Genomic DNA, 115,343 nt, shown 5'->3' with positions numbered 1-115,343 from the left:
GTCACCCCAGCCGCTGTGGGATCTTTTCGCTAAAATCTGCTCCATCCCGCACCCCTCATACCATGAAGAACAGCTGGCACAGTACATTTTGTCTTGGGCTGCACAGCAGGGCTTTGCCACCGACCGCGATGCGGTGGGCAATATTCTGATCCGCAAACCGGCGACGCCCGGGCTGGAAAATCTTAAGCCGGTCGTCCTCCAGGCGCACCTCGACATGGTGCCGCAAAATAACAGCGACACCGTGCATGACTTTACCAAAGATCCCATCCGCCCGTGGATTGACGGTGAATGGGTGAAAGCGCGGGGGACCACACTGGGCGCAGACAACGGTATTGGCCTGGCTTCTGCGCTTGCCGTACTCAGTGACAAATCAGTAGAGCACGGTCCGCTGGAAGTGCTGCTGACCATGACGGAAGAAACCGGTATGGTGGGCGCTTTTGGTCTGCAACCCAACTGGTTGCAGGCAGAGATCCTGATTAATACCGATTCTGAAGAAGAGGGGGAAATTTACATGGGCTGCGCAGGCGGCATCGATTTCACCAGCAGGTTGCCGCTCCATCGGGAAGCCCTACCGTCAGACTTTGTCCCTCTTAAGCTTGTCCTGAAAGGTCTGAAAGGTGGACATTCCGGTGCGGATATTCATGTCGGCCTGGGCAATGCCAACAAATTGCTATCCCGTTTCCTGTATGCTCATGCCAGAGAGCTTGACCTGCGCCTGATCGACTTCACCGGCGGCACATTGCGCAACGCGATTCCTCGCGAGGCCTTTGCCACTCTGGCCGTGGCGGCAACCCGGGTTGATGACCTGAAAAGCCTCGCGCTCAGCTACCTCACCACCCTGCAAAACGAGCTGGGGTTAAAAGAGAAGAACATCAGCGTGGTGGTGGAGAACGTCGCCGCAGCACAACAGGCGCTGACCAGCAGCCGCCGCGATACCTTTATCGCACTCCTGAACAGCACGCCTGACGGTGTTATCCGTAACTCTGACGTTATGAAAGGCGTGGTGGAGACCTCACTGAACGTCGGCGTGGTGGCGATGAGTGAAAACGAGGCAAAAATCAACTGTCTGGTTCGCTCACTGATCGACAGCGGTAAGGATTACGTGGTGGAGATGCTCACCGCGCTGGGCGACCTGGCTGGCGCACAAACCGTGGCGAAAGGCAGCTACCCTGGCTGGCAGCCCGATGCGAACTCTCCGGTGATGGCCGTGGTGGCAGAAACCTACAAAAAGCTGTTCAACAAAGCGCCCAATATTCAGGTCATTCATGCAGGCTTGGAGTGTGGGTTGTTTAAAAAACCCTATCCGGAGATGGATATGGTGTCGATTGGCCCGACCATCACCGGTCCGCACTCGCCGGATGAGCAGGTTCATATCGGTAGCGTGGGGCTGTACTGGCAATTGCTGACCGCCCTGCTGAAAGCCATTCCCGCGAAATAACCTCACCCTGCGTTTAAGCATTCGGGGCCGTCAGTATGGCGGCCCTTCTACAATCCCAGTAACAGCTGACGTTCCAGCTGTGGGTCCACCAGCATCACATGCAGCCCGACCAGCCTGACTCCCCGGCCCGCCCGACGTTCATCCCAGCTTTGCTTCGCCACCGCGATAAAATCCTCTTTGTTCAGCACCGGCCACAGATGCTCCTGAGTGGTTTGCTGAAAATCATCAAACTTCAGCTTTACCCCCTGGCGTGCTATCAGCCGGTCAGGCCTGATTTTCGTCAGACGACGCTCCAGCTCCTCATAGAGGAAATCAATGATTGTCAGGCACTGCTCCCACTGATGAATATCTTCTGAGAGCGTACGCTCCACGCCCAGCGACTTACGCAACCGGTCAGTCACCACTTCACGTTGATCAATGCCGTGACATCGCTCCCACAATATGCGGCCAAACTTGCCAAATCGCTTTAACAACAGCGCGAGATCGCCGTTCTGCACATCGCCACAGGTCAGCAGCCCCAGCTCTTCCAGCTTTTTTGCCGTCACTTTGCCCACGCCGGGAATTTTTGCCAGCGGCAGCGTGAGTAGCATCCCTGGCATCTCTGCGGGAGTGATCACAAACTGCCCGTTGGGCTTGTTAAGATCTGAGGCGATTTTGGCGAGAAATTTTACCGGCGCGATACCGGCCGAGGCCGTCAGATTGAGTTCACGAGAAATCGTCTGCCGAATTTCCTGCGCAATAAGGGTGGCCGAACCGTGGCAGTGAGGGCTGTCAGTGACATCCAGATAGGCTTCATCCATCGAGAGCGGCTCGATCAGCGCGGTGTAGCGGGAAAAAATTTCACGGATATGGCTGCTGGCTTCTTTATAGGCATCGAAGCGCCCGGCTATCACTTTCAGATGCGGACAGAGTTTCAACGCCATCGCAGTGGACATCGCGCTGTGTACGCCAAACTTGCGTGCCGGATAATTAGCGGTGCTGATCACCCCGCGTTTCAGATGACTGCCGCCGATAGCAATGGGAATATCGCGCAGACTGGGGTCGTCACGCATTTCCACTGCGGCAAAAAAGCAGTCCATATCAACGTGAATAATCTTACGCATATACCCTCCGCAATAACTGTATAAGTATACAGTTAAAATGCGTTATAGCAACCATCGCTTTGCCCGGCAAAGCGCAGCGGCTGAGGGCTGAGCCGAGTTTTCTTTCTTTTTTTCCGCTCTGCTCTCTTGCTAAAAAAACAGACAGTGCTAATGTGGCGCTGCGCTAACGGAATATTCCGAAACTGTACGCTGTAACGTCTGCGGACGTCGTATCCACCCCCTACGATCAAGGGAACCAGAATGGGCAAAATCGCACTGCTGTTTGCGATGTTTTTTCTGCCAACCGTTGTATTTGCCAGTGCCCCCGTCGCACAGGTCACTCCGCTGGCACCGGTAAGCAAAGAGTTAAAGAAGCAACTTCTCGGCACTCCTGTTTACATTCAGATATTTAAGGAAGAGCGCCTGCTTGAGCTCTACGGCAAAATTGGCAGCGAATATCGCCTGCTCGACAGTTACCGTATCTGTAATTTTTCAGGTGGACTGGGGCCAAAACGCCGTCAGGGTGATTTTAAAAGCCCGGAAGGGTTTTACAGCGTGGGCCTTTCGCAACTGAAACCCGACAGTCGCTTCTATCGCGCCATCAACGTCGGCTTCCCCAACGAATATGACCGTCAGCAGGGATATGAAGGGAAATACCTGATGATCCACGGCAGCTGCGTGTCGATTGGCTGTTACGCCATGACCGACAGCAATATTGACGATATTTATCATTATGTGGAAGCGGCGCTGCGTAACGGCCAGCCTCGGGTGGAGGTAAGCATCTATCCGTTCCGTATGACTGACAGTAATCTGCAACGCCATCGTTATTCGGTGTACTACAGCTTCTGGCAACAGCTGCAACCGGGCTATGCCGAATTCGTGCAGAATCACCAGCCACCTGCCGTCAGCGTTAACGCGGGCCGCTATGTGCTGAACAGCGCGCTGCTTAACAGCAAAATGAACAGCGGTAACGGCTCAGCGCTGGCGCTCTCCGAGACAAAATAACGCCCAGTCACCTGGCTCAATTTTGTGCCAGGTTTCATTGCCGGTCAGCGGCTGGGTGGCTATCACTGTGACCACATCGTCTGGTGTGGTCTGTTTCTGAAAATCAATCTCCACATCCTGATCCAGCAGCGTTGCTTTACCAAACGGTGCCCGTCGGGTTATCCAGAACAGGTTGGTGGAACAGAACGCCATCAGATAACGACCATCTGACAGCAGCATATTGAACACGCCCTTTTTTCGCAGTTCCGTCGCCAGTTGCGCAATATAGCGAAAGACAGCAGGCCAGTTGCCCGGCGTGCGTGGGTAGCGAGACGTCAGCTGATGCAACAGCCAGCAAAAGGCCTTTTCGCTGTCCGTTTCGCCAACCGGACGAAACGGACCGGTATCCAGCGAACGGTAGCCGGTCAGCTGGCCGTTATGGGCATAGGTCCAGTGACGTCCCCACAGCTCGCGGGTAAAAGGATGGGTGTTTTCCAGCGACACTTCGCCCCGGTTTGCCTGGCGTATATGCGCCACGACCGAGCAGGATTTAATCGGATACTCCTGCACCAGTCGGGCAATGGGCGAATTAAAACTGGGCTGAGGATCTTTGAATGTGCGACAGCCTTTTCCTTCGTAAAAAGTAATCCCCCAACCGTCTTTATGCGGACCGGTTCCCCCACCCCGCTGAACCAGCCCGGTAAAGCTGAAACAGATGTCGGTTGGGACATTCGCGCTCATCCCGAGCAGTTCACACATACAATGACCTCGTCAAAGGGTAAGACAAATCAGGCCGCCATCTCTTTTTCAATCAGCAGGATCAGGATATGAATAACCTTGATGTGAATTTCCTGAATACGGTCAGCATAACCGAAATGCGGCACTCGAATTTCCACATCGGCCATGCCGTCCATTTTGCCGCCGTCTTTACCGGTGAGTGTGATCACCTTCATTCCCTGAGCGCGGGCTGCTTCAATGGCTTTGATCACGTTCGCGGAGTTGCCGGAGGTGGAAATACCTAACAAAACATCGCCCGACTTTCCCACCGCTTCCAGATAACGTGAGAAGACATAGTCATAGCCAAAGTCGTTGCTGACGCAGGAGAGGTGACTGACATCAGAAATAGCAATGCCGGGATAGCCCGGACGGTTATCGCGATAGCGCCCGGTCAGTTCCTCAGCAAAATGCATGGCATCACAATGTGATCCCCCATTGCCACAGGAGAGCACTTTTCCTCCGGCTTTGAATGAATCAGCCAGCAATACGGCAGCACGCTGAATCGCGTGGATATTCGCGTCATTACTGAGGAATTTATTCAGTGTGTCAGCCGCCTCGTTAAGTTCGGCGCGAATGATGTCCTGATACATAGGGGAATCCTTTTAGGTGAGCCAGGCGTCAGTTTACCCGGTTGCAGACCAGGCGCAAAGCGCCTTTCCCGGCGCTGGCAGGCGTCAGCTCGCATGGTCAGCAGATTGTGATCGATGTTGTAAATATCATGTGAACATATTGCTAACAGAATACATCTCATCTAAACCTGTAGCTAACAGGTCAGACCTCTTACCCCTTAACGGAGATGTTTATGATGGTTCTCAGTTGCGTGGCGACAATCCTGCTGATTGGCGCACTCTTTTATCACCGCGTTAATCTGCTGCTGAGCAGCCTGACAGTGCTGGTGTGGTGCGCGGCAATGGCCGTCGCTCAGCTGTGGACGCCGTGGTTGATTATCCCACTGGCTATCATTCTGTTGCCTTTTAATCTGCTGCCCATGCGAAGAGCGATGTTCTCAAAGCCGGTATTGCACACCTTCAAAAAAGTCATGCCGCCGATGTCCCGCACCGAGAAAGAAGCTATCGAGGCCGGAACCACCTGGTGGGAGGGCGATCTGTTTCGCGGCCGACCAGACTGGCAAAAACTGCACAACTATCCGCAGCCCCGCCTCAGCGCAGAGGAACAGGCTTTTCTGGATGGCCCGGTGAACGAAGCCTGCCGTATGGCGAGTGATTTTCAGATAACCCACGAGCTGGCCGATCTGCCACCAGAGCTATGGGCACATCTGAAAGCACATCGCTTCTTTGCCATGATTATTAAGAAAGAATACGGCGGACTGGCGTTTTCCGCTTACGCGCAGGCCCTTGTGCTGCAAAAGCTGGCGGGCGTGTCGGGTATTCTGGCGATCACCGTCGGGGTGCCCAACTCTCTTGGTCCCGGTGAGCTGCTGCAACATTACGGCACGGAGCAACAGAAAGACCACTATCTGCCGCGCCTGGCCCATGGTCAGGAGATCCCCTGTTTTGCGCTGACCAGCCCGGAAGCCGGTTCCGATGCAGGCGCTATCCCGGATACCGGCATCGTCTGCATGGGCGACTGGCAGGGTCAGCAGGTGCTGGGGATGCGTCTGACCTGGAACAAACGCTACATTACCCTGGCCCCCATCGCCACCGTGCTGGGCCTGGCATTTAAACTCTACGATCCTGAGCATCTGCTGGGCGAAACTGAAGACCTCGGCATTACCTGTGCCCTGATCCCTGCCCGTACGCCAGGAGTGGAGATTGGCAAACGTCACTTTCCGCTTAATGTCCCGTTCCAGAACGGCCCAACCCGTGGCAAAGACATTTTTGTGCCGGTTGACTACATTATCGGCGGGCCAAATATGGCCGGCCAGGGCTGGAGAATGCTGGTGGAATGCCTTTCTGTCGGGCGCGGTATCACCCTGCCCTCCAACTCTACCGGTAGCCTGAAAAGCATCGCGCTGGCAACGGGAGCTTATGCACACATTCGCCGCCAGTTCCGTCTGCCGGTCGGCAAGATGGAAGGCATTGAAGAGCCACTGGCGCGCATCGCTGGCAATGCTTACGTGATGGATGCTGCCGCCTCGCTCATCACCTACGGCATTGTGCAGGGCGAAAAGCCTGCGGTGCTGTCAGCGATTGTAAAATACCACTGCACACATCGTGGCCAGCGGGCCATCGTCGATGCGATGGATATTGCCGGCGGCAAAGGCATCATGCTCGGCAACAGTAACTTTCTGGCAAGGGCGTATCAGGGTGCCCCGATTGCCATCACCGTGGAAGGGGCCAACATTCTGACCCGCAGCATGATTATCTTCGGCCAGGGGGCGATTCGCTGTCATCCTTATGTACTGGCGGAGATGGAAAGCGCACAGAACAATGACGTCATTGCCTTTGACCGGGCGCTGTTCAGTCACGTCGGTCATGTCGGCAGCAACGGGATGCGCAGCCTGTGGCTGGGACTGACCGGTGGCCGAACCAGCACCTCGCCAACCCGCGACGCCACCCGCCGTTACTACCAGCATCTTAATCGCCTGAGCGCCAGTCTGGCGCTGCTGTCGGATGTCGCTATGTCGGTTCTCGGCGGCAGTCTGAAACGTCGGGAACGGATTTCTGCCAGGCTGGGGGATGTGCTGAGCCAGCTCTACCTGGCGTCTGCAACCTTAAAGCGCTACGAAGATGAAGGCCGTAATCAGGCCGACCTCCCCCTGCTGCACTGGGGCGTACAGGATGCGCTTAACCAGGCAGAAATCGCCGTGGACGATCTGCTGCGCAACTTTCCCAATCGAATCATAGCTGGCCTGCTACGCGGGATGATTTTCCCCCTGGGCCGCCACTGCCGGGCACCGTCTGACCAGCTGGATCATCAACTGGCACAGCTGCTGCAAACCCCCTCAGCTACCCGCACTCGTCTGGGACGCGGCCAGTATCTCACGCCCGGTGAACATAATCCGGTAGGTCAGCTGGAAGAAGCGTTACAGGACGTCATGGCCGCCGAAACCATCCACGAGCGCCTCTGTAAGCAGTTGAAGAAAAATCTGTCGTTTACCCGCCTGGACGAGCTGGCAACACGCGGATTGCAGGAGAAATGGTTAAATGAAGAAGAAGCAGCCATTCTGACCCGGGCAGAAGCCAGCCGCCTGCGCTCAATTAACGTTGATGAGTTTGCTGCTGACGCGCTGGCCGCAGCAGCAGAAAAACCCGGGGTATCATCGCCCAGCGTTGCCGCCGCCTGAACAGGCGGCGTCCCACCTCACTGTGCCGCCGGTTTGCCCGCACCGGCGAAAAACATACTGACCGCACAGCGCGTCATTTCATGAATACGGGTTGTTCCTACAGGCTGCAAATGCCGCTGATAAATTCTTGAGTCACATTCCGCCGTCAGCAGCGCCATAAATTGCATCGCCCGCAGGCTGGCATCCCCGGGACGCAGCTCGCCGGCATCCATCGCTGAAAGCATCACCCCGGAAAGCTTTTCCATACTCTCCCGAGGGCCGGAGTCATGAAATACTGTACCAATATCAGTATGCCCCGACTCTCCCACCACTACGCGGTATACAGCCAGCGCGCTGGTGTCGTTAACCAGCATCTGCAACATCCTTTCGCCGAAACGCTGCAATTTCTCCTTCAACGGCAGATCGCGCTGAGAAACATCGTTCAGTTCACTTGCTGCATCGGTAAGATGCTGGGTCGCATAGGTTCTGACCACAGCAGAAAAAAGGTCTTCTTTAGAGGCAAAATAGTTGTAAAGCGTAGCTTTAGAACCACCCAGCCGTTTTGCCAGCTCATTCATTGAAGCTCGCTCGTAGCCCAATTCCTTAAAAAGCTCGGCGGCCACTTCAATAATGGCCTCGCGTCGTGCCAGCGTTTTTACTTTCATCGGCTCACATCTTTTTTCAAAAATAAACCCGAGTGTACATTTTCTTGACAGAGAAATCATCTGTATGCATAAATAAACCGTACGGTACAGTTTTGAGCTGGCCATTCCGCTCTCACCAGATTAAATCTGGCTGACAGCAACACGCTATTACACTTACTTGCGAAGATTATCCCTATGTCTCAGATGCCTGCCGTTTATCGTTCTCTTGTATTGCTTGCCGCTGTCACGCTGGCTGGCTGTGCCGGTACACAGCCTGTTGCCTACAGCAATCTTCAGTCATCTTCCCGCCTGCAACCTAATACCGGTGATGATGCTTATCGCATTCCGTATAACTACAGCAGCAATCCGGACTGGCATAAATACAGCCAGGTGATTGTCGAGCCGGTGACCATTTATCGCGGTGCAGATAATCAGTTTGGCGATATGGATGCGGAAGATCAGCAGTCGTTGGCGACCTACATGCAGGAGCAGTTCAGCGATCGTCTGAAACAACGCTTCAGCCTGGTTAACGCTCCAACGCCGGGCACATTACGCATTCGCCTGACCCTGACCGGGGCTGATACCACCACGCCGGTAGCCGGCACCTTTACCAAGTTCGACCTGGCCGGCGGCCCTTACAATATCGTGCAGTCGATCCGTGGCAGAGAGGGGATGATGAACGGTTGGGTAAGCTATGCCACCGAAATCTACGATGCCCAGACCAACCAGCTGCTCGCCGCCTGGGTAGAAAAGCAGTATCCCAACGCGATGAATGTCAGCGCGAGTATTGGTTCACTGAGCGCAGCGAAGGTGGGCGTTGAAAAAGGTGCGGATGAGTTGATCACCCGTTTGAAATAACGTCGGAGCACACAGGGGCGGCCTCAGTGCCGCCACTTTTCTGCTCTTCTGCGGGACAACGCCCGATGAACAGCTTTCCTGAGTTAGCCATTTGTCCCTGTTGCAGCCATCTTCACCGCCGCGAAAGCCTGACCTGCGGTGAACATGCATCCTGCCTGCGTTGTGCCAAAACGCTCTTTGCGCCAGCGCTGCGCTATTCGCGTCGACTGGCACTGATGCTGTCGGCGGTTTTTGCGCTGCCGGTCGCAACGTTTCTGCCGCTTATTACCGTCGGTTTGCAGGGAAACACGCGCCCGGTGACGCTGGTGAATATGGTGGTCTCGCTGGTACAGAGTCATCAGTGGCTGCTGGCGACCATCGTGATGCTGATATTTGTGTTATTTCCGGCGGTACAACTTGTTCTGTACAGCTGGCTGTGCCACTTTGCCAGCCGCACGCATCACGCGCCGGGACACCGAACCGCTTTGCAGATCCTTCACTGGCTGAACCCCTGGTGCATGAGCGATGTTTGCCTGCTTGGGTTACTGATTGCGGGTTACAAAATGGTCGAATTCATTCAGCTCAGCATTGGGCCGGGATTCTGGGCGCTGGTGTGGGTTGCCCTGCTCTGCCGGAGTATCAGTCGTCACGATCTCGCCGGGCTGTGGAGTATTAACGGTACCCCCACCCCATCCGGCAGAAAGCCGATGGAGGCAGTTGCGACCAGACTGACGGGATGCCGCCATTGCGGGCTGGTCTGCGAGGCAGATCGCCGCGCAAAATTTACCACCCGCTGTCCACGCTGCCACACAAGGCTCTCTTTGAATACTGTCGATAACCTCTCACGCACCACCGCGCTGTTAGTGGCGGCGATAATCTGCTATTTCCCGGCGAACCTGCTGCCGGTGATGCAAACCACTTTGCTGGGTAACAGCAGCGAAAAAACCATCCTCAGCGGCATTGTGGCATTCCGCGACAGCGGCGCGATTGCCATCGCAGCAATAATATTTATCGCCAGCGTGGTGATCCCGGTGATGAAATTTCTGGCGATGGGACTGCTGATTATCACCTGTCATCTGAAGAGCCAGTGGGCGGCCAGCAAACGAACCCAGCTTTACCGGCTGACGGAAGCCATCGGTTATCTCTCACTGCTGGACGTGATCGTGGTGGTCATCATGTCATGTGCCATGCAGTTCGCCCCATCGGTGACCGTGGAACCGCGAAGCGGCATTCTCTTTTTTGCCCTGTCAGTGATCCTGACCATGCTTTCCGCCCTCAGTTTTGATCCACGCCTGATCTGGAGCCGCAACCATCATGAGTAATTCCGTTCCTCCGGCCCCGCATCGCCACACCGGCTGGAAAACCGCGTGGCTTGTCTGGCTGATCCCGCTGGCGGCGCTGCTGGCAGCCCTGACCTTACTTGCCGGTAGTCTGCACGCCACAGGCATCGATATTGAAATAACCTTTCAGAACGCTGCCGGGCTGGAGGCAGGCAAAACGCCGTTGAAATACCGGGATATTACCGTGGGGGTGCTGAAATCACTCTCGCTGAACAGCGAAGGTGATCAGGTGGTGGCCGTCATCACCCTAGACAAAAATGCCGCCTGGTTGGCCCGTGCCGGTAGTCGTTTTTGGGTGGTGCGTCCCAGAGTCGGGCTGGGTGGCGTCAGCGGGATAGAAACGGTGCTATCCGGCGCATGGATTGCCGCCGACCGGGGAACATCAGCAGCAGAAATGCGCCATTTTACCGGGCTGGAGATGCCGCCGGCACAAATCAACGGCACCCCTGGCCGTCGTTTCACGGTCAGAACCGACGATCTCGGCTCGCTGGATATTGGTTCACCGGTCTATTTTCGTCGTGTCCAGGTTGGGCGGATCGTGTCATGGCGATTGCAGGATGATGGCAAAGCGGTAGAGATCAATCTGTTTATTGATGCGCCCTGGGACCGCTTTGTCACCCGCCACTCCCGTTTCTGGAATGCCAGCGGGATGGATTTGTCGGTAGGCGCAAACGGCCTGCATTTAAAAACTCAGACCGTTGCCTCAGTGCTGGCCGGGGGGATTGCGTTCCGCACGCCGGATGAAGCTAACGCACCGGATAACAACGCCGATGGCAGCTATGAGCTGGCAAAAGATGAAGAGCAGGCCCTCTCGCCACCTGACGGACCATCGGTTCCTTTCCAGCTCCGTTTTGAACGTTCCCTCAGGGGACTGGCACCCGGCGCGCCGGTGGAGTTTTCCAGCATTACCATTGGCAAGGTGGTGTCGGTCAGCCTCGATTACAGCCCGGTCGGCTATCGCTTTCCTTCGGTGGTCAATATCGAGGTTTATCCGAACAGGCTGGGTAACGTGCTGGATAAACTGCCCAAACCGGGAAAAGATCTATCTCAGGCCACGGCTGAATTCACCCGCGATATGGTGGAACACGGTCTGCGGGCCCAGGCAACCACCGGTAACCTGCTGACCGGCCAGCTCTACATCGCGCTGGATTTCCAGGCCGATGCCCACAAAGTGCCTTTTGATATGACGGCCAGGCCACTGATTATCCCCACCGTTAACGGCGGATTTGAGCGCATCCAGCAACAGGTTGCCAGCATCGTCGGTAAGGTTGACCGCATGCCTCTGGAGGACATTGGCAACCAGCTGAATGCCACGCTGGCCGGAAGCAATAAGCTGTTACAGCGGTTGAACACCCATACCCTGCCGCAGGCAGACAGGCTGGTCGCCCGACTGGACAGCACCACCGGTACGGTGCAGACGCTGCTGTCTGAAGACTCACCGCTGATGATTACCGCCACACAAAGTTTGCAGGAACTCGGTCGGATGCTACGGGCAATGCGCACGCTGAGCGAGATGCTTAACCGCAATCCGGAAGCCCTGATTCAGGGACGCCCCGCACAGGCGGCCTCTTCACTTCCTCCACCAGAAAGGTCTGGCCGATGAAATACGCATTTGTCTGTTTTACTCTGCTGATTGTCGGCGCGCTGACGGCCTGCTCCTCGCCGCCGGTGCGTTATCACACGCTGAATGTTGCACCGCCGCCCCGTCCGGACGGGCCCCCGTCGGCACCCTTCGTCATTTATCTGTTGCCAACGGGCGTTCCTCCGCAGATTGATATTCCACAGCTGGTGGTGATGACCGGCAACGACAGGATTGATCTCCTGGACAATGACCGCTGGCTGAGTCCGGTGGGGGACGAAATTCAGACCGCGCTCTCTTCGGCGCTGACGACGCTGTTGCATACCCAGGACGTCAGCGGTATTACCTCGCGCCCGTTGCGCCCGGTAATCTTTATCAGAGTGCAGATCAGACGCTTTGACAGCTGGCCCGGTCAGTATGTGAAATTGCAGGCCGACTGGGGCCTGCGCAAAGGAGAAGAGCAGCTACTGTGCCGCACAACGCTGGTTGAAGATGCATCGGGCGGCATGGATGAGATGTTTGCCGCCCAGCAAAGAATTGTACACCGCCTGGCGGAGACGATTGCTCAGCGAGCCAGCGATCCGCAGCTGTCTGCCAGCAATAAAAACCTGTTATGCCAGTAGCAGGCTGGCATAAACCCTGGCCGTCCCCTCTCGGGCGGCCAGTGCTCAGTCAGCCATTCTGCCGGATACGGGCAATCAACGCATCGCAGTCTGCAATCTGGTCAGCCGCGATGATCAAAGTACGTCCCAGCGTCACCGCCTGACGCACACATTCAGTGCGCATGGCATCGTCAGAAATGGTTTTGATATCCGCTACCTGAGACATCCCCACCGTACGACGAATCACTTCAGTGCCTGCATAACCCAGCGTATCCCGCCAGATTTTATGCAAAAACTCTGCTGCATAGCCCGGATACGCCAGCGCGCGATCCCGACTTTTTTCCGCCGCCAGTGCGAGAAAACCTTCGGCAAAGCTCTGCCATAGCGCTGAGAGATCGCGCAGACGTTGCTCACGGGCGGCGGCGGCCTCACGCGGGGCCAGCAGGCCCGGCAGCGCACAGTAGTTGATCATCAGGTTGCCGAGCGCGCTGCCCACATCAAAACCTATCGGGCCATAGAACCCAAACTCCGCATCGATAACCTTCAGGCGGTCTTCCGCCACAAAAATCGATCCACTGTGCACATCGCCGTGCAGCAAGGCTTCGGCATTTGACAGAAAGCGGTGTTTCAACGCGGCGACATTCCGTCGCAGGGCGTCGTCAGTACGCAGCGTGGCAATCAGCGGCTCCAGCGCGCGTGGGTAGCCATTACGCTGATGCTCCTCATAGGGTTCGTTAAAGAACAACTCTTCGGTGATGTCACAAAGCTCAGGGTTGGTGAAGCGGATAACATCTGCTTTTTTCTGATGCGGGTGCTGGTAAAAATCGGAAGTATGAAACAGCGTTTGCGCCAGATAGATTCCCAGCTGCCCTGCGGCCTGCGGATAATCGACGCCTTTAACCTGTTCACCACGCCAGATTGCATGGCTGGAGAGATCCTCCATAACCATGACCGCCAGCTGCGGATCGTAATGCAGAATTTTCACCGTGTGCTCAGGGCAGAATTCACCATGAATATGCAACACTTCCGCTTCGATACGCGCGCGCTCAAGGGTCAGCGGCCAGGATTCACCCACGCAGCGCACATAAGGCAGCGCCTGCTTAACAATCACCCGGCTGTGACCTTCACAGTCAACAATCCTGAACACCAGGTTCAGGTTACCATCACCGATTTCCTGTGAAGCGACCAGACTGTCCGGATTGTCAATGCCGCCGAACTGGCGTGCATATTCCACAGCATCCTCTGCCGTGAATGTACGGTATTGCGACATCACTTTTCCCCATCAACTGTTCTGGCCTGCGTGCCGGGTAGTATTCGCTGTTATCTTGCCGGCATTTTGTCGTGAATAAGCCATTCAGACGTCTATACATCCACAGCGCATGTTGGCACAATATGCCCGGAAAACGCAACCAGGATTTAACCTTCATGCAGACACTAAAAACAACCAGCTTACAAATTCGTGACAACCAGTTGTGGATCCTCGATCAGCAGGCACTTCCGCAGCAAAAAATCTGGTGCCCGACGCCTGAGGTGGCAGATCTGGTCGCGCATATAAGAGCGCTGCGGGTTCGTGGCGCTCCGCTGATTGGCCTGTCCGCCAGCCTGTTACTGGCTTTGTTAGCAGAAAAAGGGATGCCGAAACCGTCGCTGGCAGAAGCGCTGGAGGTATTGCGTGCCGCCCGCCCCACCGCCGTTAACCTGATGAACAACCTTGACCGGATGAAACAGGCGCTGGCACAAACCGATTTTGTCAGCGCGATGACCACTGAAGCCCTGCATCTGGTGGAGGAGGATAAGACGCTGTGCGACAACATTGCTGCGGCTGGCGCAACGCTGATTACACCGGGAAGCCGTTTGCTGACGCACTGCAATACCGGAGGTCTGGCGACGGCAGGAGTGGGAACGGCGCTGGGGGTGATATCCCGTGGCTGGCAGGAAGGAAAGGTCACCAGCGTCTGGGTGGATGAAACCCGTCCGCTGCTTCAGGGGGGCCGTCTGACCGCCTGGGAACTGGGTGAACTGGGCATCCCTTACAGACTGATTTGCGACAGCATGGCCGCCAGCCTGATGGCGCAAAAACAGGTTGATGCGGTGTGGGTCGGCGCAGACAGGATTGCCGCCAACGGTGATATTGCCAACAAAATCGGCACTTACAGCCTGGCCGTGCTGGCAGATTATCACCGCATCCCTTTCTACGTTGCCGCCCCGCATACCACCCTTGACCGGCACTGTGCGGATGGCAACGCGATCCCTATCGAACAACGCTCAGCCAGCGAAGTGACCGGCGTGGCAGGCAGTTTTGGTGAAGTTCAGTGGGCGCCAGAAACAGCTCAAGTGTTTAATCCGGCGTTCGACGTTACGCCCGCCTCACTGATCAGTAGCTGGATCCTGGATACCGGCGTGGTCACGCCAGCACAGGTTAACGAGGGAATTTTCAGGCCATCCTGACAGAAGCAGAATTATTTAACAAAGAGGCTAAGACGTCAGGGTGCGTCATTAATCCTCCAGATCCGTTTGCCATTTCCCTGTGGCAAACGGGATTTTGCAACGCCCCCGCTAAGCGCAATGCTGCACTTATCTTGGAACGCTTCCAGCTGGCATGACGTTGAAAAGTTATGCCTTCTGTCTTTTAAGGCAAACGCGGATAAGCATCAGCAATCTTGTCACCGGTAAAATTCGCGATCCAACCTTCCTGATTATCAAAAATACGAATCGCGGTAAAATGTGGCGAGGAACCCATATCAAACCAGTGTGGTGTCCCTGCCGGTACTGAGATCAGATCGTTTTTCTCACAGAGGATCTGATAAATATGCCCATCCAGATGCAGGCAAAACAGCCCTGCCCCCTCAACAAAAAAACGTACCTCATCTTCGCCGTGAGTATGCTCAGAGAGGAATTTGCCGCGCAATGCCTCTTTTTGCGGATTATCTGCCCGCATGCTGATTACGTCCCAGCTCTGATAGCCTTTCTCCGCCACCAGCTTATCAATGGCGTGTTGATAAGCTTTGATCACGGCTTCCGGCTGGGGATCAACGCCCAGATCGCGGTCAGCCTGCCAGCGTTCAAAACGCACCGCTTTGGCATTCAGCTGCTGGCGGATTTCGTCAGCATCGGTACTATGCCACACCGGGGAGGTGGCCTCGCTGTCGGTAAAAATGGTCAGTGCACTCATAAGGAAAACAGCTCCAGGTTAATCTGATCAAAACGGTTCACCTGACGATGGCGGCTGGTGTTGTCCGCCTCGCCACGCAGTAACTGTATGGTGTTCCAGCCTGCATCCTGTGCAGCATCCAGCTCCTGGTGTATGTCCGACAAAAACAGCAATTCACCCGGCGGCAGCGCAATTTCAGTGGCAATATTGCGGTAGGAGAGGACCTCTCTTTTCGCGCCAACGTGGGTGTCAAAATAACCACTGAACAGAGATGTAATATCACCCGCGTCGCTGTAGCCAAATAACAATTTCTGCGCGGCAACCGAGCCTGAGGAATATACATACAGATCAATCCCCTGCGACTTCCATTGATGCAGCATGGGCACAACATCGGCATACAGATGCCCGGTAAAGCACCCGTTCAGATAACCATCGCGCCAGATCATTCCCTGTAAAGCTTTCAGCGCGGTAGATTTGCGATCGGCATCCATAAACCCGAACAGCACTGTGGTCAGCTCTTCGATTGTCGCCTGCGGCCGGTCAATCTCCACACGCAGATCGTTCAGTGCCTGTGCCACCTCTTCGCGCTGCTGATGCGTTGCAAGAAAGGGGGCCAGATTTTCCCGCGCCCAGGGGAACAGCACGTTGTGAACAAAGCGAATATCGCTGGTTGTTCCTTCGATATCAGTAACAATCGCCCGGATCATCTTGCCTCCAGTACACGGCGTTGTAATTCACACTGGAACAAAAATTCCAGCCCTTCGAGATGACGCTTTGCCTCACTGACATCGTTGCCCCAGCAGGTCAGCCCGTGGCCACGCAGCAAAAAGCCATAACGCAACGGTGTTTGCTGAGCAAACTGCTCAATCCGTGCCGCCAGAGCAGTAATATCCTGATCGTTATCGAACAGCGCAATGGCAACGGTATCAAGATGCGAGGACTGTCCGGCCAGCGTTTTCTGCATTTCATAGCCCTGCAGCGCTAATGCGGTCCCTTTCTCAATTCGGGAGAGAACCGTGGCGTTCACCGTGTGGGTATGCAGCACGGCACCCGCCTGCGGAAACAGGCGGTAAATCAGGGTGTGCAGCCCGGTTTCTGCCGAAGGCGTGCGCCCCGAAGGCACCCGGTTGCTGGCAATTTCCACCTGAATAAAATCATCGCGGGTCAGCGCCCCTTTATCCTTACCAGATTCGCTCAGCAGACAAAAATCGCGGTCCTGTCTCAGCGACATATTGCCGCCTGTAGCCGGTGCCCAGCCCCTGGCACCAATCCAGTGGCAGGTGGTCACCAGTTGATCCAACTGTGAAATTGCGCTCATCATGTTCCCATTTTCAGCCAGTTGCGGCATAGTTTTACATTTAGACGTCTAAGCGTCTTGATTGCCAAATAGTAGCATCGCCGCTATAGTGGCGGCAACGGGTTAACACATGATAAAAGCCACGTTACTCAAAGGTTAATATTTATGAGCCAGACGTCGATTACACCACAGAGCAAACTCCCCGCTCTTGGTACTACCATCTTCACGCAAATGAGCGCTCTGGCGCAGCAGCACAACGCCATCAATCTTTCTCAGGGTTTTCCTGATTTTGATGGCCCGGACTATCTTAAAGACCGTCTGGCACACCATGTTAACAACGGCGCAAACCAGTACGCGCCAATGATCGGTGTGCAGCCGTTGCGCGAGGCGATTGCAGCCAAAACCGCTGAACTGTATGGCTATCAGCCAGACTGCAACAGCGAAGTTACGGTAACCACCGGCGCTTCAGAAGCGCTATATGCTGCGATCACCGCACTGGTGCGCCAGGGCGATGAAGTGATCTGCTTTGATCCGAGCTACGACAGCTACGCGCCAGCGGTGGCGCTGGCTGGTGGCGTAATGAAGCGTATCGCGTTGCAACCGCCGACTTTTCGGCCAGACTGGCAGGCATTCGCGGCTCTGCTCACATCGCGTACCCGGCTGGTTATTCTTAACACGCCGCATAATCCCTCAGCCACCGTCTGGCAGCAGCATGACTTTGCCGCACTGTGGCAGGCGATAAAGGCACAGGAAATTTATGTGCTGAGTGATGAAGTTTACGAACATATCTGTTTTACACCAGAGGGGCATGCCAGCGTGCTTGGCCATCCGCAGCTGCGTGAACGCGCCATCGCCGTCTCATCATTTGGCAAAACCTTTCATATGACCGGCTGGAAAGTGGGCTATTGTGTGGCTCCTGCGGCGCTGACGGCAGAAGTAAGAAAAATACATCAGTATCTGACCTTTTCCGTCACTACCCCGGCCCAGCTGGCGCTGGCCGATATGCTCAATGCTTTTCCACAGCACTATCGTGAGTTGCCCGATTTTTACCGCGCCCGCCGCGATCGTCTGGTCCAGGGGCTGGCAAACAGCCGTTTTGAGATACTGCCATGCGAAGGCACCTATTTCCTGCTGGCCGATTACCGCGCCATTTCCGATCTGGATGACGTGGCGTTCTGCCAGTGGCTGACCCGAGAAGCAGGTGTGGCGGCCATCCCCCTCTCGGTATTCTGCGCCGATCCCTTTCCACATAAACTGATCCGCCTGTGCTTTGCCAAGCAGGAAACCACGCTGGATACTGCTGCGGAGCGCCTGTGTCAACTTTAAAACTCAGCGTATTACAACAGCCGCTGGTGTGGATGGACGGCGAGGCCAATCTGCGCTTTTTCGATGGCGTCATTGATCATTTGCCTGACAGCGATCTGATCGTTCTGCCGGAAATGTTCACCACCGGCTTTGCGATGGGTGCGGCGAAAGCGTCGTTGCCGGAAGCGCAGGTGATCAGCTGGCTGCATGAAAAAGCCCGTTTAACTCAGGCGCTGACAGGCGGTAGCGTAGCCATTCAGACGGCAAAAGGAGCGGTGAATCGTTTCCTGCTGGTAGAGCCAGATGGCAAGGTCCATCGCTACGATAAGCGCCATCTGTTTCGTATGGCTGATGAACATCAGCATTATCTGGCCGGTGACAGCCGGGTGGTGGTGGAATGGCGCGGCTGGCGCATCCTGCCGCAAATTTGCTACGACCTGCGCTTTCCGGTGTTCTCGCGTAATCAAAACGATTACGATCTGGCGCTGTATGTGGCTAACTGGCCTGAACCTCGTGCCGGCCACTGGCAGGCACTGCTGCTGGCCCGTGCTATTGAAAATCAGGCATATATTGTCGGTTGTAATCGGGTTGGCAGTGATGACAATCACCATCTGTACAGCGGCGACAGTCGGATAATCAGTCCGCAGGGTGAGATTCTGGCGGCAGCTGAACCCCATCAATCTGCGGTGCTGAATGCCGAACTGTCGCTGGAGACGTTACAGGACTACCGTCATCGCTTCCCCGCATGGCGCGATGCCGACAGTTTCAGTTGGTAAGCAGTCCTGCAATACGCAGTGCGATATTTACTGTGACAGGTAGCGCGTGTCACCCACCTTTACCAGGCTGAATTTACCCTCTTCAAAATGAAGAAGGGTCAGACTGGCGTTACCGATACTTTCACCATGATAACTTTCCGGGGTGAGGATAGTCAGGATGGTGGGGACAGCGCTGCCATGAGAAACCACCAGGCTGTTGCCGCCGCCTTTTGCCTCCGTCTCACGGATCACCTCAGCGATGCCCGCCTTAAGTCGTGTCACAATAGCCGCATAATTTTCCGCCATTCCGGTTTTATCATTGCGGGCTATTGCGTCGGCCATTTCTTTATCGCTCATTTTGCTGGTGAAGGTTTCCCAGGTTGACCAGTCTTTTTTAAACTCAACCTTTTTCTCAGCAAACAGCGGCTGCCACAATTCCGCATCGTCGCGACCTTCATAACCGCCATAACCCCATTCGCGCAGCATCGGGGATTCTGTCAGCTCCGGTTTATTCGCTGCGTTATTCTGCTGCAAAATCAGTTTTGCTGTTGCTCTCGCCCTGCCGCTATCGCTACTGAACGCGGTAGTGAAAACAATATTCTCCAGCCCCTTCCCGGCCCATTTCGCCTGTTCAATACCCTGTTCTGTTAACGGCGAGTCACTCCATCCCTGGACCTGGCCAGTGGTATTAAACATTGTCCTGCCGTGACGGATTAAATAGATATCAACCCCTTTTGCCGTTCCCTGTAAGGTAAGTAATCCCGTGCAGAGTGCTCCTGTTATTAGCAGCCACTTTTTCATTTGTTCCCTCAATCAAAAACGTCCAGAGCGATTAACGGCTGTCAGTCATGATTGCCAGCCGCTGATAAAGATCAATGAACTCACCAGACAACAGTTTGAAATTCTCGGCGCTCATCATTTGATCTTCTGCATGGATCAGGATCAGCGAAAGATGGTCGCGCATCCCTTCCATTTCTGCCTGAATTAATTTTGCGTGGACCTGATGTCCCATATTAAAACTCTCCTGCCCGCTGTTCATCCGCGTTGCCGCCTGCTCAAAATCACCTTTCTTTGCCTGCTGTATTGCATCAATAAAGGATGAACGCGCTTCGCCAACATGACAAATAAGTTCAAAACAGACCTGTTCAATATCCATTTAATTATTCTCAGCTATAGCATTTAATGCCTGTTGTAATATCTTCTCACCATTCATGGTGCCGTAATCCAGCGTATCAATAACCCTTACCGGAATGCTTTTTGCCACGTCCTGTACTTTATTCAGCAGGAATCTGACCTGTGGACCCAGCAATATTATATCGGTGGTATTCAGGTTTTCACTCAGCGCCTGCTCCGGTATGGCTTTTATTTCCACTTCTGCATTAATTTTGCTGGCCGCCTCGGTCATTTTTTTCACCATAATGCTGGTCGACATTCCCGCAGAGCACATTAGTAAAATTTTCTTCATCTTGTTACCTCCTGAATAATATAAATGACAGATCGTATTTTTCCGACGTTAAATTAAATTCTTTCCCTGGCTGGAAATAATTTTTTGATACCAGTAAAAACTGGCTTTTTTATAACGCTTCAGCGATCGAAGGTCCGTATCATCACGATCGACATAGACAAAACCGTAGCGTTTGCGATAGCCATTGCTGGTGCTGAGCAGGTCCATAAACGACCAGGGATAATATCCCAGCACCGGCACACCCTCTGCCATCGCCAGTTGCAGTTGAATAAGATGCTTTTGCAGATAATCGATGCGGTAAGAGTCATCAACACGTCCATCAAGCAGACGATCTTCGGCACCCAGGCCATTTTCGGTGACCATCAGCGGCAGCTGGTAGCGGTCGTACAATTTGCGACAGGCGATGCGCAGTCCGATGGGGTCGATCTCCCAGTCCCAGTCGTTACGTTCAAGATAAGGGTTGCTGTCACCCGCGTACAAACCGGGGAAACGGGGGTAGATAAATCCCCCTTTTGTACCGTCGGGATTGAAACCAGGTTGTGAAGTCTGCACAGTAACCGGGCAAAACTTCGCCACATCACTTTGGTAGTAGTTAAAGGCAATAAAATCCGGCTGCACGTTGCGCAGCTCATCCATTTCTGCGGATGCCAGCCGAATGTCCGTGCCACGTTGGGCAAAAAAGCGGATTACCGCCGGGTTTTGCCTGCCCAGACAGAGCAGATCCAGAGGATAGAAGGTTCTGAATTCATCTTCATTCAGGGCGGCCAGCACATCTTCAGGGGCACAGGTTGCCGGATAGGCGACCGCATAACCGATGCAGGGACCAATTTTCGCCTGGGGCAATAACCGGTGACACAGATTAATCACTCTGGCATTAGCCAGCGCCATCACCCTGCTGACCTGAAAACGCCAGTTTTCCATCCCGACGCCCTCAGGCACTCCGCCAATCAGGTCCGGATAGAGCACCACATTGTTCGATTCGCAGATGGTCATAAAATACTTCACGCGGTCACCAAATTCGCGGAAACAGATTTCAGCAAAATGGAGAAAATCCCCGATCATTTCGTCGCCATACCAACCGCCATACGCATCCTGAAGCGCCTGGGGGTGATCAAAGTGGTAGAGTGTCACCAGCGGCTGGATGTCCTGTTCCAGCAGGGCGTCAATCAATCGGTTGTAAAATTTAATCCCCAAGGGATTGGGGGTGCGTCCGTCAGGACAGACGCGGGTCCAGGCAATAGAAAACCGCCAGGATTTCAGCCCGGCTTCTTTCATCAGGGCAATGTCTTCGTCGACACGATGATAATGATCGGAGGTGACGCTGGTGTCATGAAACCGGTTGGTAAAGTTTTTATGATCCTGGATGGATTCGCTTTTACCGTCTTCATTTATCGCGCCTTCAACCTGCCAGGCTGCGCTGGCGGCTCCCCACAGAAAGTCATCGGGAAAAGGGTTTACACTGAGGTGTTCCATTATGCTGACTCTCCATCTTGTATCTGAGCTGCAGCCTGCTGCTCCTGTTGATATAGCTGCCTGTCTGCGATGCGGAAAAAAGGGTAGTAAAACAGCATGGAAATCAAAACGATCGCCAGTGACCATAAGGTGGTGGAAAGGCTACCGCCAGTCATCAGAAAACCGACAATAAAGGTTGGCGTGGTCCACGGCAGATTAGCGACATGGGGCATGGTGATTACACCATGCTGCATCAGTAAGAAAGTCGCCGCAGCGGTAATACCCGGCGTCAGAATAAACGGCACCATAAACAGCGGATTAAAACAGACTGGCGCACCGAAAATAATCGGTTCATTAATATTAAATATGCCCGGACCGGACGACATCCTGCCCAGCTTTTTGAAATACTGACTTTTTGCCGTCAAAGCCATCAGCAGCACTAATCCCAGGGTTGCGCCGGTCCCGCCCGCCCAAATCATGGCATCCGTGGCGTTGGTTGCCGCAAAAATAACCTGCTCTCCCGCCTGAAAAGCCTTTTCATTGGCGGCGCCATTCTGCATCAGGAAGGGCATCGCCACCCCAATAACAACCTGAGAATTAATGCCGCAGAAAAAGACCAGCGCGCACAACATATGATAAAAAGCATAACCCGGTGCCGAATTGAGTACGAATGTGACCGGGGTCATCACTCTGGCAATAAGGACATTAATATTGAAATGAAAAACCACGATCAGCGTACTGAACAACGCCAGTAAAAAAAGTGCCGGAAGCAACGAGGTGAATGACTCACTCACTGCGTCAGGAACACCATCTGGCATACGAATGGCAATATTTTTTTCCTTAAAAAAGGCCAGCGTCTTAAGTGTAATAAAACCGATCAATATGGCACTGATTAACCCCGATGTTCCCAGCCCTTCGGTATTGAGAATATATTCATTACCCTCACCTGGCTGATACTGGCTGACAATAAAAAGACTGACCGTGGTGGCAATAGTGACAAATATATCCTGCTTATATTCCAGCGCACCATAATAAGCGATACTGGCGGCAGTCAGCAGCCCCATTACGCCGGTAGTTGCATTAAATATTGTGTTGAAAAAAGGGGCAGCCGGTGCCATAAAATTAGCCAGTGGTGCATAGGGAAGATTTGAAAACAGCACCGAAGTACTGCCAATAATAAGCAGAGCCATACAGGCGCACATTGCGTTACGAATAACCGTCAGTGCCCGCTTGCTTCCCACCCTGACCACAACCTGCATTAAATGTTTTTCCAGAAAGGTGGTGGATGTCTGATTCATCGTTGTATTCCCTTTTCCTTGCAGTTGATTTTTTATTTTTTCCAGAATAGCTGCGGTATTAATGCTGCCATACTCCTCTCTTTCGAGAGTCATCATCACTTTCCCTTGCGCATGAATAATTTCTTTTAAATGTGGTGTATCAGAAATATTTTGCGGCGCGATCAGGACAACATCAGCCTGCTGGATATAAAGCGCAATCTGTCCGATGCTCACCGCCAGAAAATAATAATCCAGTCCTTGCAGTCTGGCGGTCTGTCGTAATTTTCTCACCACAATGCTGGATGACATGCCGGTGCTGCAACACACCAGGATATTCATAGCCTGTCCTCCTTTTTTGAATAGTAACCCGCGTCGGCATAATGCGGCATACAAATAACTGCCGCTTCTGATGCGGCATTATCTGAAGGGGGAACGATCGCTTTGTTGTTCAGCCTGGAATATCGTCTCTTCCAGTAAGCGCACAAATGTTGTGAAGGTGGTGTTGTCGCCAAGCTCTTTCAGCTTTTTACCGTCACACATAAAAGCCATCAGCGTTTCGTACAGACGTTGCAAAGAGGCAGTTTCTCCCTCACGAATATTCAGCATAAAAACATAACGCACATTTTGCTTATCCCAGCGAAGCGGCTTATTCAGCACCGCAACGGTGACGAAGGTACGCCTGCCAACGGGATAGAGTGGGTGGGGAAAGGCAATGGCGTGCCCAAATTCCGTAGCGGAGAGTTGTTCTCTTTCAATCACCAGGCGGGAAAATCCTCTCCCGTTGCAATGTGGCTGCTGACCCGCTGGCAAAGTTCGTTGATTAACGCGTAACGCTCGTTGCTGTGCAGGTCAGTGAAGAATAAATCCGGGTGGAAATACTGGCTGATTAACTGTACATCCTGCCGCGTACCGTTCAGCCATTTTTCCATTTGGTTAAGCCCGGCAGGATCAAGAAAATAGTTAATGCGTAACAGCGGGAGAGAAACCGGAAACGGTATATCAACGGTGGAAAGAATCAGATCATACCCCTCTGAATCAAAGTGGTTCAGCTGATACAGCTGCACCACTTTGATCAGGTTAATTTGCCCGGAGAAATGTTGTTTCAGTTTATACAACAACAGTTGAGAGCTCCCCATACCACTGGCACAAACGAGGATCAGGTTAACTTTTTTTCGACTGGCTTTGCGACGCTCCAGCGCCAGAGCAAAATGGACTGCCAGATAGCCTGTTTCGGCCTCATTCATTATCAGGCCGGTTTCCAGACAGACGGTTTTTGCTGCAAGCACGGCCATTTCAAACGCCGTAACGTTTTCTTCTTTAATCTGCTCAAGTAAAGGATTATGGATTTTCAGATCCCATTGCAGGCGATCGATCATCGGCGTTAAGTGCAGGGTAAGAAGATGGTACAACTCGGTATCATTGCCAAGATCGACGGCAAAGGCTGCCGATATCCGCTCGGTAATCTGTTCAAACAGGGCAATAATTGGCGGCGGGACGACAAAAACTCCCTCCTCGCCTGGGCTTTTCTTTCCGGCAAGATGAATGGAAATGAAGTAACATTCCGCCTCAGGAAACGAGAGGTTAAATACCCGTTCAAAACGTTGTACCAACTGCCGGGCGATATGGAATTCATCGCGCGCTTTGAGGCGCTGATGTTGGGGAGGCAAAGCGATATCATCGCCGCATTTATTGATGCGCATTAACGCGATTTCCAGATGAATCACCAGATTCTGAAAACCGGTATCGGTCAGCTGCCACTCATTTTCCTAAAGTGTGGCAGCTAAAAGTTCCCGGATGACCCGCCGGGTATCACCAGCACTCTCCAGCTGATAATCACTGTGACTGTCGTCATAGAAAAAAAATCGGGCGATCGCCTGTCTGATACTCAGTTCACTGCCCGATAATTTTATGCCACAGGCCGTTTTATCAATCAGAGTGAGATTAAAATCGGCCAGCGCCTTGCGTACCTCTTTCATATAATTGTTCAGTAAAGAACGGCTGATAAACATCTTTTCAGCCACCTTATCCAGCTTAAGATAATCATCTGCCAGAAGAAGCGTTCGCAGTAAATAGTTGACACGTTCATCATGGCGTAGCGGCGCAACAAAATGATGGCGCTGTTCAGAACCTGACAAAGATTTTAACAAGGCACGATATTTATCTTCATCCTTCACATTTAGCTGATACCCCACGCCCTGTCGCGCCTGTAATTCCACACCATTAGCGAACAAGTCCGCTTTATAACGGAAAATATCATCACGTAGCGTTCTTGGTTTTATCTTAAGCTGCTTACATATTTCCCGGCTGGTTAATGGCCCATTTTCATTATGCAATAACGTAAGTAACTTCAGTATTCGATGAAGATAATATTTCATAATCCTTTACACTCATAATTAAAAAAAAGTCCCTTAAGCACATCAGAATTTATGTACAAAAAAAACAGGTGTAATTTAACAAAATAAAAACGAAAATATCAGACAGGTGAGGATTGAAAAAACACATGTATTACACATTTCCGTTACCAATATAGCTACACCTTTAAATATCAGCATCCATAAGTTGTGACTCTGCGCGCAATAAACACCCTGCCGGGAAATATTGCTGCGCAAATTGATAGCGATCAAAAATAAACATTTTCAATTCCCGGTATCATTCAACAAAATAAAACAGAGAAAACATCAATAAATTTCGGATTTTAATTACTTTAATCATTAATAAAGCCTGCTTTTTAATCACTGATAATCGTGCTCCGGACACGAGGAAAATCTGAGACAAAGATAGCCAGGCAAGCACTTCACTCTCAACAGCAGACAGGTTGAAAAGTAAACACAATCATCAGCTCCACACCTGGCTGGTAAATCCTGAAAGAGCGATGAGTTACGCATAAAACAATCTACTGAGGCCGAGATGCGCTACAACATTAACGCCCGTCTTATTTTTGACGCTGAGGACGGCACGCTGACACTTCCCGGAGAGGATCAGGCAGACAGTCAGCTGACGCTCACTGCCAGCGCCCTGCTGGTTTTTTTTCTGCTTCATACCGGGTTGGTCAGCCGCGAGGAAGTACTGAAAAGGGTATGGGATGAAAATAATCTCACCTCATCAAACAGCAACCTCAACCAGTATCTGAGTATGCTGCGCAAAACTTTTCGCCATTACGATATTGAAAATGTGATCGTTACCGTGCCACGTGGCTACCTGCAACTTAATCCGGATATTAGCGTCGAATTACTTCAGGCGTGCACGGAAACAAACACAACCCTGCCACCGCTGCCTCTTCCGTCAGACAATGTCGCCTTGCTCACTGCTGCCAGCACCACCATCCCCCCGTCGCACACAGAGGAAATCTGTTGGCATATTGCCAGTGTCAGCCTGCTGATCATTGCTCTGTTGCTGGTCTTTGGTCTTCTTATCGGTGACAAACCTGCTCATATCCCCTTGACCCCGTTAAGCCTGAATCAGTGTGAACTACTGGCCAGCAAAGGAATGCTGCAATCTGTTGCAGCGAGCGTTTACATAAGCAATTTTGACCACGTTCGCCAGCGCCTGGATCTGGCGTGTAAACCGGACAAGCGCTTTATGTTTTTCTATGGAGACAGGCTGGAAACTCTCGGTCTGGGTCGCGTGTTTCTGGCTCACTGTGCGATGCATAAGGATAACCCCTTTGGCTACTGCGATAACTATTTTTATTATTCCTGGAAAGTGTCGTGAGGTTCAGTGCTCGCCAGTGTTTCGCATTGTCTGCCTTCGTCTTTTTCACCGCCGTCGGCTTCGCCAGCCTGAAAGAACTTGCCGCAGACGGCGGCGAGATGATGCGTTGTTCAGGCAAAGGAATCATGTTCTTTGAGGATATGAAGAAAGAAAATATTAACGGCAATATCCATTTCAACTTTGCTGCGAAAGGAGAGGGAACCATGGTCGTTGAGGGCTATACCGACTCTGAAAGCGGCTGGCTCTACCTTCAGCGTTACGTAAAATTTCACTACACCAGTCACCGTATTAACGCATCGCAACTTGACTATCGTATTAGCGACTGGAAAGCCAGTGCGTCATCCATCGATGCCTCCCCGGACATCATCTTTGACTATTTTATGCGGGAAATGTCGGACAGCCACGATGGCCTGTTCCTCAATGCACAAAAGCTCAGTGACAAAGCAGTTTTACTCAGCTCCATCAACTCTCCTCTGTTTATCTGCATTCTGAACCCTGACACGGAAACCGACTAAACCTCACCCTCTCACTCACCGCCTGCTTTCTCCCCCGATTATTCTGCTTCGCTCCAGATCTTTGCTCAATGCATCACGTGCGTTCCTGTAAAACCGCACGTTTTGCTTTCAGTCTGCCCGATTGAAATATGACGCCGACCACATTCCGCCGGGGAAATATCACCACCTTTTCGCAAGAAAAATGCATTTTTTTAACATTCCCATCAGCGAATAAAAACCGCCAAAAACTTCATCTTCTTTATTAGGAAAAACGAATAAAAAAACAGGACAAACAAATAAAAAAGACAATAAAAAAACCCTAATTAAAGAACAAAAAACCAAAATTATATTTATAGCAATTTTAAATTTCAAAAAAATGCTGATTACTTATAGTGAGTGCCGAACACGGATTGGCTGTGCGAATGAACCCAAAATCACAAACCTGTTCCGGAGAAAATCAAAATGGGTGATGCATTAGGGCTTATTGAAACCAAAGGTCTGGTGGCCTGTATCGAAGCGGCGGATGCCATGTGCAAAGCCGCGAATGTTGAACTGACTGGCTATGAAAACGTCGGTTCAGGTCTGGTCACCGCCATGGTGAAAGGCGATGTCGGCGCGGTGAAAGCCGCAGTGGATTCGGGTGTGGAAGCAGCACAACACATTGGCGAAGTGGTGACCTCACTGGTTATCGCCAGGCCACACAATGATATTTACAAAATCATCATTAAACATAAGGCCTGAAGGCCGGGAGAACGTATATGGGTGATGCATTAGGTCTGATTGAAACCAAAGGGCTGGTGGCCTGCATTGAGGCTGCAGATGCCATGTGTAAAGCCGCCAATGTTGAACTGATTGGCTATGAAAACGTCGGCTCTGGCCTGGTCACCGCCATGGTGAAAGGCGATGTCGGCGCGGTGAAAGCCGCAGTGGACTCTGGCGTGGAGGCGGCACAGCGTATCGGTGAAGTGGTGACTTCGCTGGTTATCGCCCGACCACACAACGATATCCAAAAGATCGTTTCACATTACAAAATCGCAGAATGATGGAGAAAACCTCATGAAAGAAGCACTCGGTCTGATTGAAACCAAAGGGCTGGTGGCCTGCATTGAGGCCGCAGACGCCATGTGTAAAGCCGCCAATGTTGAACTGATTGGCTACGAAAACGTCGGCTCCGGTCTGGTCACCGCGATGGTGAAAGGCGATGTCGGTGCGGTAAATGCGGCGGTGGATTCTGGCGTGGAGGCAGCAAAACGTATCGGTGAGGTGGTGACCTCTCGTGTGATTGCGCGACCACATAACGATATCGAAAAAATCGCGGCAAAGCATAAAGCATGACCTGACAGGGTACGCCCCGTCGCCACTCTTTTCGTTTGATGAAGGATAATCTCATGATTGAACTGGACAATGATTTGCGCGCCAGGCAGAACGCCAGAGATCGGGTACGCGCAGCCAAAAAGGCCCAGGCAATGCTTGCCACATTTTCACAGCAACAAATTGACGCCATTGTAAAAAACGTGGCTCAGGAGGCCGCGCATCATGCGGAGACGCTGGCGAAAATGGCGGCTGAAGAGACAGGTTTTGGCAACTGGCAGGACAAGGTGCTGAAAAACCGCTTCGCCTCGCTGCGCGTTTATGATGCGATTAAAGAGATGAAAACTGTGTCGATAGCTGAGCATTTTTAAATATCCTGTTGAATTTAAATGGTTTTAATTTGTATTGAATCAAATAATTACAAATATTACCCCACGGATTACCCCACAGAACGGCGCACAGCAACGGATGCAGGAAAAAGCATGAGAACATTTTGAAGCAGGGGATTATATCAGGGATGGTTGCTGAATGGGCTGAAAGCATGGGAACAAATCGCTGCTGTGTATACCGTAGCCGGGTAACTTCGAACATAAAAAAGGCCGCAAAAGCGACCTGTTTAATATGATCTAAAACTTACTTCATGGCTCGTAACTCTGAGGTGATTTTATCACCAAGCCGCCCAGGGTATTTAATTACCACACGTCCACCAGCCCCTGTTCTTTCGGCAAGGTCAGCAAGTTCTTTCGAGTTTCGCTCTGCCCATCCTTTCGAACGCGCCCATTCTAAAATATCACTATGGTTAAAGGGAACACCTTCGCTTTTCAGGAATTTCAGCATTTCTTTTGTTCTGCTCTCATCCAGTGGATGAGCAAGCATTCCTGCCGATGAATTATTGATAACGTTTAAATGTTCTAATGCCTTTTCCAGTATCGGATTCATACTGGTAACCTCCTGTAATTAATCTAAACGTCTAATAAATTAGCACAAAGAACATACAGAAATCCCTACTTTCTTCGTGGTGAAGGTTTACGCCAGATATAAGTTTTGCTGGCTGAACGCTCACGGTCTGCCCTGCGGCGCTGTGCGGTCAGTGCACGGTAGAGGGTTTGCCGGATAATCAGGCGGTCTGTGCAGTCCAGCTCGCAGCCATCCTCCCGCATGGCTCCGGCCAGTGCTTCAGCAATGTTTTTGTGCGGCATGGATAATCCTCAAATCCCGGTAAAAGTTGCCAGGCGCTGCTTATGGGCCTCGGACATATCAAAGCTGAAATCTTCATGCTCGGCCTGCCATGTGCCGAACGCCATTAATCCCGCTATCGCCGGGTCTATCTTGTTGGCCGATTTCTTTTTGTTCGGCTTAATGTTCGCGTTGGCGTCAGACTCCATCACCACGTTACCAATCGCCCAGGCCAGAACCGGATCGCCGTTGTGCCGTATAACCCTGCGGTTTACGAACACCTCCAGCGACTTCGCTACCGGGCTGAACTTCAGATAGGTCTGCGGGAACGGCTCCACGTCGAGGCCCGCGCCCTGTAGCTGGGTGCGTAAGTGCGTGGCGTTCCAGGTATCGAAGCCTACCAGCTTTATTCCAAACACCTCAGCATCACGCAGAATATCGTCACGGATGCGGTCATAGTCGATGCAGTCACCCGGCGTGGTGCGTATCCAGCCCGATTTAGCCCACTGGCGGTAAATGGCGCGATTTTTATTGGCTACGTTGTTCAGCTGCGCTTCTGGCAGGTAGTGGCGGGTCAGCAGCCGGATTTTCCGGTCAGACGGGAACGCATAGCAGACGCTGGTAATGTCTCCGGTAGATGACAGGTCAAGCCCGGCGTAACACTCCATTCCGGCCAGGTCAGACTCGCTGTAATCGTCCTTGCAGGCGTCCCATGCGCCGGACCCCATCCACGGCGTGGCACCCTGGCACCAGATATTAAAACGCTTTGTAAGCATTTCAACCCACTGCGAGGGAATGCCTCTGGCCTTCTGGATGGTGTCAGCCAGCGCCGCACCGTCAACGGAAATATCCAGATTGGGATTGGCCTTTATCCACAACGCCGGGGAGTCTATCTCGCTTTCGTCATCCAGCTCGTAAATCAGGGCAAACAGTGATTCGTTAGTTTCCTCTCCGGCCAGTATCTGGCAACAGTAATCGTAATGCTGCTTACAGGCTGATACCACGTTGCTGCCTGCGGTGGTAATGGCGAACAGAATACCCTCGGGCCGTGCGCCCATGCCCAGCTCAAGCGCGGAGTAAACGCCGTTATCCGGGTGCAGGTGGTACTCGTCCACAATCGCCAGGCTGGGGTTAGTCCCTTCGATGGTCGCTGCTTTGGCCGCCAGTGGCCTGAGCAGGCTGTTGGACTTCGCGTAAATCATTTTATGCTGCTGAATGGTCAGGCGTTTTTTCAGCGGCTTTGATAACAGGCACATCTGGCGGGCATCGTCGAACACGATACGGGCCTGATCCCGGCTCACGGCGGCGGTGTAAATATCCTGCTGCCCGTGCTCCATCACCAGAAACCAGTTAGCCAGCATTGCGGCCACGGTGGATTTAGCGTTCTTGCGCGGCACCTGAATATAGGCGCTCTTGTATTTCCGGCGTCCGGTTGCTTTCACCCGGAAGCCCAGCAGGCAGGCAAAAGCGAACTGCTGCCACGGTTCCAGCATAATCGGCTGGCCGCGCAGCGGGCCTTTGACGTGCGGACAGAAGGCTGAAAACGCTATAAACCGCTCAACATTCTCAACGTCAAATGTATAACGGGGGTCTTTCAGGTCTGAAAAATACCGTTCCACTGCCTGTTTAACCCGTTTACAGGCCGGAATTACACCACTTTTAATGTCGCTGGCGTACTTATTCCAGGGCTGACAGTCCATCTTTCTTTTCCACGTTAACAGGTGTCCGGTTACGGCTTACCGGGTCAAAGCCCAGCAGTGCCGACATTTTTATCATGATTTTTTCAGCATCTGATTTCGCCTTCAGGGCCGGATTACTGGTGGTGGCACCCCGGGAACCCTCAACAGAAAACCCGCGCTGGGCAATATCTTCAACAGCCTTCCGGTACATTGAGTAGTTGACGCAATACAATTCCAGGCTGTTCCAGTCGGCAGGCGTCAGATCACCACGATCCGCCAGCTGCTTAGACTTTGCCTTCCACTGCTGTACCGCAATATCATCCAGATAGATGGGCGGTTTTGGGGGTCTTGCCATAATTTGTTGTTTCCCTGTGACTTTCTGCTGTTAAAAAAAATGCCGCGCGTAAAAATTTGAGGGAGCGGGTGGTGCCACCGGGTCAGGGTGTTGTCATGCCGGACACCCCCACCCTCCCGATGATAATCGTTCTCATTGATATAGTTGCATCTGCAATCATTTCACTCCTGAACGGTCAGCGGTTGCGTATCGCCTCCCGAATATCACGATCACGCTCTGACGTTCGCCTGCGCGGGCTGGCGTGCTGTCTGCGGGTGAACTGCTCACGGCTGCGGGTCAGTGCGGCCACAAGCTGCCTCATCTCCTGCTCAGTCATGGGTATACATCCAGTCGTTACGGTGACGTGCGGCTTCTTCCTGCTCACGGTACTTACCTGCCTTACGCTGCTGCTTGGTCACCGGGTCTGTGGTTGTGGTCTTGCGGGAGTGACAGGAATGACATAGCGGCTGATGATTGCTGGCAGGCCAGAACAGCACATCATCGCCACCTTCAATAGGGATGATGTGATCAACAATGGTTGCAGCCGTATAGATGTTCAGACGGAGGCAGTGAACACATAACGGGTTAGCCTTCAGAAAGACCAGTCGATACTTATCCCATTCAGGCGTATATCCCCGTTCACGGCGTCCGTCTCGTCTGGCGTTCTGCTGTCTGGATGCCGCCCGCTTATGGGTATCGCATTTGCCTGACTTCACCCGGACATTACAGCCAGCCTCACTACAGCGGCGTAAGGGTTGCCACGGCATCAGTACACTCCCACATCGCGATAGACTGACCACAGCGCGGATATAGCCATCGATACTTCGCTGGTTTCCACTTCACTGATAGTGGTGCGGTATTCATACAGCTGTGAGACGTACATCATGCAGCCCACCTTCAGGGCAGGATTGAAAGCAATCTGCGGCGGCTCGGTGTCAAAGCGTTTGCCGATATGCTTCTGACAGACCTCAAGCGCGGCGGTGATATAGGCCTCAATCAGCGTGTCTTCATAGTCATCATCAATGCGGCAGTGCAGCTTTGCCTCTGCCAGCGTGATCAGTTCACTCATGGCTTAACGCCTCCTTTGCATAACAGTTCAAGCCGCGTGTTCTTTTCATCCGGCAGGGCTGACACCACGGCATAACCCTGTCTGGTCTGGCCTTTCTGCTGCCAGAGTATCCTGCTGGCGCTGGTCACATCGGCCCGGTAGCGTATCCACATGCGAAAGGTGACCTCTGATTTTTCCGCACCGCTGGCGATAACCTCATGCCCGCTCACGCCTTTCACCTCGGCCCATACGGTGGCAGTGTCTGTCCATACCTGCTGAATCTGCCCGGACGGCAGGCGCTTTGACTTGAAATTCTGAATGGTCACGCGGTGACGCATGGTTCCGGCTCTCACTGTTCAGCCTCCCCGGACTTCTTCACGCTGAACTCCTGTTTCCATGCCTGGCTGAACTCGTCACCACCTTCACGTGGGGGCATCCCTTCGCGTTCGCGGGCTTCGTTAGGACACATCACGCCGGACTTAATGCCTTTCTCATAGGTGGCATAACGATCGGTAGGTGTGGCGCGGAGAAGATCGGCAGAGTCGAATTCCATCTGATACCGGATGCCGGGAACGGGCGAGGCCACCAGCAGGGAGGATTTAATCTGCTGCTCAAAGTTGGCAAGCCACGGACGCATGGTTATTGTAAGAAAGGCACGGCTGGCCTCACTGAAATTGCTGTAGGTGCTGTTGCCGTATTCCTGAAGGAAGATTGGCGACACGTTGAACATGCGGGCAATGTCTTCAATCGTGAAGCGTCGGGAGGCCAGCCATTCGGCATCCTGATTGCTCATGCCAAGCTGTTCGTACTCCATGCCACCTTCGAGGATGGTGTTTTTCCGGCGTTCTTCGCACCTTTGTAACGCTCCAGTGCGTCCAGCGCCTGCTTGCCCTTCACACTATCCAGCCAGTCCTTTGATTTGACGATACCCGCTGCCATCATGCCATCTTTCATGATGCTGGCCCCGTGCCGCTGCTGGGCAAGACCAAGACCCAGCGTTTCCCGGCAGATGGTGATCGGCGAACGGCCCAGAAATCCATCGTCCGTGGCATAACGCAGATGCAGGATTTCTTCCTGTAGATAGGTGCGCACCGTGCCGCTGTAGGGTTCGGTAATGGTGTATTTATAGCGATGTTCGGCAATGCGCTCCGGCACCACTGCGCCGGGTACATACGGATATAATGATTGCGGTTGTCCATCACGGCCCCATTGGATCACCGCGTAGGCGTTACCGTTCAGCAGGCAGTGGCGCATCATGGTACGTTTGAACTGGTAGGCGGTCTGGCAGTCGTTGGGCGCTTCGTTCAACAGGTGATCCACCGGGTGACCGTCCAGCCATTCACGCGCTTCACGGCCTTTATCATTACGGACTTTATACAGATAGCAGGGCATTGTTGCCACGGCCTCACTGATTACCGCCACGGCATTCATCACCGCAGGCAGAGACTCCGCTGTACCCGCAGACACGTATTCGCCTGAACCGGTATTGGGAATCCCTGCCATCGCCAGAAACTCATCAATGGTCATGCTCCGCTGCTCGTCTTTTCTGCGAAAAGGCCACATATCACAACCCCGCCAGTTCGGCCTGACGGCGGCGCATGTCCAGACTCAGGCCAGCCAGCGAAGGATGCTGTGACAAGAGAGAACGGCGGGCGATCTCCACACTGCTCTCTGTGTAGGCGGGCATACTGGTGACGGTGATCTCCCGCAGCTCGGCGGCGGTCACGGTGCGGACATAGGGCGAGGCGGCAACGTTCCATTCCTCATTGAGCGCTCTGAAGCCGAAGGACATTCCGGAGATATCGCCACGCTCCACCAGCGTAAGCACATCGCGGCCCAGCTGAGTATCGGGTGGCGTCAGCTCAAAGCGCAGTCCGGTATTGTCTTCGGTGAGGATCAGAGTGCCGGACGTGGTGCGCCCCAGCAGCTGGGTATAATCATGTTCGTACAGTGCGCGGCAGTCAGTACCGCTGGCGAGACTGGCCGCAAAGGCACCGGGTGCGAACTGTTCTACAAACTCGTCCCAGATAACCTCTGACAGGCTGTTGTAACGGACGGCATAGCCCACCAGCTTTTTATCGGCGGCGCTCAGTTCAGAGGTGCGGATTTCAAAATCATTATTTTTCATGGGTCAGACTCCAGAAGGCAGGAAAGGGGCCGCAGCCCCTGAATCATCGGATCAGGAACCTGAACCCGGAATTTCCAGTACCTTGATGGCGTTGGAGTCCACCAGCCCGCCGCCCAGGTATTTATCGGTGTGCACCTTGTAGAACCCCGGTTCGGTAATGTTGTCCGGGCGGGTACGCACTCCGGTAGTGTGATCCACGATGTAGTAACCGCGCCTGAAGTCGCCCACGGCCAGCACCGGTTCGCCTGCTGCTGCATCGCTCATGTTTTCAAGGTAGTAAACCGGACGGCCCAGCAGCAGATCAGGGGAACCCTCAGTCAGACGATCACGCCAGATGTAGTCACCGTTACCGTTCTTCAGCTTTTGAAGGGCAGCGGCTGAACTGGAGTTCATCACCCATACGGCATTTTTGCGGTATTTGGCCTTCAGCTTAAACAACAGGTCGATCAGCTCGTCAGCAACGGGCGAGGCTCCGGCAGTCTCCATTTTCTCCAGCGTACCGAACGGGCGGGTTTTGTCGCCAGTGGCCGCGCGGGGATAGGACAGGAAGCCTTTGGACTTTTTAGCCCCGTCTCCGGTCAGCAGGTCGGTTTCTTCGGTTTCGGTGAAGGTGTCGCTGATTTCAGATGACAGCCAGCCCAGAATATCCACATCGCTGAAGTCCAGAATTTCCTGGGTGGTCTTCGGATAGGCATAGATCGGGAACAGCTTAATGCTTACTTCTTCCAGCTTTGGCGTACTGGTTTCGGTACGGGCCACACCTTCTTCGCCGTGATTCACTACTGCACCGCCCACGGATACCATCTTTTTATATTCATTGCTGCTGGTGGTCTTCACGGTGGCGATCTGACGCATCACGGAATCATCGGTCAGCTGGCGCATAATCTCTTTGTCGAGATCGGGAATAACGGTATAGCCGCCATCGGAGCCAACCGCAGTGGAAAGGGCGCGGGTTTCGCCTGTCAGGATGTAGTGACGCAGCTCGTCGTTAGAGACTTTTTTACCGTCCACTGGCTTACCCGGCTGATTGCGTTCTTCATCGGCCAACGCTTCAAGGCGGGAAATATCAGTATCAAGGGATTCTGCTCTGGCGCGGAGTTCATCAAACTGTTTACCCTCGTCAGCGTTCAGGTTGCGTTTTTCCTCAGTGGCTTTATCCATGATGGAGCGCATCCGGGTTTTGAGGGCGGTTTTCTCCTGGCGGAGTTCAAGCAATTTTTTCATGTCGTGGTTTCTCGTAACGTTAAATGTTGAGACGTGAAACCAGTCCGGGAATAGGGAGGCCGCTAAATCTTTTTCTGCATCCCACAGGCTGCACTCGCTACAGCTTGATTTAACGGCCAGTGGCGGCTCACGTCTGAGTGCCACTTTTCAAGATATACATGAAAAATATAAAGAAAACCCCCGTCAGAGACAGGGGTAATCACGGGTAAACATGGGTACGAATAATTTACAAAATTATTTATCTAACTGCTCAGTCATAAAGCCAGCGCCCCGCTTCGGCTGATTCAGCAAACATCCTGACCGTGAGCGGTTTCTTTTCTTGTTTAAGAGGTTTACTGGTAAACCACTTGCGGAAGAACCAGGGCGTAACCCACGGATAATATTTGTTCATATCCATTGCAGATAAATCAATACCGAAATGATGCCCGAACTTATCAAGAGTAGGAAATAGATCTTCTTGTTCCGTGTATTCCTGAAGAATATCATCCATTCCCACAGCATTACTTTTAGTTGGAAGCAAGCCTAATATGGGCAACTCATCCTGAAAAAAAGTGAGGACCTCATTTTCAGTTACCATACTTTATCACCATCTCGAACTATACGATTATAAGTGGTCATCGTTTTAAATGTGATTTGGGCGAAATCATTCGCGAGTAGTAGCCAGCCGACTACCGGCACCGTTCTTCCAACAAATGCCCCCAGGTTATTCACATACATGGGTTTTAAAAGTTTAATGCTTTTATTCGTGATAGTGGGAAGCCTGAATGGCAAATGTATATCAAGATACTGACGGGACATTTTAGAGGCTATCGAAGTCCCTTTGGTTGCCGCACCCGGCTTAGCACGAGTTTTCAGTAAGGGTAACCCAAGGATAATGCTGCTGACAGCGACTAAATCATGTATGCCGTATTGCTCATCAATTTTATCCAGAAATACCCAGAAGAATAATTCTCCCGCAGAAAGGTTGGGAATACCGTTATAGAAGTACGTCCCGTTAAGTTCTTCAACCGTATCCATACATGCTCCTTGCTAATGATTTAGCCTATCTTAGATCACTTTGTTACAGTTGGGACAGGTCAAATGCTTTTTTTGGCAAAGGCTTCAACCCTGCCCCTGCATCTTTTCCCTGTACTTCTGAAGGTGGGCTATCAGCGCATCAAGCTGTTCACGGTTTGTGGCGAAGATTTCCTCAGAAAAAGTGCTTCTCACAAAATCATGGTGATCTATCCAGAAGAAAGCGCCATCAGCCAGCACCTGCTGATAGTGAGGTAAGTCCATTGTCGGAATGTCGGTGATACCGTAGTGATCATAATGGTCACGAATTTCTTTAAGCGTTTTTGGCATTTTAAAACTCCGGTTAAAGGGCCAGTTGTTGCTGGTACAGGTTTTTCACAAACGTTATTCCCTCTCATTCAGGAAGCGTTTGACGGTGCTTAAACAAAAAATAAAACACAGAAAAATAAAATTTATGCGTTTAAGTGTCTACCTGTCTACCGCAGCGATATTTTACATTTAATTCAGTAGGTTAAGTGGTAGGGAGTTGACCTTTTAAGTGTCTACTACTGTCTACCGACTCTCTACCTTTTGTATATAAAACAATCAAAAAGTAGACACGGTAGACACTTTAACCCTTAGTGTCTACCAACTGTCTACCGTACTAATTAACTGATTTATAGATGATTATTTTCATCAGTAGACACGGTAGACACTTAAACCAGTTATTTTAATTTTTTACATCTGTATCGGGGAGTCCTGAGGCAGCAGGGAGCCAGCCGTCAGCATCGTCACCCAGCAGAATATTGGAAATGGTTCTGCCCTTATCGGCCCCTCTGGTGCACTGCTTACGCTTGTACTCTTTGCCGTACTCAGACATTGCCCCCGGCATATCCGTACCGAAGCGCGTCAGGGAAACAGGCTTGCCCAGGCCATGCGCGGACATATACGCCAGATAGGAGTGGTAGAGGTAACGCCTCGGACTGAACGGCACCATTTCAGCATTGCCCACAATCATTCCCTCGCACTCAACCATAGCCATCAGATAGCCGCAGAAGTCCACCAGGGAATCTCCCTCACGCTTGATAGCCAGCGCTTCTTCGGACTTCTGCTGCTCAAACAGTAAACGCTTTGCCTCTGACTGATCAGCAAACCGGGTGAGCATATGGCGAATGATAACCGGAAGCTCTGACTCTATTTTCTCCGTCAGCAGCGGATCACGCTCGTTCTCAGGCACCACCTGTGAGAAGTTGAATATCACCCTGCGCCGGGATATGCCGCCGCTACGGTCACTGAACGTCATAGCGTTATTGTTTACGGCCAGAATCACCGCAGGGATACGGGTGGAATAGGGAGCTTTATGTTTCGGATCGATAGCCACCTTATCACCGCCAGTGATCGCCTTGATGCCTGCGCCGTCACCTGCATAGCGCGTCATGTCCGGCATAATGATTAATGAGTAGCCCACGACAAGCGCTCTTTCCCTCGGTTCCTCCAGTGCTTTCATGCTGGCCGATACGGTATTGGCCTTGCCTGCAAGCATGGTGCAAATCTCAGCCATGACGCTCTTACCACTGCCACCAGCCCCGGTAACCTCAAGAAACAACTGCCAGTCAAAGCGGTTGGCCATAACCATATAAAGTGCGGCCAGAACACGATCCGCTTTACGGCTGTTGCCTCCGGTTGCCCAGGTCAGCCACTTCCAGAACGCCGGGGCATGGCTCTCCAGTGTCTCGCCATCCTGCTGCGGCACAAAATCCACATCACTGGCGATCAGCAGCCAGTCTTCCCGGTTGTGTTCCCTGAAAACCCCAGACCGGGTATCAAAAACCCCGTTGCGAAAACCAATCAGATTACGGGCAGTGATCCCCATAAGTGGCAGACTCAGCTTCATCGTATCAACGGCGTTCCTCGCGGTTGGCATCGAATAGGGTACATCTGCCTCAATGAAAATAGCGGCCATCTCCCGCGTCAGTTCCTTATCGTTCAGCGGTTGCCACAGAATTCCGGTGTAGTGATGAACGGTATTTGAATCATCATGAAGCGACAGAAGGCCATCATAGTGACTAAGTAACACCTCCCCTCGCTGGCTTGGTCCCATATGCGCCAGAGAAGATGTGGCCGCATCAGCCACACGTTTCTTTTTCTTCTCCGGTTTTTCAGGTGGGAATACCCGGTTGATCCGACTGGAATCGGTCAGAACAGCTTTAACACCGTCATTGCCAATCAGATCGGCCACCAGCTCTATACGGTTTTTCTTCTGCGCGGCTTTGTCGGTCATCAACAGGCCGTTTTCGCTCAGTTCCTCATAGGTAACCCCGGCACCAACCACAAAGCCCTTCAGGCGTTGCGCCAGTGCGCCGTATGGCGTGGATTTATCCTTGTGCCGCGCTGCTGCGGCCACCGTTTCTTTTTTGTCCAGTACGTGACCATTTATCCAGCTGTAAACGCAGGTGAACAGCGCATCAGACATTTCTTCATGCGTGATTGCGGTATCTGTCATTTCGGTATCCCCCCGCTCATCTGGAATTTGCCAATCAGTGGGTGATACCAGTACGCCGAACCATATTTACGTTTGGCCGCTTTAAGTACAAGCCGTGCCGCCTCCCTGAACTTCTCATCGTGGACCAGATAGCCACCAGCTTTGTGTTTAACTATCATCACGCCGGTGTTCTGTGCCAGCTCCTCAGCTTTCTTCGTCGAAATACCATATTCAGCCGCAAGTGTTGATACAGGGGACATGCCAGGCGGAATTTCACCACCCTGTGTAGCCACCAGCGATTTAATTTTTGAGTCAAGTTCATCCACACGCTGAAGCAAAGAATCAACACGACCAGACAGCTCATTAAATTTTACATTGCTGATCATTGGCGCTTCTCCCTTTTGGCCTGGCTGATAGAGTGCTTACAGTTCTCAATGGTAGTGCCAATAGCAGCCTGAAAATTACCCAGGCACCGCAGTAACAAGCCAATATTGAACATGTCAGAACGCATTGAATTTTCGCCATAATCACTATTTTCAGAGGCGTGATGCATCAGATCACCGATGGCAACAATGCCAGAACAAAGCGTATCTTCAGCCTCTTCCGCCAACCTCAGCACATCTTTAGCATCATTACTGGTGATGTTGTAATAAGTGTTGATGAGCTTTTGCATACCATGCATATCAGCCATGCTTCACCTCCATATCTCCAAGCTTCTCCAGTGATCTACTCACGTTTATGGCAATAGCCTGAATACCGCCAATTGCTGCAAGAACATCCCCGCTATCCATTTCAATGCCGTGCTGCTCTACAGCTATCAGCAGGGCGTTTATATGATGCATGGCGGTGCAGGCCAGCTTGTAGTGATGGTTTTGGGCTACTGTGCGATTAGACATGGTGCACCTCCTGAAGCGGCAAACGTGCAGCCAGCGAGAGGATGAAGTGTGGTGCCAGAATGCGGCGGGCTTCGCGTTCTGTGGGAGCCTCAACGGACAGGCGGCACAGTGTGGCGTTCTTATCGTGACGGTTAAGTGCCAGAAAGCGCCAGGTGTAGAAATGCCGCCCTTGCGGGTGTGTGGTATGATCTTTCATAGCTGCCTCGTTACTTGTTCTAACGGTGGTGGTTAGAGGCCCGTTAGTGCTGGTAACACTTCCGGGCTTCGCTGTATTTAATGGTTGCACAAAAACATCGTGGTACGTACCATTGGGTTTCATCCTATAATACCGGTACGTACCAGTGCAAGATAAAATTACCAAATCTGCTTTCGAACGTTCAGGCAGCACAAAGAAAAATATCCGCTTCGAAGACTCACTTTTACAGCAAATTGATTCAGAAGCTGGCCCCGGACAATTTAGCGCCTGGGTTAAAGAGGCTTGCCGGGACAAGCTCCGCAATTTAGGCATCGAACCAAAGGGATAAGTAATGAAAAAAATAGTCTTGGTGTTAGCCGCAGTAATAATCGCGCTTATTATCTTTAAATCCTGTTCTTCCTCACATTTAGTGTGTGGGAGTAAAGAACATGATTTGTTGCGCCCAACCTGTGAGAAGCTTGTTGGCACAGAGCCAAACGGCTGACCGTTGCTCACATCTGAGCATCCCTCCCGGCAGGCTAACGCCATTTTTGGCGCTTGGACTTCGCTCGAATTAGCAGCTATATCAGGATTGACCAGAATGATCAGTGTGCTATCCTGGCCCTGAGTTAATTCTGTTCTGCTCCACTGGCGACCCTGCAAGGTCGCCTTTGTTTTATTAGGCTCCCGCATTTCGACCTCCCAGCATCCCAGCCTCAAAAAGTTTTTTAGCCATCCACTGAATACCTTTTGGCGTAAATTTCGCTTGGATGAATGCATGCCCATTAGTCATGTTCTCGCCAGTTTTGACAGTAAAGCGCCCGGACTCGATGTGATGGGCGTAAGGTGTCAATTTTCCTGCCAGCGCATACATGATCCCTTTATCAATCAGGAAGCGGCGCAACAAAGTCTCTTTGATGTTCAGAAGTTTTGCCGCTTCCCTGAATCCCATGCTTCCAGAGGCATTTACGAACCGGTCAACGAAATCAGCTTTTGGTGCTGTCTCCTGCAACTGGATTTCAAGGCGCGTGGCTTTCTCTGCCATATCAGCGGCGAGGCGCAATGCTTCGGGAAGTGACTGAGGAATAGCAGCGGCCTTCGCTTGTCGTTCGCAGTTGATGAAATACCGGCGAACCTCTCTGCCCTTATCGTTGCGCTCAACCATTGCCAGTTCTTTACCCATATCTGTGGTGATCAGGTAATCATGTTCAAGCTGTTGGCGATATTTTGCGCTCCCCGAAACGGGGGAGCTCAAATTTTCCACAACTATGAAATCCACACCCGCTGTAAATCCGTATTGGTTGACGCGTCCCTTAATCCATGTAGTGAAGTCGCGGCCAACCTCCAGAAAGGCATGCAGCTTTTTGGCGCTGGCGAGGGATGCAATCTCGCCGCCAATGTTTCCACGATGGATGGGTACCAATTGATTTAAATTCTGCATAGTGCCCCCTTAAGCCGATTTGCGGCTGTATGGGTTGTTGACGTTATTTACTGCCGGTGGATTACGTACCCACCAGAGAACATCAGAAAGGAGCCAAGCACAGCTATTTCGACCAAAGTGACAGCGTGCGGGAAAGCGGCCTTCCTGCTCCATCTTCCAGCGGGTAGATCGGGAAAGGCTGGTGATTTCCACGCACTCATCCTCACGAATGCGCTTGTCGTATTTGAAAGCGTACTCATTGAGAATAGTGCGGCGTTGCTCAGGAGTCGGGGGGGTAAATTGTTGAGCTTGCGCAGGTGCATTATTTGACATGTTTACTTCTCCGTTTTGGTGTTATGGAGATTGTGCAGTGTCAAAAATGATTATGTAATTTGCGCTAAACCTCTATAAATCGCTATTTATACATCATTGGCACAAAAAGCGATTCTTATGTCGATTAAGCAACATTGGCATAAAACAGGGGTTTTCATATGGTTTTACGCCAATGGCTTACCTGACTTTGTAATGCTGACCACTGTCTCGATATCAATTTCAATGTTGAGAAAAATGCTGCTTATAACGGCTGTGATGTTATATAGAGACTCACCAAAAAAGTCTTTGAAAAAATCACTTAAAGACCTGACAAAATAAGTCTTTTCGGGATTGTCACCTTTTCTTTTTATTACCGATGCTGGGCTATATTCTGCGGCCTTTCTGCTCAACGAATCAAGAACAGAGCTTACATGCGGCCCATTTACTCCAACAGAACTCCATACATTTGAAATTCCTAAATCGTTTTCAGTTTTATCAAAGTAAAAGCCATTTCCTTCTGAGCAATATTTTTCAAGGGTAAAATTCATCATTTTTAATCTATCATTGCCTTCCCACTTATCTTGGAAACTTCGAACGAAAACCCTATGATTCATGAAAGATGTGACTGAAATGTCAACTGGCGTACCCTCAATCTCCAACGAGAGCAGCCTGGAAAGTTCAGAAATCCTTTTTAGCTTAGCCATCTTGTTTCTATGGGTTATTAAATCCCATTCACAAGGGCCTTTATTTAACAATTCTATCTTCTCTGTCAGACTCGCAAAGAAAAAGTATGGCATTTCCTTAGAATTGGCTCTTTTTGAAAGTGCGCTCCAGACGAAAGACATTCGCTCATCAAAAATTAACTTACCCGCTATGTCCTTACATTCACCAATATTAATAAGTTCAGACTCATAATATCTTATCATTTCATCGTGAACATAATCAGGATAGTTATTCATCTCCACCAGCCTTAAGTAATACTACGTTTCTGTGATTACCGGCCAGAACATCGAGACGTTCAACCCATTTATTCAGTGCATCCAGTTTTTCGGGCAGGTATTGACTACGGTTGTACACGGCCATTACCCCGCCCAGCGAGTGCCCCAGAAGCAATTCAACGATGTGTGGCGGTATGCCTAAATCATTCATTCCGGTTGAAAAGGTGCGGCGCAAGTCATGAAGTCGCCAGTGCTCAGCGTGATCAAGCCTGTGCGCTATGTATGCTCCCACCTGGCTAACGGCGGTGTTTTTCTTCAGCTCGCCCAGCAGGTAACCACTTCGTTTATTTTCTTCCAGAAGTTGGGTAATCAACGGCATCAGTTTGTCAGGTATCGGCCTGATAATTTTCTCTCCGGTTTTACTGTGGTTCTCTGGCACTGTCCAGAGCCGGTCTTTTAAATCCCATTCGCCGGGTGTTGAAAGTCTCAGCTCTACCGTTCTGGCACCAAACACCAGCAGCAAATAAACGATATTTTGATAATAAGGCGCAAAGAAATCTGTATTCAGGGCGGCAAGTAGATCGCGCAATTCACGACTGGATAGAACGCGCTTGCGGCGATTAACTTTGACGCCTATATCCTGCATTGTTAACCCGTCCAGAACGTGACTAACCGCATAGCGGCGAACACGGCAAAATTTAAATGCCTGCTGTGACATCTGTAGAAGCATTCCGGCAATGCTTGGGGCTGTTTTCTTTGTTCGGGCAAGGCAGGTAAGCCAGTGATGCGTTTCGCAGTCTGAGAGTGCCATATCGCCAATGTGGGGGAAGATGTGATTATCAAATCGCTCGCGGTATCGAACATCATTAACCAGATTCCCATCGACATACTGAGTGAGCCAGTAATCTATGGCATCTTTCACCGTGACGGGCTTTAACGTGGTTTGCCTGTCAAGCTTTAGCATACGTTGCGGATCACGCCCTTCTGCCAGCCACTGGCGGCACTGGTCACGCATTTCACGCGCCTTTGCCAGACTCAGATCGGGATAACGGCCAAGTGTTGCCAGTTTTGCCTCTGTCTCACGGCCACCCAGGCGATATTTATACAGCCAGGTGATTGATCCCGCTTTCGTGACGCGCACCATCAATCCGGCACCGTCAGAAATCTTTGTAAGCCTCTCCGCTGGTACGCCAAGTAAAGCACGTAACTTTTTGTCACTGAGCCGATTGATTGACGTTGCCATCTTCAGTTCTTAACCGTTTTCGTTACCCCACCGATTACCCCACAGTTTGCCGCATAACTGCGCAAACGTCAAAAAACACTGGAACAATATACAGTGTGGTTTTGAGGTTAACTTATTGATAAACATACAAACTAGGTAAGCATGAGAAAGCATTAAAACCAGAAATGAAAATCGTAACCCAGTTCCCAGCCGCCCAGTTTACCATAGCCAATCACTGCAAAACCGCGCGCCTGCTCATCCTCAAGATGCGAGGGACGTCCATAACGCTGAACCATCATTTGCCATGCCTGTTGCACAACCTGCTCGATTATCGCTTCAGCCAGCCAGGTGAGGTGATCGCTTACTTTCATGACCGGTAGTGTTTTAGCAATATCAGCGGCAGCAATACGCAGATGTTGTGCCTGCTTGAACTGACGTAACGCCTCCAGTTGCTGTTCTTCGTCCTCTTCCGGTATGCGTAAAAAATACTGCCGCAATTCATCACGATAGGCATCAGTGGCCGTAGGCTGGTAAAGCGTGGCAGGATCGAGAAGTTCATCCAGCAGCAGAGGATATCGCGCAAGCTGGCTAGCGATCATTGGTGAAGCGGCGCACAGACGGATCAGATGTTTCAACGCACCATGATATTCAGTTAACAGCTCCAGATAGGTGGAGCGGGTGACAATCCCCAACAGCAAAGGCGTCAGGCGGCTCAGGGTGATATCAGCATCACTGCGTGGACAGACTTCAGACAGCAGGCGCGGCATCAGTTGATCCAGAGCCTGCCGACCTCGCGGACCAATTGTGCGTTTATCCACATCCTGATGAAAATCGGTCATTATCTGTAGCAGGCGCTGTCGTGACGTATCGCCCAGATGAGGAACCAGCGGAATAAGCTCGGCTTCCTCCAGCCTGTCCTGCCACAGGACACCGTATTCACCGTTTGTCTGACTTTCGCCGGTTTCAGGTGTGTCATCGCCGATAAGCTCATCAAACACAGCACGAACGGCCGCCATGTGCTGTTCCAGGTGCTGGTAAAGCTCATCCCATGAACCATGTGCCATCGCCCAGGCCAGCCGCTCACGGTTCAGCGCATCACCGGGCAGCGTCTGCGTCTGGTCGTCATTGATGCTTTGCAGCAGATTTTCCAGACGCCGCAAGAAAAGCCAGGCCCCGGTCAGCTGCTCTACCTGCTCTGATGACAACAGATTAAGTTCACCAATTGCCTGCAAAGCCTTCAACAGTGAGCGTTGTTGCAGGCTGCGCTCCCGCCCTCCCCGAATCAACTGGAACACCTGAACAATAAACTCAATTTCGCGGATACCGCCCGCGCCCAGTTTAATATTGTCGACCAGACCACGTCGTCGGACTTCCCGGGCTATCATGCTTTTCATGTTGCGTAACGACTGGACTACGCTGAAATCAATGTAGCGGCGGTAAACAAACGGTCGCAGCATCTGCTGTAATTCCTGACTCCAGCGGTCGTCCGCACTTCCCATCAGCCTGGCCTTCACCATCGCATAACGTTCCCAGTCACGTCCCTGCTCCTGGTAGTAATCTTCCAGCGCGGCAAAACTCAACACCAGTGGGCCGCTGTCACCAAAGGGACGCAGCCGCATATCCACGCGATAAACAAAGCCATCAACGGTGGGCTGATCCAGAACTTTAATCAGCCGCTGTCCCAGACGGGTAAAAAACTGCGCATTATCCAGCTCACGGCGACCACCTGTGGTGGTGCCATTTTCCGGCCAGGTGAAAATCAGATCGATATCAGAGGAGAAATTCAGCTCTCCGCCGCCTAACTTGCCCATACCCAGAATCAGCAACGGCTGTGCCTCCCCACGAGCATTTACCGGCGTGCCAAACTCGCGGCAGCAGGCCAGCCATAACCACTCTTTTGCAGCGATAATCAGCGTTTCAGCCAGCACACTAAGCTGCTGCAACGACTCCTGTGTGCTGCTGACAGCCAGCGTCTGCATCCATGCAATACGCGTGAGCATGTGGCGGCGGAACAGCCGTAATTGTTGCATCAGAGTATTGTCATCAGTCACCGAATCCAAATGGGTATGCAGCCATTGCGCGTAATGCTGCCATTCATCCGCAACGGGTGGGCTCTCTCTCAATAACCACAGCCACTGCGGATGGCGATTCAGGTTCTCACTGATAAAATCGCTGAAAGCGAACACTGCGGATTCAGTCGCATTGAGTGGTCCCGCTTCCGGGTTGAGACGTGACACCTGTTCTTTCAACAGCGCAGGCAGCGACGACGAAGGTAATGGCAACATAAAAGAACTCCCTGGATGCATTATTTCCGCCAGCCGCTTACTGCGGCCGGTTTCAGATATTCCCGTTTTTCCAGAAGACGGGTTGTTTTATGGTCTGGCGACACTGGCTTTCCAGCCAGGCTACCTGCCCGGACGTAATCGCCTGAGCCACCAGCTGCCAGTTCTCCAGCCAGTTGGCAACGGCGATGGGGTCATAAGCGCCCGCCAGCAGACGCGTTGCCAGCAGCTGACGATGCAGGCGGGTGAGTTTATCCTGATACTCATTCAGCTGATGTACGCGGGCAAAGGTTTCTTTCAGATCGGCTGAGATGCGTCCCAGCATGATGTCACTGAATCGCTTGAATGATCCCTGAAGCCTGGCATCAGCTTTGGCATCAATAAAATGTCGCCAGCGTTCAGTCACAATCCAGTTAGTAAGTGCCAACTGGGTTTCCAGACTGAGAGAGCTGAAACAGAATTTTTCTGCCGGTAAATTTTCCAGCAACAGCTCTTCCAGCCGGGTCAGAGACTGACGCAGTTCGCTACTCGCTTTGCGTGGCACCAACGCGCCAAAGAGCGAAAAGGCCTGACGCAACGTTTCCAGAGCCTGGTGGATTTGCTCCAGCGCAGCCTGATTGCCGCGCAACCACAGCTCTTCATGATACTGCCACTGACTCAGTGCCAACATAAAAGCAGCGCGCATCCCCTGCTCAACGGTGGCTTTTGCGGCAATATTCATCATCGGAACGGGGCGAAGATCGCGTGGCGGATTGCCTTTTGCCAGCGCATAGCCCCTGGCTGCTTTACTGAGGCTCCCGAGCCGTATTCCCCCCATCGCCGCCAGCTCCGTCGCAAAAGCTAACAGGTCATCGCGATGACCACTTTTCAACTCCAGCTCAATCTCGCTCAATGCTTCAGTCAGTTCACCGGCCGCCACTTCACCGCGATCACAGGCGACTTCGATCTCGCTGTTGAGGTAAGTAATTACCCACTTTTCACGGAAAAAGTGCGTACTGAAAAGCGGTTTCAGTTGGTGTTGTAAATCAATAACATCGCAACCCTCTGGCCAGATTTCGGCAGGCAATCTGTTGAGATCTAACTCTGGCGTATCCAGGGGTACGTTGTATTCTGGCCGCTGGTGCAGCCCGCCTACCGTCTGCCCCGCTGTTTTCAGCGTCATTTCATAACTGTCGCCAAAACCACGAATACGCAATCCCATATCCCAGCCTCGCAGCTGGCTGTCTGCCGTCTCAAAATAGATGTTGGTCAGTTTCTGCCCTTCGCTGTGCTGATGGGAAAAGCCTGCTAACAACGCCGGGAGTTTTTGGGCGCCTTCAGGGGTAACAATGAACTTTAATTCGATTTCGATGGTCATATTTTTTTATCAGTTGATTACCGGCATGGTAAATACGTTATCACGTGAAGAATAAAGCAGAAACGCCCAGGCTGTCCCGGCTTTCCTGCCACTTTGCGTGATGCCTCGCACCAGCCAGAGACCAGGACTGTTCTCATTCAGGTTTGTGCATACCAACTCCAGACTGTGCCATTACTTTTTTCCAGGACTTACGTAAAAAAGACATCGAATGAAAAAAACTCACCTTATCAGCCTTGCGCTACTGACCTTCAGCGTTGCCGCATCTGTTCATGCCGAAGAAAAACGCTACATCTCTGACGAACTTTCAACCTGGGTACGCAGCGGCCCCAGCGACAGTTACCGCCTGGTTGGCACCCTGAACGCCGGTGAAGAGGTGTCATTACTGCAAACCGATGAAAGCACGCATTATGCGCAGATTCGTGATGCGAACGGCCGGACCACCTGGATCCCTCAGGCACAGTTAAGCCAACAGCCCAGCCTGCGCACCCGTGTGCCTCAGCTCGAACAACAGGTCAAAGATTTAACCGATAAACTGGCGAATATCGATAACAGCTGGAACCAGCGCACCGCTGAAATGCAGAAAAAAGTAGCGGGCAGCGATGGTGCCATCAACAGCCTGAAGGATGAAAATCAGAAGCTGAAAAATGAGCTGATTGTGGCGCAGAAAAAAGTCAGCGCCGCAAATGTTCAACTGGACGACAAGCAGCGGACGATTATTATGCAGTGGTTTATGTATGGTGGCGGCGTGGCCGGCGTTGGCCTTCTGTTGGGACTGTTTTTGCCACACATGATCCCAAGCAGAAAAAAGAAAGATCGCTGGATGAACTGATTTTCCTCTCAGTCCGTTACCAGGCTCCCCTGCTGGCCCTGACCTGACACAATATGGACATCATGACGATGTCCGTGTTGTTTTTCATGACGGCTGGCTCTCTTCACTTTCCCGCAACAATGTGACAGCTTCTCCACTTCGCGTATGATGCCACTAACCAATCAGTCAGGAGCAAAGTAGTGAAGATTTATCTTGTTGGTGGCGCGGTACGCGATGCACTGTTAAATCTGCCAGTAAAAGATAAAGACTGGGTGGTGGTGGGAGCTTCCCCCGAGGAGATGCTGAATCAGGGCTATCAACAGGTTGGTCGTGATTTCCCGGTATTTCTGCACCCACGTACCCAGCAGGAATATGCCCTGGCTCGCACCGAACGTAAGAATGGCAGTGGCTATACCGGTTTTATCTGTTATTCCGCGCCTGATGTTACTCTTGAGCAGGATTTACTACGTCGTGATCTGACCATTAACGCTATCGCTCAGGATCAGGACGGCAATTACCACGATCCCTACGGTGGTCGCAACGATCTGACAAAACGCCTGCTGCGTCATGTTTCTCCGGCGTTCAATGAAGATCCGCTCCGCGTGCTCCGCGTGGCACGTTTTGCCGCGCGTTTTGCCCATCTTAATTTTACCGTGGCTGATGAAACACTTGCGTTAATGCGCAATATGGCCAGCAGCGGTGAACTGAATACGTTGACACCGGAACGGGTGTGGAAGGAGACGGAAAAAGCGTTGGCAACCCGCCATCCTGAGGTCTATTTCCAACTGCTGCGCGACTGCGGCGCATTGGCGGTGCTGTTTCCTGAACTGGACAATCTTTATGGTGTTCCGGCCCCGGCGAAATGGCATCCGGAGATTGATACCGGCGTGCATACCCTGATGACGCTGGCAATGGCGGCCCGGCTCAGCGACGACGTTGCCGTTCGTTTCGCTACCCTGTTTCACGACGTGGGCAAAGCGCTGACGCCCCCTGAAAAATGGCCCAGTCATCATGGCCATGGACTGGCAGGTATCCCAATAGTTGAAAAGGTTTGTCAGCGGTTAAGGGTGCCCAATGCCTTTCGCGATCTGGCGCTGCTGGTCACTGAATTTCACGATATGATCCATGTCGTGCAGCGTCAGAGCCCGCAAACCCTGGTGACTCTTTTTGATCGTATTGATGCCTGGCGAAAGCCGCACAGGGTGGAGCAGATTGCGCTGACCAGCGAAGCTGATGCGCGTGGCCGCACCGGGTTTGAAAATAATGCCTATCCCCAGGGCACCTATCTGCGTAAAGCCTGGGCGGTGGCGTTGAGCGTCCCTACAAAAGCAGTGATTGAGGCCGGTTTTAAAGGTGCGGAGGTTCGCGAAGAGTTAACCCGAAGGCGCGTTGCCATCCTGGACGAATGGCAAACTCAGCAAAATTTATTGCCTTGAAGGGAAGGCCGGGCTGAACGTCCGGCCTGCTTTTTCAAATCTGCACAAAGAGGAACCAGACCGCAATCGCCACGATGAAGCGATAGATAGCGAACGGCACAAAGGAGATGTTCTGAATCAATTTCAGGAACACCTTAATGGCAATCAGCGCCACGATAAATGCGGTGATAAAGCCAACGGCAAACATCGGAAAGTCTGCCATGGTCAGAAAACCTCTGCTTTTATACAGGTCGAGAATAGTGGCACCCAACATCATCGGCACTGCGAGAATGAAGGAGAACTCAGAGGCAGCATAGCGGCTAACCCCCATCAGCATCCCGCCGGAAATAGTTGCACCAGAACGTGAGAAGCCCGGCCACAGCGCAAGACATTGAAAGCAACCAATCACAAACGCCTGACGGTATGTCATATCATCGATGCCGACGGCTTTCGGTTTCTTCGGTTTGAGGAATTCAGCAGCCAGCAACAACACGCCGCCCACTACCAGCGCATACATGACGTTAACCGGGTTAAATAACAATTTAATCTTGTCGTGAAAGATCAAACCGATGACCACTGCGGGGATCATACCCAACAGAATATGAATTAACGTCAGATGCCCCCGGCCAGTTCCTTCGTGTGGCACTTTACCAAAGTGGATCCCGATCAGACCAAACAAACGACGCCAGAACATCACCACCACGGCCAGAATAGAGCCCAGTTGAATAACGACTTCAAAGGTGTCTGCCTTGTCTCCTTCAAACCCCAACAGATGACCGACAATAATCATATGTCCGGTGGAAGAGACAGGCAGAAACTCTGTTAATCCCTCAACAATGCCCAGTATTGCTGCCACCCATAGCTGATGTAGATCTGCCATCAAATTCCCCTATCCGTTCAAAAAACATTAAAAAGGCGGTCGCTGTTCGCTACCGCCGAAATTGTGTCAGCCCTGGGTTAGGCCAACCTTAAGACAATCCATAATGTCGTTTGCTTTAACTGTGATGGCAATCACTCTGGCTCTATTTCGGATTAGTCCCGCGTTCAATAATCACACCAACCTGCGTTGCCTGGGCCACGGCACCGGGTTTGCTGAGTTTAATGCGCACCCACGGCGAGTTGAATCGCGCCAGTAATAAGCTGGCAACTTCTTCCGCTACCCGCTCCACCAGGGCGAATGTTCCCCCCGCAACATGGTTGATGATGGCTTCAGATACATCGGCGTAGCTCAGACAGTCCTTCACATCATCGCTGGCAGCGGCCTTGCGGTTATCCCAGGCCATTTCGACATCGAACACCAGTTTTTGTTGAATAGTTTGTTCCCAGTCGTAAACGCCGATAGTCGTGATAACGGAAAGTTGCTCTATAAATACGATATCCATGATGTCACTCTCTGTTTTTGTGATTGCCGGATACCACTTCCGACAGTTTATGCGTATTATCCACAGATGATGAGATCAAAACGACCCCAGCAACACGGAACGGTGTTATGAGTGTATTCGCGCTTGGTATGATTGTTTTCGCGTATCTTTGCGGCTCGGTTTCCAGCGCAATTCTGGTATGCCAGCTTTTCCGTTTACCCGATCCGCGTCAACATGGCTCCGGCAACCCCGGTGCGACCAACGTACTGCGGATTGGTGGCAAGTTGCCTGCGCTGACGGTACTGATTTTTGATATTCTCAAAGGTATGTTACCGGTATGGCTGGCATACCATTATGGCGTCAGCCCGTTTTATCTCGGTCTGACGGCTATCGCGGCCTGTCTTGGTCATATATACCCGGTCTTCTTTCATTTTAAAGGCGGCAAAGGCGTGGCGACTGCGTTTGGTGCCATCGCGCCAATAGGCTGGGATCTGACCGGGCTGATGACCGGAACCTGGCTACTGACCGTGTTGTTGAGCGGTTACTCTTCTCTGGGAGCGATCATCAGTGCGTTGATTGCACCCTTCTATGTCTGGTGGTTTAAACCGCAGTTCACCTTCCCGGTCGCGATGCTCTCCTGTCTGGTATTACTCCGTCACCACGATAATATTCAGCGTTTGTGGCGCGGTCAGGAATCGAAAATCTGGAAAAGAAAATCCAAATAAAACTTAACTTCACTTAATTGTAATTAATAATTGATAATTGCAAAAAACCCTGGAAATAAATTAAAACAATTGGGCCATTTAATGGCGTGGATTTAATTTAATAATATTAATTACAAGGAATTGTTAATGAAAGAATTATCACAGCAAGAATTATCACTGGTGAGTGGTGCAGGGTTTATTGAGGACGCCCTCAGTAATATTGGAGGCGTGATCGGCAACAGCTTATACGGGCTGGTTTCAGATAGTACAAGCGTTAGCATTCCACTGCCTGGAAACGTCAGCATCAGTTCGTTGCTGCCAAATTTAGGCACCAGTACAGGCTCCAGCCTTGGGAGTAAGGTCGGCAGCGCTATTGAAAACACCATTGCCAGTATTCCTTTAATTGGCTCCTGGTTAAACAGCCTTTTAGGTAACTGATTTATATAACGACTCTACGCCACCCTACAGCGGTGGCGTATTATATTAATTGTTTCCCAGAGGTAAAAGCTCTGACAGCGGCCACCGTGGTTGTACAGTAACGCTCAGCTTATCCCGTGTCCCCTCTTGCAACCTGACCATGCCAGCATAGGCTATCATCGCACCGTTATCAGTACAGAGTTCCGGACGCGCATAAAATACTTCGCCGCCACGCGCTTTCATCACCTCAGCCATTTTTTCCCGTAGCGTGCGATTGGCGCTGACGCCACCGGCAATGACCAGTCGCTGGAAACCCGTTTGTTCCAACGCGCGTTTGCACTTAATCACCAGCGTATCCACCACGGCATCTTCAAACGCTCTGGCGATGTCCGCGCGCGTTTGAGCATCATCACAATTTTCACGTATTGTATTAGCAGCAAAAGTCTTCAGCCCTGAAAAGCTGAAGTCAAGTCCTGGACGATCGGTCATTGGGCGCGGAAAAACAAAGCGTTTTTCGATGCCCAACTGCGCTATTTTAGACAGCACAGGGCCGCCCGGATAATCCAGACCAAGTAGTTTAGCCGTCTTGTCAAAGGCCTCTCCAGCTGCATCATCGACGGACTCGCCTAACAGAGAATATTCGCCGATCCCGGTCACACTGATCAATTGAGTGTGTCCACCGGAAACCAGCAGCGCAACAAACGGAAATGCTGGCGGGTTGTCTTCCAGCATCGGTGCCAACAGATGCCCTTCCATATGATGGATGGGAATGGCCGGAACGTCCCAGGCAAATGCCAGCGAACGGCCAATCGTGGCACCCACCAGCAAAGCCCCCACCAGTCCGGGACCCGCAGTGTAGGCTACTGCATCAATGTCCTGCGCCTGTAAGCCCGCTTCTTTCAATGCCGCCTGAATCAAAGGCACGGTTTTGCGCACATGATCGCGCGAAGCAAGCTCAGGCACGACTCCGCCATAGTCGGCATGCAGTTTAACCTGGCTGTAAAGTTGGTTGGCGACTAACCCGGATGCATCATCGTAAATCGCCACACCGGTTTCATCGCAGGAAGTTTCTATGCCGAGCACACGCATTTCTTTCACCTCTTTTCTTGCGGCGCGCAGTGTAACATGAAGGGCACGCCACCGGCGGCAATTTTCAGTCTGCGCTTCTGATGGCCTCCCGGATAACAGAGAAATAGTTTCGCCGCAGCGGATTGATTGATGTATAATCCTTCGCCTGAAAAAACCGGCAGCGGCACAGGCGCATCTGTTGGTGACATTACGCTATGGTGCTTTACAACGCAGCCTGTGTTGGAGTAGAATTTCGCACCATTTTGAAACAAGCTGGCACTGACGTCAGCAACAAAACCGAATTTATCGAGGTGAGAGTTACATGCCGGTAATTAAAGTACGTGAAAACGAGCCATTTGACGTTGCACTGCGTCGCTTCAAACGTTCATGCGAAAAAGCAGGCGTTCTGGCTGAGGTTCGTCGTCGTGAGTTTTATGAAAAACCGACTACCGAACGTAAGCGCGCTAAAGCGTCTGCTGTAAAACGCCACGCGAAGAAACTGGCTCGCGAAAACGCACGCCGCACTCGTCTGTACTGATCTTTTAAGCTTCACAGACAAGTTTGTAGTATAAGAAGGCCGTGCTTTCCGAAAGGAATGCGCGGCTTGTTCTCGTTTATGAGCTGATAAACCGGGGCTTATGGCTGGACGAATCCCACGCATATTTATCAATGACTTGCTGGCGCGCACGGACATCGTGGATCTGATCGATGCTCGTGTGAAGCTGAAAAAGCAGGGAAAAAATTATCATGCGTGCTGTCCCTTTCATAATGAAAAAACCCCCTCTTTCACCGTCAATGGTGAAAAACAGTTTTACCACTGCTTCGGCTGTGGTGCTCATGGTAATGCTATTGATTTCCTGATGAATTATGATCGTCTGGAATTCGTGGAAAGTATTGAAGAGCTGGCCACACTCTACGGTCTGGAAGTACCGTATGAGAATGGCACGGGCCCCAGCCAGCTCGAGCGCCACCAGCGACAGAGTTTGTATCAGTTGATGGACGGGCTGAGCCATTTTTATCAGCATGCGTTGACTCAACAACACGCCTCTGACGCACGAGACTATCTGCGCAAACGTGGTCTCAGTGACGAAGTGATTACACATTTTTCCATTGGTTTTGCCCCCGCAGGATGGGACAACGCCCTGAAGAAATTTGGTCATAATCAGGATGACCGCCAGTCGTTGATTGATGCAGGCATGTTGGTCACTAACGATCAGGGACGCAGTTACGATCGCTTCCGTGAACGAATAATGTTTCCTATCCACGACAAACGTGGGCGGGTTATCGGTTTTGGGGGACGAGTCCTGGGTGATGCGCTTCCCAAATACCTTAACTCACCGGAAACCGATATTTTTCATAAAGGCCGCCAGTTGTATGGCTTGTATGAAGCACAAAAAAAACATCCTGAACCGGCAAAGCTGTTGGTGGTCGAAGGCTACATGGACGTGGTGGCGCTGGCACAATTTGGCATTGATTATGCAGTGGCCTCACTGGGGACCTCGACGACGCCCGAACATATTCAACTTCTTTTCCGCACGACAGACAACGTAATTTGCTGCTATGACGGCGATCGTGCAGGACGTGAAGCCGCCTGGCGGGCACTGGAAACCGCATTACCTTACATGAATGACGGTCGTCAGCTACGCTTTATGTTTCTGCCTGATGGTGAAGATCCGGATACGCTGGTACGTAAAGAAGGAAAGGCAGCTTTTGAAGCCAGGATGGAGCAGGCCATGCCGCTGTCCACTTTTCTGTATGACACGCTGCTGCCGCAGGTTGATCTGAGTACCCCCGATGGTCGTGCGCAACTCACCACGCTGGCGCTGCCACTGGTCAGTCAGGTGCCAGGAGAAACGCTGCGCATTTATTTGCGGCAGGTTCTGGGGGATAAGCTGGGCATCCCGGACCATGTCCAATTAGAAAAATTGCTGCCAAAGCAGGGTGAAAATGCGAAGCCCTCGCCGCAACCTCAGCTAAAACGCACAACCATGCGTATACTGATTGGGCTGCTGATTCAGAACCCAGGGCTGGCAGCAATAGTCCCCTCAATGCAGGGACTGGAGAATTCTGCGCTGCCCGGATTTTCGCTGTTTGTTGAGCTGGTCGAGACATGCAATGCGCACCCTGGCCTGACGACCGGACAGCTACTGGAGTTATATCGCGGAACAAATTTTAGTCAGAGCATTGAAACTCTGGCGACATGGAACCACATGATCGTAGACGATGAGGTGGAGACCATGTTCAAGGATTCACTGGCCAGCATGTACGACGCCGCGCTGGAACGTCGTCTTGAAGAACTGATTGCCCGTGACCGCACTCATGGGCTCAACGCGGAAGAACGCCGCGAACTCTGGACGTTGAGTCAGGCACTGAAGAAGCAGTGACCTTCAGATGAAGAACGGCAGGCAGCCAGTTTTAACAAGGTATTAAAGCGGTCCGTTTATTGCAGGCCGCTAACAGAGACTGGGGAGATGACTGTTTTAGCCGGTTTCAGTGGTCTGAGTGGAAATGCGCATCCTCACCGGGTAGACAATCAGGTGGGAATTGAGCGTACTGCACGGACTGGAAAGGCAACAACAGTGCCCCAGACAGAATATCCAGCGGCTCAAGTGCCGATTATCCGCCAGGTTGAGCCTGGCAGCCGCCATGACGGGCAGCGGCAATAATCAAACGCCCTCACTGTTATTGTTGGCTGCTTAGCCGACCGACACCAATCTAATTTAACAGAAGTGTGGATACCGTCTTATGGAGCAAAACCCGCAGTCACAGCTGAAGCTGCTTGTCACCCGTGGTAAGGAGCAAGGCTATCTGACCTATGCCGAGGTCAATGACCATCTGCCGGAAGATATCGTCGACTCCGATCAGATCGAAGACATCATCCAGATGATCAACGACATGGGCATACAGGTTGTGGAAGAAGCACCTGATGCCGATGATCTGATGCTGAACGAAAACACCAGTGATACGGACGAAGATGCTGCCGAAGCGGCTGCTCAAGTGTTATCCAGCGTTGAATCGGAAATTGGACGTACCACAGACCCTGTGCGCATGTACATGCGCGAGATGGGCACCGTTGAGCTGCTGACGCGAGAAGGCGAAATTGACATCGCCAAACGCATCGAAGACGGGATTAACCAGGTACAGTGTTCCGTTGCTGAATACCCTGAGGCCATTACTTATTTACTGGACCAGTACGATCGTGTTGAAGCAGGTGAAGCACGCCTGTCCGATATGATTACCGGATTTGTCGATCCGAATGCAGAAGAAGAGATGGCGCCCACGGCCACTCACGTAGGCTCTGAGCTTTCTGAAGAAGAGCGCGACGACGACGATGATGAAGACGAAGATTCTGATGATGACAACTCTGATGATGACAACAGCATCGATCCAGAGCTGGCTCGTGAAAAATTTAACGACCTGCGCGTGCAGTATGAAAAAACTCGTACCGTAATCAAAGCCAAAGGTCGCAGCCATGCTGATGCCGTTAGTGAGATCCAGAATCTGTCTGACGTGTTTAAACAGTTCCGCCTGGTGCCAAAGCAGTTTGACTACCTGGTGAACAACATGCGCACTATGATGGATCGCGTTCGTACTCAGGAACGCATCATCATGAAGCTGTGTGTTGAAATCTGTAAAATGCCGAAAAAGAACTTCATCACCCTGTTCACCGGCAATGAAACCAGCGAAACCTGGTTCAAAGCGGCGCTGGCTATGAACAAGCCCTGGTCTGAAAAGCTGAAAGAAGTAACAGAAGACGTGCAGCGCAGCCTGATGAAACTGTCGCAGATTGAGGAAGAGACGGGGCTGACCATTGAACAGGTCAAAGACATCAACCGTCGTATGTCCATCGGTGAAGCGAAAGCTCGCCGGGCGAAAAAAGAGATGGTTGAAGCAAACCTGCGTCTGGTTATTTCAATCGCCAAGAAATACACCAACCGTGGTTTGCAGTTCCTCGATCTGATTCAGGAAGGCAACATTGGTCTGATGAAAGCCGTGGATAAGTTTGAATATCGCCGTGGTTATAAGTTTTCAACCTATGCCACCTGGTGGATCCGTCAGGCCATTACCCGCTCGATTGCTGACCAGGCGCGCACCATCCGTATTCCGGTTCACATGATTGAGACTATCAATAAACTCAACCGTATTTCCCGCCAGATGTTGCAGGAGATGGGCCGTGAGCCGACGCCGGAAGAGCTGGCCGAACGGATGTTGATGCCAGAAGATAAAATTCGCAAGGTGCTGAAAATTGCCAAAGAGCCTATCTCTATGGAGACGCCAATTGGTGATGATGAAGATTCACACCTGGGTGATTTTATCGAAGACACCACGCTTGAGCTGCCGCTTGATTCTGCCACCTCAGAGAGCCTGCGCTCCGCGACCCATGACGTTCTGGCAGGTCTGACCGCTCGCGAAGCAAAAGTCCTGCGTATGCGTTTTGGTATCGATATGAATACTGACCATACGCTGGAAGAGGTGGGTAAACAGTTCGATGTAACCCGTGAGCGTATTCGTCAGATTGAAGCAAAAGCGCTGCGTAAACTGCGTCATCCAAGCCGCTCTGAAGTATTGCGTAGCTTCCTGGACGATTAATCCCGTCGGGTTACCGTGCTAAGGCCCCTGCTTGCAGGGGCTTTTTTTTGGTAGCAAAAAACACAACAGACCACCCCACTCATTGCAGATCAAAGTCCCCGCAGAGCAAGCGCCGTATCCAGCTCACGGTACGCTTCCACCAGTTTTTCCTGTGAAGCCCGGTTCAGACCGCTGGGATTTGGCAGTACCCAGATCTCTGTTTTACCGACCGTTTGCCGTTGTCTGCCCCATTCAACCCGGCTCACCCGGAACGCCTGTTTGAAAGCCTGCTTGCCCAGTACTGCCAGCGCATCTGGCTGATAGTGAAGAATTTTATGCACCAGACTTTTGCCACCGTCGCGCAACTCCTGACCTGACAACTCCGTAGCTTCTCTGGTTGGCCGTTCTACCAGCATGGTGATGCCGCAACGCGTATCCAGCAACCGCATCTCCTCTTCCGGTTTCAGCTGCCTGCTGGTAAAACCAGCCTGCCAGATAGTTTTCCAGAAACGGTTACCAGGATGAGCAAAATGATAGCCGGTGTGGGCAGACGATTTTCCGGGATTAATACCGCAAAACACCACCCGCAGACCAGGGGCAAGAATGTCGGTAATGTTATGTTCTTCTGACTCATGCATGTGCTGTTCTCTCAACAAAAAAGATCTGATAACCGCTGGCAGCTGGCAAATTTCGGTTATTGCGAGCTGAAAGCCTCGCGCAGCCAGTGGATAAAGCCCCTCACGGCTCGCGGGACCTGGGCAGACCAGGGACGTACGACACAGATCGTACCGGCAAAGGTGCCAACCGTCTGCCAGTCTGCCAGAAGTTCAACCAGGCTACCCTCGCGCAGGGCGCTCCGGGCGCTGAAATCCGGTAGCATGGCAATTCCCATTCCCTGCAATGCCGCATCCCGCAGCGACTCACTGTTGTTGGTGGCAAAGGGCCCGCTTACGTTAACCGTTACCTTTTCCGCCCCTTTGGTAAATCTCCAGCCTGGCGTTTCCGTGCCGCGTGGATAGTACAGACAGTGGTGTTCTGACAGCGACTGCGGCGATTGTGGCCAGCCACGCGCCGCCAGATACTCAGGCGAAGCCACCAGCAAGGCACGAGTAGCACACAACGGCTGCACCACATGGGTTTCAGACAGCGTGTCACTGTGGCGGATGGCGACATCAAATCCTTCACTGACCAGCGACACCAGCCGGTCTGTCACTTCCAGTTGAACGCGCACCTGTGGATGCTCATGCAAAAAGGCAGTGATATGCGGCACCAGTTGCTGACGGGAAAATGCCACCGGAGCCGTGACGCGCACCAACCCACGCAGCGGTCCGGCAGAGTCCCTGACGCTGGAAAAACTCTGTTCGATAAGGGCAAAGGGGACACGTAGCTCCTCCACCAGCTTCTCACCGGCACTGGTCAATCTGACAATGCGGGTGGTGCGAGTCACCAGCGGAACGCCAGCCTGGTGTTCAAGCTCTTTTATCTTCTGACTCATCGCTGCCTTGCTCACTCCCAGCCGTTCAGCAGCGCGAGTGAAACTGCCCTGCTCCGCCAGTACAGTCAGCCAGTGCAGATGCATCCACAATGCACCTGTTTTAATCTCTTTCATATTGATTGTTCATTTATAAAAACAATAAGTTCAAGTATAGCGACTTTTTTCCTGACCATCATGCAGGTAGAGTGTCTGTTCAGGGCAAAATATTCCCCCTTCCTGTGCAACTGACGCCATCGGGGAGCAACAGCCAAACGGCATTATTTCGCGATTTCAGCCCGCCCCCCTCTTTTCGCGAAAATTTAAATGCTTGATAAAATAAATGATTTAAAATCAGGAGAAAAATAATGCCCTTACTTCAGTTTGATGTTATTGAAGGACGTTCGCCTTCAGAGCTAAAAATCCTGCTGGATGCTGCACACCGGGCAGTGCTGACTGCTTTCAATGTTCCCGAAAGAGATCGCTATCAGATTGTTCACGAAAACAAAGCTCATCAGATGGTTTTTGAGGATACCGGTCTGGGGCTGGAGCGTACACGCAATCTGGTGATGGTCAGGGTCTTTACCAGTCCACGTAGCGACCAACAGAAACAGCTGTTTATGGCGGAACTGTGTCGCGAACTGGAGGAGAGCTGTGGCATTGCAGGGAGTGATGTGATGATCAGCTTTATCACCAACGCGAAGGGAGACTGGAGCTTTGGTAACGGTGTCGCACAATATATTACCGGCGAACTGTAAGCGCGGTAATGGCAGGTGGTGTCAGTGAAGGAAAAATGCCCGGTGGGCAACCACCAGGCATTTACCCGCTACTGGATACGTCACGACATCCGCCAGATGAAAAACCGAAACAGTTAAGCTGCCATCGGCGTTATCGATTGCTGGCTGAGGATCCGTGAGATGGCTCTGACTTCTGATGATTAATTTCCGGATGAAGAAAAACCAGATAACATTATTTTTTCTTAACATTAATTCCATAATACTTGCAGTATTTCTGCAATTTCACCTCGTTTTGTGCAGCATCCCGGCATTTATCATCTCAACGGGTAATAACCAGTTAGCCCCTTCAATCATGAAATAACATTTAATTAAATAAATCGTAAACAGAATACAGTAAATACCCCGCAGCCTGTCCCCGTTCTGATTGCCAGAGATAATTCGCTACGTTAAATTGATCTGCCGATGACAGATCGGTTCATCGCCATTTATGGCCAGGGATTGTGCCGCATAAGGATTAAAAATAAATAATGGGTTCTGAATTGCTTTCACTGATACTCTTTATCGCCTCAGTTACAATTTACAGCTGGAAGGCGGGCAGAAACCGGCTGTGGTTTTCTGCTATTTTGCTGTTTCTGGGCACTTATATTCTGCTTAATGCCTCAATGCTGGCGAGCGATTATTTTACTGGCGAAGGCATTAATGATGCTGTCATTTACACCATTACCAGTAGTCTTAACGGTGCAGGTGTCGGAAAATATATTTTGCCCGCTATCGGGCTGATAGCAGGGATGAGTTTGATGTTCGGCCTGCTTTCCTGGATTTTACGTTTACGCAAAAGGCATGATTACAGCAGAATATACAGTCTGCTGGCGGTGATGCTGGCTATCGCTTCAATTAAAACTACCCCAGCTTATCAACAGGTTGCAAGCCTGATTAAATCACAGGTTGGTAAGGGCCATTCAGATTTCTACAGCCACTACAAAGTACCGGCTAAGCAGATCGGCGGTAACAAACTTAATCTGGTGTACATCTATGCTGAAAGTCTGGAACGCACCTATTTTGATGAAAATGCCTTTCCCGGTCTTGCGCCTGAGCTGAGCAAAATCAAAAACAGTTCGCTGGATTTCAGCAATACCGCACAGCTACCCGGCACCGAATATACCATTGCTGGCATGGTGGCCTCGCAGTGCGGCATTCCCTTATTCGCACCCTTTGATGGCAATGCCTCCAGTTCACTGTCGACCTTTTATCCCCAAAACGTCTGTCTGGGCGACATCCTGAAATCCTCTGGCTACCAGAACTATTTCTACCAGGGGGCCAGTCTTAATTTTGCCGGTAAAGACTTATTTCTCTCATCACATGGTTTTGAACCAGCGCACCTTTATGGCTTCAACGAACTGAAAAACGTGGTAAAAGATCAAAGCTACCGTAATGACTGGGGTTGGTATGACGACACACTGCTGGACGTGGTTTTTGACAAGTATCTGGAACTGTCGCGTCTGAACCAACCCTTTTCGTTGTTTGCCCTGACCGTAGACACCCATCATCCGGATGGTTTTATTTCCCGCAGTTGCCAGCGGCAGACCTGGCAATATGACGGCAAACCCAATAAATCCCTGGCCGCCGTAGCATGCAGCCAGCAGCATATCGCCCGGCTAATCGAACGTATTCGCGCCACACCTTACTTTAAAAATACCCTGATTGTGGTCAGCTCCGATCATCTGGCGATGAATAACACCGCGTGGAAATACCTCAACCAGCACGATCGCCACGACCTGTTCTTTATGGTGCGCGGCGATGACAGCAGCAGCAAAGTGATTCCGGTCAAACGCAGTACGCTGGATAACGGCGCAACCGTGTTGGATGCCCTGGGTGGCGATAACTTTATTGGCCTGGGGCGCAGCAGCCTTTCGGCAACATCCCTGGCCAGCACTTATCTGAATCTGAAAGAGAAAATGCTTGAGTGGAAACCAGACGTTATCAAGTTATGGAACTTCCCGAAAACCATCTCTGACTATCGCATAGATACGCTAAATAACACCTTCAGCTTTTCAGGTGTGGATTTTAAGTTGCCGTTGCTGCTTTCTGTTACGCCGAACAAGATTGAGCCAAAACTGGATGTCTGGCTCGCCACGCCCCTTAAGCAACAGCTGGCGCAATTTGCAGCAGATGAAAAATTTGTCTGGATTGACCGCTGCTTCAAACCCGGTTTCATCTGGGATAAAACACTGGAGCTGAGTCGTGATTACTGCGTGGTCGAGGGAACGCTGGATTCACCGCCGGTAATAAGGCAGATAAGGCCCGGCACCAGCACGGGGCGCGTAACTTTTCAGCAGGTCGGCGAGCGCGATGATAAACAATATCAACAGACCGTTGCACGCTTAAAAATTTCTGACAGCGATCTGAAATACAGTGCAGACACCATTCTGTTTGCCCTACCCGGACTGCCAGAGCAGGTTTCGAAGGTGTCAGGCCTGTCATATATCGAACCCTGGGGAGGACGATGGTCTGATGCCAGTTTGCAACCGCAGGTCAGTATCCATTTTCGCGATCCGCTGCCAAAAGAATTTGAGCTCGAGCTGACTGCACGCGCGTTTGCAGCCAACAGCCAGCAACCTTTTACGGTTAAAGTCGGTAAGGTGACAAAGGAGTTTAGCCTGGGTAAGGATGACAACACGGTCAGGCTGCACTTCACCCTTACTCAACAGGCAGACAGCATTGAGATTCAACCACCCAGCCCACAGGAAACGACTGAAGGTGCTATCGATGGCTTTAAAGCACGCAAGCTGGGCATTGGCCTCACCAGCCTGAAAGTCACCCCCATCCACTGACATCCCCACCCCGGTGTGCCACACCGGGGCATTTTCTTAGTCGCCCATCCGTCATCCGTCAATATTTTCGCGTCATTTTCTGAAAAAAATAGCTAAACGACAGTCCGAAGCAGGAGTTTGACATCAAGTTTCTGTGAACGCTGCCGATGATAGTAACTTCAGTAAACCAAAAAAAATGCCCTCCGCTTCCGTTGGTGATGCCCTCTCTAAGGCAAGGAAAAAATAAAATGAAATCTGTCAAGAATATGAAAGTCGGCGTGCGCCTTGGGGCCGCTTTTGGTCTGGTGATCCTGTTACTGATTATCGTCAGTATTACAGCGATAACCAAAACCGGGCACATCAATGAAGCCGTTGACAGCATTGTTAACGATCGCTATCAAAAAGTTAGGCTGGCCTTTGCCGTGAGGGATGGCGTCAACGATCAGATCAAATATTTACGCGGCATGGTTATTGATACCACCCGGCCACAAAACAATATCCAGCGCCTGGGGTTTCTCAATGAATCCACTCAAAAAACCAATAAAGCCATCGAAGCTATTGTGCAGCTACAGGTAACTGAACTCGGCAAACAGAAAATTCAGGGGTTGAAGGATGCGGCACAGGCTTTCGAAGCGTCAAAGATTGAGCTGGTGAAGCTCATCCAGGCTGGCGACGAAAATATCGCGGCTGAATATGCACTGAAAAAAATCACCCTGACGCAAGGTGCCTACCTCGACGCAGCGGTGAAATTTGCTGAATCTCAGTCACAACAATTGCAGGCCGAAGGCGCTAAAGCCCTTGCTGACGGGGCAACCGCTATTCATATCACGCTGCTTTTCTCTTTTCTTGCCGTGCTGGCCGCCATTATTCTCGGTTTCTTCCTGACACGTTCTATCGTATGTCCCCTGCGTGAAGCAGTATCGATTGCTGAAAATGTCGCAGCTGGCGACCTGCGAACCGCCATCAAGGTGACCTCCTCTGATGAAACCGGTCAGCTGATGCTGGCACTGAAAAATATGAATGAAAACCTGCTGCGGATAGTCACGGAGGTGCGCTCTGGCTCACATCTGATCACCACCGCATCCGGTGAAATTTCCGCAGGGAATATGGATCTCTCATCACGAACCGAACAGCAGGCCAGCTCACTGGAGGAGACAGCATCGGCTATGGAGCAGATGACATCCACCGTGAAGCAAAACGCTGACAATGCCCGTCAGGCCAATGAGCTGGCAGCTCAGGCCTCGCGTGTGGCACTTCAGAGCGGTGCCGCCGTAAAACAGGTAGTCAGCACAATGGAGATGATCAATGGCTCGTCGAAGAAAATTGTCGATATCATCAGCGTGATCGATGGGATTGCTTTTCAGACCAATATTCTGACGCTTAACGCCGCCGTAGAGGCTGCGCGTGCGGGTGAACAGGGCCGTGGCTTTGCCGTGGTGGCCTCAGAAGTACGCAACCTTGCTCAACGCTCGGCTTCAGCTGCCAAAGAGATTGCTCATCTGATTGAAGACTCCGTCGCCAAGGTGGACGAGGGCGGTCGGCAGGTGGCGCTCGCCGGAAGTACCATGGAAGAAGTCCTTAACAGTGTAAAAAGCGTGACCGAAATTATGGGTGAAATCTCTTTTGCCAGCAACGAACAGAGCACCGGTATCGAAGAGATCAACATGGCTATCACTCAGATGGATCAGGTTACTCAGCAAAACGCCTCACTGGTTAATCAGTCAGCCGCAGCAGCACAGTCACTTCAGGAACAGGCAGTGCAGCTTTCTCAGTCCATCAGCGTGTTTAAAGTCAACGAACAATCACAACCTGTGAACCCGCTTCTGGCATACTGAAGAGCCGCATCGGCTGCTTTTTTGCTCAGTCTGAGTAAACCTGCGGGATGAGATTAACAAAATGACACCCTCCGGCCAGTGACAGGATCTTGTTAGCTGGCCGGTTTGACTTTGCAGGTTTTGCATCAGAAAACATTTATCTCTCTTTGCATAAACAAATAAATCATCGGCTCCTTACCAAAAACCTGGTTGCACTTAATGTCATTTTTTAAAAAACCAATCCCTCCGGTTGAAGGCCGTGTAAAACCGATTACTATACGGTTACTTTTCTGCTCAGTCTGATGGATACAGCCACATTGAAATCTTTCCTTCACCGATTACTGGTAGTGCTGACAGCGATCAGCCCACTTAGCAGTCTGGCTGCAAGGGTTGCGCCTGACCCGCTGCTTGCCTCCCAGATAGTGGATCGTTACGCACAGAATATTTTCTATAACACCAAAGCCACTGGCATGGCGATGGTGGCAATCGATACCAATCAGCGTGTTTTCGCCAGTATGGGTTCCGTGAGGCCCGGCAGCAGTGTCCGTCCTCAGAAGGACTCGGTTATTCGCATCGCCTCCCTGACCAAATTGATGACCAGCGAACTGTTGGTGAAGCTGTCTGAAAAGGGTGTCGTGCGGTTGGATGATTCACTGAGTAAATACGCCCCGCGTAGCAGCAGTGTGCCCAACTATGCCGGGCAAACTATTCGCCTGATTAATCTGGCGACCCACACCAGTGGGCTGCCCCGTGAGCAGCCCGGCGGCAAGGCAAACCGCCCGGTTTTTGTCTGGCCAACCTATAACCAGCGCTGGAACTGGCTGGATAACGCTAAATTAAAAGCTGCGCCCGGAACCCAGGCGGCCTACTCTAATCTGGCGTTCGACCTGTTGGCCGATGCGCTTTCCCGTGCCAGTGGCGTATCTTATCCCGCCCTGCTTCAGCGTGAAATCACCCGCCCACTGGGGATGAAAGATACCACCTTTACCCCTTCACCCGATCAGTGCTCACGCCTGATGGTGGCGGAAAAAGGCGCCAGTCCATGCATGAACACCCTGGCAGCGATTGGCAGTGGTGGCATTTATTCCACGCCGGACGATATGGGCCGCTGGATGCAGCAGTTTCTCTCTTCTGATATCCACACCCGCTCATCCCAGGTCGATCGCATGCAGACCATGATCTATCAGCGCAGCCAGTTAACCAAAGTGGATGGTATGGACGTGCCGGGTAAGGCTTCGGCACTGGGTATGGGATGGGTTTATATGGCGCCACAAAATAACCGGCCGGGTATTATTCAGAAGACCGGCGGTGGCGGCGGTTTCATTACTTATATGGCCATGGTGCCTCAGTACAGCGTCGGAGTATTTATTGTCGTTACGCGCTCAACGCAAACCCATTTCACTGCGATGAGTGACGGCGTTAACAATCTGCTGACTGAGCTGATTGGTAATACGCCAGACAGCGCGCAATTAGCCGCCAGTATTATGGCGAATTAACAATTTTTCTGTCCGGATGGTGGAAAAGAATGCATGTCGGGCAGAATGAAAATAATTGCGCTGTATGCATAACAGATAAGAAGTCTGAGCACTGAATAAGTCCGTAAGTGATGATTAAAAAGCCGCCTTAAAACAAGGCGGCTTTCCCGCAATAAAATTCCTGCCGGAAAAGACGCCGTAATATCCTTTCAATTTGAAGATTTTTTAAAATTACTTTTCATGTTTTTTGTACGTCATGTGCCAACGTGCTGTCATTTGTAGCCGGTATGCAGCTGAAGGTGACAACAACAGGGCCTCTGCTGCTACCTGCCTGTCGGGGGACCGCTATCCGTATTTTCCCGATAAGGATCACCGATAAAAAATGTCAGATATTAACTTAAAACCGACAGACAACCCGACTGATATGACAGTCCGGACAGGCCACTCATCGTCTTCACTTTCCTGCTTAATCACTGCAAGCTGATCTTAATCAAGATCGATAACTGATTTCCTCCGCATATTTTCCGACAGTAAAAATTGAACAAAACAAGCTTCACGTTACAGGAGAATATAATGCAACACCGTATGATACTGAATGAAACATCCTGGTTCGGACCGGGTTCGATTTCCAGGATAGTTGATGAAGTTTCTCAAAGGGGTTTAAAAAAGGCGCTACTGGTTACCGACAAGATTTTAATTCAGGCAGACGTGATTAAGAAAGTCACGGCGCTGCTTGATAAGCATCAGCTGCCTTATGTTATTTACGATGAGGTTGTGCCAAACCCCACTATTGCGGTAGTGACAAAGGGTGTTGATATATTTAAAGCGTCAAAGGCAGATTATCTTATTGCTATTGGTGGTGGTTCACCACAGGACACCGCTAAAGCCATTGGTATTATTATCAATAACCCTGAGTTTTCTGATGTCCGCAGCCTGGAAGGCGTGGCAGCGACCCGTCACGCCAGTGTGCCCATTATTGCTGTTCCAACCACAGCGGGCACCGCCGCCGAAGTGACCATCAATTACGTGATCACCGACGAGGAGAAACGCCGTAAATTTGTCTGCGTCGATCCCCATGACATTCCGATTGTCGCGATTATCGATGCCGAAATGATGGCCAGTATGCCCCCGTCACTGAAGGCTGCCACCGGCATTGATGCCCTGACACATGCGATTGAAGGCTATACCACCAAAGGAGCATGGGAGCTGACTGACGCACTGCATCTGAAAGCTATTCAGATTATCAGTCGTTCGCTACGCGCTTCGGTTGCCGGAGACAGTCAGGGCGTTGAAGATATGGCGCTGGGGCAATATATCGCCGGGATGGGGTTTTCCAACGTTGGTCTGGGACTGGTGCATGGGATGGCACATCCGCTCGGCGCGTTCTACAACGTGCCGCACGGCGTGGCCAACGCCATTATTTTACCGCAGGTGATGGCCTGGAACGCAGATTACACCGGCGAGAAATATCGTGATATTGCCCGTGCAATGGGTGTTGCCAGCGTATGTGGTAAATCATTAAGTGAAGTCAGAATCGCTGCCGTTGAGGCCGTGCAAAAGCTCTCTGCCGATGTTGGCATTCCCACCAGACTGCGCGATGTAGGCATGAAAGAGGAAGATATTCCGGCACTGGCGCAGGCCGCTCTTGATGATGTCTGTACTGGCGGTAACCCACGAGAGGCCTCACTGCCCGATATTACTGAGCTTTATCGTCAACTTTATTAAGCATCCCTGAATGCAGGTGGCCGGTGCCCCTGCATTGCTTTGTAGCAACGGAATAAATTGCCACCCGATTGCCTGCCGGAAGCAGCGCTATCACCTGATAAATTTCTCTGGCAAACCATCAACTTATCCATAAAAGCCGTACCAAGGACAACAGACAATGAAATATGCCAGCATCCCCTTTAATCAGAATCGAAATGGCTGGCTGGATGGTCATCCCCTCTCCGTTCCCCATCAGCCACTCAATGGTGATATCACAGCTGACTGGGTGGTCATCGGCTCAGGTTTTGCCGGGCTTGCCTTCGCACGCAGGCTGGCACAGCACGATCCTCAATTACGGATTGTCATACTCGACTCGGCCTGCGCAGCAGAAAGCAGCTCAGCCCGCAATTCTGGATTTATTATTGGCTTGCCGCACAATATTGGCAGTTCGACCGCCGAGCTTAAAAAGGCGCAGGATTACCGGACGCTGCTTCAGGAAGGCATCCGCCTGATCGATGAAATGGTTAAACAGCATCGAATTGACTGTGACTGGGAAACCGTCGGCAAATACCACTGCCAGGTCGACGCCAGAAACAACCATATTTTACAGGAATACCGCGACAGTCTTGATGCTCTGGGCGAATCTTACACGCTGTTCGACCAGCAAATGCTGGCACAAAAGCTGGGAACCCACTTCTATGCGAAAGGCATTTATACGCCCGGCGCGATTCTGGTTAACCCTGCCAGCCTGGCCGTTGGGCTGGCAAACAGTCTGCCTGGCAATGTGATGATTTATGACCATACGCCAGCGCTGGAGATCCATTACGGCAGCACTAACCGGGTTTTCACACCAGGCGGTAGTATCACTGCCCGCAAGGTGATGCTGGCGACCAACGCTCTTTCATCAGCTCTTGCACCGCGTCACTCACGTCAGGCCTCGATGGCAACCTTTGCCAGTATTACCGCGCCATTGACTGCTTAACAGCAGCAGAGACTTCCTGACACAGGCAGTTGGGGCCTGACACCGGTTAACGCCATCGCAGGCGCAACGCTGCGTTACACGCGTGATGGTCGCTTTATGATCCGCCAACATGTCGTTCCGGCGCTGAAAGGGGCCGTTACTGCCGCGCAGACTTATCAGGCCGCCCAGCTGCACCGGCAAATTTTCCACAAAATCTATCCCCAGCTGAGCGATGTTTCGTTGACTGAATGCTGGTCAGGAACAATCAGCGTCACACGAAATGGCGCACCGGTTTGGGGGACGTTGGGCAACAACGTTTACACAGCCAGCGGGTGTAACGGTGCAGGCATATCGAAGCAAACCGTTGCCGGAGCACTGCTGGCAGACTATGTACTGGGCTATGATAATCCATTGATTGCCAGCATGCTGGCACTGGGCCAGGCAAATTATCTGCCTCCCTCCCCGATCCTGGATGTTGCTATTGCCATTTCACTGGCAAAAGAGCGTTATACGGGAAGAAATGAAATGTGACGCCCGTTTCAGCATGGTGATATTTTCGCTCAGACACGACGCCAGGCCAGGCCAGCATTATTGCGGACAATATTATCCGCAATAAATATCCGGCAGCAAATGCTGTCTTCTCTGCGTCAGAGGCATTAAAAATATTGATGAAGATGACACACTGACATACAGACGTCATGGTAGTTAACCGACTGAAATCATGAATTATAAGATATTTTAACCAACCCCTGTAAAACCTTTCACAATCGGAGTAACTTCATAGCTACTAATATATCCGCATAATCAATGAGCTAAGATGGCAACCGTTCCGCTTCCGCAGGAAATACTTAAAGCATGGCAACGCATTGAGTTTTTCCAACCCTATAATCTTGAAAAAAATGAAAAAAGCTTATTAATTTCGTTTGATAAGCTCACTCACGGCGGCGACAGCGTTCTGCCCTGGCACTCACCAGCATTACGCCAGCAGCTGGATATCCCAGAAAAAGTTCGCTATACGCTGCATATCGGGTTGTTTGCCAAAGGCGAGGTTTCTGAGCTCAGTCTTGCAGTATTGGGCTCTGATGGAAACAATGACCCGGAGGATTATGAACAGCGCTTTGAGGAGGGAACAACCTGCTTTGCCAAACTTCAGCTGAACAATTTCGGTTCACCGCAAACCAACAGGCTATCGGTCAGTTCACTTCCCTGGGCATTGGGACATCTAGAGCAACAACGATTCAGTCAGCTGAATTCGAAAGTCTTCTCTCAAGATTGTAAAAATCTGGCAAATACGCTGGCTCTTTTCCACGCGACACTGAAGGCAATTCCTCCCTCTGAAGCTGGTTTACTTTGCGCAAAAGATATTCTTACTCTACTCAATACCCATCTGGTTGCGTGGGCTGACTACTCTCCACAATGGCAATATGCCGTGCAGATTGACTGGTTTTCCTGTAACCACACCACTCAGGATACTGTTGAGGAAGAGAATCAGCCGGACGATGAGGAGGAAGTACCGAGCGACGCTGAAGACGCTGAAAAGGCGGACGCGTTGCCGATTCTTAACAGTTTCTTTTGTGAAGATATAGAAAATGCCATCAATTCACTGCAAGGTGATGGGTGTGCCACGCTGAGCAGTTGGCTGTCTCCGCCTGCCAAAAGAAATCCGGATTTGTATACGCAAAAAGGGCTGGCATCGATTATCGGGAAATTGCATCCGCTGAAAATGCCGCTGGGCCGCTGGCCTTCCGCGCCAAAACATCCGATGTCCCTGATGCAACAATTTGCCATCAATACCGCCGTTGAAGAGCTGGCTGAAGGTGGTGTTCTGTCGGTGAACGGACCTCCTGGCACCGGTAAAACAACCTTACTGCGTGATTTAATTGCCCATAACATCGTTAAACGGGCCGAAATACTCGCAAATTTTAGCCAGGTGGAAGAGACTGTCGACGGCTCGGGCTTTATCGTGCCGTCACTGTCTGGTTTCGAGATGATTATTGCGTCGTCCAACAATGCAGCAGTTGAAAACATCTCACACGAACTGCCGCAAAGAAGCTCTCTCGCAGAAGAGTTTTATTCGGCTGACTATTTGTCACCGGTCGCTAATCAGCAGGCCGCCACCTTACTACCTGAAAAAAACATAAAAGAGGTAAGGATGGAGAGGGAAAAGAGCGTAATTACCATTTTTTTCGACCACTTGAAGACAAGCAGCAGTGCTGGGGATTAATCTCTGTAGCGCTGGGGAAAAAAAGCAATCGTGAAAAATTCTGCCAGCGTTTATTCTTTTATGAACATTTTCTGCGTGAAACAGAAATTGAAAAATCGCGGCCCGGAGATGAAAACTTTTTGAGCCTGTGGCGCTGGAGAAATTATCACCGTAATTTATCTTTTGTTACAGCAAAAGAACACTTCTTACATTGCCTGAATGAGGTGAAAGTCCAGCAACAGCAGCTGGCAGAATTTGCCGAACTTTGCGGCAAAACCGCTGATAATTTAGCGGAGAAACTTGCCGAAGAACTGGAAAAAAATAAAAGTGAGTTTGACAGGCAAATCCAGGCACTTCAACAGGCCAAAGCGGAAAGTGATATTATTGAGAAACAACTCAGTTATGCCAGGCAACAGCAAAAAGTACTCGAAAACAGTGCACCAGGGTGGCTGAGCCAGTTACTAAAACCTGGCCGGGTACGAGCATACCGGCAGGAATTACGTAATACACAACTCAATCTGTTAAAGCTAAGCGCACTAAATGTGCAAATTGCACAGCATATAGCCGTGCTTCAAAAACAGTGTAATCAGACTGAAGAAAATAAGCGCACAATTCAGCAGGAAATAGCCTCAATCAACCGTAAAAGGGATATGCAGACAGCAAGGCTGGCTGAGCTGAAAAAAAAATTTTCAGGGATAAATTTACCTGATGTCAGCAGGCCGATTGATGATGCAGAGTTACAGCGTACTGCCTTATGGCAAAATGAGTCGATAAATCGCAAGCGTTCATTACTGTTTATTGCCGCAATGGAGTTGCATCAGGCGTGGCTTAGTGAGGCAATGAAACTTGATGGGTTCAGAAACACGCTATACAACATGGGCCATTTTCTGAATTCCCCCCATCTTTGTTCGAACCCATTAGCACACTGGCAAACGCTGTTTATGTTTGTTCCTGTTTTATCCACCACCTTTGCCTCTGTTGGCCGTATGTTACGGGGAGTAAAAAGTGGAGAACTTGGCTGGCTGATGATCGATGAAGCAGGCCAGGCTCCGCCACAGCAGGCTGTTGGCGCTATCTGGCGCGCTAAGCGCGTGTTGGTTGTCGGTGATCCATTACAAGTTGAACCGGTCTTTACCACCTCTCCAGTGCTGGTAAAACATCTTTGTCGAAATGTCTTAAAAGAGCATGCTGAGGAGTGGAACCCTGCAACATTTTCTGTTCAACAAATTAGCGACCGCGTTAACTGCTGGGGCTGCGAATTAGACTTTATGGGCAGCAATATCTGGATTGGCATTCCTTTGTGGGTACACCGCCGCTGTATTGAACCGATGTTTAGTATCGCCAACATGCTGGCCTACAATAATCGCATGATTCACGGATTTGACGCAGAGGAAATTGTCAGCCAACGACTTAATAATAAGCTTGATAATCACTGGTTAATTTCCAGAGGTGGAAAAGAAGAAAGACAGTACCGCGACAGTCATGGTCAGAGTTTGCTTATTTTACTGGACCGCATTCTGTATGAGAAAAAAGATTTAAAATCAATATATGTTATTACCCCATTTAAAGCAGTTAAATACGCACTGACAGAATTGATTGAAAAAAGAAATATCCAATGCTGGAATAAGTATTCACCCACGCTCACTAAGAAAGATATTATGCAATGGAAAAAAATTGCATTGGCACCGTACATACTTTCCAGGGTAAAGAGAACGACATCGTAATTTTTGTACTTGGATGTGATGAGGAAAAAAATGGAGGAGCAGTCTGGGCCTCATCCAAACCTAATCTTTTAAATGTCGCGTTGACCAGGGCCAAAAAGAATATTTTTGTCATTGGTGACCCTTTAGTGTGGCAGGGAATGAAAGGCTTTGAAGAACTATTGCGTATTTTGCCCTCCCTGCCGGAAAGCAGCATAATAAAAGCAACTAGCGACACTATTATCACCCAATGACAGGATTGATTATTGTGATGCAATAAAATCTGAAAATTATTGGTAATGTGTGTTTACCACACGGTGTTTAATCAGGAGAAAAAGATAATTTTGCTCCTGATTAATGGTAATATGTGTATTCCATAACTATCGTTTCAGTATTATTTCTTCGTATTAACAAATTAATTCAACAGCGGCTGAAAAACTCAATAAAACGTCTGATGATGCGAGGTTCGTATGCCGCCGTAATGGCTTTTTCCTCACCACATCGCATAAATGGTAGTACAAACATCTGGTTCAGGGGATTGTTGATTCGGAAAACATAGTCTTCGCCTTAAATTGTAAGTAGACCGGTTTTAGTTCCAGGTACTTTTTGAGATTTCCGTGCTTTCCGCCATCAGCCAGCACTCGACCGGCGTCAGGTTATTAAGGGATTCATGCGAGCGTTCGCCGTTATATTCGGTCAGCCAGCGCTCTGTAATCTCCCTTGCTTCGTTCAGCGTTCTGAACAGGTAAAAATCCAGTATTTCCGTCCGGTACGTCCGGTTAAAACGTTCGATAAACGCATTCTGCATAGGTTTTCCCGGGCTGATAAACTCCAGGGCTACGCCATGATCTTCTACCGATTGCGCAAGAGCCAGTGAGATAAATTCCGGGCCATTGCCCATGTGCAGTTGCAGCAGATACCCACGGTTAGCGACGATCCTGTCCGGCACATGTATAACCCCGTTGGGCCGGGATATTCAGATCGATTTCAATCGCTATGGCTTCACGAGTGAAATCATCCACCACGTTAAATGTACGAAAACGTCGGCCACATATCAGCGCATCATGAATCAAATCCACTGACCAGCTCTGATTTAACCGCGACGGAGTAGCCAGCGGTCGCCGGATTAAGTGCCTGACCTGCGTGGATGACTTCACTAAGGAGTGTCTGACGATCACCGCCGCTTTCGGTATTTCAGGCGTTCAGGTCGCGCGTATTCTGGACAACATCGCGCTTTTTCGTGGCTATCCGGCAACTATAAGAACCGATCAGACCCCGGAATTTACCTGCCGCGCGCTCGATCAGTGGGCTTTTGAGCATGGCGTAAAACTGCGACTTATCCAACCGGATAAGCCAACACAGAACGGATTTATTGAGAGTTTTAACGGTCGCTTTCGGGGTGGGGTCAGTCCAACTATAGGGCAGGATCGTCTACCGGGCTGGGGTCAGTCCATAAATGACTCTGAGGTGTCTGTTAAACCCGTGGCGATTCAAGTAGCTTTGTCGCAATCAGCTTATCTTTTTATTTTCCCGGTATTTCCGAAGATGTGATATCAGTACGTCAAGCTGTACATGGTTGGTAAAATAAATCTCCTCAGCAAAAATGCCTCTGACAAAATCATGATGATCAGACCATAACAAAGTTCCCCTAATCCAGCACCTGACGATACCTTATAATATTCCTCGTTTCGATAAGACCTGTTTTTTGGTAGTCACTATGGCCATATACTTTTTCAGTCATTAAGGGTATATCAATTCCATCAGAAGAAATTAAAATTATGCGTTTAAGTTTCAACCTCTATACTCGCGATATCTTACATTAAAATTCAGAGGACTAACGGAGCCTTTCAAAAAAACACCTACAGGTCATGGAGAAGCCATTATTCCAGAGCATCTCAATACCCCACTCTGGGAAATCAGGCCTTCACGATACAAAATCATTAAAAATAATTAATTACTGCATTATGAATCCGTTAATTCTGAATGGCACCTTATCATATTTAAAATCACATCTGAGAAAGTGCCATTGTATCTTATATAAATAATTGAGAAGTCATCCTTAATCCCGTCTGGATTATCTGATTGCTATAAAACACCTGCCTTACATGACAGTATCAAAGATAACAACAGAGTGTTAATATAGCGCCATCAGCTTTGATGTCCGGAAACAACTGAGATGGATGATCTTCTGCAAATAGTAGCCGAATTTTTTAACATCTGGCCCTGGGTGGGGAAAGGAAGTCAGAACGTATCGTTGTCAAAAAATGATCGAAAAAAAATTGCAAATCTTCAGTTCAGACCCGTTTGTAACATAATGAAAGACGAAAAAGATGCCGATACTGTCAGCAGTAAATTAAAACATTCAGGGACACGTTAAAACTCTCTTAAATACGCAAATTAGCCCTGACGTTTTACCTGCCCTGCCAGTTGCAGGATTGCTGACCTGATTCATATACCCCTTTTTTTAAATTTCCCTGCTCAGGTTCAGCCTGATAACGTCTGGCAGGTCTGTTTTTATCAAACAGAAACCCAGGTTTACCTGAAAACAATATATGCCCACAGCAACACCAGACGGTGGCGGGATCAACCTGTCATCACTGCTGAATTCAATCTCACAGGCCACTAAATCAGCCCTGAAAGTCAGAGTAAAAACCGCTTCCCGGACACAACCGTATGATTTAGCTATACTAAGGGTGGACTGATTCAATAAATGAGGAATTTATGAAGAATACCATTATTGCTTTGTCGGCTCTTTTACTGGCTTCTCCGGTTTTCGCGGATACGGTCACTCAGGCAACTGACGCCACGGTGCAGGAAGCACATAAAGGTGCGGATACAGCGAAAGAGAAACTGCACCAGACGGAAGATCAGGGTGCCGAGCTAAAACTGAAAGCCAAACATGCGGCGGAAGGGAAAAGTAATTCAACCAGCAGTAAGGTTTCAGAAGGAAGCCAGAAAGCCTGGCATAAAACGAAAGAAGGGACAGAAAAGACCTGGGATAAAACCAAACAGGGTGCAGAAAGTCTTAAAAACAAAGTGACTGAGTAATAGCCGCCCGTTGTTAAAAAGGCCGGATTATCCGGCCTTTTTTTCACCTTACAGCGCCATGTCGTGCTGGCCTTTCGCCGCCGCTTTCTGTTGTTCAGGTTGAACGTTCGCTGGAGCGCTGCCGTTCATCTGAATAACCGGTGGTTTGGTCAACTGCAACGTTGCTGCGGTGTTATCCCAAACCTGCTGCGTCAACGCCACGTTACCGTTTAACTCCTGACCAAAGCTTGGAATAACAGCCTTAATCTTGCTCTGCCACTCTGGCGAGTTAAACTGCTCCGGGAACAGCTTTTTAATAACATTGAGCGTAATCGGAGCCGCAGTTGAAGCACCAGGAGAAACACCCAGCAGTGCCGCAACGGTTCTCTGCTGGTCAGTCACCACTTCAGTACCCAGCTTCAGCAGGCCGCCTTTCTCAGCATCTTTTTTGATGATCTGTACACGCTGACCCGCCTGGATCAGCTTCCAGTCTTCTTTACGCGCAGCCGGATAGTACTCTTTCAGCGCGGCAAAACGATCGTCATCGTTCAGCATAACCTGACCGATCAGGTATTTAACCAGGTCAAAGTTATCCAGACCCACATGCGTCATCGGCATAAAGTTACTGGTGGTGGTGGTTTTCAGCAGGTCCATGTAAGAACCATTTTTCAGGAACTTAGTCGAGAACGTTGCAAATGGTCCAAACAGCACCACACGTTTACCGTCAAGAAAACGCGCATCCAGATGCGGAACGGACATCGGTGGCGCACCTACAGAAGCCTGACCGTAAACTTTCTCTAAATGCTGGCTGGTAATTTCCGGGTTTTCAGTCACCAGGAACGAACCACCCACCGGGAAGCCGGCATAGTTATCGGCTTCAGGAATACCGGTTTTTTGCAGCAGTTTCAGCGCGCCGCCGCCAGCACCGATAAAGACATATTTTGCATCCACCGCATGTTCTTTACCGTCTTTCACGTCGGTCACGGTAACATGCCATGAATTGTCCGCATTACGCTTGAAGCTGGTGACTTCTGAAGAGGTTTCCAGCTTAAAGTTGTCATGTTTCTACAGGCTGCCAATCAGCTGACGAGTGATTTCACCATAGTTCACATCGGTGCCCACCGGCGTCCAGGTCGCTGCCACTTTTTGCTGCGGATCGCGGCCATCCATGATCAGCGGTGCCCATTGTGCAATCTGCTTATGGTCAGTGGAGAACTGCATTCCCTGGAACAGGGTAGTCTGCTGCAATGCCTTGTAACGCTTACCCAGATAGTCGACGTTTTTGTCGCCCCAGACAAAGCTCATGTGCGGTGTGGAGTTGATAAACGAATGCGGGTTCTGCAACACACCGCGCTGAACCTGAGCGGTCCAGAACTGGCGCGAGATCATAAATGATTCGTTGATTTCCAGCGCTTTGCTGACATCAATAGAGCCGTCCGCACGCTCTGGCGTGTAGTTCAGCTCCATATTGGCAGAGTGACCAGTACCGGCATTGTTCCAGCCGTTTGAGGATTCCAGCGCCACGCCGTCCAGTTTCTCTACCATCAACTGTTTCCAGCCTGGTTGTAGCTCCTGAAGCCAGGTGCCCAGAGAGGCGCTCATAATGCCGCCGCCGATCAGCAGGACATCGGTTTTTTCCGCTGTATCTTCAGCATAAGTGGAGGTGCAAACCAGCAGTGCTGCGAGGGAAAGAACTGGGGAAATTTTACTTAATTTATTCATGTTAAGTGATCTGTATAAACAGTTTTTTAAAATTTAAGGAAATATCTTAACAATCATGTCCAGCTATTTCAAACTTACTATAGTTACAAAACCACCGTAAATAAGGTGAATCGAATGAAATATCCATGTGTTTAATATGTCTATAAAGCTGACAAATTGTCATTGCAGAGAGAATATCAGGCTGTAACCTGAGTGTTGCTGTGACAGGCAAAACTGCCCGTATCCAACCACACTGATTACTCTTTAGCAGGGGTTGTTATTTGCTGATAATGCGCCGGAGTTAAAATGAAAATATTCAATCATGAAGTGACCGCAGGTTTACTCAGAGGTTGGTGGAATGAAGATGTGCAGGGCTTACACTACTGGAATTTAAGAGAAAATGGCGTGGATGCCTGTTATGAGAAAGGTAAGAAGGCAAAATTTGCGGGTCACGATTATCTCTATGTCGGCAACCAGAATAATTTACCTGTCGATCTGGCTTTTGAAGATGGGATAGCAAAACATGAGCAACGCCTGGTTACGCTGGCAAATGCATTGTGGCAAGGAAAAGGAGACCAACAGCTTTTAGCGAAATATGCACAAACCGCATTACCTGCTATTACCGCTTCAGCGGTTCGCAGTAAATGGGGTCTGGATGGGGTGGGGAAAGTTCTTCAACTCGATGAAAGAAAAAGAGTGGCCTGGCTTAAGAATAATTTTGAAACCACTTATAAAAGTTATCTGAACTGGGACTTTACCTTCTGGCAGTCAACCGATGCGCCGCTACTGATTTGTGATTCACCCCTGTTTGATTTTCGCTGGCGTATGGATTCAGCTGATGACAATATGCGTTTTTGTTTTATGCCGCTCGGGCCACATGCCGCTGTCACCGGTGCACCTTCATTCAGAAGAAATATGTACAGCCCTGCCACTGTGCTGGGAAAGGTAAAAAATCCCCCTCCTGCTAATAATAGTTTTAGTCTCGCAAAGATTTCACTGCCGCTGAATATAGTCAGTCACTTTAATACCCTGACACTTCATCGGGCCAGAGGATGGGTTGTAGCAAAAAGCAGGGAAGAACTTTTAAAACATGCCGATTTTTTACAGCCCCATAATCTGGCTGAAAGAATAAAGTCAGACACGGTTATTGAACTTCGTAACGGCATCGTCAGCAAAAGATCCCCCCTCTGATGGCGATTTAATTACCGTGCGCATCTTAGTCACGCTTTATCTACCGATGATTGACCTGCATACAATCAAATGATAACTATTATCATCTTTTAGTTACTCTGGTGAGATGAAATGAAAGAAAGTCATGTGGCTTCGTCGGCGTCCTGCTGCATTGTTGGCGGCGGCCCGGCCGGATTAATGCTGGGATACCTGCTGGCACGTAATGGGGTTCCGGTAACGGTGCTGGAAAAACACGGTGATTTTCTGCGCGACTTTCGCGGTAATACCATTCATCCTTCCACGCTCGAAATTGCCTGGCAGCTGGGTTTCCTCGACGAGCTGCTGGCAATCCCTCATCAGAAAGCAGAAAAATTATACAGTGAAATCAATGGTAAACAAGCCACGCTGGCTGACTTCAGCCACCTGCCAACCCACTGTAAATACATTGCCTTTGTGCCCCAGTGGGACTTCCTGAATCTGCTCAGCAGTAAGGCCTCACAGCTCCCCGGCTTTACTCTGATTCAGAATGCGGAAGTTCGTGAATTAATTACAGAGAATGGCATCGTCAGCGGCGTGCGCGCCTCGGTTAAGGGAGATATGCAGGCGTTTCACAGTCAGCTGGTGATTGGCTGTGACGGACGCGATTCGATTGTTCGTCGGCTTGCCGATCTGAAGGTGCGCAGCTTTGGCGCACCACGCGATGTGTTATGGCTAAAAATTAGCCGACAACCCGGCGATCCTGAGTGGACGATGGGGCATCGCGGGGCGCAAAAGAACTTTATTATGGTTGATCGCGGCAGCTACTGGCAGTGTGGTTACTCCATTGTTAAAGGCAGTCTGCCAGCGCTTCAGGCTGCCGGGCTTCCTGCTTTTTTGCAGCAGGTCGCTGACGCATCCCCCTTCGCGCTGTCACGTTTGCAGCAGGAGATTGCAGACTGGCAGCAGGTCAGTTTGTTAAAAATCCGCATTGACCGGCTGGAGCAGTGGGCCTGCCCCGGCCTGCTGTGCATTGGTGACGCAGCCCACGCCATGTCACCGATTGGTGGCGTCGGGGTAAATCTGGCTATCCAGGACGCGGTGGCGACAGCAAACCTTTTGTCAGCGCCATTAAAAAACGGCACGCTGACACTGAAAGATTTGCAGAAAGTTCAGCGCCGCCGCATTTTCCCCACCTGGGCAACCCAGTGACTACAAATCATGATCGGTAAAGCCGGGCAAAAGACGCGCCGCAAACCCCCCGGCAAAATGGAACAGTGGTTACGCCAGCGAAAATTCCTTGCCCGTCTCTCCGGCAGGCTGATTGGCATTGGTTTTTTTCCCGAACGACCGGACTGCCTCTAACCGCGATTACTGACTCTGGTTGTGAAAACGTGATGCCGATCGAGGCGGGATGCCCTGACATATAGTGAGGAAGATAGGTGAGCAAGGCGGCACAGGTATTGCCCCGTCCGATCGGGCAGACCAGCCGGACGGGGCAGATTGTTTTAACAATTTTCGACCAGATCCTCAGGCGTCAGGGTGCGTTTTCCCTTCTTCGATGAAATCTTCATCAATCTCATCGCTGTTGGCTTCATTATCGCGGCCGGATAGCAAATTCCAGCAGGCAATAAACAGCGCGGCAATCAGCGGCCCAATCACAAAGCCGTTGATACCATATATTTCCATGCCGCCCAGCGTGGAGATCAGAATCAGGTAGTCCGGCATTTTGGTATCTTTTCCCACCAGTAACGGACGCAGAATGTTATCGACCAGACCAATAACCACCACGAAGAACACCACCAGAAAAATTCCCTGCCAGATCATGCCAGAAAAGAAGAAGTAGACCGCAGCGGGAACCCAGACTATCGCCGAACCGATTGCAGGGATCAGAGAAAGGAAGGCAATCAACGCGCCCCATAACAGGCTTCCCTCAATCCCGGTGAAGTAAAATGCCAGACCGCCAAGCACCCCCTGCACCACTGCCACCACCACCGTCCCTTTCACCGATGCACGGGAAACCGCAGCAAATTTTACCAACAGGTGATGTTTGACATACTCCGTCAGTGGTATTGAACGCAGGATCACATTGATCAAATACGAGCCATCTTTCAGCAGGAAAAACAGCAGGTAAAGCATGATACCGAAACCGACTGCAAAGCCCAGGCTGCTTTTACCAATCAGAAAAACACTGCCCGCCAGGTACTGTCCGCCCTGAAGTGCAACCTGCGATAATTTCTGTTGGATGTGGGGTGCCGTATCCAGTTGATGCTGGGCCAGTGAATGCCTTGCCCATTGCGGAAGATGCTGCATCACCTCAGCGAGAACCCCCGGCAGCTGGGTGTTATTATTCTGCAACCTTTCATAGACAGCGTTGAACTCCATCGCCATCGAGGAAACGACAATAGCCAGTGGTGTAATAACAATCAGGCAAATCACCATAACGGTGGCAAACGCAGCCAGACCATTTCTGTCAGCAAAAAGTTGTTTCAGGCGGCGCTTCATTGGATGAAAAATAATCGCCAGGATGGCAGCCCATAACACGGAAGAATAATACGGCCCTAAAATATCTAAAAATGCCACGGTGACGATAAACAGGATCAGGATAAAAAATCCCTTCGACAGGCCTTTAAATCTCATGGTAATTCCCCGAAAACCTAATAAGTTCGCTAACGTAGCATAGAACGCTGCGGCACATTTGCAATGCACGACGGAATGCTTCAGCGCGTGCCGGAATTATCGTCCCTGCCTCGTCTGCGCAGGCTAAATCCGGGATCGTCTGCCACTGGCTGTGGCGCATCGCCGCGTCTGATTTTGACACCGCCTGTGATCAGGCCGGCCAGTGTGGTGTTAACTCAGCAGAACAGAGCGAAATGGAAATGCTGGCGGGCCAGTAACAAGTTCAGCTGTACTCAATAACCTCAAACCCCTCATCCGCAGCCGGCTCCGAAAAATAAGCGGTGATATGTGCAAACTGTTTGTCCGTCACTGAAAAATCGTGTGTGCCTTCAGCATTCCTGGCATGTAAACGGGCTTTGCAAATGTCGTCGGATACATTGAGATAGTGCAGACGATGACTGGCACCAGACTCGACAATGATTTCCATCATTCACTGACGATGGGTTCGGGTATTTGCCGGAAAGTCCAGTACCACGGAGATACCAGCCTTAAGCAGTGAAATCAGATGGGGTTTCATCGCATCTCTGAGCTGTGCAGAGTAGTGCACATAATCCGCTACGGATTGCATTTGACTTGCGTAAAGCGCAGTAAGCCAGCGATCCTCACTGATTACTATTGTGCCGGGCGATGCACTGAGTGTTTCTGATAATGTCGATTTACCCGAGGCGATTTTCCCGCATAGCAAATGGAGCGTGGCTTTTTCCGCTCTGGCAGACGGATTAACTGGCATATTTTACCTCACGGATTTGTTAACGATAATCTGTAAAATCATACGGTTATTTTAACACATTGCCGGACTGGCGGCTCAAAAGGCGTGTCAGTCTGAGATTTAACAATACAGGTTAAACCTTCACTTCTGGCTGATGTTACCAGGAAACAAATGGACTCAGGCAGGATTTCACCTGACATTCATCTAAAAAAAACCCCACCTTAATCCGGCGGGGTTTTCTCTAATGGGGGCTTGCTGCATTTGCTTTTCAGCAACAGCCATCAGCCCCTCTTCTCCTGGCGGAGCCATCGCCAGAAGACGCCCTGTAAAAGGGCAGCCAGCCAGCGACGGGGCTTTACTGCTAAGCCAGTTTAACCGGCCACTGATTCAGCACAATTCCTCTCTTCTGCGCTCCTTCACCGAAATCCTGGAGCACCGCCTTAACATCAGGATCGATATATTCCGCGTTATCGTAATCCACAATGACCACACTGTTTTCCGGGATCTCCGCCAGCAGGGTTTTCAGCCGCGGATTGTGCAGGAAAGTGAGATTTTGCTGGAAACGCAACACATAGTGATCGTCGTAACGAGTCAGCAGCAGCGCATTGCGGTGGCTTTTATAAACACTGAACAGAATCTGGGTTGCCAGTCCGATACCAATACCGGCCAGCATACCAAAGATCAGAATACCGCCGATGGTGGCGAGGAAAGGCACATACTGCTGGGCACCTTTGCGGACATGTTCCACAAACAGGCCGGGTGTGGCCAGTTTATAGCCGGTATGTAACAGCACAGCGGCCAGACTTGCCAGAGGAATAGCATTCAACATTTCACTGAACCACAGCCCACAAACCAGCAGCAACACGCCGTGCACCAGAATCGAAATCTTGCTTTGCGCCCCGACGCTGACGTTGACCGAACTACGCACAATGACGGCGGTGATAGGCAAACCACCGAGGAAGCCACTGAGCAAATTACCAATCCCCTGCGCACGCATCTCTTTATCAGGCGACGGCGGCGGGTTCTGCGCACGCAATTTTTTCAGTGCTTCCTGACTCAGCAGTGTTTCCAGGCTGGCAACCACCGCCAGCGTCACAGCAATGACGTATACCGCCGGATTTTGCCACGCCATCCAGTCTGGACGTTGCAGTTCACCCGTGAGCGCCTGGAGACTGTCAAAAGATGGCAGGGAAATACGTGGCAAATCGGCCATAATTTCCGGATACATTCTGCCGCCGAATACGGTCACCATGCAGCCGAACAGTACCGCCATCAGCGGGCCAGGGATCCAGCTTAACACCTTGATTTTCTTTACCGCAGGTGTGGACCAAAACCACAAAATAAACAGGCCGGTTACCGACACCACAATGGCCGGAATCGATACGCTGAAAGCTCCACCAGTGACCATTTCGCTGAGCTCACTTTCTCCCGCCGCGCCAAGTGCCACCGGGATCTGCTGAATAATCAGTAAAATACCAATGGCAGCCAGCATCCCTTTAATCACCGTTCCGGGAACCAGACTGATAAAGCGGCCTGCGCGCACTACGCCGAGTAAAAATTGCAACACGCCAGCAATGATCAGCGCCAGTAACAAAGCGGAGAAGGAGCCCAGCGTTTCAATTGCGCCGGTCACGATGGTGACCAGTCCGGCAGCCGGGCCGCTGACGGCAAACTTTGACGGACTGAAGGTTGTCACCACCAGCCCACCAATCACCCCGGTCAGCAACCCGACAAAGGGCGGCAGACCACTGGCTTGTGCGATCCCCAGGCAAAGTGGCAGTGCGACCAGAAACACCACCAGACCTGCGGGAATATCCTGACGAAGTGTGGATAAATTCATGGCAGAGGCTCCTGTGAATTCTGCTGAATCAGCTCTTTCAGATGACCGGTTTGCAGGTCGTAAACACAGCCGAAAACATCCAGCTGTACACCATTACGCCACGCTGTGATAACGGGTTCAGTACGAATCAGATGCGCAAACTGCGCCAGCACGTTGGCCTCAACCAGCTGATTCAGACGCTGCGTTTCATCTTCGATACCGCTGGCTTCTGCCAGACCAGGAGCCAGCGCCTCGCGCAACTGAGTAATACGCCGCGCCAGCGGGGAGTTCTCATCAGACAAAGGAATATCCGGCAATGAAATCGCGGCCTGCACGCCACCACAGCCATAATGCCCACAAAGTACGATACGGGAGACTTTCAGATACTCCAGCGCGTACTGCAACACGCTCATAAAGTTGTCGTCACCGCTGACCACCATATTGGCAATATTTCGATGGACAAACAGCTCGCCAGGATGCGCCCCGGTCAGGACTTCAGCGGGCACACGGCTGTCAGAACAGCCTATCCACAATGAATGCGGCTGTTGGGAGTGTACATTCTGCCTGAAATACTGAGGATTACGTTGGCGGCGCTGTAAGGCCCAACTACGGTTCTTAGCTAACAAGGGTTTAAGTGTCGTCAAAATACAGTCTCTCTCTCAGGACAACAGGAATAAGAGCCGGTCCCACCAGGCATGTATCGTTGTGGCCAATCCGGACATCCACTTCAGGTAACAACCGAGTAAAGGTGGTACGTATCGGTTGTGAGCAGTACACGGGGCCGAAATGGCAAATAAAATAGCCTGATGGGCAGGCTTTAAGCCGGGCATCAGATTAATTCAATAAGTAATCACATTAACGCCCTGAACATTAAGTATGTACATAAGTGCTGAAATAAGTTCTGACATTTTAGAAGCATCAGGAAACATTAAGAATATTCCTAGAAAACACCTGACCTTGAATTGTAATTTTTATTAAATTAACTTTATCACCAGAGGATTTTTTGGCATGTATTTTTAAGATTTTCATCTCAAAAATAAATAAAAGAAAAAAGAACGAAAAAATATAATTTTTAAATTTATATATAAAACAATAACTTAAATAGACACCACTATAAAAAATGTTTTTATAAAAGTGCATTAATTTTTTTTTATACTTTTCCGTTCAGTTTACTGAAGGAAGGATCAAATTCAGAATGGAAAAGCTGTTTATTCATTCTTAAAATTTAATTTTACCCATCACAAATAAGTTGGTTATTAATAACCTTATTTATCAATTAATGTCAGAAATATAGTGAAATATTTAAACATCTTTACATTAATAGTTTCAGCAGCGGAAACAACCGGCTGGATTATTAGTCCGGTTTATGTAAAGAAAATTGCCCTGCAAAGCTGACTGTTGTACGTGTCAGACATTCTCCAGCATATTATTCGGCTGATGAATTTTTAGGGGTCATTAATTTTTCATCTGCGATCCAGGTAACACCTGACCTCCCTGACGTTTACCAGCCCCAGAAACAGGTCACAGACCGATCTGAGCTTTGCTCGCTTTCACCGACGTCACTTCGGAAACGCTGCCAGACAGCAGCTGAATGACGGAAGTGCAGAACGCTTCATAAGGCTGTCAAAAGTCATAGTTTCGGAAAATCTTAAGTAACCCGCAGCAAAACCAGGATAATTCTTATGTATTCCAGGTGATTTTTATCTGTTTCCCTTCTTTATCATTTCCACAGGTAAGTAAAGTTTAGCCTATCAATTCGATAGGGTGTGGTTACTCACCCATAAGCGCAATTCCATGTAAGATGTGCGTGATTTCAGGCAGATAGCCTGTGTCATTCAACGCAGAAAAAGCCAGAGCGGCGCCCACTCGCAGATTAAGGTGGGGAACGACAAGCCCCGATAAGCAGACGGTCGTTAAGACCCTTCACAGCAAAAATAATAAGTATCCTGAAAGTGTTCGGTGACTCCACCTCGTGCGCTACGCAACGATGCCTTTTATGTTTTACAAATGGCATCGGTCGTTGGGGAGTGATCGGCTGACAGGCGGCTTTTCTTGATTTCTGCCTTTGCGCCGTAAAACAGGCTGCTGACAAAAGCGACTCTGCGAAATGATTTACCCCAATAACCGATGAGGAAGGCATTATGAGCAATGATCACATCACCGGCAGCGGCGTCAGCCGGAAAAAACTTCTGATTGTTTTAATGTCGCTGGCCATCAGCCCGATTACCCAGGCTGATACCTTAACCCGTGATAATGGCGCACCGGTAGGCGATAACCAGAATTCACAAACTGCCGGTGCAAACGGCCCGGTGCTGTTGCAGGATGTGCAATTACTGCAAAAGCTACAACGTTTCGATCGCGAGCGTATTCCGGAGCGTGTTGTTCATGCTCGCGGTACCGGAGCGCATGGAGAGTTCACCGCGACCGCAGACATTTCCGACCTGACCATCGCGAAGGTGTTTACTACAGGTAGTAAAACCCCGGTGTTTGTCCGTTTCTCCAGCGTGGTACACGGTAACCACTCGCCGGAAACATTGCGTGACCCACGCGGGTTCGCCACCAAGTTTTATACCACTGACGGCAACTGGGATCTGGTCGGCAATAACTTCCCTACTTTCTTTATTCGCGATGCCATCAAGTTCCCGGATATGGTGCACGCGTTTAAGCCCGATCCCCGCACCAACCTCGATAACGATTCACGCCGCTTCGATTTCTTTTCTCACGTACCAGAATCAACGCGTACTCTGACTTTGCTTTACTCCAACGAAGGGACACCCGCCTCCTACCGCAACATGGACGGCAATGGCGTTCATGCTTACAAACTGGTGAACAGCAAGGGCGAAGTGCATTACGTCAAATTCCACTGGAAGACGCTACAGGGAATAAAAAATCTCGACCCGCAGCAGGTTGAGCAGGTGCAGGGTAATGACTACAGCCACATGACGCACGATCTGGTGGCGGCGATCAACCGTGGCGACTACCCGAAATGGGATCTCTATATCCAGGTGCTGAAACCGGAAGATCTGAAGAAGTTTGATTTTGATCCGCTGGATGCCACCAAAATCTGGCCCGGCGTGCCGGAGCGCAAAATCGGCCAGATGGTGCTGAATAAAAACCCGGATAACGTATTCCAGGAAACCGAACAGGTGGCTATGGCACCTTCCAATCTGGTGCCGGGAATTGAACCTTCCGAAGATAAACTGCTTCAGGGACGTCTGTTTGCCTATGCCGACACCCAGCTTTATCGTATCGGGGCCAACGGCCTGAGCCTGCCGATCAACAGGCCGCGCAACGAGGTCAATAATGGCAATCAGGACGGCAGTCTTAACAGTGGCCACACCCAGGACAAGGGCGTGAATTACCAGCCAAGCCGCCTGTATCCGCGTGAAGAGCTGGCGTCGGCCCGCTACAGCCATACGCCGCTGGAAGGCACCACGCAGCAAAGCAAAATCCAGCGCGAACAGAACTTTAAGCAGACCGGCGAGCTGTACCGCTCTTACAGCAAGAAAGAGCAGGACGATCTGATCAACAGCCTGGGCACATCGCTGGCCGACACCGATACGGAAAGCAAGAACATCATGCTCTCTTACTTCTACAAGGCGGATAAAGATTACGGTACGCGCCTGACCGGCGTGGCAAAAGGAGATTTAGCCACGGTGCAAAAACTGGCGGATAAGCTTTCCGACTGATATGAGGGTACGCGCCCGCACTTCGGTGCGGGCTGCCTGGCACAGTGATGAGGAAAACATGATGAAAGCACTTTATCTGATGCTTTGCCTGTTGGCCGCGCCGGTACTTGCCGCTCAGGCGCCAAATAATGCTAATGAGCAGCAGATCAAACAACAGCTGAACAATTACCTGTGGGATGCGGCGCGAACGGGCGAAAACAGCGTGATCAAAAACTTTATCGCCGCAAAATACAATCTTAACGAGCAGGATGAACACGGCTATACCGCAGTGATCCTTGCCGCCTACCACGGCCATTTGACGACGGTGGAAACCCTGCTGAATGCCGGGGCCGATCCCTGCCTGCGTGATAATCACGGTAACAGCGCGCTGATGGGCGCAATTTTTAAAGGCGAGATTAAAATTGCCCGTCGGTTGATTACCGCCAAATGCAGTCCGGATATGCGCAACAATGCCGGACAAACGGCCGCGATGTATGCCGCGTTGTTCCAGCGACATGCGCTGTTAGAACAACTCAAGGCTAAAGGAGCCGATATGCACGCCACCGACGTTAACGGCAACAACGTCGCTGCGCTGGAGCGCGGGGAAATTAACGGCAAGTGACCCGGCAGGTATTACCGGAAACGTTTCGGGCAGTGATATCAGTAAGTTTGCCCGACTGAACGTATCGCCACAGCCGGTTAACCGTGCTTTATATCGATAGCTCACTGAATTTGCAGCCGTCAGGCTGCTCTTTTCATCACAGGACACGGGCAGAAAGGCTGTTGTCGCATGGGCCGACTGCGGATATATTTCGGGTCAGGCAAAAGCCTGTTTCCTGGTACTGAAACAGGCTTCCGTTTTATCACTTAAGAACGCGCTTTACCTAAAACGGCGCTGTTACGTTTGGCACCGATTTTGCCAGTGCCGGGCTGCTCATTGTCGAGCCAGCCGCGGAGGTAGTGTTCTATCTGTTCCAGACTGCGGTTACGCGTCTCCGGCACACACTTAATGACAAACACTGCACCCAGGATACCGACCGCGGCAAAAATAAAGAAGGTGCCAGAAAGACCAATCCAGGCAAGCAGCACAGGGAAGAAGAGGGAAATCAGGAAATTAGCGATCCACATGGCGAACACGGCTCCCCCCATAAAGATACCGCGCAGTCGCGTTGGAAATATCTCTGACAACAGTAACCAGGTGACCGGCGATAACGCTCCCTGTTGAAAACTGAGAAACATTAACATCCCCGCCAGCACCATGTAAGCCCGCAGCAGGTCGGGTTGACCATTGACCGTTTCAGGAAGAAGAAAGCTGACTGCACCGATAAATACCAGGCAGGCGGTACAGCCAAACTGACCAATCATCACCATAGTACGTCGGCCGATTTTACCCAGCATCCAGATGCCGACAAAGGTCATCAGTACCGATACCACCCCATTGGCAATGGTGGCGAACAACGCGGCGTTATCAGACATGCCTGTCGATGTCAGCACCGTCGGTGCGTAATACATGATGGTGTTTACGCCGGTTAACTGCTGAATAACGGCTATCCCAATCCCAATCAGAAAAAGTTTGAACAGCCAGGGCTTCATGACTTCACGCAGCCGGGGTTTGCCTAACGCGCTTTGTTCATCCAGCGTTTCAGTAATTTCCATCAGTTCCCATTCAACGTCCTCTTTACGGCGGGTGCGTTCGAGCACGCTTCGGGCTTCAGCGAGGCGACCTTTCATTGCGTACCAGCGCGGCGTGTCGGGCATAAACATCATCCCCACCCACAGCAGCACGGCCGGTATGGTTGCCACCACCAGCATCCAGCGCCAGGTGCTTTCGCCTCCCCAGATTTCATGGAATGCTGCGTTGGAAATATAAGCCAGCAACTGGCCTGATACGATCATCAGCTCCTGTAGCGTTACCAGCTGACCACGTTTGTGTGCGGGAGCCAGCTCAGCAATATAAACAGGCACGGTCGCCGCTGCCCCCCCTACTGCCACACCGAGAACCAGGCGGAAGAAAACCATCCAGTGTACGTCGGGTGCCAGTGAGGTCCCAACCGCCCCGACAGCAAAGATCACCGCCAGCCAGAGAATGATTTTCTTTCTGCCCGCCGCGGCAGCCAGATGACCGGACAACAGCGCACCCATTGCTGCGCCAAACAGCAGTGAACTGGTAATCAGCCCGGTGGTAAAAGGGGTGAGATGAAGCTCCTTGCCCATAAAAAGCAATGCGCCAGAAATAACCCCGGTATCATAACCAAAAAGCAAACCGCCTAATGTTGCGATCAGCGCAACAACCTTAACGTAGGGCGATGTCGGGGCGTTACTGTTAGGACCCGATGCCCTGTTAAGCGTGAGATATTGTTCTTTCGTCATACAAGACTCCAGTCACCTGCTGTAATAGGAATAAATTCAGATGTTGTCTGAGTGCAAAGGTATTTGCCTCACTACCTGTAAACTCACAAAGTTAATTTAAACCAAATATTTCATATTTGTTAACTATGAAATTTTAGTTTTGAGTTATGGATCATGTTTTGTTGTGATTTTGTTTAACAGAGCGATATGACGCTATTGCTGGATTTCAGAATGGGGAATCAAACAGACAAGGTAATAAACATAATTAAATGATAAATATGAATTTATTTTAAATCAGCTGCATTTAACACGAACATCCATGTTCCGGACGGATAAACAAATTAACCAAAAATTAAAAATTATTTTTCCATATAAATAAAAAATGAAAAATAATTTTAAAAAGGCCACGCAACGCGCGGCCCTGTATTGAACATCTTTCAGATACCCGCAGTTTCGCGAATATATTTCCGTGCTTTGACCGCATATTCAAACGGGTTGGCTATTGCCGGGTCCTGCTCCGCCTCCACCACAATCCAGCCTTTATAGCCCTGCTCATCCAGCAGACTGAAAACCGGTCTGAAATCAATAATGCCGTCGCCTGGCACGGTGAAGGTGCCTCTTCTTACCCCATCCAGAAATGAAAGACCTTCACGGCGTACCTGCTCAATGACCGCCGGACGCACATCTTTCAAATGAACATGATTAATGCGGGAAAAATGTTTTTTCAGGATATCCAGCATGGCTTTTTCGTTACCTTCCGAATACCAGGCATGACCGGTGTCATAGAGCAGCCAGACATTTTCATCCACCAGCGAGAGAAATTTGTCGATTTCAGCGCTGGTCTGGATCCCCGTTCCCATATGGTGGTGCAGGCAAACCTGCATCCCCTTTTCAGCAGCCAGACGTCCCAGCGTGTTGTAGCCCTCCGCGACTCTCTGCCACTCATCTTCGCTAAAGTACGGTTTCTCACTGCCCAGCACCGGCAGGCCGGTGCCCTGGATGCTGCCGCTTTGCTCTGAGCAACCAATCACTTTCGCGCCCATCTCATGCAGGAAATTCATATGATTAACGAATTCATCGATGGTTTTTTCCCGCTGCCCGTCAGCAAAAAAGGTGCTGAACCAGGCGTTACAGATGCGGATACCGCGTATCTCCAGCATCGGCTTGAGAACCTGCGGATCGCGGGGATATTTGCTGCCGACCTCGCTGCCGGTGAACCCTGCCAGAGCCATTTCACTGACAATTTGTTGGAAGGTATTTTCACCGCCCAGCTCCGGCATATCATCATTCGTCCAGCCGATGGGCGCGATAGCCAGTTTGACATGTTGATGGTTCATTATCGTGTCTCCGTCTGTGCATTCTGTTGTTGCAGTTCCCATTCTATCAGCTCACGGGTTTCCACTGCCTGATGCGCCATTTTTTCCGGATAGCCAAACAGCGAAGCGGCCACAATCGGTTCACCGCCAACCCTGAAGTTCTTTTCAGCGAAATTCATTTCACGCAGCGTGCGAAACAGGGCGTCGAAGTCCACTTCGCCTTCGCCCGGCGCAACGTGCTGATGGATGGTGGCGTCCACCCCCGGTGGATTGACGATATAGCGACAGTGTCGGGTGTGATTCATGGTGTCGGCAATCAGCACGTGGGAAAGATCGTCACCGGCATAGCGCAACATTCTTGCCACGTCGCCAACACCTTTGTCGTAGAAAAAGGTGTGCGGCACACTGTAGATGTACTTGACGTTGTCGCTGCGAAACGACTTAACCGCATCGACAGTGGCGTCGCTCTCTTCACAGAAATCCCACGGATGCGCCTGAATTTCCACGCGAATACCTTCCCGCTCGAATACTGGCAGCAGCTCTTCCATTGAGCGATAGAACATCTCATCACAGATTTCCGGCTGATTTGGATCGCCGGAGAATTCGGTGTTAATCACCTGAACGCCCATCTCTACCGCGATTTCCACCATCCGCTTCCAGTTTTTGACCGCCGCCTGACGCCGTAATTCGTCCGGTCCTGACCAGCGATAGACGCAGATAAATGAGGAGATCTCCAGCCCCGTTTCCCGCAGGGCCTGCTTGTATTCCTTCATTATCTCGCGGCTGGCGCGCGGATGCTTATAGAAGGGATTAATTTGCGGATGTGGCGACTGCTCAATATATTTGTAACCCCACTCCGCAACCTGCTGGACCATGCGGGTGACACCCAGCTCTTTGATCACATCAACATCGAATGCAATTTTCATCATCTGTACCTGTCAGTAAAAATGGCCGCTTTCAACAGGCTCAGCGCTGATAGAAAGTCGGGCGTTCCGCCGTGGTGATAGTGACTGTTTCGCCCGTTTCCTGCGCTTTCAGGCAGGCATCGGCAGCAACGGATGCAGCAAAGCCATCCCAGGCTGAAGGGCCATGCAGCTGACCGGCTTTGACATCATTAATAAAGTGCTGTAGCTCCGTGTCATAGGCTTTGATAAAGCGATCTTTCCAGTCGGTAAGTATCGAGGTGGAGAGTTTTGCCGCAGAGCGCAGCTGGACCGATGACGGCTCAGGCAGGCTGGCAATACCGCTTTCTCCCACCACCTGGCACTGGATGTCGTAGCCGTAACGACAGTTAACAAAGATCTCCACATCGATAAGCGTGCCTTTCTCCGTTTCCAGCATCACAATCTGCGGGTCTTTCAGTCGGGCATGGGTGGCAGAAGTCGAGCGCGGGAAACGGACCTGCACCGAACGGTAATCGTCATTGAGCAGCCAGCGCAGCACGTCCAGTTCATGGATTAACGTATTGGTGATGGCCATATCCGTGGTGTAATTTTCGCCGACTTCAGGATTACGGTGCGCGCAGTGCAGCATCAGAGGCGCACCGATTTCACCGCTGTCTATCACTTTCTTCAACGCCTGATAGCCTTCATCGTAAGGGCGCATAAACCCGACCTGTACCAGGCGGCGTCCCGCTTTCATTTCTGCATCCACGATGCGCCGACACCCTTCCGCAGTCACTGCCAGCGGCTTCTCACAAAAGACCGGTTTGCCTGCCGCAATAGCAGCCAGCACGTACTCTTCATGCGTCGGGTCCCAGGAGGTCACCAGCACCGCATCCACATCACCGGACTGAATCAGCTCATAAGCGTCAGAATAAGATTCTGCGTTAATACCGGCCAGGGCAATCGCCGCACGGACGCTGTCAACGTTGATATCGGACACCGCCACCACCCTCGCCCCCTGCAACACCTGCGTACAGCGACGAATATGTTCTTTACCGATAGCACCAGCGCCAATGACACCAAGTTTTAAGGTCATTTTCTTTCTCCTGCGATTTTGTAGGGTTCAGGGTAGTTATTGGATTAGTAATCTCGCGCCTGAGCGCGTTTTTCATTGATCTGCTGAGCAACGTGACGAATGCGTTCCGAGAGTGCCGTTTGAGCGACACCAACATTCCACCAGCTGCCGTATTTGTGCACCATCGTCTTCGGCAACACCTTAATATCAATCAGCGTACTGCCTGTTTCGCCTTGGGCGGCTTCCAGCGCCTGATGCAGTTGTTCCATACTGGTAACCCGCCAGGTTTTACAGCCATAACCGGCGGCGATGGCCGCAAAGTCCACCGGCACCAGCCCGCCCTGTAACTGCCCGCTCTGGGGAGAGCGATAGCGAAACTCAGTGCCAAAGCTGTTCATGCCGTGTTCCATTTGCAGATTGTTAATACAGCCATTGGTCATGTTGTCGAACAGCACGATATTGATTTTTGCCCCTTCCTGAAGGGAGGTGACCAGTTCGGAATGCAGCATCATGAACGAGCCGTCACCCACCAGCGCATAGACTTCGTTTTGCGGCTGTGCCAGCTTCACGCCCAGCGCGGCGCTGACTTCATACCCCATACAGGAATAGCCGTATTCGACGTGATAGCTGTTGGCCGAGCGATTACGCCAGACGCGTTGCAGATCGCCCGGCAGGCTTCCGGCCGCTGCGACGATCACCGCATCCTCTGGCAGACGTTCATTTAACACCCCCAGCACGCTGCTCTGCGTCAGCGTCGAGTCGGTGATTTGACGGAATTCTCGGTAAACAGCATCACGATCGATATGATCGTCAATTTCGGGCACGAAACTGGTTTCCTGCCAGACAGCCTGATAGACCCGCTGCGTCTCCTTTAACTGACTGCTTTGCGCAATATCAACGCGGTCGCCCCATTGTGCATGCCAGGACTCTTTCGCCAGTGCGCTGTCCAGCGCGTTCAGCGCCTCACGCGCATCGGCCAGCAGGGGAATACCATCCAGCTTCCAGGCGTCAAAGTTACTGACGTTGATATTCAGAAAGCGCACCGAGGGATGCTGGAAGATCCATTTTGATGAGGTGGTGAAATCACTGAACCGGGTACCGATGCCAATCACCAGATCCGCCTCTTTCGCCAACAGATTGGCGGCCAGACACCCTGTCTCACCGACGCCGCCTGCATTCAGCGGATGAGAGGAGATAACCGTCCCCTTTCCTGCCTGCGTTTCCGCAAAGGGAATACCGTAACGGCTGGCAAAATGCGTCAGCGCTTCACCGGCACCGGAGTACTTCACGCCGCCGCCACAGACGATAAGCGGTCTTTGACTGGATTTAATGGCGGCGAGCGCCCCGGCCAGTTGCTCGGCACTGGCAGGACGACGATCCAGCAGATGGACACGGCGGGCGAAAAAGGATTCCGGATAGTCCCATGCTTCTCCCTGCACGTCCTGAGGCAGACAGAGCGTCACCGCACCGGTTTCGGCCGGATCGGTCAGCACCCGCATGGCATTGAGGCAGGCGCTCATTAGCTGTTCCGGGCGGCTGATACGGTCCCAGTATTTACTGACCGGGCGGAAAGCGTCATTGGTACTGATACTGAGATCCTGACTCTGCTCAATTTGTTGCAGCACCGGGTCAGGCTGACGAGTGGCAAAGACATCCCCCGGCAGTAACAGCAGCGGGATGCGATTGGCGGTAGCGGTGGCGGCAGCGGTGATCATATTGGCAGCGCCGGGACCAATCGAAGAGGTGCAGGCGATAATCTGACGTCGCAGAGACTGCCTGGCAAAGCCGGTTGCAGCATGTGCCATCCCCTGCTCGTTACGCCCCTGGAATACCCGAAGTTCGCCACAGTCCTGTTCCAGCGCCTGCCCCAGCCCCAGCACATTGCCATGCCCGAAAATGGCAAAAATGCCTTTTACAAACTTCAGCTCTTCACCATCAGACTTAACATACTGATTATCAAGAAATTTAATCAGCGCCTGCGCCATTGTCAGTCTCAGCTTGCTCATAGATTTCCCTTTTTACGGTCGGTAACCGGCTGCAAATTAGCCTGATTGATTGAGGGCTGCGCTTCTGTTTGACGCAGAGAAGGGTTAACGCCCCCTGTAATGTTTTTGGATTATAGGCAAAAAATTTTTTCATTAAACAAAAATACAGAAGAAACATTTCATTTTGCGAGGAGGATCAAACTCTGATGCCATTTTGCCGTCCAGGACGACACGGATTGTGCGAGCAATGCCGGATAAGCAGAAGAAGAGAAAAAAATAACCTATTAAAATTCAGGTATAAAGAGTTCAGGTCATGGCTTAGCGCCCTCTAGGTACAGACAGTAACCTTCATTTTCTCCCCCACCGGCCTGCGGCGTCAGGAGTGATAACGCCTTCACATTTTTGAATGTTTAATTTCAACTTTATTTGCAAATGAAATATTTATTTCTCAAACTAAAGTAGTTCGTTTACCCTCAGGCTGTTTCCGGCGGCGATCCGTTCCGGCAGGCAGCCATGCAAAAGGAAACCCCAGCGATGAATGCAGAAGTAAAGCGGCTTGACGTCATTTGTATCGGCCGGGTGGCCGTCGACCTCTATGCACAACAGATTGGCGCAAGACTGGAGAACGTCAGCAGTTTTTCAAAATATCTGGGTGGCTCGTCAGGTAATGTCGCCTGGGGCACCGCGAAACAGGGGCTGAAATCCGCCATGCTGGCGCGGGTCGGTGATGAGCACAATGGCCGTTTTTTGCGTGAAACGCTCAGTCAGGCAGGTGTGGATACGGAATTTTTGCTAACGGATGAAACGCGGCTGACCGCACTGGTGATGCTGGGTATTAAGGACCAGGAAACCTTTCCGCTGATTTTTTACCGCGATAATTGTGCCGATATGGCGCTGACGCCCGACGATATTAATGAAGACTATATTGCCTCCTCACGTGCGCTGGCGATTACCGGCACCCATCTGTCCCATGCCAGTACGCGGGCGGCGGTGTTGAAAGCGCTGGAGTATGCACGACGCCACGGTTTACGTACGGCACTGGATATCGATTACCGTCCGGTATTGTGGGGCCTGACCACCCCGGGCGACGGTGAAACCCGTTTTGTTGAATCCGACGCGGTGACCCGCCAGTTACAGGAGGTGTTACACCTGTTTGATCTGGTGGTCGGCACCGAAGAGGAATTTCATATTGCCGGCGGCAGCACCGATACCCTGACCGCACTGAAAAACGTCCGCCGCGCCACCCGCGCCACGCTGGTGTGTAAATGTGGTCCGACAGGTTGCGTGGTACTGGAAGGGGAAATTCCCGCCAGCTGGGACAACATCCCGCTGCATCAGGGCGTGCGGGTAGAGGTGTTAAACGTACTGGGGGCAGGTGATGCCTTTATGTCAGGACTGCTGCGCGGCTGGCTGAATGATGAAGGCTGGGAGCAGGCTTGCCGCTATGCCAATGCCTGTGGCGCACTGGTCGTCTCTCGCCACGGCTGTGCGCCAGCCATGCCGACGCGCAGAGAGCTCGACGACTATCTTGAGCGGGCGGACTCCGTGCCGCGCCCCGATTTGGATCAACGGCTTAATCACCTGCATCGCGTCACCAGTCGCACACAGCAGTGGCCTGAACTGTGCATCTTTGCTTTTGACCATCGCAAACAGCTCTCCGATATCGCGCGGGAAGCCGGTTGCGACGAAGCGCGTATTCCTGAGCTTAAACTGTTGCTGCTGAAGGCTGCCCAGGCAGCAGCACAGGAGGCCGGGCTGGAGAAGCGCAGCGGTATTCTGGCCGATGATACCTTTGGTCAGCGCGCCCTCAATGCCATCACCGGCCAGGGCTGGTGGATTGGCCGTCCCATTGAGCTACCCGGTTCACGCCCGCTCAGGCTGGAGCATGGCAATATTGGTTCCCAACTCATTCGCTGGCCGCTTGATCACGTCGTCAAATGTCTGGTTTTTTATCACCCCCAGGACCCGGCATCGCTGCGCGCTGAACAGGATGAACTGCTGCTGGAGGTGTGGAAAGCCTGTAACCAGTCGGGCCATGAACTGCTGCTGGAAATCATTCAGCCGGATGACGGTCCGCTTAAGGCAGAACAACACTATTACGAGATGATCGAGCACTTTTATCATCTCGGTATTAAAGCGGACTGGTGGAAACTGCCGCCGCTTTCCAGTGCAGGCTGGCAGCAGGTGAGCACGCTGATTGAACGTAAAGACCCGGATTGTCGTGGCATTTTGATCCTCGGGCTGGATGCACCGGCAGATGAACTGCGGGCGGGTTTTGCCGCTGCCGCCGGACATCCGTTAATCAAAGGGTTCGCCGTGGGCCGGACGATATTTGGTCAGCCTTCACGCCGCTGGATGCAGAGCGAGCTGAGTGATGAGCAGCTGATTGCAGAAGTGAAAGACAACTACCTGAATCTCATCAGCTACTGGCGCGAAGCGCGTGGGTGATGCCGATGATGCCCGCTATTCTCCACAGGGAGGATGCAGGCTGTTTATGTGATCTTTATTGAAATAACCCGCTTATTTCGCAGCAAAAAATGAAAAATTCGCTTCATTTGGTACACTGGGCACTTCACTCTTTTAATTTTCAGAGCGCACACATGGCTAATAATCCCACCCAACTGACCATTCTTCAGGACCAAATCAGACAGCGCTATGACACCCTGAGCAAGCGACTGAAGCAGGTGGCGCGCTATATTCTCGATAACAGTAACAGCGTCGCCTTCGACACGCTTGCCTCCATTGCTCAGCAGGCAGATGTTCCGCCCTCCACACTGATCCGTTTTGCCAATGCCTTTGGCTTTGGCGGGTTCAACGAAATGAAACAGATGTTTAAACAGCATCTGATGGAAGAGACGGCTAACTATACCGAACGGGCGCGCCTGTTTCGCCAGACGTCCACTGAAGAGTCGTCAGCGCCGGAAACCCCCACTGAAATCCTCAATATGTTTACGATGGTGAACACCCAGGCCTTACAGCAACTGGCTGTGCAGACCGCCGCAGGCGATCTGGAACAGGCCGTTTCGCTGCTGAAGGGCGCGGACAATATTTACGTTATTGGTCTGCGACGCTCCTTCAGCGTGGCGTCTTATCTGACCTACGCGCTGCGCCATCTCGACAGGAAAGCATTTCTGATTGACGGTCTGGGCGGCATGTTTACCGAGCAGCTCAGCATGGTTGGGCCAAAGGATGTGGTGGTGGCGATCAGTTTTTCTCCCTACTCACGCGAGGTGGTGGAGTTAGTCGAGCTGGGCGCCCAGCGTAAAGCACGGCTGATTGCCATCAGCGACAGCCAGGTCAGCCCGCTGGCGGCGTTCAGCGATGTCTGCTTCGTGGTGCGTGAAGCCCAGGTGGATGGCTTCCGTTCTCAGGTTGCGTCCCTGTGCCTGACCCAGACGCTGGCCGTCTCTCTGGCGCTGAACCGCTCGGAAGAAGCACAAAGCCATCAGGCGTGAAGGGTTCACTTCGGCAGTTTATCTGCCACATAAAGCAGAATCCCGACTCGCAAAGCGTTCGGGATTCCGTTGAGTTTACCGGCGGTAGTTGGGGTACATCACCGCACTTTGCAGCCTTCCGGCCAGTCAGTCACGCCGTGGGTAGTCATCGCTGTTTATCCACGCATGGTCATCTTCCCAGCTGAACAGCCATTTCCGCTCCGGCCCGGCCATTACATTCAGGTAGTAACTGTCATAACCCGCCAGGGTCGCTACCGGATGATAGCCTCGCGGCACCATCACCACATCCTGGTCAGAAGGTGCCATAGAGGCATCCAGGCTGCGGTCATCCGTATACACCCTTTGCAAAGCAAAGCCCTGTGGCGGATCAAAACGGTGATAGTAAGTCTCCTCCAGCTGCGTTTCTTTGCCGGGCTGGGGGGTGTCATGCTTATGAGAAGGCCATGAACTGGTCGCCCCTTCATCGGTGTAGACTTCCACCACCAGCAGGCAGTCTGCCTGCGCGCTGTCTGGCAGAATATTATGCACCAGACGCTGATTGCGTCCTTTCCCCCGGTTTTCAACACCCACATCCTGTGGGCGAATCACTCTGGCGGGCAGCGTTCCCTGCCCCGGCGCGCTACAGACCGCCAGTTCAAGAGAGGAATCCGCTGTGACTTCAACGCGGTCATGGGCAGGAACATAGACCGACCAGGGCGGCGTTCGCTCAAACGGTGACATACGCTGTCCCAGCCCCGGGAAGTCATCTTTGGCGGTTTTAACCGATGCCAGCCCAGCCACCAGCACCAGGCACAGCTCCCTGTCGCCGCACGCCAGCGATATTTTCTCTCCTTTAGCCAGCTTCCAGACATCAAAGCCGATATAGCGCCAGCCTGCACTTTCCGGCGTAATGGACTGGATATGCCCTTCTTTCTTACTTCTGGACAGCAGTGACACGGCAGCCTCCTTTATGCTTAGCCCAACGTCGGCATACTGAATTCAGAAACGGTATGCTGTCCCTGCGGCCAGCGGACGGTAGCGGTCTTCATTCGGGTATAAAAGCGGACGCCATCCGGGCCATGTACGTTCAGCGCGCCAAACACCGAGCGTTTCCAGCCGCCAAAACTGTGGAATGCCATAGGCACAGGAACCGGGACATTAACGCCGACCATCCCCGCCTGCACATCATGAACAAATTCGCGGGCGGTATGGCCGTTGCTGGTAAACACCGCACTCCCGTTGCCAAACTCGTGGCTGTTAACCAGCTTCAGCGCGCTGGCATAATCCGCAGTGCGCATAATGCCCAGCACCGGGCCAAAAATCTCCTCACGCCAGATGGTCATCTCAGGAGTGACGTGGTCAAACAGCGTACCACCAACGTAGTAGCCTGCTTCATAGCCAGGCAGGCGCAACTGACGGCCATCCACCACCAGCTTAGCGCCTTCCTCCACACCTTTATCGATGTAGCCAATCACCTTCTTCTGATGCGTTCCGGAAACCACCGGACCCATTTCATTCTCTTCACTGCCACGCAGACAGCCCGGTCCCACTTTCAACGCCTCAACTAACGGCTTGAGGCGGGCAATCAGCTTGTCAGCTGTCTCATCACCGACCGCCACCACCACCGGCAGCGCCATGCAGCGCTCTCCGGCGGAGCCAAAGGCACCGCCCATGATGGCGTTGACCGTGGCGTCGAGGTCCGCATCAGGCATCACAATCGCATGGTTTTTTGCTGCACCGAACGCCTGTACCCGCTTGCCGTGGGCGCTGGCGGTTTTATAAATATGCTCCGCAACGCCGGAAGAACCGACAAAACTCACCGCCGCAATGCGGGGATCGGTATAAAGTTGCTCAGCGTCTTCGTTACTGCAATGAATCACGTTAAACACCCCATCAGGTAAGCCTGCCTCTTTCAGCAGTTCCGCCAGCCGTACAGATGCGGTGGGAGCAAACGCTGGTGGTTTCAGCACAAAACTGTTCCCGCAGGCCAGCGCCACCGGGAACATCCACATCGGCACCATCGCCGGGAAGTTAAATGGCGTAATACCTGCCACCACGCCCAGTGGCTGCATCAGCGAATAGCTGTCAACGTCGGTGCCGACGTCTGAAGAGTATTCACCTTTAATCAGATGGGGAATGCCGCAGGCGAACTCCACCACTTCCATTCCGCGCGTCAGTTCACCAATCGCATCCGTCCAGACTTTGCCGTGTTCAGTGACAATAATCTCGGCCAGTTCATCGATGTGCTGTTCCAGTAACATCTTAAAATTAAACAGGATACGCGCGCGGCGTAAGGGTGTGGTCCGTGACCACGCATCAAACGCCGTATGAGCAACCTCAATTGCGTCCGAGACTTCCTGCGCTGTTGACTGAGTCAGTTCACGAATAGCTTTGCCAGTGGCCGGATCGTATACCGGCACCGTTTCCTGACTGCTACTGATATGGTTTTTTCCGCCAATAAAATTACCCGTGGTATTCATACTTGCGCCTCATTTAAGCAGAGGGTGGATTAGCACCCGGCTGTATCTGTGTTTGCGAGATGTCATAACGGTAGTTAAATGAAAAATTTATTTCAATAAATAATAAAATGGAAATTTGAATTGGTGAGGCGGCTCGCATTTTTATGCCATTCATTACCGGATGATCTGGCAATTAAAGTGTTATCCAGACTACTTCCTTATCCTGAAAGCTGAAATAATCGTTGCCACCAGGCAAGATTTTGCGAACGCCATCAAAGAAATTTATTTTCATTTAATATTAAAATGAAATAAATTTTCCCAACAATCCGACAGGGCAACCTGTCATTTCAGGTTCAGGAGAGTCGCATGACCATCGCCGCAGAACGTTTCTGTATCAACCGGAAGATTGCTCCCTCGCTCAGCATTGAAGCGTTCTTCAAACTGGTAAACCGCGCAGGATTGCACAAAGTCGAGCTGCGCAATGACATGCCCGGTGGCAGCGTTACGGACTCCCTTACTCACCAACAGGTGCGTGAGCTGGCCTCTCAGTACCAGATTGACATTGTTACCATTAATGCGGTCTATCCCTTTAATCAGCGCAGTCATGAGGTGCGCCAGCTGACCGAACATCTGTTGAACGAAGCCAGAGAAACAGGAGCAAAAGCCCTCGTGCTCTGCCCACTGAATGACGGCACGCCGGTTTCAGCCACCGAGACGCTGAACGCCCTGCGCGACCTCGCTCCGCTGTTCGCCTCATATGGCATCGCGGGGTTGGTTGAGCCGCTGGGCTTCCCGCAAAGCTCCCTGCGTTCCGCCTTAGAGGCCCGTCATCTTATCCACGATGCGGGAGTCCCTTTTAAACTGCTGATCGACACCTTTCATCACCATCTCTGGCCTCAGGCCGACAGCGAATTCGCCCGGCTTGATGTAGCCGACATCGGGCTGGTACACCTTTCCGGCGTGGAAGACCCACAGCCACGCGAAAAACTGACGGATGACCACCGTGTGATGATCACCCCGACCGATCGCCTTCACTCCTGCCAGCAGGTGAAAAATCTGGAAGCCAGAGGCTACCGGGGTATCTATGCGTTTGAGCCGTTCGCGCCAGAGCTTGCCGAATGGGATGAGTCAAAAATTCTGCAAGAAATTCAGCAGAGTATAGAACTGATTCAGCAAAGCTGCTGAGCCGGAGCAGACCGTTGTCGATGCAGCCGAACGCCTGAACAACGGATTAATCCGCCGATCGTGCCTGACAGGCTCGGTCATTGTGCCTTGTCCACTCCCCTGGCCTTACCGCCTCCTGAGCCGACTCAGGAGGTTTTTCCGGGTAATAATCAGCGCTCAATCACACAACCACACAGGTGGCTTTCCGAAAAGCGCTTTCCTCGCTACAGTAAACTCATCCGACCACTTACCCGCAGGTTACTATGGCTGCTTCTCTGTTCTCCCCGCTGGATCTGGGCTTTACCTGGCTGAAAAGCCGCGTACTGATGGGGTCAATGCATACCGGGCTTGAAGAGCATCCCGACGGGCCACAGCGCCTGGCGGCATTTTATGCCGAGCGGGCCGCAGCGGGCGTGGCGCTGATTGTGACGGGGGGGATTGCCCCCTCTCCGGAAGGGGTGGTGATGGCGGGCGCGTCGGTGCTTAACCACCCGGACCAGTTGCCACATCATCGGGTGGTAGTCGATGCCGTTCACCAGGCCGGGGGGAAAATTGCGCTGCAAATTTTACATGCGGGCCGCTACAGCTACCAGCCAACCCTGGTGGCCCCGTCGCCACTTCAGGCACCGATCAATCCCTTTCAGCCCCGGGAGCTGGGCCACGACGAGATTCTGGCACTGATTGCGGATTTCGCCCGCTGCGCCCGTCTGGCACAGGCAGCAGGTTATGACGGGGTCGAAATCATGGCTTCTGAGGGCTATCTGATTAACCAGTTTCTGGCGGCCAGAACGAATCAGCGCAGCGATGGCTGGGGCGGCGACGAAAGGCGCAGAATGCGTTTCGCGGTGGAGATTGTGCAGGCCGTGCGGGCGGCAGTGGGGGCCGAATTTATTATTATCTTTCGCCTGTCGATGCTGGATCTGGTGGAACAGGGCAACACCCTGTCGCAGACGCTGCGACTGGCTCAGGCTGTTGTACTGGCCGGGGCCACGCTGATTAATACCGGCATTGGCTGGCACGAAGCGCGGATCCCCACTATTGCCACCTCAGTGCCGCGTGGCGCTTTCGGCTGGGTGACCCGGCATCTCCGCCAGCATCTGAGCCTGCCGCTGATCGCGACCAATCGCATTAACCATCCACAGGTAGCCCAGGCGCTGCTGGATGAAGGTTGTGCTGATATGGTTTCGATGGCCCGACCTTTTCTGGCCGACGCACAGTTTGTTGAAAAAGCCCGCGCGGGACGCAGCGATGAGATTAACACCTGTATTGGCTGTAATCAGGCCTGTCTGGACCAGATTTTTGCCGGCAGGATCACCTCCTGCCTGGTTAATCCTCGCGCCTGCCATGAAACCGAATTGCCACAACAGCACACCCCGCAACCAAAACGGCTGGCGGTGGTGGGGGCTGGCCCGGCCGGACTGGCATTTGCCGTCAACGCCGCAGGACGGGGGCATCAGGTGACCCTGTTTGAGCAGGCCGCAGAGATCGGCGGCCAGTTCAATGTCGCGCGCCAGATCCCCGGCAAAGAAGAGTTCCGCGAAACGCTGCGCTACTATCGCAGGCAGCTGGAGATTAACGGCGTGGCGCTGCATCTGAACCACCGGGTGGTGGCGTCTGAGCTGGTGGACTTTGATGAAATCATCCTCGCCAGCGGCGTGACGGCGCGGATACCGCAGCTCGCCGGGATTGACCATCCCAGCGTGCTCAGCTACCTGGAGGTGTTACGCGATAAAAAACCGGTGGGCCAACGCGTGGCGATTATCGGCGCAGGAGGTATTGGTTTTGATACCGCGGAGTATCTCAGCCAGCATGGCGAATCCGCCAGTCTGAATATTGCCGCCTTCTGTCGCGAATGGGGAATTGATCAAACCCTGCAACAGCCGGGTGGACTGTGCACCCCGGTTAGTCCCGTGCCAGCGCGGCAGATCTGGCTGCTGCAACGCAAACCAGGTAAACCCGGTGCTGGTCTGGGCAAAACCACCGGCTGGATCCACCGCAGCAGTCTGCACATGCGTCAGGTCAGGCTCTGGGGCGGTGTGGAATATCTCCAGATTGATGATCAGGGATTACATATTCGCTATGAGGGTAAAACCCAGCTGCTGGCGGTAGATAACGTGGTGATTTGCGCCGGACAGGAACCAAACCGACAGCTGGCAGACACCTTAACGCCGCTGGGCAAAATCGTGCACATTATCGGCGGCGCGGACGTAGCGGAAGAACTGGATGCCCGCCGGGCGATAGCCCAGGCCACGCGGTTGGCTTTAAATATCTGACTGTTTTATTCACCGGGGATATCAATCCAGAACCAGCTTAAGCAAATGATAAGAACGCCTGCTTTTAATATTTTTTATCTGTGTAAAAATATCATTTCATTTCAGCACTCATTAAAGCGACTTTCCATGCCTTTTTGTATTAACTCCTGCCTGTCTGGCTCAACCAGCAGCATCGATTCCCGGGTCGAAATATCATCATAAAAAAACGATTCAGCTAATAATTTTCTGTCTGCTGATGGCTATGAGATAATCAGCAATACAGTTAAAACTCAGGAAATAAAACCGTTTGCTTCTGCCCTGAGCGCCAGATTAAGGATGAGTAATAAGGAATATTTTCAATATAAAGAATTATGGAATAATCTGGGTTTATCTGAAAAAAGGTCCGATTTGCCGAACCTCTGTCCAGTGAGGATAAATATCCGGAGAAGGGTGCCACAGATTCTTTAAAATCAGAACCAGCCTGCGCCGGGGCAATGTTCGAGGATGATGAAGATTATGTGAGTGTCGATCAGTTAAAAGACTTTCTTCAGCAGCGCGCAGAACAGCTAAAAATATCTTATAATTCAGTACCCCCGAACACCCCTGCCTGTGTTTTACACACGACACCAGCGCAGAGCCCGCCGTCGTTTGACAGCACAATACCCGATCATTACGACAGGCCGGTTATAAAAACAATAGCAGCCCTTTATGATATTCCCAGAAAACAACCAGTATCTGTCCTGTACGGTACCCCCGGAAAAAAACCAATATCAACTTTGTATGATATACCTGTAAAAAAACCAATATCTGTAGAGGATAATTTCGCTATAAAAAATAACATTGAAACTTGATTCAGATAGGAAAATAAAACCCCTAACACTATTACCGACACGTTAACAACACGGTTAAAAATAATAAAACGACCAACACAGTCCGTTAATTTACTTTCTTTATCCTCGGCTAAACGGAGTATTCCACGCACGCTATAATAGCGATGAGATATCTGATAAAAACAGCTTAAAGCCGGTCAGATATTCAGTATCCTCATTTAAGAATCTGAATTTCACTGCTACCTGTTTGCAGGCCTGACACTCTGTTTCCGTCATAGTTTGCGTTCAGCCGGGATAACCTTATCCATTTGGTTATCCCGGCAAGATTTTATTTGCCGTTCCAGGCCTTCAGGTTTGCATCACGGGTTTTCAGCTTTTGCTCTGGCGTCAGCTTGTTATACCCTTCTCCCAGGCCGCTTTCCCAGTCACCGTACAGCGGGTTAGGAAGAATGATAAAGCGGGTGCCAAACAGCTGATGGTTCTGGTTGACGAAGGCACGGCGCTGCGCGTTGCCCTGATGATAAGTGGCCGCGCCATAATCGTTCAGGTTATCACCGATATACAGCACTACATCGTAGCCTTCTGCCTTGATGGCATCGAAACGTGCCTGCTTATTGGAGCTGTCAGTTTTCAGGCGTAACGTTTTCTGATTAACGCCGGTAAAACCCAGTTGTTTAAGGTTGTCTGCCGTCGCGGCAGCATCTTTATTGTCACGGTTGGAGACATAAAAGACCGTGCCGCCATGACTGTTAACGTATCGGGCAAAATCCACCGAGCCCGGCACCGCTGCGGCCTGGCGGGCCTGGGTCCAGGCTGACCAGCTTTTATCAGCAAACGGCTGCCCTGCCTTCACCTGCCATGCGCTGTAGGCACTGTTATCGATCATCGTTTCATCAAGATCGACAATGACCGCCTTCGGTTTGCCGGTCAGTGAGGGAGCCTGATCAAATGACAGCGTTGCGAAGTTAAAAGCCTGATAAGCCAGCGCCTGGTACTCGCCCGACTGCTGGAACCAGTTCAGCGCCATTACCGACTGCTGATTAAGTTCGGCATTGCCATCAGGCTTTTTTGTCGCGCAGCCGGACAAAGCCAGCGCCATCAGGACACTGGTGCTTAACAGGGTGGTGGTTTTCATCTTCAAGGTGCAGCTCCATTCAGGAATTTACAGGAAATGGTTTCAGATTATCGCCTTAAAAATGCAGTATAACGGCCATAATGTGAAGCTATTGTTAACTCACAGCCTGCTAAAAAGGACGCCGCAATGTCTGGTGCTTATCTCTCTCCCCTGCTCTCATCCATTGACTGGCTGGGTCATGCTTTTCTGCCCGCCGGGGAACGCCCACCGGCAGAGACGGTGTATAACCTTCAGCGTCATACGGCGGAGGTGCTGCTGGACAGCGAGGCGCTTCCGGTCAAAAGCCAACAGGCTGATGGGCTGATCGCTACCGGGAGCCGACCTGTCGCGGTCTACACCGCTGACTGCCTGCCCGTGCTGATTGCAGACCATCGCCGGCAACAGGTTGCGGCGGTCCATGCCGGGCTGAACGGCGCGCTGGGCGGCGTGCTTATCAACGCGATCAGGCGTCTTTTTCAGCGAGGTGCCACGCCGGACAGCCTGACCATCGCCATTGGTCCGGCTATCGGTCCCTGCTGCTACGAGCTGGGCGAAGAAAGGATAGCCGCCATAAGCCAGCAGGATCCTCACCATCTGCTGCCGCTGATTGCCCTGTCGGAACAGCAAGGCAGCAACCCACTGGCGGTTCGTTCCCAGGCATCAGCCACAACCAATGGGGTATGGTTTGATTTGCCTTTGCTGGCAAAGCGTATGGCAATGCGGGAAGGTGTTGCGGAGGGGCAGATCGAGCTGAGCGGGGTGTGCACTTACTGTATGGCGGAAGAGCAGGCGAGCTATCGCCGCAACACCCATTTTCACTGCGGCTATCAGCAGCGATTTTCATGGATTAAGCGGCGATAAGCAGGGATTAACGCAGTTTAACCGAGCGTAGAACAACGAATTTCTGATTGGAAGCCACGGTGGTGCAGTTACCAAACAGTTTTTTCATTTTCTGGAAGTAATCAAGATGTCGGTTGCCGACAATGCGCAGTTCGCCACCGTGCTGTAAACAGCGGTATGCATCACGAAACATCTGCCAGGCAATGTGCGCCGTCAGGGTGTTCTGCTGATGAAAAGGCGGATTACAGAGCACCGTATGCAGGCTGTTGGCAGGAAACCCTGCCAGCGCATTATTCACCGTAAAGTGGCAGCGTGACAGACATTCGGGCCGGTTCACCTCAACATTCATCCGGCTGGAGACGACGGCCATCGAGGACTCGTCGACAAAATGCACCACCGCCGCCGGATTTTGCCGCAGCGCCATCAGGCCGATCACCCCATTACCACAGCCCAGATCGACAATCTCACCTTCAATATTTTCCGGCAGATGCGCCATAAAGAAACGTGCCCCGACATCCAGTCCGCTGCGGGCGAAGACGTTGGCATGATTGTGAATGCGGTAATCAGTGCCTTCCAGCTGCCACGAAAAGGTATCGGGTGCCTCCACCAGCGCAGGCAGATCGGCACGACAGAAAATCAGCCGGGCTTTCTTGACCGCCAGCGAGGTGGTGGTGTGTCCCAGTACGCGCTCGAAAAGTTGCAGCGTGGAGGTGTGAATATCTTTCGCTTTAGCCGCCGCAATAATCTCTGTCTCCGGGCCCACCACCAGACGCAATGCCCGTAGTTGCTGCTCGAGCAACGCCAGCGTTTTCGGGATTTTAATCAGCACGCGGGCGGGCCTGACCGGCAGCGGCGTGAGGCTGTCAAGAAACTGTACGTCCTGTTCCGCCATCCCGTTGAGCGCCAGATTATGGCGGGTGGCCAACTGGCCGATCAGTGAATCGCTGATGCTGTAACGCAGCTCCCCGTCCAGCGCACAGGCCAGCGCGCCGAAGGTGTCATTAAAGATAAATGTCGGCCCGCTTGCCGGCTTCTCTGCCAGATGCTGCAACAGATACTCATCGGCTGCATCCCACGCCTGGAGAGGACTCTCCTCGCCCGTCCGGGGAAAGCGGTGCAACGTCAGCGTGCGCTGGCTCAGTTCAAATTGGCTCATGGGATCACCCTGATGGTAAAAATTCCCGCGATTTATCCCCTAAAACGTCGGAGCAGTAAATGTTTTTCTTCCCCGATCGGCATCCGGGCCGCCTGATTATGGCCCCGCAATCCTGCCATCTGGATAAATACGCCTGCGGTCGTGGTAGACTTGCCAACCCTGTTCCCCCACTTTTCAACCCCGGAGTCAGCATGTCATCGCTGGTATATCTGCAAGGCTATCCCGAATCTCTGCTGGACCAGGTGCGCACGCTGATTGCGGAACAGCGCCTGGACGACGTGCTGCAAAAGCGCTACCCGCACAACCATAATATTACCAGCGACAGGGCACTGTACGATTACACGCTGGATCTGAAAAACCAGTCGCTGCGCAATGCCCCACCGCTGAATAAAGTCTTTTATGACAATAAAATCCGGGTGATGAAAGATGCTCTTGGGTTGCACACCGCCATTTCCCGCGTTCAGGGCGGCAGGCTGAAAGCCAAAGCAGAGATCCGGGTTGCCACACTTTTTAAACAGGCGCCTGAAGCGTTTTTACGGATGATTGTGGTTCACGAGCTGGCACACATTAAAGAGAAGAATCACAGCAAAGCGTTTTATCAACTGTGCTGTCATATGGAGCCGCAGTATCACCAGCTGGAGTTTGATACCCGGCTGTGGCTGACCGCCAGAGCGCTGGAAAACGGAGCCGCTGAGTGAGGGGATCAGGCCAGCAGAGACATCGCCTGGCCCCTCAAAGAAAATCTTTGGCTTTCTGGATAAGACTGGTTTTGGTCAGCGCCCCCAGATATTTCCTCTCGTGAGGATTATTCAGCACAGGCAGACGCTCCAGCGTGACGCGGGCGAATGCCTCCCAGCCTTCGGTAATCGACTGGTTTTCGTAAATACAGGGAAAGGTTTCATCCACCACGCAGCTGACCGGCGAGTCAAGGGTGATGGTCTTGTCCAGTACCTGACGGGAAATATCGTGAATCGATGCCGCGCCCAGAAATGCCCCCGTCTCGCTGATGACATAGACAAAGCGTTCGCGCTTGAGTGAACTGACTGCCAGCGCTTTACCCACCGAATCCTCCGGCTTCAGCGCCGCGCCAGAGACAATAAATTGCGAAATAATGCCGTTGTCGAAATCGAATTTGGCATCTGAACGGCTGAAGTGATGCTTAATCACCGGATAAGTGCTGCCGGATTGCAGCCGGTAGACGGTCATTGAAGCCAGCGCACAGGCGATCATGGTGGGAAACAGCAGGCTGCTGTTCAGCGTCATCTCCAGCACCATCAGCATCGCCATCAGCGGTGCCTGGCTGACCGAGGCCAGCATGGCCCCCATGCCGACGGCGGCGAAGATCACCGCATGATCGACCGGCATCCCCGCCATCGCGCCCAGAGACGCCACCAGTACCCCCAGTACTGCACCGGTTAACAGCGACGGCGTAAACAGCCCACCCACCGCGTTGGAACCGACCGAAACGGCGGTCGCGACCATTTTCAGCAGCAGCAGAATCACCAGCCCTTGCAGGGCATAACCGCCCGCCATAATTTCAACGATCACTTCATAACCGTTTCCCAGGATCTGAGGGGTGCAGATTGCCATTATGCCAACCAGCACGCCACCCAGCCCCAGCCGCAGCGGCAGATTTTTCACCCGTGCGAAGCACGTTTTACTGCGGTCAATCAGCCAGATCATTATCCAGCCCAGCAGCCCGGCCAGCAAACCGATGGCAACGGTCAGTAGCAGGTTGCTGGTGGTCAGCTCAAACTGTGCCTGCGAGAAAGGATAAACCGCCGAACGGTAACCAAGCATCCACATATTCAGCACCGCCGCCGCAGAGGCGATGATCAGCGGGATAAGACGCTGTAGCGAAGAGATACCAAAGGCGATTTCCGCCACGAAAATGGCCGACGCCAGCGGCGCATGGTAGACCGAAGAGAGTCCGGCCGCCGCAGCCATAGCCACCACATCGCTGTTTTTGAGTGATAATTTCCGGATAACAGAGAGCCGTCCCATCAGGCTGCCGCTCAGCGCGGAAAGCTGCACCATCGGACCTTCCTTACCAATGGATGCGCCGCTGCTGATACTGGCAATCGATGAGAGCGCACGAAACAGCGAGGTTTTGGTTGGCACCGCTTCCAGCCGGGCGTTGATCACCTCCAGATAATCGGTGCGAACCGTCTCCTTTTGCTCAATAGCGGTGGCATAACGCAGAAAAAATCCGGCCAGCAGCCCGCCTGCACCCACAATCAGCGGCCAGAGATACCACGGATAAACGCCGATCCCCTGGGTGACATCCTGCCCACTGCCAAACAGCAGCTTATTAATTAATTCAATCAGTTGCCGGAATCCCAGCGTCACCAGCGACGCCACCAGGCCCACGGGAATGGCAATGAGAATGCTGCTCCAGTTCAGTGCATGTTTACTGCCGGTGATCATCCTGGTTTTTCTCCCCGCGTGCCGATATGCGTTTATGGTGAGAGAGGCAACGTTAAAAATCAAACGCCCGGTGCGGTTCAGGCCGCGAAATTGCGATAAATATTTCTGAATATTACCAAACATGATTGACCTTTACGCTGCCGTCCGTTATTGTCGGCGGCAGCAAAGGGGAGTAACTTCATTGCCGGTTAATCGTCATTACGGTGCGCAAGCACCCGGTTGCCGGGCAACCAGGATTCCCGTCCTGTGTTGTAAGTGAGACCTTGCCGGAAGGCGAGGTTTGCTTACAGCAAATATACTGTGGCTGACGTCTTCCAACGTTAGCCATTTTATTTTGCACAGGAACCTTCTATGAATAGCGTAGGCACACCGTTACTCTGGGGCAGCTTTGCTGTTGTGGTGCTGATTATGTTGGCGATTGACCTGCTGTTGCAGGGGCGTCGCGGTAGTCAGACCATGTCTCTCAAACAGGCCGCCTTCTGGTCGCTGGTCTGGATCTCCGTCTCGCTGCTTTTTGCCGCTGGTTTATGGTGGTATTTGCAGGGCACCGCCGGACCTGAAATCGCCCACACGCAAACCCTCGCTTTCCTGACCGGCTATGTGCTGGAAAAAGCGCTGGCGGTGGATAACGTCTTTGTCTGGCTGATGCTGTTTGGCTACTTTGCCATACCGGCGAATTTACAGCGCAGGGTGCTGATTTACGGCGTGCTGGGAGCGATTGTCCTGCGCACCATCATGATTTTCGCCGGGAGCTGGCTGGTGAATGAATTCAGCTGGATCCTCTACGTATTCGGTGCGTTCCTGCTGTTTACCGGCGTGAAAATGGCCCTGGCGGGTAAAGAGGGTGAAGGTTCGCCGGGCGATAAGCCGGTGGTGCGCTGGCTGCGCAAACATCTGCGTATGACTGATGACCTCGAAGGTGAGCAGTTTTTTATTCGCCGCAACGGGCTGCTTTATGCCACGCCGCTGCTGCTGGTACTGATTATGGTCGAACTGAGCGATGTGATTTTTGCCGTCGACAGTATCCCGGCTATCTTTGCCGTCACCACCGATCCCTTTATCGTCCTGACCTCCAATCTGTTTGCCATTCTGGGTTTGCGCGCCATGTACTTCCTGCTGTCGGCCGTGGCGGAGCGTTTCTCAATGCTGAAATATGGCCTTGCAGTGATACTGGTCTTTATCGGTTTCAAAATGCTGATCGTCGATTTCTGGCATATTCCGGTGGCTGTCTCGCTGAGCGTGGTAGGCGGTATTCTGGCAGTGACACTGGTGATTAACGCGGTGGTTAATCGTCGTAACGACCAACGACAAAAGCTGAAATAATCAATTTACCCTTATATAACAACGAGCCTGCGACAGCGGTAATTACCTGCCGCAGGCTATTTTTCCCTTCCCCTGACATCACATTTCCTTATACTGCCCCGGCAAACACACGCTTTTCGCTGAATTCAGAAGAAGGATGCGTTCATAACAATCACTTAATCACTGGTTTTACTATGAGTATGGAAAAAAGCCGTCCGGGTCTGCTGCAACGTCTGTTACAGGCAAGCCTGGTGAGTCAGATTTTAATAGGCCTGCTGGCCGGTATTGCCCTTGCCTGGTTTTCAAAAGAGAGCGCCCAGTCCGTTGGCCTGCTCGGTACGTTGTTCGTCAATGCGCTGAAAGCCGTCGCCCCGATGCTGGTGATGGTGCTGGTGATTGCCTCAATCGCTAACCATCAACACGGACAGAAAACCAATATTCGCCCGATTATCACCCTCTATCTGCTCAGTACCTTTTTTGCCGCCGTGCTGGCGGTAGTATGCAGCCATCTGCTGCCACAAAGCCTGACGCTGAGCGCCGTTGACCAGCAGATCGTGCCGCCCTCGGGCATTATGGCAGTGTTGAACGGACTGCTGATGAGTATGATTTCCAATCCGATTGACGCGCTGCTGCATGCCAATTACATCGGTATTCTGGTGTGGGCTATCGGGCTGGGCTTCGCCTTTCGCCACAGCAGCCAGACAACCCGCACCTTTCTGAACGACGCGGCAGATGCCATCACCTGGCTGGTTCGTATCGTTATCCGCTTTGCGCCGCTGGGTATTTTTGGGCTGGTTGGCTCGATTCTGGCCTCTACCGGTTTTTCTGCCTTGTGGAATTATGCCCATCTGCTGGGTCTGTTGATTGGCTGTATGCTGCTGATGGCGCTGGTGGTTAACCCGGTGCTGGTGTGGTGGAAAATCCGCCGTAATCCTTATCCGCTGGTGTTTACCTGCCTGCGGGAGAGCGGCGTAACCGCCTTCTTTACCCGCAGCTCAGCGGCGAATATTCCGGTCAATATGGCGCTGGCAAAAAAACTGGGACTGGATGAGGATACCTATTCGGTGTCGATTCCGGTGGGTGCCAATATCAGTATGGCGGGTGCCGCTATCACCATTACCGTACTGACGCTGGCAGCGGTTAACACGCTGGGTATTCATGTGGATATCAGCACCGCGATTCTACTGAGCGTGGTGGCGTCGATCTGTGCCTGTGGCGCTTCCGGGGTGGCAGGCGGTTCGCTGCTGCTGATCCCGGTAGCCTGCAATATGTTTGGTATCCCTGCCGATGTGGCGATGCAGGTGGTGGCGGTCGGCTTTATCATTGGCGTGCTTCAGGATTCGGCTGAAACAGCGCTGAACTCCTCCGCCGATATTCTGTTCACGGCTGCGGCCTGCATGGCAGAACAGCAGACAAAGCAGCAACGCATCTCGTAGTGGTTTCGCCACGGCCGGTCGCCGTGGCGTCCTGACTTAACCCATTCAGAGCGTCACGCCGCTTTTGAAAATCGCCAGCTCGCGGAAATCATTTTGCTCATTTCGCGTCGGGCGACCGCAGGCTATCTCCACCAGCGTATCGACAAATCTCGCCAGCAGGGTCTCCATATCCGTACCGTGCAGCAACGCCCCGGCGTCGAAGTCAATCCAGTGAGGCTTTTTGAGGGCCAGCTCACTGTTGGTCGCCAGCTTAACCGTCGGCACAAATCCACCGTAGGGTGTACCGCGCCCGGTACTGAACAGCACCATATGACAGCCCGCCCCCGCCAGTGCGCTGGTCGCCACCGCATCGTTTCCCGGCGCACTCAGCAGATTCAACCCAGGCTGCGTTAACCTTTCGCCGTATTTCAGCACGTCCACCACCTGGCTCTGCCCCGCTTTCTGAGTGCAGCCGAGCGACTTCTCCTCCAGCGTGGTGATGCCGCCTGCCTTATTGCCCGGCGAGGGGTTCTCATATATCGGCTGATGGTTGTCGATGAAGTAGCGTTTGAAATCGTTGATCATCTGCACGGTTTTTCCGAAGGTTGCCTCATCCCGACAGCGGCTCATCAGAATACGCTCGGCGCCAAACATTTCCGGCACCTCGGTCAGTACGGTGGTGCCGCCGTTGGCGATCATCTGGTCAGAAAAGCGTCCCAGCAGCGGATTAGCGGTGATCCCAGACAGGCCGTCGGAACCCCCACACTCCAGGCCAAACTTCAGCTCGCTCAGCCAGCCCGGCTGGCGCTGGTCATGGCGCATCACTTCGTACAAACGTTTCAGCTGCACCACCCCTTCCTCGACCTCATCATCACACTGTTGCAGGGTGATAAAACCGACGCGATCGGCATCGTAGTCCCCCAGTGTGGCGCGGAAAACATCCACCTGGTTGTTCTCACAGCCAAGTCCAATCACCAGCACC

At 51.7% G+C, this 115,343-nt stretch carries 103 protein-coding genes and 10 pseudogenes (2 of these 113 running past the window's edge); 49 read left to right on the top strand and 64 right to left on the bottom strand.

Annotation, left to right across the window (positions count from 1 at the left end; genetic code table 11):
- A protein-coding gene (pepD, locus tag AC3RPL_RS25860) for a beta-Ala-His dipeptidase (RefSeq protein WP_490742051.1) crosses the window boundary here: on the top strand, positions 1-1,438 show its 3' portion. 20 nt of this gene lie to the left of the window's left edge; only the last 1,438 of its 1,458 coding nucleotides appear in the window; the start codon falls outside the window, past its left edge; the stop codon is at positions 1,436-1,438.
- Between the two features lie 47 nt (positions 1,439-1,485).
- Here the strand turns inward: pepD and dinB are convergent, their stop codons facing one another.
- On the bottom strand, positions 1,486-2,541 hold the full coding sequence (dinB, locus tag AC3RPL_RS25855) for a DNA polymerase IV (RefSeq protein WP_490742050.1): 1,056 nt from the start codon (positions 2,539-2,541) through the stop codon (positions 1,486-1,488).
- 240 nt (positions 2,542-2,781) lie between these two features.
- On the opposite strand from dinB, the gene dpaA reads away from it, so the two are divergent.
- Positions 2,782-3,525 (top strand): peptidoglycan meso-diaminopimelic acid protein amidase, encoded by a 744-nt coding sequence (dpaA, locus tag AC3RPL_RS25850; protein WP_490742049.1) that lies wholly within the window; start codon positions 2,782-2,784, stop codon positions 3,523-3,525.
- On the opposite strand, the gene AC3RPL_RS25845 is transcribed toward dpaA, so the two are convergent.
- Both AC3RPL_RS25845 and lpcA read right to left on the bottom strand, forming a co-directional pair.
- On the bottom strand, positions 3,496-4,263 hold the full coding sequence (locus tag AC3RPL_RS25845) for a class II glutamine amidotransferase (protein WP_034933830.1): 768 nt from the start codon (positions 4,261-4,263) through the stop codon (positions 3,496-3,498). The genes dpaA and AC3RPL_RS25845 overlap by 30 nt on opposite strands.
- 29 nt (positions 4,264-4,292) lie before the next feature.
- Positions 4,293-4,871: a D-sedoheptulose 7-phosphate isomerase gene (gene lpcA / locus AC3RPL_RS25840; RefSeq protein WP_034933834.1), complete on the bottom strand. Its 579-nt coding sequence runs from the start codon at positions 4,869-4,871 to the stop codon at positions 4,293-4,295.
- Positions 4,872-5,083: 212 nt separating this feature from the next.
- On the opposite strand from lpcA, the gene fadE reads away from it, so the two are divergent.
- The gene (fadE, locus tag AC3RPL_RS25835) at positions 5,084-7,528 is read left to right on the top strand and encodes an acyl-CoA dehydrogenase FadE (RefSeq protein WP_490742048.1); all 2,445 of its coding nucleotides are present in this window, start codon (positions 5,084-5,086) and stop codon (positions 7,526-7,528) included.
- 17 nt (positions 7,529-7,545) lie between these two features.
- On the opposite strand, the gene AC3RPL_RS25830 is transcribed toward fadE, so the two are convergent.
- Positions 7,546-8,172 carry a TetR/AcrR family transcriptional regulator gene (locus AC3RPL_RS25830; RefSeq protein WP_490742047.1) on the bottom strand — a complete coding sequence of 209 codons (627 nt, stop codon included), beginning with the start codon at positions 8,170-8,172 and terminating at the stop codon, positions 7,546-7,548.
- Positions 8,173-8,346: 174 nt separating this feature from the next.
- Between AC3RPL_RS25830 and AC3RPL_RS25825 the strand changes: the two genes are divergently transcribed.
- The 4 genes from AC3RPL_RS25825 (at position 8,347) to AC3RPL_RS25810 (ending at position 12,530) form a co-directional block, all read left to right on the top strand.
- Positions 8,347-9,009, top strand: coding sequence for a DUF3313 domain-containing protein (locus tag AC3RPL_RS25825; protein ID WP_490742046.1), 663 nt, complete (start codon positions 8,347-8,349; stop codon positions 9,007-9,009).
- 65 nt (positions 9,010-9,074) lie between these two features.
- The gene (locus tag AC3RPL_RS25820) at positions 9,075-10,310 is read left to right on the top strand and encodes a paraquat-inducible protein A (protein WP_490742045.1); all 1,236 of its coding nucleotides are present in this window, start codon (positions 9,075-9,077) and stop codon (positions 10,308-10,310) included.
- Positions 10,303-11,931 (top strand): PqiB family protein, encoded by a 1,629-nt coding sequence (locus AC3RPL_RS25815; protein ID WP_490742044.1) that lies wholly within the window; start codon positions 10,303-10,305, stop codon positions 11,929-11,931. The genes AC3RPL_RS25820 and AC3RPL_RS25815 overlap by 8 nt, the downstream gene beginning before the upstream one ends.
- Entirely contained in the window at positions 11,928-12,530 is a 603-nt protein-coding gene (locus AC3RPL_RS25810; protein WP_490742043.1) for a PqiC family protein, read from the top strand. Before AC3RPL_RS25815 ends, AC3RPL_RS25810 begins: the two co-directional genes overlap by 4 nt.
- 49 nt (positions 12,531-12,579) lie before the next feature.
- On the opposite strand, the gene mtnK is transcribed toward AC3RPL_RS25810, so the two are convergent.
- The gene (gene mtnK, locus AC3RPL_RS25805; RefSeq protein ID WP_490742042.1) at positions 12,580-13,779 is read right to left on the bottom strand and encodes an S-methyl-5-thioribose kinase; all 1,200 of its coding nucleotides are present in this window, start codon (positions 13,777-13,779) and stop codon (positions 12,580-12,582) included.
- Between the two features lie 155 nt (positions 13,780-13,934).
- Between mtnK and mtnA the strand changes: the two genes are divergently transcribed.
- Positions 13,935-14,957, top strand: coding sequence for an S-methyl-5-thioribose-1-phosphate isomerase (gene mtnA, locus AC3RPL_RS25800; protein WP_490742041.1), 1,023 nt, complete (start codon positions 13,935-13,937; stop codon positions 14,955-14,957).
- A 181-nt stretch (positions 14,958-15,138) separates the two neighbouring features.
- Here mtnA and AC3RPL_RS25795 read toward each other — a convergent pair whose 3' ends face one another.
- Genes AC3RPL_RS25795 through AC3RPL_RS25785 form a run of 3 tightly spaced genes read right to left on the bottom strand, consistent with a single transcriptional unit; the run spans position 15,139 to position 16,978 of the window.
- Positions 15,139-15,681, bottom strand: a complete 543-nt coding sequence (locus AC3RPL_RS25795; RefSeq protein ID WP_490742040.1) for a 1,2-dihydroxy-3-keto-5-methylthiopentene dioxygenase — start codon at positions 15,679-15,681, stop codon at positions 15,139-15,141.
- On the bottom strand, positions 15,678-16,367 hold the full coding sequence (mtnC, locus tag AC3RPL_RS25790; RefSeq protein ID WP_034933860.1) for an acireductone synthase: 690 nt from the start codon (positions 16,365-16,367) through the stop codon (positions 15,678-15,680). Before mtnC ends, AC3RPL_RS25795 begins: the two co-directional genes overlap by 4 nt.
- Positions 16,364-16,978 carry a methylthioribulose 1-phosphate dehydratase gene (locus AC3RPL_RS25785; RefSeq protein ID WP_490742139.1) on the bottom strand — a complete coding sequence of 205 codons (615 nt, stop codon included), beginning with the start codon at positions 16,976-16,978 and terminating at the stop codon, positions 16,364-16,366. Before AC3RPL_RS25785 ends, mtnC begins: the two co-directional genes overlap by 4 nt.
- Positions 16,979-17,122: 144 nt before the next feature.
- Between AC3RPL_RS25785 and AC3RPL_RS25780 the strand changes: the two genes are divergently transcribed.
- Both AC3RPL_RS25780 and AC3RPL_RS25775 read left to right on the top strand, forming a co-directional pair.
- Complete coding sequence (locus tag AC3RPL_RS25780) at positions 17,123-18,283, top strand: pyridoxal phosphate-dependent aminotransferase (protein WP_490742039.1); 1,161 nt, start codon at positions 17,123-17,125, stop codon at positions 18,281-18,283.
- Positions 18,271-19,038: an amidohydrolase gene (locus AC3RPL_RS25775; protein WP_490742038.1), complete on the top strand. Its 768-nt coding sequence runs from the start codon at positions 18,271-18,273 to the stop codon at positions 19,036-19,038. The genes AC3RPL_RS25780 and AC3RPL_RS25775 overlap by 13 nt, the downstream gene beginning before the upstream one ends.
- Before the next feature lie 27 nt (positions 19,039-19,065).
- Here the strand turns inward: AC3RPL_RS25775 and AC3RPL_RS25770 are convergent, their stop codons facing one another.
- The 8 genes from AC3RPL_RS25770 to AC3RPL_RS25735 form a co-directional block, all read right to left on the bottom strand.
- Positions 19,066-19,818: a histidine phosphatase family protein gene (locus tag AC3RPL_RS25770; RefSeq protein ID WP_490742037.1), complete on the bottom strand. Its 753-nt coding sequence runs from the start codon at positions 19,816-19,818 to the stop codon at positions 19,066-19,068.
- A 31-nt stretch (positions 19,819-19,849) separates the two neighbouring features.
- Positions 19,850-20,173, bottom strand: a complete 324-nt coding sequence (locus tag AC3RPL_RS25765) for a PTS sugar transporter subunit IIA (protein WP_490742036.1) — start codon at positions 20,171-20,173, stop codon at positions 19,850-19,852.
- Positions 20,174-20,482 carry a PTS sugar transporter subunit IIB gene (locus tag AC3RPL_RS25760; protein ID WP_490742035.1) on the bottom strand — a complete coding sequence of 103 codons (309 nt, stop codon included), beginning with the start codon at positions 20,480-20,482 and terminating at the stop codon, positions 20,174-20,176.
- 48 nt (positions 20,483-20,530) lie between these two features.
- A complete protein-coding gene (locus AC3RPL_RS25755; RefSeq protein ID WP_490742034.1) occupies positions 20,531-21,955 on the bottom strand; it encodes a glycoside hydrolase family 1 protein in 1,425 nt (474 codons plus the stop codon).
- The gene (locus tag AC3RPL_RS25750; RefSeq protein WP_490742033.1) at positions 21,955-23,550 is read right to left on the bottom strand and encodes a PTS transporter subunit EIIC; all 1,596 of its coding nucleotides are present in this window, start codon (positions 23,548-23,550) and stop codon (positions 21,955-21,957) included. The genes AC3RPL_RS25755 and AC3RPL_RS25750 overlap by 1 nt, the downstream gene beginning before the upstream one ends.
- 78 nt (positions 23,551-23,628) lie before the next feature.
- Entirely contained in the window at positions 23,629-23,970 is a 342-nt protein-coding gene (locus AC3RPL_RS25745) for a PTS sugar transporter subunit IIA (protein ID WP_490742032.1), read from the bottom strand.
- Complete coding sequence (locus AC3RPL_RS25740; RefSeq protein ID WP_490742138.1) at positions 23,967-24,962, bottom strand: BglG family transcription antiterminator; 996 nt, start codon at positions 24,960-24,962, stop codon at positions 23,967-23,969. The genes AC3RPL_RS25745 and AC3RPL_RS25740 overlap by 4 nt, the downstream gene beginning before the upstream one ends.
- A 15-nt stretch (positions 24,963-24,977) precedes the next feature.
- Complete coding sequence (locus AC3RPL_RS25735; RefSeq protein ID WP_490742031.1) at positions 24,978-25,586, bottom strand: BglG family transcription antiterminator; 609 nt, start codon at positions 25,584-25,586, stop codon at positions 24,978-24,980.
- A gap of 532 nt (positions 25,587-26,118) precedes the next feature.
- Between AC3RPL_RS25735 and AC3RPL_RS25730 the strand changes: the two genes are divergently transcribed.
- From AC3RPL_RS25730 to AC3RPL_RS25705, 6 genes and pseudogenes are all read left to right on the top strand, one after another.
- Positions 26,119-26,922: a winged helix-turn-helix domain-containing protein gene (locus AC3RPL_RS25730; protein WP_490742030.1), complete on the top strand. Its 804-nt coding sequence runs from the start codon at positions 26,119-26,121 to the stop codon at positions 26,920-26,922.
- Positions 26,919-27,437 (top strand): FidL-like protein, encoded by a 519-nt coding sequence (locus tag AC3RPL_RS25725; protein WP_490742029.1) that lies wholly within the window; start codon positions 26,919-26,921, stop codon positions 27,435-27,437. Before AC3RPL_RS25730 ends, AC3RPL_RS25725 begins: the two co-directional genes overlap by 4 nt.
- 441 nt (positions 27,438-27,878) lie before the next feature.
- Entirely contained in the window at positions 27,879-28,157 is a 279-nt protein-coding gene (locus AC3RPL_RS25720; RefSeq protein WP_490742028.1) for a BMC domain-containing protein, read from the top strand.
- A 17-nt stretch (positions 28,158-28,174) separates the two neighbouring features.
- The gene (locus AC3RPL_RS25715) at positions 28,175-28,459 is read left to right on the top strand and encodes a BMC domain-containing protein (RefSeq protein WP_034933888.1); all 285 of its coding nucleotides are present in this window, start codon (positions 28,175-28,177) and stop codon (positions 28,457-28,459) included.
- A 13-nt stretch (positions 28,460-28,472) separates the two neighbouring features.
- Positions 28,473-28,751, top strand: a complete 279-nt coding sequence (locus AC3RPL_RS25710) for a BMC domain-containing protein (RefSeq protein ID WP_034933889.1) — start codon at positions 28,473-28,475, stop codon at positions 28,749-28,751.
- 53 nt (positions 28,752-28,804) lie between these two features.
- Positions 28,805-29,083, top strand: a pseudogene (locus AC3RPL_RS25705) (acetaldehyde dehydrogenase); the annotation flags it as partial.
- A 277-nt stretch (positions 29,084-29,360) separates the two neighbouring features.
- On the opposite strand, the gene AC3RPL_RS25700 reads toward AC3RPL_RS25705, so the two are convergent.
- From AC3RPL_RS25700 to AC3RPL_RS25610, 19 genes and pseudogenes are all read right to left on the bottom strand, one after another.
- On the bottom strand, positions 29,361-29,666 hold the full coding sequence (locus AC3RPL_RS25700) for a DUF1889 family protein (protein WP_490738530.1): 306 nt from the start codon (positions 29,664-29,666) through the stop codon (positions 29,361-29,363).
- 65 nt (positions 29,667-29,731) lie between these two features.
- On the bottom strand, positions 29,732-29,926 hold the full coding sequence (locus tag AC3RPL_RS25695; protein ID WP_490738529.1) for a hypothetical protein: 195 nt from the start codon (positions 29,924-29,926) through the stop codon (positions 29,732-29,734).
- Between the two features lie 9 nt (positions 29,927-29,935).
- Positions 29,936-31,603, bottom strand: a complete 1,668-nt coding sequence (locus tag AC3RPL_RS25690) for a terminase large subunit (RefSeq protein WP_490738528.1) — start codon at positions 31,601-31,603, stop codon at positions 29,936-29,938.
- A complete protein-coding gene (locus AC3RPL_RS25685) occupies positions 31,581-31,937 on the bottom strand; it encodes a phage terminase small subunit P27 family (RefSeq protein WP_490738527.1) in 357 nt (118 codons plus the stop codon). Before AC3RPL_RS25685 ends, AC3RPL_RS25690 begins: the two co-directional genes overlap by 23 nt.
- Before the next feature lie 175 nt (positions 31,938-32,112).
- Entirely contained in the window at positions 32,113-32,238 is a 126-nt protein-coding gene (locus AC3RPL_RS25680) for a hypothetical protein (protein ID WP_490738526.1), read from the bottom strand.
- 7 nt (positions 32,239-32,245) lie between these two features.
- Positions 32,246-32,683: an HNH endonuclease gene (locus tag AC3RPL_RS25675; RefSeq protein WP_490738525.1), complete on the bottom strand. Its 438-nt coding sequence runs from the start codon at positions 32,681-32,683 to the stop codon at positions 32,246-32,248.
- On the bottom strand, positions 32,683-32,985 hold the full coding sequence (locus tag AC3RPL_RS25670; RefSeq protein WP_490738524.1) for a head-tail connector protein: 303 nt from the start codon (positions 32,983-32,985) through the stop codon (positions 32,683-32,685). The genes AC3RPL_RS25675 and AC3RPL_RS25670 overlap by 1 nt, the downstream gene beginning before the upstream one ends.
- Positions 32,982-33,317 carry a phage head closure protein gene (locus tag AC3RPL_RS25665; RefSeq protein ID WP_490738523.1) on the bottom strand — a complete coding sequence of 112 codons (336 nt, stop codon included), beginning with the start codon at positions 33,315-33,317 and terminating at the stop codon, positions 32,982-32,984. The genes AC3RPL_RS25670 and AC3RPL_RS25665 overlap by 4 nt, the downstream gene beginning before the upstream one ends.
- Positions 33,314-34,527 (bottom strand): annotated as a pseudogene (locus tag AC3RPL_RS25660) (phage portal protein). Before AC3RPL_RS25660 ends, AC3RPL_RS25665 begins: the two are co-directional and overlap by 4 nt.
- A gap of 1 nt (position 34,528) precedes the next feature.
- Positions 34,529-35,092, bottom strand: coding sequence for an HK97 family phage prohead protease (locus AC3RPL_RS25655; RefSeq protein ID WP_490738521.1), 564 nt, complete (start codon positions 35,090-35,092; stop codon positions 34,529-34,531).
- Between the two features lie 51 nt (positions 35,093-35,143).
- Positions 35,144-36,316 carry a phage major capsid protein gene (locus AC3RPL_RS25650; RefSeq protein WP_490738520.1) on the bottom strand — a complete coding sequence of 391 codons (1,173 nt, stop codon included), beginning with the start codon at positions 36,314-36,316 and terminating at the stop codon, positions 35,144-35,146.
- 250 nt (positions 36,317-36,566) lie between these two features.
- On the bottom strand, positions 36,567-36,893 hold the full coding sequence (locus AC3RPL_RS25645; RefSeq protein WP_490738519.1) for a DUF1493 family protein: 327 nt from the start codon (positions 36,891-36,893) through the stop codon (positions 36,567-36,569).
- Positions 36,887-37,333, bottom strand: a complete 447-nt coding sequence (locus AC3RPL_RS25640) for an STM2901 family protein (RefSeq protein ID WP_490738518.1) — start codon at positions 37,331-37,333, stop codon at positions 36,887-36,889. The genes AC3RPL_RS25645 and AC3RPL_RS25640 overlap by 7 nt, the downstream gene beginning before the upstream one ends.
- A gap of 84 nt (positions 37,334-37,417) precedes the next feature.
- Positions 37,418-37,660, bottom strand: coding sequence for a hypothetical protein (locus tag AC3RPL_RS25635; RefSeq protein ID WP_490738517.1), 243 nt, complete (start codon positions 37,658-37,660; stop codon positions 37,418-37,420).
- A gap of 379 nt (positions 37,661-38,039) precedes the next feature.
- Positions 38,040-39,812, bottom strand: coding sequence for a DNA primase family protein (locus AC3RPL_RS25630; protein ID WP_490738516.1), 1,773 nt, complete (start codon positions 39,810-39,812; stop codon positions 38,040-38,042).
- Complete coding sequence (locus AC3RPL_RS25625; RefSeq protein ID WP_490738515.1) at positions 39,809-40,177, bottom strand: hypothetical protein; 369 nt, start codon at positions 40,175-40,177, stop codon at positions 39,809-39,811. Before AC3RPL_RS25625 ends, AC3RPL_RS25630 begins: the two co-directional genes overlap by 4 nt.
- Positions 40,174-40,482: a hypothetical protein gene (locus AC3RPL_RS25620; RefSeq protein WP_490738514.1), complete on the bottom strand. Its 309-nt coding sequence runs from the start codon at positions 40,480-40,482 to the stop codon at positions 40,174-40,176. Before AC3RPL_RS25620 ends, AC3RPL_RS25625 begins: the two co-directional genes overlap by 4 nt.
- Positions 40,475-40,687 carry a hypothetical protein gene (locus tag AC3RPL_RS25615; protein ID WP_490738513.1) on the bottom strand — a complete coding sequence of 71 codons (213 nt, stop codon included), beginning with the start codon at positions 40,685-40,687 and terminating at the stop codon, positions 40,475-40,477. Before AC3RPL_RS25615 ends, AC3RPL_RS25620 begins: the two co-directional genes overlap by 8 nt.
- The gene (locus AC3RPL_RS25610; RefSeq protein ID WP_490738512.1) at positions 40,680-40,883 is read right to left on the bottom strand and encodes a host cell division inhibitor Icd-like protein; all 204 of its coding nucleotides are present in this window, start codon (positions 40,881-40,883) and stop codon (positions 40,680-40,682) included. The genes AC3RPL_RS25615 and AC3RPL_RS25610 overlap by 8 nt, the downstream gene beginning before the upstream one ends.
- Before the next feature lie 145 nt (positions 40,884-41,028).
- Here AC3RPL_RS25610 and AC3RPL_RS25605 point away from each other — a divergent pair, with 145 nt between their 5' ends.
- Positions 41,029-41,211, top strand: a complete 183-nt coding sequence (locus tag AC3RPL_RS25605) for a DUF3950 domain-containing protein (RefSeq protein WP_490740995.1) — start codon at positions 41,029-41,031, stop codon at positions 41,209-41,211.
- Between the two features lie 330 nt (positions 41,212-41,541).
- Here the strand turns inward: AC3RPL_RS25605 and AC3RPL_RS25600 are convergent.
- From AC3RPL_RS25600 to AC3RPL_RS25575, 6 genes and pseudogenes are all read right to left on the bottom strand, one after another.
- Positions 41,542-42,285, bottom strand: a pseudogene (locus AC3RPL_RS25600) (phage antirepressor KilAC domain-containing protein); the annotation flags it as partial.
- A 27-nt stretch (positions 42,286-42,312) separates the two neighbouring features.
- Positions 42,313-42,615 carry a helix-turn-helix transcriptional regulator gene (locus AC3RPL_RS25595; protein WP_490741385.1) on the bottom strand — a complete coding sequence of 101 codons (303 nt, stop codon included), beginning with the start codon at positions 42,613-42,615 and terminating at the stop codon, positions 42,313-42,315.
- Positions 42,616-42,779: 164 nt separating this feature from the next.
- On the bottom strand, positions 42,780-43,553 hold the full coding sequence (locus AC3RPL_RS25590) for a hypothetical protein (RefSeq protein WP_490740996.1): 774 nt from the start codon (positions 43,551-43,553) through the stop codon (positions 42,780-42,782).
- Positions 43,546-44,775, bottom strand: coding sequence for a tyrosine-type recombinase/integrase (locus tag AC3RPL_RS25585; protein ID WP_490740997.1), 1,230 nt, complete (start codon positions 44,773-44,775; stop codon positions 43,546-43,548). Before AC3RPL_RS25585 ends, AC3RPL_RS25590 begins: the two co-directional genes overlap by 8 nt.
- Before the next feature lie 173 nt (positions 44,776-44,948).
- Positions 44,949-47,039 (bottom strand): annotated as a pseudogene (glnE, locus tag AC3RPL_RS25580) (bifunctional [glutamate--ammonia ligase]-adenylyl-L-tyrosine phosphorylase/[glutamate--ammonia-ligase] adenylyltransferase); the annotation flags it as partial.
- A gap of 52 nt (positions 47,040-47,091) precedes the next feature.
- Positions 47,092-48,393 (bottom strand): CYTH domain-containing protein, encoded by a 1,302-nt coding sequence (locus tag AC3RPL_RS25575; RefSeq protein WP_490742027.1) that lies wholly within the window; start codon positions 48,391-48,393, stop codon positions 47,092-47,094.
- A 208-nt stretch (positions 48,394-48,601) separates the two neighbouring features.
- On the opposite strand from AC3RPL_RS25575, the gene AC3RPL_RS25570 reads away from it, so the two are divergent.
- Together AC3RPL_RS25570 and AC3RPL_RS25565 are read left to right on the top strand one after the other, a co-directional pair.
- Complete coding sequence (locus tag AC3RPL_RS25570; RefSeq protein ID WP_034936917.1) at positions 48,602-49,222, top strand: TIGR04211 family SH3 domain-containing protein; 621 nt, start codon at positions 48,602-48,604, stop codon at positions 49,220-49,222.
- A 179-nt stretch (positions 49,223-49,401) separates the two neighbouring features.
- Positions 49,402-50,637 carry a multifunctional CCA addition/repair protein gene (locus tag AC3RPL_RS25565; RefSeq protein WP_490742026.1) on the top strand — a complete coding sequence of 412 codons (1,236 nt, stop codon included), beginning with the start codon at positions 49,402-49,404 and terminating at the stop codon, positions 50,635-50,637.
- A 34-nt stretch (positions 50,638-50,671) separates the two neighbouring features.
- Here AC3RPL_RS25565 and bacA read toward each other — a convergent pair whose 3' ends face one another.
- Positions 50,672-51,496, bottom strand: coding sequence for an undecaprenyl-diphosphate phosphatase (gene bacA / locus AC3RPL_RS25560; RefSeq protein ID WP_261642226.1), 825 nt, complete (start codon positions 51,494-51,496; stop codon positions 50,672-50,674).
- A gap of 142 nt (positions 51,497-51,638) precedes the next feature.
- On the bottom strand, positions 51,639-51,998 hold the full coding sequence (gene folB, locus AC3RPL_RS25555) for a bifunctional dihydroneopterin aldolase/7,8-dihydroneopterin epimerase (protein WP_490742025.1): 360 nt from the start codon (positions 51,996-51,998) through the stop codon (positions 51,639-51,641).
- Between the two features lie 107 nt (positions 51,999-52,105).
- Here folB and plsY point away from each other — a divergent pair, with 107 nt between their 5' ends.
- Together plsY and AC3RPL_RS25545 are read left to right on the top strand one after the other, a co-directional pair.
- Positions 52,106-52,702, top strand: coding sequence for a glycerol-3-phosphate 1-O-acyltransferase PlsY (gene plsY, locus AC3RPL_RS25550; RefSeq protein ID WP_261642228.1), 597 nt, complete (start codon positions 52,106-52,108; stop codon positions 52,700-52,702).
- Positions 52,703-52,828: 126 nt separating this feature from the next.
- Positions 52,829-53,119 carry a hypothetical protein gene (locus AC3RPL_RS25545; protein ID WP_490742024.1) on the top strand — a complete coding sequence of 97 codons (291 nt, stop codon included), beginning with the start codon at positions 52,829-52,831 and terminating at the stop codon, positions 53,117-53,119.
- A gap of 45 nt (positions 53,120-53,164) precedes the next feature.
- On the opposite strand, the gene tsaD is transcribed toward AC3RPL_RS25545, so the two are convergent.
- The gene (gene tsaD / locus AC3RPL_RS25540; RefSeq protein ID WP_490742023.1) at positions 53,165-54,187 is read right to left on the bottom strand and encodes a tRNA (adenosine(37)-N6)-threonylcarbamoyltransferase complex transferase subunit TsaD; all 1,023 of its coding nucleotides are present in this window, start codon (positions 54,185-54,187) and stop codon (positions 53,165-53,167) included.
- Between the two features lie 301 nt (positions 54,188-54,488).
- Here tsaD and rpsU point away from each other — a divergent pair, with 301 nt between their 5' ends.
- The 3 genes from rpsU to rpoD all read left to right on the top strand — a co-directional run bounded on the left by rpsU (position 54,489) and on the right by rpoD (position 58,756).
- Positions 54,489-54,704 carry a 30S ribosomal protein S21 gene (gene rpsU / locus AC3RPL_RS25535; protein WP_001144069.1) on the top strand — a complete coding sequence of 72 codons (216 nt, stop codon included), beginning with the start codon at positions 54,489-54,491 and terminating at the stop codon, positions 54,702-54,704.
- Positions 54,705-54,804: 100 nt separating this feature from the next.
- Positions 54,805-56,550 carry a DNA primase gene (gene dnaG / locus AC3RPL_RS25530; RefSeq protein WP_490742021.1) on the top strand — a complete coding sequence of 582 codons (1,746 nt, stop codon included), beginning with the start codon at positions 54,805-54,807 and terminating at the stop codon, positions 56,548-56,550.
- A 361-nt stretch (positions 56,551-56,911) separates the two neighbouring features.
- The gene (gene rpoD / locus AC3RPL_RS25525) at positions 56,912-58,756 is read left to right on the top strand and encodes an RNA polymerase sigma factor RpoD (RefSeq protein WP_490742020.1); all 1,845 of its coding nucleotides are present in this window, start codon (positions 56,912-56,914) and stop codon (positions 58,754-58,756) included.
- A gap of 89 nt (positions 58,757-58,845) precedes the next feature.
- Here rpoD and mug read toward each other — a convergent pair whose 3' ends face one another.
- Positions 58,846-59,373, bottom strand: coding sequence for a G/U mismatch-specific DNA glycosylase (mug, locus tag AC3RPL_RS25520; RefSeq protein WP_490742019.1), 528 nt, complete (start codon positions 59,371-59,373; stop codon positions 58,846-58,848).
- Positions 59,374-59,429: 56 nt separating this feature from the next.
- On the bottom strand, positions 59,430-60,344 hold the full coding sequence (locus AC3RPL_RS25515; RefSeq protein WP_490742018.1) for a LysR substrate-binding domain-containing protein: 915 nt from the start codon (positions 60,342-60,344) through the stop codon (positions 59,430-59,432).
- 230 nt (positions 60,345-60,574) lie between these two features.
- Here AC3RPL_RS25515 and AC3RPL_RS25510 point away from each other — a divergent pair, with 230 nt between their 5' ends.
- Positions 60,575-60,964 carry a tautomerase family protein gene (locus AC3RPL_RS25510; RefSeq protein WP_261642233.1) on the top strand — a complete coding sequence of 130 codons (390 nt, stop codon included), beginning with the start codon at positions 60,575-60,577 and terminating at the stop codon, positions 60,962-60,964.
- Between the two features lie 21 nt (positions 60,965-60,985).
- Here AC3RPL_RS25510 and AC3RPL_RS25505 read toward each other — a convergent pair whose 3' ends face one another.
- The gene (locus AC3RPL_RS25505) at positions 60,986-61,201 is read right to left on the bottom strand and encodes a hypothetical protein (protein ID WP_490742017.1); all 216 of its coding nucleotides are present in this window, start codon (positions 61,199-61,201) and stop codon (positions 60,986-60,988) included.
- 269 nt (positions 61,202-61,470) lie between these two features.
- On the opposite strand from AC3RPL_RS25505, the gene opgB reads away from it, so the two are divergent.
- The 8 genes and pseudogenes from opgB (at position 61,471) to AC3RPL_RS25465 (ending at position 73,864) form a co-directional block, all read left to right on the top strand.
- On the top strand, positions 61,471-63,774 hold the full coding sequence (opgB, locus tag AC3RPL_RS25500) for a phosphatidylglycerol--membrane-oligosaccharide glycerophosphotransferase (protein ID WP_490742016.1): 2,304 nt from the start codon (positions 61,471-61,473) through the stop codon (positions 63,772-63,774).
- Between the two features lie 227 nt (positions 63,775-64,001).
- Positions 64,002-65,588, top strand: coding sequence for a methyl-accepting chemotaxis protein (locus AC3RPL_RS25495; protein WP_490742015.1), 1,587 nt, complete (start codon positions 64,002-64,004; stop codon positions 65,586-65,588).
- A 281-nt stretch (positions 65,589-65,869) separates the two neighbouring features.
- A complete protein-coding gene (gene ampH / locus AC3RPL_RS25490) occupies positions 65,870-67,063 on the top strand; it encodes a D-alanyl-D-alanine-carboxypeptidase/endopeptidase AmpH (RefSeq protein WP_490742014.1) in 1,194 nt (397 codons plus the stop codon).
- 552 nt (positions 67,064-67,615) lie between these two features.
- Positions 67,616-68,767, top strand: a complete 1,152-nt coding sequence (gene fucO, locus AC3RPL_RS25485) for a lactaldehyde reductase (protein ID WP_490742013.1) — start codon at positions 67,616-67,618, stop codon at positions 68,765-68,767.
- 157 nt (positions 68,768-68,924) lie between these two features.
- A pseudogene (locus AC3RPL_RS25480) lies at positions 68,925-70,238 on the top strand (NAD(P)/FAD-dependent oxidoreductase).
- A 286-nt stretch (positions 70,239-70,524) separates the two neighbouring features.
- A complete protein-coding gene (locus AC3RPL_RS25475; RefSeq protein WP_490742012.1) occupies positions 70,525-71,931 on the top strand; it encodes a DEAD/DEAH box helicase family protein in 1,407 nt (468 codons plus the stop codon).
- Positions 71,932-72,050: 119 nt separating this feature from the next.
- Entirely contained in the window at positions 72,051-73,634 is a 1,584-nt protein-coding gene (locus tag AC3RPL_RS25470) for a DEAD/DEAH box helicase (protein WP_490742011.1), read from the top strand.
- Complete coding sequence (locus tag AC3RPL_RS25465) at positions 73,574-73,864, top strand: AAA domain-containing protein (protein ID WP_490742010.1); 291 nt, start codon at positions 73,574-73,576, stop codon at positions 73,862-73,864. The genes AC3RPL_RS25470 and AC3RPL_RS25465 overlap by 61 nt, the downstream gene beginning before the upstream one ends.
- A 335-nt stretch (positions 73,865-74,199) precedes the next feature.
- Here AC3RPL_RS25465 and AC3RPL_RS25460 read toward each other — a convergent pair.
- Positions 74,200-74,728 (bottom strand): annotated as a pseudogene (locus AC3RPL_RS25460) (integrase core domain-containing protein); the annotation flags it as partial.
- On the opposite strand from AC3RPL_RS25460, the pseudogene AC3RPL_RS25455 reads away from it, so the two are divergent.
- The 3 genes and pseudogenes from AC3RPL_RS25455 to AC3RPL_RS25445 form a co-directional block, all read left to right on the top strand.
- Positions 74,718-75,008, top strand: a pseudogene (locus AC3RPL_RS25455) (DDE-type integrase/transposase/recombinase); the annotation flags it as partial. The pseudogenes AC3RPL_RS25460 and AC3RPL_RS25455 overlap by 11 nt on opposite strands.
- 778 nt (positions 75,009-75,786) lie before the next feature.
- Positions 75,787-75,987 carry a hypothetical protein gene (locus AC3RPL_RS25450; protein ID WP_490742009.1) on the top strand — a complete coding sequence of 67 codons (201 nt, stop codon included), beginning with the start codon at positions 75,787-75,789 and terminating at the stop codon, positions 75,985-75,987.
- 344 nt (positions 75,988-76,331) lie between these two features.
- On the top strand, positions 76,332-76,658 hold the full coding sequence (locus AC3RPL_RS25445; protein ID WP_034939723.1) for a KPN_00521 family repetitive protein: 327 nt from the start codon (positions 76,332-76,334) through the stop codon (positions 76,656-76,658).
- A 48-nt stretch (positions 76,659-76,706) separates the two neighbouring features.
- Here AC3RPL_RS25445 and mqo read toward each other — a convergent pair.
- Positions 76,707-78,359: pseudogene (gene mqo / locus AC3RPL_RS25440) on the bottom strand (malate dehydrogenase (quinone)).
- A gap of 285 nt (positions 78,360-78,644) precedes the next feature.
- On the opposite strand from mqo, the gene AC3RPL_RS25435 reads away from it, so the two are divergent.
- A complete protein-coding gene (locus AC3RPL_RS25435) occupies positions 78,645-79,529 on the top strand; it encodes a DUF4238 domain-containing protein (RefSeq protein WP_490742008.1) in 885 nt (294 codons plus the stop codon).
- Positions 79,530-79,640: 111 nt separating this feature from the next.
- A pseudogene (locus tag AC3RPL_RS25430) lies at positions 79,641-80,849 on the top strand (FAD-dependent oxidoreductase).
- A 165-nt stretch (positions 80,850-81,014) separates the two neighbouring features.
- Here AC3RPL_RS25430 and AC3RPL_RS25425 read toward each other — a convergent pair.
- The 4 genes and pseudogenes from AC3RPL_RS25425 to AC3RPL_RS25410 all read right to left on the bottom strand — a co-directional run bounded on the left by AC3RPL_RS25425 (position 81,015) and on the right by AC3RPL_RS25410 (position 85,335).
- Positions 81,015-82,124, bottom strand: a complete 1,110-nt coding sequence (locus AC3RPL_RS25425) for an AI-2E family transporter (protein ID WP_490742007.1) — start codon at positions 82,122-82,124, stop codon at positions 81,015-81,017.
- 262 nt (positions 82,125-82,386) lie between these two features.
- Positions 82,387-82,893, bottom strand: a pseudogene (locus tag AC3RPL_RS25420) (P-loop nucleotide/nucleoside kinase family protein).
- Between the two features lie 340 nt (positions 82,894-83,233).
- Entirely contained in the window at positions 83,234-84,712 is a 1,479-nt protein-coding gene (locus tag AC3RPL_RS25415) for a SulP family inorganic anion transporter (protein WP_490742006.1), read from the bottom strand.
- Positions 84,709-85,335: a carbonic anhydrase gene (locus tag AC3RPL_RS25410; protein WP_034939746.1), complete on the bottom strand. Its 627-nt coding sequence runs from the start codon at positions 85,333-85,335 to the stop codon at positions 84,709-84,711. The genes AC3RPL_RS25415 and AC3RPL_RS25410 overlap by 4 nt, the downstream gene beginning before the upstream one ends.
- Positions 85,336-86,892: 1,557 nt before the next feature.
- Here AC3RPL_RS25410 and katB point away from each other — a divergent pair.
- Complete coding sequence (gene katB, locus AC3RPL_RS25405; protein WP_490742137.1) at positions 86,893-88,380, top strand: catalase KatB; 1,488 nt, start codon at positions 86,893-86,895, stop codon at positions 88,378-88,380.
- A gap of 61 nt (positions 88,381-88,441) precedes the next feature.
- The gene (locus AC3RPL_RS25400) at positions 88,442-88,981 is read left to right on the top strand and encodes an ankyrin repeat domain-containing protein (protein ID WP_490742005.1); all 540 of its coding nucleotides are present in this window, start codon (positions 88,442-88,444) and stop codon (positions 88,979-88,981) included.
- Between the two features lie 245 nt (positions 88,982-89,226).
- Here AC3RPL_RS25400 and AC3RPL_RS25395 read toward each other — a convergent pair whose 3' ends face one another.
- The 5 genes from AC3RPL_RS25395 to iolD all read right to left on the bottom strand — a co-directional run bounded on the left by AC3RPL_RS25395 (position 89,227) and on the right by iolD (position 95,989).
- Positions 89,227-90,729, bottom strand: coding sequence for a sugar porter family MFS transporter (locus tag AC3RPL_RS25395; RefSeq protein WP_490742004.1), 1,503 nt, complete (start codon positions 90,727-90,729; stop codon positions 89,227-89,229).
- A gap of 416 nt (positions 90,730-91,145) precedes the next feature.
- The gene (iolE, locus tag AC3RPL_RS25390) at positions 91,146-92,045 is read right to left on the bottom strand and encodes a myo-inosose-2 dehydratase (protein WP_490742002.1); all 900 of its coding nucleotides are present in this window, start codon (positions 92,043-92,045) and stop codon (positions 91,146-91,148) included.
- On the bottom strand, positions 92,045-92,950 hold the full coding sequence (locus AC3RPL_RS25385; RefSeq protein ID WP_490742001.1) for a sugar phosphate isomerase/epimerase family protein: 906 nt from the start codon (positions 92,948-92,950) through the stop codon (positions 92,045-92,047). The genes iolE and AC3RPL_RS25385 overlap by 1 nt, the downstream gene beginning before the upstream one ends.
- 40 nt (positions 92,951-92,990) lie before the next feature.
- A complete protein-coding gene (iolG, locus tag AC3RPL_RS25380; RefSeq protein ID WP_261643379.1) occupies positions 92,991-94,004 on the bottom strand; it encodes a bifunctional inositol 2-dehydrogenase/D-chiro-inositol 1-dehydrogenase in 1,014 nt (337 codons plus the stop codon).
- A 44-nt stretch (positions 94,005-94,048) separates the two neighbouring features.
- Positions 94,049-95,989 carry a 3D-(3,5/4)-trihydroxycyclohexane-1,2-dione acylhydrolase (decyclizing) gene (iolD, locus tag AC3RPL_RS25375; protein WP_490742000.1) on the bottom strand — a complete coding sequence of 647 codons (1,941 nt, stop codon included), beginning with the start codon at positions 95,987-95,989 and terminating at the stop codon, positions 94,049-94,051.
- Between the two features lie 513 nt (positions 95,990-96,502).
- Here iolD and AC3RPL_RS25370 point away from each other — a divergent pair.
- Both AC3RPL_RS25370 and AC3RPL_RS25365 read left to right on the top strand, forming a co-directional pair.
- On the top strand, positions 96,503-98,416 hold the full coding sequence (locus tag AC3RPL_RS25370; protein WP_490741999.1) for a bifunctional 5-dehydro-2-deoxygluconokinase/5-dehydro-2-deoxyphosphogluconate aldolase: 1,914 nt from the start codon (positions 96,503-96,505) through the stop codon (positions 98,414-98,416).
- A gap of 152 nt (positions 98,417-98,568) precedes the next feature.
- Positions 98,569-99,423: a MurR/RpiR family transcriptional regulator gene (locus AC3RPL_RS25365; protein WP_490741998.1), complete on the top strand. Its 855-nt coding sequence runs from the start codon at positions 98,569-98,571 to the stop codon at positions 99,421-99,423.
- 126 nt (positions 99,424-99,549) lie between these two features.
- Here the strand turns inward: AC3RPL_RS25365 and iolB are convergent, their stop codons facing one another.
- On the bottom strand, positions 99,550-100,359 hold the full coding sequence (gene iolB / locus AC3RPL_RS25360) for a 5-deoxy-glucuronate isomerase (RefSeq protein WP_490741997.1): 810 nt from the start codon (positions 100,357-100,359) through the stop codon (positions 99,550-99,552).
- A gap of 17 nt (positions 100,360-100,376) precedes the next feature.
- Entirely contained in the window at positions 100,377-101,882 is a 1,506-nt protein-coding gene (locus AC3RPL_RS25355; protein ID WP_490741996.1) for a CoA-acylating methylmalonate-semialdehyde dehydrogenase, read from the bottom strand.
- Between the two features lie 345 nt (positions 101,883-102,227).
- On the opposite strand from AC3RPL_RS25355, the gene AC3RPL_RS25350 reads away from it, so the two are divergent.
- From AC3RPL_RS25350 to AC3RPL_RS25340, 3 genes are all read left to right on the top strand, one after another.
- Complete coding sequence (locus AC3RPL_RS25350) at positions 102,228-103,046, top strand: TIM barrel protein (RefSeq protein WP_490741995.1); 819 nt, start codon at positions 102,228-102,230, stop codon at positions 103,044-103,046.
- A 242-nt stretch (positions 103,047-103,288) separates the two neighbouring features.
- Positions 103,289-105,298, top strand: coding sequence for a 2,4-dienoyl-CoA reductase FMN-binding domain-containing protein (locus AC3RPL_RS25345; protein WP_490741994.1), 2,010 nt, complete (start codon positions 103,289-103,291; stop codon positions 105,296-105,298).
- Positions 105,299-105,771: 473 nt separating this feature from the next.
- Positions 105,772-106,128 carry a hypothetical protein gene (locus AC3RPL_RS25340; protein WP_490741993.1) on the top strand — a complete coding sequence of 119 codons (357 nt, stop codon included), beginning with the start codon at positions 105,772-105,774 and terminating at the stop codon, positions 106,126-106,128.
- Positions 106,129-106,435: 307 nt separating this feature from the next.
- Here AC3RPL_RS25340 and AC3RPL_RS25335 read toward each other — a convergent pair whose 3' ends face one another.
- Positions 106,436-107,242 carry a 5'-nucleotidase, lipoprotein e(P4) family gene (locus tag AC3RPL_RS25335; protein WP_490742136.1) on the bottom strand — a complete coding sequence of 269 codons (807 nt, stop codon included), beginning with the start codon at positions 107,240-107,242 and terminating at the stop codon, positions 106,436-106,438.
- Positions 107,243-107,368: 126 nt separating this feature from the next.
- On the opposite strand from AC3RPL_RS25335, the gene AC3RPL_RS25330 reads away from it, so the two are divergent.
- Positions 107,369-108,082, top strand: coding sequence for a purine nucleoside phosphorylase YfiH/LACC1 family protein (locus AC3RPL_RS25330; protein ID WP_490741992.1), 714 nt, complete (start codon positions 107,369-107,371; stop codon positions 108,080-108,082).
- A 7-nt stretch (positions 108,083-108,089) separates the two neighbouring features.
- On the opposite strand, the gene rlmG is transcribed toward AC3RPL_RS25330, so the two are convergent.
- Complete coding sequence (rlmG, locus tag AC3RPL_RS25325) at positions 108,090-109,217, bottom strand: 23S rRNA (guanine(1835)-N(2))-methyltransferase RlmG (protein WP_490741991.1); 1,128 nt, start codon at positions 109,215-109,217, stop codon at positions 108,090-108,092.
- A 191-nt stretch (positions 109,218-109,408) separates the two neighbouring features.
- Here rlmG and AC3RPL_RS25320 point away from each other — a divergent pair, with 191 nt between their 5' ends.
- Entirely contained in the window at positions 109,409-109,915 is a 507-nt protein-coding gene (locus AC3RPL_RS25320; RefSeq protein WP_034939771.1) for a M48 metallopeptidase family protein, read from the top strand.
- Between the two features lie 34 nt (positions 109,916-109,949).
- Here the strand turns inward: AC3RPL_RS25320 and AC3RPL_RS25315 are convergent, their stop codons facing one another.
- A complete protein-coding gene (locus tag AC3RPL_RS25315; RefSeq protein ID WP_490741990.1) occupies positions 109,950-111,644 on the bottom strand; it encodes a chloride channel protein in 1,695 nt (564 codons plus the stop codon).
- 351 nt (positions 111,645-111,995) lie between these two features.
- On the opposite strand from AC3RPL_RS25315, the gene AC3RPL_RS25310 reads away from it, so the two are divergent.
- Both AC3RPL_RS25310 and sstT read left to right on the top strand, forming a co-directional pair.
- Complete coding sequence (locus AC3RPL_RS25310) at positions 111,996-112,967, top strand: TerC family protein (protein WP_261643341.1); 972 nt, start codon at positions 111,996-111,998, stop codon at positions 112,965-112,967.
- Positions 112,968-113,146: 179 nt separating this feature from the next.
- Positions 113,147-114,382, top strand: coding sequence for a serine/threonine transporter SstT (sstT, locus tag AC3RPL_RS25305; protein WP_490742135.1), 1,236 nt, complete (start codon positions 113,147-113,149; stop codon positions 114,380-114,382).
- 45 nt (positions 114,383-114,427) lie between these two features.
- Here the strand turns inward: sstT and AC3RPL_RS25300 are convergent, their stop codons facing one another.
- On the bottom strand, positions 114,428-115,343 hold the 3' portion of the coding sequence (locus AC3RPL_RS25300) for a UxaA family hydrolase (protein WP_490741989.1). The gene runs 575 nt beyond the window's last position; the window shows 916 of its 1,491 coding nt (coding positions 576-1,491); the start codon falls outside the window, past its right edge; its stop codon occupies positions 114,428-114,430.

It is taken from the genome of Erwinia papayae, assembly GCF_058241465.1.
Note: the sequence above shows the minus strand (reverse complement) of the source record. Positions and strands in the feature narration are given on the sequence as shown.

Bases quoted from the DNA above. Each gene is read 5' to 3' on its own strand.
- fucO (WP_490742013.1), top strand. From the start codon at position 67,616: ATGCAACACCGTATGATACTGAATGAAACATCCTGGTTCGGACCGGGT.
- AC3RPL_RS25310 (WP_261643341.1), top strand. From the start codon at position 111,996: ATGAATAGCGTAGGCACACCGTTACTCTGGGGCAGCTTTGCTGTTGTG.
- AC3RPL_RS25385 (WP_490742001.1), bottom strand. From the start codon at position 92,950: ATGAAAATTGCATTCGATGTTGATGTGATCAAAGAGCTGGGTGTCACC.
- AC3RPL_RS25315 (WP_490741990.1), bottom strand. From the start codon at position 111,644: ATGATCACCGGCAGTAAACATGCACTGAACTGGAGCAGCATTCTCATT.
- AC3RPL_RS25635 (WP_490738517.1), bottom strand. From the start codon at position 37,660: ATGCCAAAAACGCTTAAAGAAATTCGTGACCATTATGATCACTACGGT.
- AC3RPL_RS25475 (WP_490742012.1), top strand. From the start codon at position 70,525: ATGGCAACCGTTCCGCTTCCGCAGGAAATACTTAAAGCATGGCAACGC.
- AC3RPL_RS25345 (WP_490741994.1), top strand. From the start codon at position 103,289: ATGGCTGCTTCTCTGTTCTCCCCGCTGGATCTGGGCTTTACCTGGCTG.
- tsaD (WP_490742023.1), bottom strand. From the start codon at position 54,187: ATGCGTGTGCTCGGCATAGAAACTTCCTGCGATGAAACCGGTGTGGCG.
- iolD (WP_490742000.1), bottom strand. From the start codon at position 95,989: ATGAGCAAGCTGAGACTGACAATGGCGCAGGCGCTGATTAAATTTCTT.
- AC3RPL_RS25845 (WP_034933830.1), bottom strand. From the start codon at position 4,263: ATGTGTGAACTGCTCGGGATGAGCGCGAATGTCCCAACCGACATCTGT.
- AC3RPL_RS25810 (WP_490742043.1), top strand. From the start codon at position 11,928: ATGAAATACGCATTTGTCTGTTTTACTCTGCTGATTGTCGGCGCGCTG.
- AC3RPL_RS25575 (WP_490742027.1), bottom strand. From the start codon at position 48,393: ATGACCATCGAAATCGAATTAAAGTTCATTGTTACCCCTGAAGGCGCC.
- folB (WP_490742025.1), bottom strand. From the start codon at position 51,998: ATGGATATCGTATTTATAGAGCAACTTTCCGTTATCACGACTATCGGC.
- AC3RPL_RS25435 (WP_490742008.1), top strand. From the start codon at position 78,645: ATGAAAATATTCAATCATGAAGTGACCGCAGGTTTACTCAGAGGTTGG.
- sstT (WP_490742135.1), top strand. From the start codon at position 113,147: ATGGAAAAAAGCCGTCCGGGTCTGCTGCAACGTCTGTTACAGGCAAGC.
- dpaA (WP_490742049.1), top strand. From the start codon at position 2,782: ATGGGCAAAATCGCACTGCTGTTTGCGATGTTTTTTCTGCCAACCGTT.
- AC3RPL_RS25755 (WP_490742034.1), bottom strand. From the start codon at position 21,955: ATGGAACACCTCAGTGTAAACCCTTTTCCCGATGACTTTCTGTGGGGA.
- mtnC (WP_034933860.1), bottom strand. From the start codon at position 16,367: ATGATCCGGGCGATTGTTACTGATATCGAAGGAACAACCAGCGATATT.
- AC3RPL_RS25330 (WP_490741992.1), top strand. From the start codon at position 107,369: ATGTCTGGTGCTTATCTCTCTCCCCTGCTCTCATCCATTGACTGGCTG.
- AC3RPL_RS25510 (WP_261642233.1), top strand. From the start codon at position 60,575: ATGCCCTTACTTCAGTTTGATGTTATTGAAGGACGTTCGCCTTCAGAG.
- AC3RPL_RS25445 (WP_034939723.1), top strand. From the start codon at position 76,332: ATGAAGAATACCATTATTGCTTTGTCGGCTCTTTTACTGGCTTCTCCG.
- AC3RPL_RS25365 (WP_490741998.1), top strand. From the start codon at position 98,569: ATGGCTAATAATCCCACCCAACTGACCATTCTTCAGGACCAAATCAGA.
- fadE (WP_490742048.1), top strand. From the start codon at position 5,084: ATGATGGTTCTCAGTTGCGTGGCGACAATCCTGCTGATTGGCGCACTC.
- bacA (WP_261642226.1), bottom strand. From the start codon at position 51,496: ATGGCAGATCTACATCAGCTATGGGTGGCAGCAATACTGGGCATTGTT.
- AC3RPL_RS25700 (WP_490738530.1), bottom strand. From the start codon at position 29,666: ATGAATCCGATACTGGAAAAGGCATTAGAACATTTAAACGTTATCAAT.
- rpsU (WP_001144069.1), top strand. From the start codon at position 54,489: ATGCCGGTAATTAAAGTACGTGAAAACGAGCCATTTGACGTTGCACTG.
- AC3RPL_RS25415 (WP_490742006.1), bottom strand. From the start codon at position 84,712: ATGAATTTATCCACACTTCGTCAGGATATTCCCGCAGGTCTGGTGGTG.
- AC3RPL_RS25595 (WP_490741385.1), bottom strand. From the start codon at position 42,615: ATGTCAAATAATGCACCTGCGCAAGCTCAACAATTTACCCCCCCGACT.
- AC3RPL_RS25685 (WP_490738527.1), bottom strand. From the start codon at position 31,937: ATGGCAAGACCCCCAAAACCGCCCATCTATCTGGATGATATTGCGGTA.
- AC3RPL_RS25465 (WP_490742010.1), top strand. From the start codon at position 73,574: ATGGAAAAAAATTGCATTGGCACCGTACATACTTTCCAGGGTAAAGAG.
- AC3RPL_RS25735 (WP_490742031.1), bottom strand. From the start codon at position 25,586: ATGAAATATTATCTTCATCGAATACTGAAGTTACTTACGTTATTGCAT.
- AC3RPL_RS25650 (WP_490738520.1), bottom strand. From the start codon at position 36,316: ATGAAAAAATTGCTTGAACTCCGCCAGGAGAAAACCGCCCTCAAAACC.
- katB (WP_490742137.1), top strand. From the start codon at position 86,893: ATGTCGCTGGCCATCAGCCCGATTACCCAGGCTGATACCTTAACCCGT.
- AC3RPL_RS25545 (WP_490742024.1), top strand. From the start codon at position 52,829: ATGAAAGAATTATCACAGCAAGAATTATCACTGGTGAGTGGTGCAGGG.
- AC3RPL_RS25355 (WP_490741996.1), bottom strand. From the start codon at position 101,882: ATGAATACCACGGGTAATTTTATTGGCGGAAAAAACCATATCAGTAGC.
- AC3RPL_RS25400 (WP_490742005.1), top strand. From the start codon at position 88,442: ATGAAAGCACTTTATCTGATGCTTTGCCTGTTGGCCGCGCCGGTACTT.
- AC3RPL_RS25340 (WP_490741993.1), top strand. From the start codon at position 105,772: ATGTTCGAGGATGATGAAGATTATGTGAGTGTCGATCAGTTAAAAGAC.
- AC3RPL_RS25425 (WP_490742007.1), bottom strand. From the start codon at position 82,124: ATGAGATTTAAAGGCCTGTCGAAGGGATTTTTTATCCTGATCCTGTTT.
- iolG (WP_261643379.1), bottom strand. From the start codon at position 94,004: ATGACCTTAAAACTTGGTGTCATTGGCGCTGGTGCTATCGGTAAAGAA.
- AC3RPL_RS25395 (WP_490742004.1), bottom strand. From the start codon at position 90,729: ATGACGAAAGAACAATATCTCACGCTTAACAGGGCATCGGGTCCTAAC.
- AC3RPL_RS25820 (WP_490742045.1), top strand. From the start codon at position 9,075: ATGAACAGCTTTCCTGAGTTAGCCATTTGTCCCTGTTGCAGCCATCTT.
- AC3RPL_RS25780 (WP_490742039.1), top strand. From the start codon at position 17,123: ATGAGCCAGACGTCGATTACACCACAGAGCAAACTCCCCGCTCTTGGT.
- AC3RPL_RS25690 (WP_490738528.1), bottom strand. From the start codon at position 31,603: ATGGACTGTCAGCCCTGGAATAAGTACGCCAGCGACATTAAAAGTGGT.
- AC3RPL_RS25750 (WP_490742033.1), bottom strand. From the start codon at position 23,550: ATGAATATCCTGGTGTGTTGCAGCACCGGCATGTCATCCAGCATTGTG.
- iolE (WP_490742002.1), bottom strand. From the start codon at position 92,045: ATGAACCATCAACATGTCAAACTGGCTATCGCGCCCATCGGCTGGACG.
- AC3RPL_RS25710 (WP_034933889.1), top strand. From the start codon at position 28,473: ATGAAAGAAGCACTCGGTCTGATTGAAACCAAAGGGCTGGTGGCCTGC.
- AC3RPL_RS25830 (WP_490742047.1), bottom strand. From the start codon at position 8,172: ATGAAAGTAAAAACGCTGGCACGACGCGAGGCCATTATTGAAGTGGCC.
- AC3RPL_RS25795 (WP_490742040.1), bottom strand. From the start codon at position 15,681: ATGAGTGCACTGACCATTTTTACCGACAGCGAGGCCACCTCCCCGGTG.
- AC3RPL_RS25625 (WP_490738515.1), bottom strand. From the start codon at position 40,177: ATGATCAGCAATGTAAAATTTAATGAGCTGTCTGGTCGTGTTGATTCT.
- dnaG (WP_490742021.1), top strand. From the start codon at position 54,805: ATGGCTGGACGAATCCCACGCATATTTATCAATGACTTGCTGGCGCGC.
- AC3RPL_RS25370 (WP_490741999.1), top strand. From the start codon at position 96,503: ATGAATGCAGAAGTAAAGCGGCTTGACGTCATTTGTATCGGCCGGGTG.
- AC3RPL_RS25785 (WP_490742139.1), bottom strand. From the start codon at position 16,978: ATGAGCGCAATTTCACAGTTGGATCAACTGGTGACCACCTGCCACTGG.
- AC3RPL_RS25615 (WP_490738513.1), bottom strand. From the start codon at position 40,687: ATGTCTAATCGCACAGTAGCCCAAAACCATCACTACAAGCTGGCCTGC.
- AC3RPL_RS25350 (WP_490741995.1), top strand. From the start codon at position 102,228: ATGACCATCGCCGCAGAACGTTTCTGTATCAACCGGAAGATTGCTCCC.
- AC3RPL_RS25680 (WP_490738526.1), bottom strand. From the start codon at position 32,238: ATGAGGCAGCTTGTGGCCGCACTGACCCGCAGCCGTGAGCAGTTCACC.
- AC3RPL_RS25675 (WP_490738525.1), bottom strand. From the start codon at position 32,683: ATGCCGTGGCAACCCTTACGCCGCTGTAGTGAGGCTGGCTGTAATGTC.
- AC3RPL_RS25715 (WP_034933888.1), top strand. From the start codon at position 28,175: ATGGGTGATGCATTAGGTCTGATTGAAACCAAAGGGCTGGTGGCCTGC.
- opgB (WP_490742016.1), top strand. From the start codon at position 61,471: ATGGGTTCTGAATTGCTTTCACTGATACTCTTTATCGCCTCAGTTACA.
- AC3RPL_RS25505 (WP_490742017.1), bottom strand. From the start codon at position 61,201: ATGGAATTAATGTTAAGAAAAAATAATGTTATCTGGTTTTTCTTCATC.
- ampH (WP_490742014.1), top strand. From the start codon at position 65,870: ATGGATACAGCCACATTGAAATCTTTCCTTCACCGATTACTGGTAGTG.
- AC3RPL_RS25515 (WP_490742018.1), bottom strand. From the start codon at position 60,344: ATGAAAGAGATTAAAACAGGTGCATTGTGGATGCATCTGCACTGGCTG.
- rpoD (WP_490742020.1), top strand. From the start codon at position 56,912: ATGGAGCAAAACCCGCAGTCACAGCTGAAGCTGCTTGTCACCCGTGGT.
- mtnA (WP_490742041.1), top strand. From the start codon at position 13,935: ATGCAGACACTAAAAACAACCAGCTTACAAATTCGTGACAACCAGTTG.
- AC3RPL_RS25620 (WP_490738514.1), bottom strand. From the start codon at position 40,482: ATGGCTGATATGCATGGTATGCAAAAGCTCATCAACACTTATTACAAC.
- plsY (WP_261642228.1), top strand. From the start codon at position 52,106: ATGAGTGTATTCGCGCTTGGTATGATTGTTTTCGCGTATCTTTGCGGC.
- AC3RPL_RS25825 (WP_490742046.1), top strand. From the start codon at position 8,347: ATGTCTCAGATGCCTGCCGTTTATCGTTCTCTTGTATTGCTTGCCGCT.
- mtnK (WP_490742042.1), bottom strand. From the start codon at position 13,779: ATGTCGCAATACCGTACATTCACGGCAGAGGATGCTGTGGAATATGCA.
- rlmG (WP_490741991.1), bottom strand. From the start codon at position 109,217: ATGAGCCAATTTGAACTGAGCCAGCGCACGCTGACGTTGCACCGCTTT.
- lpcA (WP_034933834.1), bottom strand. From the start codon at position 4,871: ATGTATCAGGACATCATTCGCGCCGAACTTAACGAGGCGGCTGACACA.
- AC3RPL_RS25335 (WP_490742136.1), bottom strand. From the start codon at position 107,242: ATGAAAACCACCACCCTGTTAAGCACCAGTGTCCTGATGGCGCTGGCT.
- AC3RPL_RS25640 (WP_490738518.1), bottom strand. From the start codon at position 37,333: ATGGATACGGTTGAAGAACTTAACGGGACGTACTTCTATAACGGTATT.
- mug (WP_490742019.1), bottom strand. From the start codon at position 59,373: ATGCATGAGTCAGAAGAACATAACATTACCGACATTCTTGCCCCTGGT.
- AC3RPL_RS25760 (WP_490742035.1), bottom strand. From the start codon at position 20,482: ATGAAGAAAATTTTACTAATGTGCTCTGCGGGAATGTCGACCAGCATT.
- AC3RPL_RS25695 (WP_490738529.1), bottom strand. From the start codon at position 29,926: ATGCCGCACAAAAACATTGCTGAAGCACTGGCCGGAGCCATGCGGGAG.
- AC3RPL_RS25645 (WP_490738519.1), bottom strand. From the start codon at position 36,893: ATGGTAACTGAAAATGAGGTCCTCACTTTTTTTCAGGATGAGTTGCCC.
- AC3RPL_RS25770 (WP_490742037.1), bottom strand. From the start codon at position 19,818: ATGAAAAAGTGGCTGCTAATAACAGGAGCACTCTGCACGGGATTACTT.
- AC3RPL_RS25320 (WP_034939771.1), top strand. From the start codon at position 109,409: ATGTCATCGCTGGTATATCTGCAAGGCTATCCCGAATCTCTGCTGGAC.
- AC3RPL_RS25765 (WP_490742036.1), bottom strand. From the start codon at position 20,173: ATGGATATTGAACAGGTCTGTTTTGAACTTATTTGTCATGTTGGCGAA.
- AC3RPL_RS25815 (WP_490742044.1), top strand. From the start codon at position 10,303: ATGAGTAATTCCGTTCCTCCGGCCCCGCATCGCCACACCGGCTGGAAA.
- AC3RPL_RS25585 (WP_490740997.1), bottom strand. From the start codon at position 44,775: ATGGCAACGTCAATCAATCGGCTCAGTGACAAAAAGTTACGTGCTTTA.
- AC3RPL_RS25590 (WP_490740996.1), bottom strand. From the start codon at position 43,553: ATGAATAACTATCCTGATTATGTTCACGATGAAATGATAAGATATTAT.
- dinB (WP_490742050.1), bottom strand. From the start codon at position 2,541: ATGCGTAAGATTATTCACGTTGATATGGACTGCTTTTTTGCCGCAGTG.
- AC3RPL_RS25670 (WP_490738524.1), bottom strand. From the start codon at position 32,985: ATGAGTGAACTGATCACGCTGGCAGAGGCAAAGCTGCACTGCCGCATT.
- AC3RPL_RS25655 (WP_490738521.1), bottom strand. From the start codon at position 35,092: ATGAAAAATAATGATTTTGAAATCCGCACCTCTGAACTGAGCGCCGCC.
- AC3RPL_RS25730 (WP_490742030.1), top strand. From the start codon at position 26,119: ATGCGCTACAACATTAACGCCCGTCTTATTTTTGACGCTGAGGACGGC.
- AC3RPL_RS25495 (WP_490742015.1), top strand. From the start codon at position 64,002: ATGAAATCTGTCAAGAATATGAAAGTCGGCGTGCGCCTTGGGGCCGCT.
- AC3RPL_RS25570 (WP_034936917.1), top strand. From the start codon at position 48,602: ATGAAAAAAACTCACCTTATCAGCCTTGCGCTACTGACCTTCAGCGTT.
- AC3RPL_RS25610 (WP_490738512.1), bottom strand. From the start codon at position 40,883: ATGAAAGATCATACCACACACCCGCAAGGGCGGCATTTCTACACCTGG.
- AC3RPL_RS25630 (WP_490738516.1), bottom strand. From the start codon at position 39,812: ATGACAGATACCGCAATCACGCATGAAGAAATGTCTGATGCGCTGTTC.
- AC3RPL_RS25720 (WP_490742028.1), top strand. From the start codon at position 27,879: ATGGGTGATGCATTAGGGCTTATTGAAACCAAAGGTCTGGTGGCCTGT.
- AC3RPL_RS25450 (WP_490742009.1), top strand. From the start codon at position 75,787: ATGGATGATCTTCTGCAAATAGTAGCCGAATTTTTTAACATCTGGCCC.